This window comes from Ruegeria sp. YKSD179, from assembly GCF_059612885.1.
In genome coordinates, this window is the sequence record NZ_JBXWRL010000021.1 from 1 (window position 1) to 81,435 (window position 81,435).

Genomic DNA, 81,435 nt, shown 5'->3' on the forward strand with positions numbered 1-81,435 from the left:
GTCAGAACCCGAGGATCAATCGACCAGCCTTTCCAATCGAGACGTTCAGTTTATCCAGGCGGTGCGTGCGAATGGAAAGCCAATCGTGTATCGCAACGAAGACACGGGTTGGGGCTGGCCACCATATTTCAAGTTCGACACTGCCAACCTATACACAGAGGCTAATGACGCTAAATCCACAAAGGATAATCCGGATTGGGTTGTCGTAACCTACTATGGCTGGCGTAATGAGTTTATGTCGATCTTTCCCAACGCGATTTTCATAAAACACGTCGAAGGCCCCGATGCACGCGTTATTCCCTGGTTTAACATTGTCTTTCTAATCATTTTTGCCGCATTTATATGGGCGATTTGGGTTCGCTGGCGCCGATTTCGGCAGGCACGGATTGACCCAATGCTGGAAAGCGTTGAGGATGGTTTTTACGCCGCTGGAGACGCGATTGAGGAAAAACGAGGCCGTTTCCGCAGGTGGCTGGATTCATGGAAATCTAAGTGATCACTTGTGGGTGAGAATAAGGGTAATTGCATTTCTGCGTTGCGCCATACCTCACGACAAATTCGGCATGTAAGGCACCTGCAGCCTTTATTGTTTTCAGTATGTCTATCATGTCCCGTGGTGAGACACCCAGCGCGTTTAGTCCTGAAACAACCTCAGAAAGTGTGGCAGCTTCGGGAATCTCGGCAAGGCCAGTACCCTCTTCTTCCTCGATTTCGGCAACGGTTCTTGGTACAACAACGGTTTCGCCACGCGCAAACGGGTTGGGCTGAACAGCGACGGGCGTCTCTTCGACTGTTAAAGTCAGGTTGCCCTGAGAAACGGCAACACGTGAAATTCTGACATCGCGCCCCATGACAATGGTGCCTGAACGTTGATCCACAACAACGCGTGCCTTGGCTTCTGGCTGAACCAATATGTTCTCGATGCGCCCAATGGCGTGCGCGGTTGAGATCGATTGCGTCGCTGCAATGTCTATCTCGACAGTCCCGGAGTCGCGCATGATCGCGACTGCGCGATTGAATTCCGCATTGATGGCTGTTTCGATGCGCCCGGCCGTGGTGAAATCGGGTTCCCGCAAAGCTAGTCGCATTTGAGTAAGGGCAGAAAGTTCAAAGTCAATTTCGCGTTCTACCCGTGCGCCAGACGGAACCACGCCCGAGGTCGGTACGCCACGTACGACGGATGCCGCCTCGCCTTCGGCTACCGCTCCGCCCGCGAGTACAGTGCCTTGAGCCACCGCGTAAATCTGACCATCCGCTGCGTTCAAGGGAGTCATGATCAATGTACCGCCCAACAAGCTTTTGCTGTCGCCAATCGCTGAAACGGTGATATCAATTTGGCTTCCAACTCGGGAAAACGGTGGCAGGCTTGCTGTCACCATTACGGCAGCAACGTTCTTTGGCCGAAATTCTTCTCCGGTCACGTTTACGCCCAGACGTTCAAGGATGTTGTACATTATTTCTTCGGTAAATGGCGAGTTCCGCAGGCCGTCACCTGTACCGTTCAGCCCGACGACCAGACCATATCCCACAAGATCGTTTCCACGCACGCCGTCGAAATCCACCAAATCCTTAAGGCGGATCGCACCGGCCGTTGCCAGTCCTGGAAGCAGGAATAAAATAAGCGCAAGAACCCTCATCTCAGGAAATTCACCAACGATAGAGTCGAGTTGCGAACTGTGACAGTGTAAAGACTTTCCAATTGGAATTGCACGGCCTTAAGTTGTGTAGCTGTGCTTTCAGGGTCCGCTGCAATAAGGTTGTTTTTGCTGATCTCCAGGCTTGTTCTCGCCGCAGCATTCCGCGTGGCGGCTTGCTCGATACGTTCTTCTGCTGTGCCCACTCTGGCCTGCAACTTGATATTATCTGCCTCATTATCGGCCAGGTCCACGCCTAGTTGCCGAAAGAGGGCCGTTTTTGCATCAGGTGCTATATTCAAGGCTGGATCGGAAACCAATGCAGCAATAGCAACATCGCGCATTGCAGTGCGAAATTGTGTGTCGTTTGCGGTGATTGGAAGGTTGATACGCTCGTTCTCTGATATCTGCATCGGTGTGAGTTTTGTGTTCGAACCCCTGTAGATCACAGTTTCAAATCCGGCCGGGTCGTTGAACCAGTCTTCTGCCGCCTGTCGCATCGCGCTGATCGTCGGTTGACCAACCATCTCGGCTCGAAGAGCAGCCAACAGAGACTCTAGGGAAACCAAAGGTGAAACATCTGTCGCAATGCCTGAAAACAAGCTGCGTCCGCCGACGCGCTTGTTCAAGGCCGACATCATTGTGTCTAACTCTTCACGAGCCTGAACAGAGGCTTGATCATGCGTGACCGTCTGATTTGCCGTTCCAAAAGACAACAGCGTCGCTGATACTTTGCCAATTGAATCGCCCACAACATTCAAACTTAATTGCATCGCATCGGTAAACAGGCGTGCCTCGGAAGTGGCAACTCTGTACGCGTCGAGCCGGGATAGACTTCTGTCCAGATCCAATAGCTGCGAGTAATCGCCGCCCAAATGTTCAGAGACATTTCTCACCCGGCCCCATTGCATTTCATAGGTCAGAGTATCGAGCTGGTTCCTGATCTGAACACTGCGTGCTCTGACAGTCATGCTCCGGGCCATATCGCCAATCGAGTTAAGCTTCATCATCAAATCCTCAGCAGTGTTTCCATTAGTTCATCGACGACAGAGATCATCCGCGCGTTCGCTGCATAGACCTGTTGAATTTGAGTTAGGTTTTGCAGCTCAGTGTCAGTATCCACTCCCTGACTGGCTTCAACCGTTGCCATTTCGATCTGCGCGGCGTTGGCAAATACGCCTCGGACAACTCTGGTGTTCGTGAGTGATATGCACCTGCGGCCTCGGGCCAAGACCCAAGTTCGGCGAACAGTTCTTTTAGAAACCGCGCAGCATAGCGTGCATTTTCATCGGGATTGAACATGGCATCGATGGATCGGAAGGCCTTGCCGTGCCATCGATAATTGATCTGAAAGCATCCAACATCAAAGCTGCTGATGCCTGACTGGAAAATATCGAAAACGTGGGTTTTGGCTTCGCTCTCCGTTGCGAACCAATAACCTCGTCCCTCCACATTGACGGTCCATGGCCAAGGTTCTAACCGCCCGTTTTTTGCGCGGCCGGTTTCGACTCGAGAAATCGCCTTCAGGACATCCAATGGCACGCCCTCAAGGCGCGAAGCGCGTCGTGCCGCTCGATCGCACTGTCCCACGGGGTCAGGTATGGCGTCCGCGACTTGAATAGACGCGAGAAAAATAAACAGCGCGAGTAAAAACTTGGGCATTCTGCCTGTCCGCGATTCCGAAATCACGTCCAAGCTAGCAACTGATCTATTTACATTGTGTTATCGTAGCTTCAGTTTCGATCGATACGGCGACCAAATACCACGCTGGTATTGGTTCTCAGAACCCCGGGGATTTTTGCCAGTTCGTCCACGAGGATATCGAGATCTTCTATCCTTGGAGCCTCGGCAGACAGCAGCAGATCAAACTCACCGTTTATAGACAAGCAAAGTTTTACCTCTGGATAAGCCTCGAGCCTTTTTATGATGCGCGAGGTCTCTTTCTGCTGAACTTCAAGCATGACGATGACCTGAACCCTTGGAGTGTCGTCCGAATCGCGAAGAATAACCGAGTAACCTGCGATCACACCGCGTTCCTGCATGCGGTTAATACGTTCGTGCACCGTTGTCCGGGCGACGCCGAGTGTAGCGGCAATGCGCGTGGTTGAATCCCGGGCATTGTGTTGCAGGGCGGCGATGATACGGCGGTCAAGTTGATCCATGTTAGCTTAGGTGTAGTGCAGAAGAACCCGCAGGCTCAAGGGTCGTCAGCGCGTAAATGCGCTGCCGCTTCGCCCGACTCCGATGGCCATAACAAAAAGGCGAAGATCAGCCCCATAACGGAAGCCACGGTCATCCACGCCAGGGCAGACGTTGCACCGTTTGCCGTCATCAGCCATCCAGCCAACGGGTACAAAACTAACCAACACGCATGCGACAAGGTGAATTGTGCGGCGAATAGGGCCGGTCGATCCTCGGGTATAGCGGAGCGTGTCAGAAGGCGGCCCGACGGTGTCAGGGTTGCTGAATATCCAAACCCCACACAGGCCCATAAAAACGTTAGCAACGTAAGCGACAGCGGAATTGTTGCCGACAGAACAGCCGAGACAGCCATCGCCATGGTGCCTATCAGAGCACCGGTTAGCATAACGCTTCGATCCATAAATCGAGTCAGCAAGGAAGGAAGCGCGAACGCGGCCAGCATCGAACCTCCTCCAAATCCAGCGAGTGCGATGGCTACGTCCCTGTCACCAAGGCCAAGATCAGCTCGGATTATGACGACGGTATTGACAATTACCATCGAGCTGAGTGCTGCCGCGTTCCAGTTCAACGCAAGAAGACCTCGCAAACGCTGGGTTCGCAGATAAAGCAAAATGCCTCGGGTGGTTCTGTCATAGATTCCCCTCCGTTTCGCAGGCTTGGGCGAAGGCAGGACAACGGAAATAACCAAAAGCGCAGATGCGAAAAATCCCAGGCTGGTCCCCCAGAACAAACTTTCAAAACTGACAACCATTAACAGGATAGCAGCCAGCATCGGGCTAAGCAGGCTTTCCATGTCCATTGCCAGCCGGGACAAGGACAGGGCTTTGGTATAATCACTCTCGTCCGTTAAAACGTCGGGAATCGTAGCTTGAAATGCGGGTGTGAAACCTGCCGAAGCTGATTGCAGTAAAAAGATAAGGACGTAGACCTGCCATACTTCTGTGACAAAAGGCAAACCGATTGCGACCGCAGCACGCAAAAGATCAAGCGCAATGAGCATCTTGCGTCGGTCTGCCTGCTGAGCGAATGCAGCCGCCAATGGTGCGATTACTACATAGGCAACCATCTTGATTGTTAGGGCAGTGCCTAACACTAATCCGGCTTGATCACCGGCCAGATCGTAAGCCAGTAGACCCAGCGCCACAGTTGCCAGTCCAGTTCCTGTAAGCGCCACGATCTGGGCGCCGAACAGATGCCGGTAGACACGGTTTCGAAACACACTCAGCATGGATCAAAGGTACTTTGTGATCGTCTTGAAATCTTCTGTATTTGAGTTTCCATTATTGAGTTCAGTCGACAGGCAGTGGTCGATATGGTCGTGAATCAAAATGCGTTTGGCGTTGGTAATAGCTTTTTCTACCGCAAACAGCTGTTGAGCGATGTCCACGCAGGGCTCTTGCCCTTCTAGCATCGCGATGACCTTTGACAGGTGACCGTGCGCCCGTTTCAGACGCGCTGTAATCTCAGGGTGGGATTGGTGTACATGATCAGGCATTTTATATCCCTATCCCCCCCTATAGGATAGGGTCAACGGTTTACATTTGCATTCGGAACAGTGTCGCCGATGGCGTTGAGTTTAGCCGCCAAACGCCCTATCTCGGGATCAACAAGGCACAAAGGAAAACTCCGTGGCGAACCACTTGTACAAAAACGACCTACCTGACGGTTTGGATTTGGGTCCGGTTGTGGCCATTGATTGTGAGACAATGGGTTTGAATCCCCATCGCGATCGGCTTTGCGTTATTCAGATGTCGGGCGGAGATGGCGACAGCCATATCATTCAGGTGGAAAAGGGTCAGACGTCGGCGCCCAACTTGTCTGCAATGCTCGAAGATCCAGATGTTTTGAAGCTATTCCATTTCGGTCGCTTCGACATTGCGGCCATGTACCACACTTTTGGTTCTCTGGCAGCGCCAGTTTATTGCACCAAGATCGCCAGCCGGCTTGTGCGCACATACACTGATCGGCATGGTTTGAAGAACTTGTGTCAGGAGCTTCTTGGTGTCGATATCTCGAAACAACAGCAAATGAGCGACTGGGGTGCAGAAACCCTGACTGATGCTCAGCTGGACTATGCCGCCTCGGACGTTTTGTACCTTCACCGTTTGCGTGATGAGTTGGACGTGCGGCTTGCTCGCGAAGAGCGATCGGAAATGGCCCAGGCCTGTTTTGAATTTCTGCCGATGCGTGCGAAGCTAGACCTCGCAGGTTGGCCCGAAACTGATATTTTTGCGCACTCATGACGGAAACGGAATCCTTTCTGATAACTGCACGGCAGGTCGTCACAGACGAGGCGCGCGCCCTGGATGTTCTTGCGGATGGTTTGGACGAGAATTTCGCTGAGGCAGTGCAGATGATCTTGAGCGCGACTGGCCGCATCATCGTAAGCGGTATCGGCAAGTCCGGACATATAGGGCATAAGATTGCGGCCACATTGGCAAGTACGGGCACGCCTGCGTATTTCGTGCATCCCGCCGAAGCCAGCCATGGTGATCTTGGGATGGTGTCGAAAGGCGACGTCGTGTTGGCCATTTCGAATTCCGGCGAAGCGCCCGAGCTGGTGAACCTGCTGACTTTTACGCGACGCTTCGGAATTCCACTGATAGGCTTGTCCAGCAAGCCGGAAAGCACGCTAATGAAACAGGCGGATGTGCAGCTATTAATCCCTTCTTTGGGTGAGGCTTGCGGATATGGCATGGTGCCTTCGATTTCGACTACATTGACTTTGGCCATGGGCGATGCGCTGGCCATCGCTTTGATGAAGTACCGCGATTTCCAGCCCGCGAATTTTCGCGACTTTCACCCTGGTGGAAAGTTAGGAGCGCAGCTGAGCAAAGTGCGAGATTTGATGCACGCGGACACGCCAATCGTTTCTGCAGGAACGCCTATGAGCGATGCTTTGATTGTCATGAGCCAAAAGAGTTTTGGTGTCGTAGGCGTAGTGGATGGCGAAGATCGTTTGTTGGGCATTGTCACCGACGGCGATTTGCGCCGTAACATGGATGGTCTATTGGAAAAAGATGTCGAAAAGGTCATGACGAGCAATCCATTGACTATCTCGCCGAATGCAATGGCAGAAGAGGCGGTCGCGATTATGAATGATCGCAAGATCACCTCGCTTTTCGTTGTGGACCCCGAGGAACAGGGCCAGGCGCAGGGGCTATTGCACATCCACGATTGTTTGAGAGCCGGTCTGGGATGAGGAGGGCCGAGGTGGATCGCTACTCGCGTATGGTGCAGTTCTTCAAGGTTCTGCTTCCGCTGGTGGCGATATTTCTTTTGGCTACGGTATTCTTGTTGTCTCGCAGCGTTGAAACCAACGTAACCGGACCATTCTCGAACGATGCGATTGACCAACGTTTGTCGGATCAGGTGGTCACATTGCCGGACTATAAGGGTGTTACCCGCAAGGGCGAACAAGTGCGGGTCGAGGCCCGCCGAGCTAGTCAGGGTCGGGAGGGTGATGACCCAAAAGCGACCGAGATCGAAGGAAAATATGACCTGAGAAACGGGCGCCAGATCACCATGGTATCCAACTCAGGGACAATCCGGCCCGACAAGGGTACGGCCACTTTTGTGGGTGATGTGGTGATTACAACTGCAGACGGGATTCAAGTTACTACTGACTTGTTGAACACATCTTTGGAAGAAATTCGGGGCGATACGCCTGGGCATGTTGATGGTACGGGGCCAATCGGCGATTTTACTGCCGGACGTATGAAATTTGGAACGGAAAAAAGGAATGGGCCGGTTCATATTTTTTTTACAGACGGCGTGAAGCTGATATATGAACCCCAAAAAGCTGAAAGATAACCTGTGTTTGAATTACGTGTAGCCTTTGTTTCCTTTGTTTTAACGATGTGCGCCTTATCCGCACCGGCGCAGGAGGCTCAGGTAGCGTTTGGATCAGCGAATGCGGATCCGACCTTGCCCGTCGAGGTCACGTCTGAGCTTCTGAACGTAAATCAAGAAGACGGATCAGCTGAATTCCTAGGCAATGTCATCGTGATCCAAGGCGAAATGCGACTAACCGCTGAACGCGTTCTGGTAATATACAACGAAGAAAAATCAGCTATTGAAAGGATGGAAGCCACCGAGAATGTCGTGTTGGTCAGCCCTCCGGATGCGGCAGAGGGGGATTGGGCGGAATACACCATAGACTCGGGTGTGATCGAAATGAAGGGCAATGTTCTGCTCACGCAGGGGCCAAGCGTCATTAGCGGTGACGAAATGATTGCCAACCTAACCACTGGTTTGGCCACGATGACCGGGCGGGTCAAAACAATTCTTCAGCCGAGCGGAAACTAATGAACAATCCAGTACTTTCTATTGCTGAAGGATCTTCAGGTCTAAGAATTGAAAAGCTGCGAAAGTCTTATCGAAAGAAGACGGTGATCCGCGACGTTTCCATGACCCTTGACCGATCAGAGGTAGTGGCGTTGTTGGGGCCGAACGGCTCTGGTAAAACAACGACTTTTTATTCAGTGGCCGGGCTGGTTTTCCCCGAAGCAGGTACAGTCACGATTGATGGGCAGATTGTAACCACCTTGCCAATGTACCGGCGTGCCCGTTTGGGAATCGGATACTTGCCTCAAGAAATGTCGATCTTTCGCGGGATGAGCGTCGAAGACAACATTTCTGCCGTGTTGGACATTACTGTTGATCACGCGCATCGCCGAAAGGAACGATTGGAAGAACTGCTCGCTGATTTTTCAATCGAGCACTTGCGTCGCGCGCCTGCATTGGCACTGTCGGGCGGAGAACGCCGCCGGGTGGAAATCGCGCGGTGCCTGGCGGCGAACCCGAAATATCTGTTGCTGGACGAGCCTTTTGCCGGGGTCGATCCCATAAGCGTCGGGGATATCCGTCATCTTGTTGCTGATCTGAAAAAACGCGGCATCGGTGTGTTGATCACTGACCATAACGTACGGGAAACATTGGAAATCGTGGATCGCGCCTACATCTTGCATGACGGGCAGGTTTTGATGTCGGGCACGCCGGACGAAGTGGTGGAAAACGAAAACGTGCGGCGTGTGTATTTGGGTGAAAACTTCCGTATTTCATGAGCTTGCGTGTTTTGGTGTCGGGAACCCAAAGGAAATCGCGTATATACACGCCTGTTTTGATTGACTCTTCCGCCGTCTCTTGCCTCAATTGGTGTATGGCATTTCATCGGTTCCAATTTGGATCTCGACCTCCCTTCGCGGAAGGGCCGGGGCGAAATAAACTGCAGAAATCGTCGTTACCCCCCACCCGATAACAACAAGCTCGTTGCGTAACGCAACGTCATAATGGGTGTGAATTGTGAAGGAGACCACATGCGTTACCAAATCAGCGGAAAACAGATCGACATTGGTGCGGCTCTGCAGACCCACGTGCAGACTGAACTGGGCGAGGTCGTTGGAAAATACGCCCAGCGGCCAACGGATGCCAACGTCGTCTTTTCCCGTTCAGCGCATGAATATGTGTGCGAAACTACTGTACATCTGTCCACTGGCCTGACGGCGCAAGCCAAAGCACATGCGACCGAGATTTATGCGGCGTTCGAGGCGTGCTGTGACAAGATGGAAACACAATTGCGTCGTTATAAACGTCGCCTAAAGGATCATCACAAGGATCGGTCCGAGCCGGTTGAACTCTTTGGCGCGTCCTCTTATATCCTCGCCTCTGACGAATCGGAGACGGCCGACGAACCGGAATCGCTGCAGCCAATGATCGTGGCTGAGATGGAAACTAAAATTCCATCGCTTAGTGTAGGTGAGGCCGTTATGCAGATGGAGCTTGCTGGCGCACCGGTGCTAGTGTTCCGCAATGAGAGCAAGGATGGATTAAATGTCGTGTATCGTCGGGACGACGGTAACATAGGCTGGATTGATCCATAACAGGCAAGGGTAACTGGGCGCCTTCTGCAAGGTCAGGAGGCCGTCATGGAGCATGATTATGGAGCTTTCGAGCATACTAAAGCCCGAAGCAGTACGTGTTTTATCGGCAGCTTCCAGCAAGAAGCGGCTTTTTCAAGAGATCGGAGATGTCGCGGCATCAACGATGGGTTTGGATTCGCAGTCGATTGTCGACAACCTGCTGGAGCGTGAAAGTCTGGGTCCAACCGGTGTCGGACATGGCGTTGCCCTGCCGCACGCGCGCCTATCCGATCTGGAAGCGGTAGCCGGAGTGTTTATTCTGCTGGAAAAACCACTCGATTTCGGATCCGTCGACAGACAGCCAGTAGATCTTGCATTTTCGCTATTTGCACCGGAGGAAGCCGGCGTCGATCATTTAAAGGCACTTGCACTTGTTTCACGTACGCTCCGCGAATCGACAGTCTGCGCCAAGCTGAGGTCTAACCCAGACCCGGTGAAGTTATACGCCATTCTGACCGAGGCGCAGTCTATGCAGGCTGCGTGAACTTCGAAAAGTTTAGCAAACGATGGTGCTTATTATTTGAAACACTTGCGTCTGTTTCAATGGACTAAGAACCCAATTTTCAACTGACTTACCTGGGTCAGCCACCAGCGCCCATTTCCAATGTCCACCAGATTTTCCCGCCGCCTTCCTGGTGCCAGGCAAATCCCATCTGCGTTGCATTGGGGTCCATGATGACAGCCCTTGGACCGGGCTCTTGCATCCACGCGGCCAGCGTTTCAGTTTCAGTTTCATAAGTCTCGGAGATAGCCTCGCCAAGGAATCTGCCGGAATACCCCGACCGAGCGGCGCGATCGATGGGTGATGATCCGTCAGAACCAAAGTGCCATGGGCGATTCTGTCGTGCCATATCCTTGGAATGGGTTGCCGCAGCAGCATTCAGACGAGAATTGAGCTGCACCGGCTGGAGGCCCTGCGCCTGACGCAAAGCATTGACCGAGTCCAGCATCCGGAATTGTAGCTTTTCCGGGTTGCCTCGAATCTTGTAAACCGTCGGTAATGGTCGCCCATCCGCCCCTATGGCGGTCGTGCGCGAAGTATCGCAAGCTGTCAGCGCGACAAGGCAAATCGAAAGAAAAATTAGAATACGCGTCATGTTGGGCCCAAATTTTGTGTCGATAAGGGAAATAGCCTGCATGAAGCCCTGGGGCAAATGCGCATTGGTGTTAACCCGCATGATTCTGCCGGTTTGATTTGCGACTGAAGCATTCTAGCAATAGAATACCTTAGTTTTTTGAGATTCTCTTAGAGAAGGACCGCCCATCATGGTCAAGAAGAACATTTTACAGCCGACGCGCCGCGGTTTCATGGCCGGTGCAATGGTCAGCCTCGCATCGCCTGCAGTCGCTCAATATATCCCGGGTGACCCGCTGCGACCTGCGCCGGAACCGGAACCGGAGGTTCGGCGCAACGTGTCGGGCTTTCGTGCGCTGGACTGGCGACCTTATTTCTCGAATACCAGAAATGGTGCGATTTTGGTCGATACAGTGTCTAGAGCGTTGCATTACTGGTCTGATGATCAAACCGTATACAAACTTTACCCTTCTTCGGTGCCGCTGACCGAAGAATTGACCCGAAGGGGTCGAACAAGTGTGATCCGCAAGGTCGAAGGCCCTAGCTGGTCTCCGACGCCTTCGATGAAGAAGCGAAATCCGGAATGGCCCGATTATATCCCACCTGGACCGGATAACCCTTTGGGAACGCACGCTTTGTACCTGAGCTGGAAGTATTATCGCATTCATGGAACCCATGACACGCGAAAAATCGGGCGTAGGTCTTCGAATGGCTGCATTGGATTGTTCAACGAGGACATCGCTGAGCTGTTCGGAATGGCCAGGGTTGGCACGCAAGTGTTGCTAATTTGACGACATTTTGGCGCACGAACTCTCTTGGATCGCAAGTTGCAATTGCATTCCCCATGCATTGCTGATTAATAAAATTCACGAGGTAAGTCTTGGATGCGCGATCCAGATCAATGGATTCGCGCAAATTCTGGAGGTTAATTATGAAGAAACTCGTTCTCGCTGCTGCACTGACTGCTGCCGCTTCGACCGCATATGCTGGCAACCTGGAAGAGCCGGTTGTTGAAGCACCTGTAGTTGTCGAAGAAACTCAGGGTTCGTCGCAGGGCATCATCCTGCCGTTGATCCTGCTGGTTGTTGTAGCCGCGGCTGTCGCAGCAAGCTAAGTCGACGAGACACTACCAATTAAAGAGGCGGTGGACTGGTCCACCGCCTTTTTTTGTTACTCCAGCCATCCAAGCAGGTTGTCCTGAATAATTTTTCCCAAAGCTGTAATGTGCGATTCGTCGTCGTTGAGGCAGGGAATATAGGTGAAACTTTCACCGCCAGCCTCTTCAAAGCTTTCTTTTATCTCTTCGTTAATCTCTTCCAGCGTTTCGATGCAATCCGCGGAAAATGCAGGTGCTATTACGGCGATGTTCTTTTTCCCTTGCCGCGCAAGATCGGCAACGTGGTCAACTGTGTAGGGTTTCAACCACTCCTCGGGTCCGAATCGCGATTGGAAAGTCGAAATAATCTGATCATCGTTCCAACCAAGGCGCTCTTTCAAAAGTCTTGAGGTTTTTACGCATTGACAGTGATAGGGGTCACCCTGTTTTAGATACCGTTCCGGCATTCCGTGGTAAGAGCAGACCAATATGTCTGGCTTATCTTCCATCAATGCGTAAGCGCGTTCAACCGAACCAGCCAGAGCGTCAATATAAGCGGGTTCACTGAAATAAGCGGGAACGGTTCGGCTGGCAGGTTGCCAGGTCTCCTCCATCAGGGCGCGGAAAAACTGATCGTTGGCCGTCGCCGTCGTTGCACCGGCGTATTGCGGATAAAGAGGAAAAAACAGGATCCGGTCGCAACCTTCTGCCACCATATGCCGGACTTTAGATTTGGTGGCCGGATTTCCGTATCGCATGCAGAAATCAACCAGCACCTTATCACCGTATCGCTCATGCATGGCTTTTTGCAATTTGGCGGTCTGGTCTTTGGTGATCGTCATCAACGGACTTTCACCTTTGTCGTGGTTCCAGATCGATTTATACGCCTCACCAGAACTAAACGGGCGTTTTGTCAGGATGATGCCTTGCAGAATTGGCTGCCATTTCCATGGTGGATAGTCGATCACACGTCGATCTGACAGAAACTCGTTCAGATAGCGCCGCATCGGCCAATAAGTGTAATCGTCCGGGGTACCAAGATTTGCCAATAATATTCCCACACGGCCCATTTTGACTTTTGGGTGATCCGCTGGTGCGTGCGCGGGGCGAATGGCATCAAACATTTTGGACTTCCTGATTTTCCTGTTCTGACCTCAGATAACGGGAAATGCTCGCTCGTCAATCAGGCAGTTTACGTTCATCTGTGCGTAGGGCATGAGCCAGCCGCGTCTGGGCCGACCCCGGACGGAGCGGTTTGGGCTGGCTGTCATCTGGTGACCAGCCGGTGAGGCAAATCAATTCGAAAGTAGCTGTCAGGCGCCCAGAAGGAGATGTGAAATTCTCCGAATAAATGGCCTGTGCCGCGTTGAACAGCCCTCGACGGGTAAGTGTTCTTCGACGCGCTGAAAGTGCATTCGTTTCTCCCATGGATCGAAGATCATGCATCAGATGCCACAGATCGCGGTATTCCACACTCAGCAGCACGGAGTCTGCTACCGGCAGCGCAAATCCGGCTCTCTGCAGCAAACCTCCTAAATCACGCAGTTCGCCCATAGGAGCGACGCGTGGGCTTAGCCCGCCGGTTATTTCGATCTCAGCTTGACCCAATGCGGCGCGTAATTCGGTCAAGGTATCGCCGCCCAAACAGATTGCCAGCAGCAATCCGTCTGGGCGCAACGCCCGGTGGCATTGGATTAATTGACCGACTGGATCGTTGGCCCAGTGTAAAGCCATGGCGTGGATCACTAGGTCATTCGAAGCCGGAGACAGTTCCAGTACGTCATCGTCCAAAACAACGTCGGCCTCCGGAAACCTTTCGGTCCAGACTTTTGGGAACGGGCTGACAATTATGGGAGACGTAAATGTCTTGTTAACCAAATTCAGGCGATCATGTACTTCATCAGCCGCTGCGCGATGCAGAAACAGATCCTCGATGCGCGCCCGGGCGCGGTGAAGGGCAAGGATCTTACGATCAAAAAGTGAGGGTGCGTTGGAGGCAGGTAACTTCATGAGCTGCACGTATCGCATTCGTCAAGGGATTCAAACTGCTGTTGAGCTAATCTATCCACCGCGTTGCACGGGTTGCGGCGACCTGACGGAATCAGATTTCGGCCTCTGTGGCAAATGCTGGAGGGAAACACCGTTTATCAGTGGGACAGTCTGCGAGAGTTGCGGGATGCCGTTACCCGGTGCAAAAGACGGGTATCGTGTCGAATGTGACGATTGCCTGAAATCACCGCGCCCTTGGAGGGATGGCCGGGCCGCCCTGATTTATCAGGGAAAGGCACGATCATTAGTTCTCGCCCTAAAACACGGAGATCGCCCAGAGTTGGCGCGACCCGCTGCGCGCTGGATGTTTCAGGCCGGGCGCGAGCTTTTTTGTCAAAACATGCTCGTTGCCCCTGTCCAGTTGCATTGGACCCGCCTGTTGAAGCGTCGATATAATCAATCCGCCTTACTGGCTCAGCAATTGGCACGGGAAAGTGGAATGGACTGGTGCCCGGACCTGTTGGTGCGGACTGAAAGAACACCGGTTTTGGATGGAAAGACTGCCGCAGAGCGCGCCCAAGTCATGTCAGGATCGGTCTCTGTTAATCAGCGGTGGGCGGAACGACTCCAAAAGCGTAAAGTGCTATTAGTTGATGACGTGATGACTTCGGGCTCGACCCTATCAGCCTGCGCGAGTGCATGTGTTTCATCCGGGGCCAATCATATTTTCGTGTTGGTGCTGGCGCGCGTTGCCAAGGATGCCTAATTCGCGCAGGATTGTGCGAAACCCAAAGGTACGGAATATGAAGCCGGTTGAAATTTATACCTCGCCTTTATGTGGTTATTGCCACGCGGCCAAACGACTGCTGAAACAGAAGGGCGTCGAGTTCAAAGAAGTCGACGTGCTGCTGCATCCAAAGCGTAAGCCCGAAATGATCGAACGTGCCGGTGGGAAGCGCACAGTGCCGCAGATTTTCATTGGCTCGACGCACGTCGGTGGTTGCGATGATTTGTACGAGCTTGAGCGTCAGGGCAAGCTGGACCATTTGCTTGCTGCATGATGAAGACTGCATTGCTGCAAATCACTTCGTCTGACGATCCGGCCGAAAACTTGGAAATGGTTCGGTCCATGACGAGCGATGCCGCCGACATGGGCGCACAGTTCATTCTGACGCCAGAGGTCACAAATTGTGTTTCGACCAGTGCGACGCGTCAAGTTGAGGTTTTGCAGCATGAGGCAGATGACATTACTTTGGCGGGTCTGCGTAGTGAGGCTGCGAAGTTGGGGGTTTGGCTACTGATTGGGTCTCTTGCCATTAAGACGCAGGACAAGGATGGACGTTTTGCAAATCGGTCGTTCTTGATCGATCCGCAAGGGCAGATAGTGGCCCGATATGACAAGATCCACATGTTCGACGTGCAAGTTTCAGAGGCCGAAACTTTTCGGGAGTCCAAGAATTACAGGCCCGGCCGCAAGGCAGTGGTCGCAGAGACAGAGTTTGGAAAAGTCGGCCTGACAATCTGCTACGATATTCGTTTTGCGCATCTCTACGCTGCGCTCACACAAGAAGGCGCGCGCATCCTGACGGTTCCGTCCGCATTCTCTCCGGTGACCGGCGCGGCACATTGGGAATCGTTGTTACGCGCCCGAGCTATTGAAAACGGCTGCTGGGTACTTGCACCTGCGCAAACGGGTGAACACCCGAAAACCCGGGGAAAGACGCGCCACACTCATGGTCACAGCATGGTTGTTTCCCCTTGGGGAGAGGTGCTGATCGACGCAGGGACTGATCCGGGCATTCACATTTTCAATTTGGATGATAGTTCTGTGACAGAGGCGCGCCGTCGTGTGCCCTCGCTTTCACATTGCCGTCCTTTCGACGGACCTTGATCCAGAACCGGACCATGACTGAAGATACAAACGCCCTGGCGGTCACTTTGTTCAGCGAGATTCTGACCGCAGATCAATTATTGCGGAACCGGCTGAGCCGTGTACTGCCAAAAGGTATGGAGATTTCTCACTTTTCGGTCCTGAACCATTTGGTCTTCGCTGGGGACGAGCGCAGTCCGGCACAATTGGCCAATACGTTTCACGTAACACGCGGCGCAATGACCAATACTTTGGCCAAGCTGGAATGGGCAGGTTACATTCACATCCGGCCTGACTGGGACGATGCGCGTAGAAAAATGGTAGCGATCAGCCCAGCAGGTCGTCGTGCGCGGGATCAAGCGATTTCGTCGATAGCTCCGCTGATCAACCAAGTGGTCGAAGAGTTGGGTCATGAACGCGTGCGCGCAACACTTCCTGTCCTTCGCGACTTGAGAATGCAGTTGGAAGGTGAATAGCCTCAGCCGGGCTTTACGCTTGCCGTTACGTAATTCACGCTCAGGTCGCGGTGGGATATGGACCAGCTCCATCGAACTGGGTTGAACACAAATCCCTTGCGATCCACCGGGTTCAATCCGGCGTTTCTCAGCAGCTCGAACAGTTCGTCCGGTGTGATGAACTTATTCCACTCATGCGTACCGCGAGGTAGCCAACGCATTACCACTTCGGCTCCAAAGATGGCCATCGCGTAAGATTTCGGGTTGCGGTTGATGGTCGAGCAAATTTCCAATCCACCGGGTTTCAAAAGTTGTTGCGTTGCCGTCAGAAAACTCAGCGGGTCCGCTACGTGTTCGACAACTTCCATATTCAGAACAATGTCAAATTGTTCGCCTGCTGCTGCCATCGATTCGGCAGTGGCGTGGCGATAATCGATCGAAAGTCCGGATTTTTCGGCGTGAATGCGTGCGACAGGCAGGTTGCCTTCGGCCGCATCCGCACCTACGACTTCCGCGCCAAGACGTGCCATGGGTTCACTTAGCAAACCGCCACCACACCCAATGTCAAGCAGGCGCAAACCTTTAAAAGGGGACAAAGTCGTCAAATCACGATCAAATTCTCCCGTGATCTGCTGTGTGATATAGTCCAACCGACAAGGGTTGAGCATGTGCAGCGGTTTGAATTTTCCGTGCGGGTCCCACCATTCGGCGGCCATAGCCTCGAATTTTGCGATCTCTGACGGGTCCACTGTGTTCGGATGCGCTTGCATTCCTGTCTCCGTATGCTCTTTTACGCTTAGGAACTATATAGGCCAATAATGGACAAGTACTCGGACCAAAAGCGCGCAGTTCAATATTTGTACCCGCCGATCGATCCGTTCGATCAGCGAATGGTGGATATGGGCGATGGGCACCGGATATATGTCGAGCAATCAGGCAATCCGGACGGTATACCTGTTGTTGTTCTGCACGGTGGGCCAGGCGGCGGTTGCAGCCCCGCGATGCGGCGATATTTCGATCCGCAGGCATATCGTGTGATTTTGTTCGATCAGCGAGGGTGCGGACGATCCCGCCCCACCGCGTCGGTACAAAACAACACGACCTGGCATCTTGTCGCCGACATAGAGCGATTGCGGAAGTTGTTCGAGATCGAGAAGTGGATAGCCTTCGGCGGCAGTTGGGGCGCCACTCTTGCACTCGCATATGCGCAAACCCATCCGGGCCGTGTCAGCTGCTTGGTGCTAAGGGGAGTCTTTATGATGACTCAAGCCGAGTTGGATTGGTTCTATGGCGGTGGAGCGGGTAAGTTCTGGCCCGAACAATGGGCCAAATTCACATCTCTGCTGCCGGAGTCGGAACAGTCCGATGCCATAAGGGCTTACAACAAGCGCCTGTTCTCAGGCGATCGCGCGACAGAGATTCTGTATGCCCGGGCCTGGTCTCATTGGGAAAACGCACTTGCATCAATTCACACCAACGGGTCGGTCGGGGAAAGCCCCGGAGAATACGCACGGACCTTTGCCAGACTCGAGAACCATTATTTCATCAACGGCGGTTTCATGGAGTTTGATGGTCAAATCCTAAAGAACATGGACCGGATTGCTCATATCCCGGGCCATATAGTTCAGGGCCGTTATGATATGATCTGTCCACCCAAAGCCGCCTGGAAGCTTTCCGAACGGTGGCCGAACGCCGAGTTGAGAATGGTGCGAAATGCAGGTCACGCCCTTTCAGAGCCGGGCATCAGTGCTGAACTGATCCGAATCATGGATCGCTTGGCGGAGGAGGATGCATGACCCGGATCGATCGCCGAGCGTTGTTTGCATCCGGTGCAGCGGCCGCCTTGCTGGCTGCCACAGGTGCGTCACTTGCGGATATTCCGAAAAAGGGCGGAACCTTGCGTGTGGCAGTGCCCCGCGATGACAGTCTGGAGCAGGTTGCGCGCGGTGCTGTGTTTGACACGCTGACTGAAGTCGCCCCCGATGGTACCCTGCGAGGAGAACTGACGACTGGTTGGGAAACTGACTTCGAGGCGCGGCTTTGGAGTTTTCAGCTTCGCGACGACGTCTTGTTTCACGACGGCGCACCTCTGGATATCCAAGATGTTTTAGTGGTGTTAAGTGAGGTTGGGAAAGTCGAGGCTTTGTCGTCCAATAGCTTGCGGCTTGAGCTTGTTGAGCCCAATCCAGGCTTACCGTTTCTTCTAGCCGATAGCCGCTTTGTCATCACCCGTGGCGGTCAAAGTGTGTCGCCACTGCATGAGGCTAACGGTACCGGTTGTTACAGCGTGGAACGAGCCGAAGACATGCGCCATTTCCTTGGACGTAGGGTTGCGGGGCACTACAAAGACAATTTAGCAGGATGGGCTGAAACGATTGAGGTTATAGTAATCCCTGACGCTCAAGTTCGCGCCGAGGCATTGCGCGACGGTTATGTGGACGTCGCGGCCTTTCCAGACCCCAATGATTTGCGCGGTGTAAGCGGCTTACGGTATTTTCCGTCAAAGGCGGACTCGGCGCTTGCTGTTGCGCCCAACGTAGGTGTGCCACGTCGAGTAGGGGAAGGTCGAGCGCTGGACGACGGCCGCTTGGCTGAAAGATGGTGGTTGGCCTAAAACCTAAGCCCTGAAAAATTGACAAGAAGGTACGTATCACTAACCTGATCAGGTAAGCGGAGGATATTTACATGTCCGATAAAACCATTGTCGAAGAACGCGAAAACGGGCCACAGATTGTAAAAAACCTTCATTCGATGCGTGGTTCCGATGGATCCGAGATTGAAGTTAAACAAGTCATGGCTTTGTGCCGTTGCGGGCATTCGGCAAACAAGCCTTTTTGCGATGGAACACATTCTAAGGTCGGCTTTGAAAGCCGTGGAGGAACCCCAGCTGGCAGCGACCGGATTATCGGATATCGCGGCGAATCTGTGACCGTGAGCTTCAATCCGCTTTTGTGCTCGCATGCAGCTGAATGCGGGCGTCTGGCCTCCAACATTTTTAACCCTTCACAAAAACCATGGGTTCAACCAGACCGCGGAACCACCGAAGAAGTTCGGGAAGTAGTATCTGCTTGCCCTTCTGGCGCTTTGGCCTTGGGAGACGATGAAACCCGAGAGCATCTGCATGCCGCCCGTGCCCAGATCGAGGTGCAAAAGGACGGCCCGTATTGGGTTCTCGGGGTCGAGCCGCCTACCGATTTGCAGGCGAAAGGGGCGTGTCAAAGCAAATATGTTCTGTGCCGTTGTGGCAAATCGGGCAACAAACCTTTCTGTGATGGAACGCATCGTGACATAGGGTGGTCGGACACTGATTAGATGGCAGTTGAACAATATCTGACATTCGCCTTGCAGACTCGGATTATCCTGCGTATATGCAAGTTCAACAGCGGCGTGTCGGGCTAAGGTCCGGGGCTCCACCGGAAAAGATCGACGGGCCGCGCGCCCGTTTTTTTGTGCCCGACCGAAGGGTGAAGACCGAATGACTAACGACTTGATAGCCAAAGCTGCCATTGATAGGCGACTGGCCGAGATCATCACACCGGTGATCGAGGATCTGGGGTATGAGCTGGTCCGCATTCGCCTGATGAGCGGCAAGCAGACCACTTTGCAGATCATGGCCGATAAGCCTGAAGGCGGCATAGAAGTGGACGATTGCGCCGAGATTTCGAACGCTGTCAGCGCGACTTTGGATGTCGAGGACCCGATACTTGACGCTTATACACTGGAAGTATCCAGCCCCGGCATTGACCGCCCTCTGACCCGTCTCAAGGATTTTGAGACGTTCGAAGGTTATGAGGCCAAGATTGAGACCTCAGAGCTGATCGACGGCCGCCGCCGCTTTAAGGGCGAACTTGCCGGGATCGAAGGGGAAGAGGTCTTGATCAACATCCCGGAAGGGTCTGAGGTGATCACTATTGGGCTGAATTTCGATTGGCTCAGCGATGCTAAATTGGTTCTGACCGATGACCTGATCAAAGAAATGCTGCGCCAGCGCAAGGACGCCGGCGCCTTGAACGAAAATGCCTTCGACGAGATTGAGACCGAAGGGTCCGAAGAGGAGACGAACTGATGGCAATTACGTCAGCCAACCAGCTGGAGCTGTTGCAGACCGCCGAGGCCGTGGCACGCGAAAAGATGATCGACCCAGGTTTGGTCGTCGAAGCGATGGAGGAATCGCTCGCTCGTGCAGCCAAGAGCCGCTACGGCGCCGAGATGGACATTCGTGTATCGATTGACCGCAAAACCGGTAAAGCAACCTTTACTCGGGTCCGGACTGTTGTTGAGGACGACGAGCTTGAAAATTATCAGGCCGAGTTTACTGTAGAGCAGGCCAAACAATATATGGAAAGCCCTGAAGTTGGCGATGTGTTTATCGAGGAAGTTCCACCGGTAGAAATGGGGCGGATCGCAGCGCAGTCTGCCAAACAGGTCATTCTGCAGAAAGTTCGCGAAGCAGAGCGGGATCGCCAATACGAAGAATTCAAAGATCGTGCTGGCACAATTATCAATGGTGCTGTTAAACGCGAAGAATTCGGTAATGTCATTATTGACCTTGGTGGAGCCGAGGCGGTTCTGCGGCGCAATGACAAGATCGGCCGCGAAAGCTATCGCCCCAATGATCGTGTACGTGCCTATATAAAAGAAGTGCGTCGCGAAGTCCGAGGGCACCAGATTTTCCTGTCGCGTACAGCGCCAGAGTTTATGGCCGAGCTTTTCAAAATGGAAGTTCCGGAAATCTATGATGGCATTATCGAAGTCAAAGCGGTGGCACGGGATCCCGGATCGCGCGCCAAGATCGCTGTTATTTCGTACGACGGTTCCATTGATCCCGTCGGTGCCTGCGTTGGTATGCGCGGGAGCCGTGTTCAGGCGGTCGTGAATGAACTTCAGGGCGAAAAGATCGATATCATCCCTTGGAATGAAGATCAGCCAACCTTCTTGGTGAACGCTCTGCAACCGGCCGAAGTGTCCAAAGTGGTTCTGGACGAGGAAGCGGGCAAGATCGAGGTTGTGGTCCCCGAGGAACAGTTGAGCCTTGCCATAGGGCGCCGAGGTCAAAACGTACGTCTGGCCAGCCAGCTAACAGGCCTGGACATCGACATAATGACCGAAGCCGAAGAATCGGCGCGTCGCCAGAAGGAATTCGAAGCCCGTACCCAATTGTTTATGGACAGCCTGGATTTGGATGAATTCTTTGCCCAACTGTTGGTTTCCGAAGGCTTCACTAATCTTGAAGAAGTTGCATATGTGGAAATCGAAGAGCTGTTGGTTATCGACGGTGTAGATGAAGGAACCGCGCAGGAACTGCAGACCCGAGCGCGTGAATTCCTTGAGGCTCAGGCCAAAGCGGCTTTGGATGCTGCTCGAGCTTTGGGTGCCGAGGATAGCCTTATTGAATTCGAAGGGCTGACACCCCAGATGGTAGAAGCGCTGGCCAAGGACGATGTGAAGAATTTGGAAGACTTCGCAACGTGCGCGGATTGGGAATTGGCAGGCGGTTGGACAACTGTCGATGGAGAGCGCATCAAGGATGACGGTGTCTTGGAACCTTTTGGCGTTACGCTGGAAGAGGCTCAGGATTTGGTGATGACTGCGCGGATCATGTTGGGTTGGGTTGATCCAGCCGAGTTGGAGCAGGTCGCGGAAGAAGGCGAAGCAGTCGAAGAGGAGGCAGAGGCCTGATTTCAGGCCTCGGATGGTGCGAATGGGTCGCGGCGGCGTCCATAAAGATCGGTCTGACGGACCCGAGCGCAAGTGCATTGCGACTGGCGAAGTACAGCCAAAATATGGGTTGATCCGATTTGTGACGGGACCGGATGGTCAGGTTTATCCGGATGTCGCGTCCAAGCTGCCGGGACGTGGTGTCTACGTAGCCGCTGACCGGGTCGCCTTGGACAAGGCTGTGGGCAAAAAGTTGTTTGCCCGAGGTTTTAAGGCGCAGGTTGGCATACCGAACGACCTAACGGCCGAAGTGGAACGTCAAGTGTTGCGCCGGGTTATTGAATTGCTGAGCCTCGCCCGAAAGTCTGGCGATGCGGTCGCAGGATACGAAAAGGTCAAGACCTGGCTGGACAGGGAAGAAGCTCAGGTGCTGATTCAGGCTGCCGATGGATCGGGGCGCGGAAAGTCAAAATTAAGCACTCCGCACTTTGGAAATTACATCGGCTGGTTGACTGCGGACGAGTTAGGGCAGGCATTTGGGCGCCAAACTGTGATTCATGCGGCGCTCGCCTCTGGCGGACTCGCCAAACGTGTTGTAGAGGAAGCGCAGCGCTTGCGCGGTTTGCGCGAAAAGGATGACGGCGGCAGCGGCCGCTCGGAAGGGTAAGAAGCTTTATGAGCGATAATGACGGCAAAAAGACATTGGGTCTGCGTGGCGGGGCACGTCCCGGAAATGTGAAACAAAGTTTCAGCCATGGACGGACCAAGAATGTCGTGGTGGAAACCAAGCGCAAACGCGTCGTGGTTCCCAAGCCGGGCGCGACCAAGCCCGGTGCTGGCGCCGCACCTTCGGGTGACCCATCGCGTCGACCTGCGGGAATTTCCGATGCGGAAATGGCACGCCGCATGAAGGCGCTGCAAGCGGCCAAAGCAAGAGAGGCTGAAGAGGTCGCCGCACGTGAGGCCGAGGAAAAAGCGCGCGAGGAAGAACGTGCCCGCCGTCGCGCCGAACAAGAGGCCAAGGAACGCGAACAGCGTGAAGCTGAAGAGCGCGCTCGGGCAAAGGCCGAAGAGGAAGAGCGTAGCCGAAAAGAGGCCGAGGAAGCAGCTAAGCTTGCTGCTGCAGCTCCGCCGCCAGAAGAGCCTAAGGCGGCCAGGGCGCCATCGAGCAAACCGGCACCGGCTTCGGCGTCGCGCAAGCAAGATCGCGAACGAGAGCAGCGCGGGTCACGTAAAGGCCGAGAGGACAACCGCCGCTCGGGTAAGCTGACACTGGGACAGGCGACCAGCGGCGAAGGCAGTCGCCAACGTTCCATGGCATCAATGAAGCGAAAGCAGGAGCGCGCTCGTCAAAAAGCTATGGGCGGTACGGTCGAGCGGGAAAAGGTAATCCGTGATGTTCAGCTGCCTGAGGCGATCATGGTTTCCGAGTTGGCCAACCGGATGGCTGAACGAGTCGCCGATGTGGTTAAGTCGTTGATGCAGATGGGTATGATGGTGACGCAGAACCAAACCATCGATGCAGACACTGCGGAACTGATCATCGAAGAGTTTGGTCACAAGGTCACCCGCGTCTCTGATTCGGACGTCGAAGACGTCATTAAGGAAGTTGAAGACGCAGATAAGGATCTCAAACCGCGTCCGCCTGTGATTACGATCATGGGTCACGTTGACCATGGTAAGACCTCGCTGCTGGACGCCATCCGCGACGCCCGGGTTGTGGCTGGTGAAGCTGGTGGTATCACGCAGCATATCGGTGCCTATCAGGTAAAAACTGATGATGGTGTCACACTGACATTCCTTGACACGCCGGGCCACGCGGCATTTACGTCGATGCGCTCGCGCGGGGCTCAGGTGACGGATATCGTCGTTTTGGTTGTTGCTGCTGATGACGCGGTGATGCCGCAGACCATCGAGGCGATCAATCATGCCAAAGCGGCTGGTGTCCCGATGATTGTTGCGATCAACAAGATCGACAAGCCCGAGGCGAACCCGGACAAGGTGCGAACGGACCTGTTGCAACACGAGGTCATCGTCGAAAAGATGTCGGGTGAGGTTCAGGACGTTGAAGTTTCAGCGATTACGGGCCAAGGCCTCGATGAACTGCTGGAAGCTATTGCACTGCAGGCCGAGATTCTGGAACTCAAAGCCAATCCAGATCGGGCAGCGCAAGGCGCCGTGATCGAGGCGCAACTGGACGTGGGTCGTGGCCCCGTAGCTACCGTTCTGGTTCAGAATGGTACACTGCGTCAGGGCGATATCTTTGTTGTTGGCGAGCAGTACGGTAAGGTCCGCGCTTTGATCAACGATAAGGGAGAGCGCGTCAAAGAGGCAGGGCCTTCTGTCCCGGTTGAAGTTTTGGGTCTCAACGGCACCCCTGAAGCGGGTGATGTTCTGAATGTGACTGAAACCGAAGCGCAGGCACGCGAAATCGCAGCCTATCGTGAGCAGGCCGCAAAAGACAAGCGAGCTGCCGCCGGTGCCGCGACCACCCTTGAACAACTGATGCAGAAAGCCAAAGAAGACGAAAACGTCACCGAATTGCCCATTCTGATGAAAGCTGACGTTCAAGGTTCTGCCGAAGCCATTGTTCAGGCAATGGAGAAAATCGGTAACGAAGAAGTGCGTGTACGAGTCCTGCATTCTGGTGTCGGTGCTATCACCGAGACGGATGTTGGACTTGCCGAAGCTTCAGGTGCACCAATCTTTGGTTTTAACGTCCGTGCCAATGCTTCTGCGCGAAATACCGCGAACCAAAAAGGCGTGGAAATCCGTTACTACTCGGTGATTTATGATCTAGTGGACGATGTTAAAGCCGCTGCATCAGGTCTGCTAAGCGCAGAGATTCGTGAGAAATTCATCGGTTACGCCGAGATCAAAGAGGTCTTCAAGGTTACTGGTGTCGGCAAGGTCGCGGGCTGTTTGGTTACAGAAGGTGTGGCACGCCGGTCGGCAGGTGTACGCCTACTGCGCGACAATGTGGTAATCCACGAGGGCACGCTCAAGACGCTGAAGCGTTTCAAGGACGAAGTGGCGGAAGTTCAATCCGGTCAGGAATGCGGTATGGCATTCGAAAACTATGACGATATCCGAGCTGGTGACGTCATCGAGATTTTCGAACGCGAAGAAGTAACTCGCACGCTTGACTAAGCGAGCGACGCGATGAGAGTTCGAAGCAGCGGTCCTTAGGGCCGCTGTTTTTTTCGGTAAAGTGGCTAATCGGTCCTATGAGACAGAAAACTGTACGAAGGTAGAACGATGTCGAAATGATTTTTTCCTTGCTGCAGATCAAAGCTAACGGCATGGCCGGCCTTGCGTAAAAGCTCGGCGTAGTCGCGGCTTTGTCGAATGAATTCAGATGTGTCGCGCTCGGCAACTGTTACCCGGTATCGTGGACCCGGTAGAGGCAGGTTCAGGCAGGGCGATAGGTCGTGCACCTCGGTCTTGCTCAATTGAAGGGGGTCGTTAACTGGCGTAAGGCTGATTGGTTCCAGATCGTAAATACCACTGATCAGTATTACATTTCGCACGCGTAAACCTGCCTGAGCTAATTCGTTCGAAGACGTTGCCATGACCATAGAAACGAGATGCGCACCGGCGCTATGGCCGGACAGGGTAACATTAGCCGGATCAAAACCCAAAGATTTGCTTTGCGAAGCAAGCCAAAGCAGAGCATCCCGGCATTCCGTGACCATCTGACCCATGCGTGCAAACGGCGCCAGTGTATAGTTCAGCGCTGCAAAAGCCTGACCGTTTTCATGCAGCGCTGGGGCCATCATTGCCGATTCACGCTGGCTGAGGGCTTGCCAGTAGCCCCCGTGTATGAAGACATGCAACGGTGCATCCTCGACCGCCGAAGGAAAAAAATCGAGCACTTGCTCGTCTTTTTCACCGTAGGCGAGGTTTTCCTGAACGGACAAATTCACCCGTGCCTGAGCACTAAGCGCAGCGAAACTTGTGATATAGGGCGTCAGATCGCCTCCTATCATCGAACTCGGTGCGTATTCCCGGTCCAGTTCTGCTTTAGAAAACCCTCGATATAGCATTTTGGGTGTGCCCCCCAATCTAAGACTCCATTGCACACACGTTAAAGACATTAGAAAAGCACAACTCAAGGACCGTGGATAAAAAAGCGAAATACTATTGAGAGAATTCGCATTCCACATCTGATCAACCAGATTAGAGAAGCCGAATAGTTTTTGGCTTTTTAAAGACTTGTCTCAAACGTTCTCTGCTTAGATGTCGGAATTCAAATTTCGGCTTGTCTAAGGTTACGTATCAAGTCCAGTCTAGAACAACCTTTCCGGATTGCCCGGACTTCATTGCTTCAAATCCTTTAGCGAAATCGTCTACGGCAAATCGGTGGGTTATTACGCGGGACACGTCCAACCCATTCTGAAGCATGGCAATCATTTTGTACCAGGTCTCGAACATTTCCCGCCCGTAAACTCCTTTGATAGTGATTGCCTTGAAAACGATACGTGACCAATCCACCGGAGATTTGCCCGGCGGAATACCCAGCAACGCGATTTTGCCGCCCATCACCATCGCCTCGACCATCTGATCCAATGCTGCCTGTGAGCCTGACATTTCCAAGCCAACATCGAAACCTTGGGTCATGCCAAGTTCCGCAATTACATCTTGAAGGTCTTCTTGGCTAACATTCACCGCGCGTAAGTTCGGTACAACATAGTTAGCAAGCTTTAGGCGGTCTGGATTAATGTCAGTTATCACCACATGACGCGCGCCTGCATGTCGGGCGACGGCAGCAGCCATAATACCGATTGGACCTGCGCCGGTAATCAGAACATCTTCACCCAACAAATCGAAGCTCAGGGCAGTGTGTACAGCGTTTCCAAGCGGGTCTAGAATGGCCCCGATATCATCAGAAATATCATCAGGCAGAGGAACGACGTTAAACGCGGGCAACTTGAGATATTCGGCGAAAGCCCCCTGTTCATTCACGCCGATCCCGCGCGTGCCAGGGTCCAGGTGAAATTTACCTGCGCGACTTTGTCTGCTGTCGGTGCCAATTAAGTGCCCTTCACCTGAACAGCGTTGACCAATTTCCAACCCGGTTACATTGCGCCCAATTTCTACGATCTCACCAGCGAATTCATGGCCAGTGATCATTGGTATCGGTACAGTGTGCTCTGCCCATTCATCCCAATTCCAGATGTGGATATCGGTCCCGCAAATCCCAGTTTTGTTGACGCGGATCAGCACTTCGTCTGGTCCGATCTCGGGGACCGGAGCCTGCACCATCCACAAACCTTCTGCTGGTAGAGACTTTTCCAAAGCCTTCATCGTGTTTGCGTGCATCAGATTATCCCCAGCTCTTTGCCGACCTTACCAAAAGCCCGTAACGCCCGGTCCAGTTCGTCCCTTGTGAGTGCCGCGTTCATCTGTGTTCTTATCCGCGCCTGCCCTCGTGGAACGACAGGAAAGAAAAATCCTGAGACATATACGCCTTCATCAAAAAGTCGCGACGCCATCTCTTGGGCGAGGTTGGCTTCGCCCAACATTACTGGAATGATCGGATGTTCGCCCGGCAAAAGGTCAAAACCCAATTTTTCCAACCCGGCGCGCCAATATTTGGCGTTTCCAAACAATTGGGAACGCAGGAATTCGCCCTCTTGAACCAGGCGGATAGCCTCAAGCCCAGCGGCGACGATGGATGGCGGCAGCGAGTTGGAAAACAAATAGGGCCGCGCCCGCTGCCGCAGCAGGTCGATGACTGGCTGCGGCCCGGCGATATAACCGCCGATCGCTCCTCCTAGTGCCTTGCCCAAAGTTCCTGTGAGTATATCCACTTCAATGCCAAAGTGATCCGGAGTACCCGCTCCGTTTGGACCCATAAAACCCGTTGCATGGCAGTCATCAACCATGACGATAGCATTGTACTTGTCTGCCAGTTCTCGGATTTTGGGTAGGTTCGCCAGGTATCCGTCCATCGAGAATACACCATCGGTGGCGATCATTATGTGCCGCGCGCCATCTTCTCGTGCTTGTTTCAGCCACGCCTCAAGATCGTTCATATCGTTGTTCAGATACCGATACCGCTTGGCCTTGCACAACCGAATTCCGTCGATGATCGACGCGTGGTTCAAACTGTCTGATATGATGGCATCTTCGGGGCCTAATAAAGGTTCAAATAGCCCGCCATTAGCGTCAAAGCAGGCTGCGAAAAGGATCGAGTCGTCCTTATTCAGGAAACTTGCCAGCTTCTGCTCCAACTCACGGTGGATATCCTGCGTACCGCATATAAACCGGACTGAGGCCATGCCGAACCCTTTGGGGCCCATTGCATTCGTGGCTGCATCGATCAACGCGGGATGATCAGCAAGACCCAGATAGTTGTTGGCGCACAAATTGATAACTTGCTTACCACCCACAGTGATTTCGCCGCCCTGTGGCGAGGTGATCATTCGTTCGCGTTTGTACAATCCTTCAGCTTGGATTTGCGCGAGTGTGTCCGTGATGTGGGACAGGAATGCATCTGCCATGGCGATCTCCTTTTACTGAGTCGTGTTTCTAACATAGCGGAGAAAATTCCCAAATAGGAGAAATACGAAATTACGGAAAATAATCCGTAAAGACGGAAATTGGTCGGCATCAGGCGTTTTTGACGATCAGAAAAACTCTGGCTGGGCCACCCGCAGAAGAAATCGAGTGGGAAACATCAGCAGCGTAACGGGCCGTATCACCCTGGTGCAGCACCATCTTGGCAGCACCAGAATTTACGTGCACGGAACCTTCCAAAACTGTCAGCTGTTCTTGTGCGCCACGTGTGTGCGGCTGACTATTCAAAGCTCCGTTATCGTCGAACTGGATGTCATAGACCTCATGGCCCCCAGCTTCCTCGGGCGGCGATAATATGCGGATGCAGCAGTTCTGCCCCATATTATCAATACTGGGCACTTCGGACTTTCTGAGAACCTCGATTTGATCGGTGGCCTTGGCGTCATCTAATAGCCTGGCGAAATCGACTTGTAATGCACGTGTCAAATTCCAAAGCGTAGAAATCGTAGGGCTGCTCTCACCGCGTTCGATCTGGCTGACCATGGAACGGGATACACCGCTGAGGTTAGCAACCGCTTCCAGAGACAGGCCTTTGGCTCGGCGCGCTTCTTTCAGGCGTGCCGGGAGGCGCGTCAGGATATCGTCAGAGTTATCCGTCATGACGGAATTTGATGGGCGCTGTCGGTGCAAATGTCAATTCCACCTGTGACGGCACGTCTCAGAGGACATGCCCACGAACAGAGTGCATACTGTACCCAATTTCAGGAGGAGCGATCCATGACCGATATCGTAATTTTGGACGGTGCCCGTACGGCAATCGGAACTTTCGGCGGAGCGTTGGCTTCGACTGCGCCAATCGACTTGGCGACTGTTGCAACAGAAGAAGCGATGGAGCGGTCTGGGGTGGAAGGCGGTCAGATTGGGCACGTCGTCTTTGGTCACGTGATCAATACTGAGCCGCGTGACATGTACCTGTCCCGCGTCGCGGCAATTCAGGCAGGAATACCGAATGGAACTCCTGCTATGAATGTTAACCGTCTTTGCGGTTCCGGCGCGCAGGCGATCGTATCGGCTGTTCAGTCCTTAACAATGGGTGATGCCGAGTTCGCAGTTGCTGGTGGGGCCGAGAGTATGTCGCGCAGCCCATATATCGTACCGCAGGCGCGTTGGGGTGCAAAAATGGGCGATGTCACCTCATTGGATATGATGCTGGGAGCGCTGAACTGTCCGTTTGGGACAGGACATATGGGTGTGACAGCCGAGAATGTCGCTGACGAGCACCAGATCAGCCGAGAGCAAATGGATGAATTTGCTTTGACCAGCCAGACTCGCGCTGCCGCTGCAATCGAGGCCGGTAACTTTGACAGTCAAATTGCTCCAGTACAGGTCAAGGTAAAACGAGAAATGGTGGAATTCAAAGTTGATGAACACCCAAAAGCGACGACGACCGAGGCATTGGCAGGGTTGCGCCCTGTCTTTAAGAAAGACGGTCGAGTGACGGCAGGCAATGCATCCGGGATCAATGATGGTGCTGCTGCCATTGTCTTGGCGACTGCTGTTGCGGCGGAGAAAGCCGGGTTGAAACCCAAGGCACGCGTGCTGGGTTACGCCCATGCCGGTGTAAGACCCGAAGTTATGGGAATCGGCCCGGTTCCCGCAGTTCAGAACCTGCTTAAGAAAACGGGTTTGGTCATCGAGGATTTCGACGTAATCGAAAGCAATGAGGCATTTGCGGCTCAGGCCTTGGCCGTCAACCAGGAGCTGGGTTTGGACGCTGGTAAGGTAAACCCAAATGGAGGCGCAATTGCATTGGGTCACCCAGTGGGGGCGACCGGAGCAATCATCACATTGAAAGCACTGTATGAGCTTGAGCGTACAGGTGGTTCCAAAGGATTGATCACAATGTGTATAGGTGGCGGTCAGGGTATCGCGATCGCCATTGAGAGACTATGATCTCTTCAGCTTCAAACGTAGCAGCCATTTGATCTTTAACTGATCGCGTTAAGTACCAGCACAAGCGTTGCGCCTGCGATAGCGCCGATCAATGCAGGAACCCATGCAATCAACAATTGCGATCGCTGCGGTTCATCCTTTTGTGTCTGCGCGATAAGGGCGTTTTCCACCAATGCAGGCAAGCGAGGACCGAACCGGGCCAGAACCATTGCTGTTTTGCCCAGATCGCGAATTGCAGCGCGAGGGCCAATAGATTGCTTGATATAATCTTCGACGACCGGGCGAGCGACTTCCCAAATGTTCATATGTGGGTCGAGCGAACGCGCTACGCCTTCTACGACGACCATGGTACGCTGTAACAGTATTAATTCCGTCCGTGTTTCCATACCAAAGCGTTCCGTCACTTCGAACAGGTAATTCAGGAGACGCCCCATGGAGATATGAGATGCGTCCATACCGAAGATCGGTTCGCCCACCGCGCGCAGGGCGCGGGCAAATTCGTCTACATCCTGATTGGCTGGCACATAGCCTGCTTCGAAATGTACTTCAGCTACACGCTTATAGTCTCGCCGGATGAACCCAAAGAGTATTTCCGCGTAAACCCGACGGGTATATTCGTCGATGTGACCCATGATTCCAAAGTCGTAGGCGATGATGTCGCCGTTGGCAGCGACTTTTAAATTGCCCTGATGCATGTCGGCATGAAAATACCCATCGCGCAGAGCGTGCAACAGGAACAGGCGCAAAACGCGTTCAGCCAAATCTCGGCGGTCATGACCCGCTGCGTCCAATGCGCCGTTTTCGCCCAAAGCGATACCGTCTGCCCAACTGAGTGTCATCACACGGCGCGCGGATAGGGACCAGACAACTGGAGGGAGCCAAAATCCGGAGTCGTTTTTGGTATTGGCCGCATATTCAGAAGCGGCCGAGCTTTCCAGCCTAAGATCCAGTTCGCCACGAACCACTCCATCAAAATGTTCGATCACCTCCATAGGACGCAAGCGGCGTGCCCCTGGGGCAAAAAGCTGCACAATGCGCGCGGCGAAATAGAATGCATCCACATCCTTGCGAAAAGCCCGCTCGATGCCTGGACGTAGAACCTTGACGGCTACGTCTTCGCCGGTGGCCACCAGCTTGGCCTTGTGAACCTGAGCAATAGAGGCCGCAGCGATTGGTTCGCTGAACTCACTAAAAATCTCGGCAATGGGTTGGCCAAGTTCTTTTTCAACTTCGGCCATCGCTTCGGCTTGTGAAAATGGGGGGAGTTTGTCCTGAAGGACGCGTAATTGTTCAGCCAGTTCGTTGCCGACAACGTCTGGCCGCGTGGACAATACTTGCCCGAATTTGATATAAGCCGGACCCAACGCGGTTAACGCACGGGTTGCGGGCGGCATATCCGGATCGCCCTTGTATCCCAGCCATTGAAATGGTTTTCCAAGGGTGTGAGCAATAAACCGAACGGCTCTCGGAGCCTCGAATGCGTCCAACACAACGTTCATCGCGCCTGTACGCTCCAGAGTGGCGCCTGTCCGGATCAGGCGGATTATGTTGTGGGGTCCACGCATACGTCAGATTTTCCATCCTGAATGCAGCGCAGCGATGCCCAGGCTAAGGTTAAGGTATTTTGCGTTTTCAAATCCGGCGGCTCGGACCATTTCCAAAAACGTCTCTTGATCCGGGAAATTTCGGATCGATTCCACTAGATACTGATAGCTGTCGTAATCATTGGCGATCAGTTTGCCCATGCGTGGAATGACATTGAAACTGTAGAGGTCATAGAGTTTCTGAAGCCCGTCGTTCGGCAATTGGCTGAATTCCAGCACCATAAGTCGACCACCGGGTTTCAAAACTCGGAATGCTTCGTTCAGCGCGTCTTGCGGACGGGTCACGTTTCGGATGCCGAAGGAAATCGTGTAGACATCAAACGAGTTGTCTTCGAATGGCAGTGCCATCGCATCACCAACCACCCAACTTAGGCTGTCAGCCATCTGATCGGCTTCGGCTCGTTGGCGACCCTCGATCAGCATCGGTTCGGTGAGGTCAAGAACGGTGGCGTGGCCGTGGCCTGCGCGTTTCAGGAACCTGAACGAAATATCTCCGGTGCCTCCGGCAACGTCCAATAGGTGTTGGCCGGGACGCGGCGCAAGCCAGTCCATCATAGCGTCTTTCCACACGCGATGGATACCCATGGACATGACGTCGTTCATTACATCGTATTTTGACGCCACAGAGTTGAATACGCCCTGAACACGACCGGACTTTTCAGCCTCGCGGACGGTCTCGAACCCGAAATGAGTGGTCTTGTCGCTGTTGTCGGACATTAGCCTTGCCGTTTTTCGAATTTCGTTTCTGTTATAGGGCACTGGAACCTGGGCACAATGCGGCCCTTTGGAATAGGAGCCGTGTAATGCCGGAATTGCCCGAGGTCGAGACTGTAAGACGCGGCCTGACTCTAGCCATGGAAGGTGTGGTCATCCAAAGGGCAGAGGTGAATCGCCCTGATCTGCGCTGGCCTTTTCCCGATCGTATGGCCGATCGGCTGGCTGGGCAGCGAATAGATAGCTTGCGACGGAGGTCGAAATACATTCTTGGCGATCTCAGCAGCGGCGAAACACTTCTGATCCATCTGGGTATGTCGGGACGGATGACCGTGTCTGGCGATCCCCTGGGCCATTTCGTGCATGAGCATCCAATGCCCGAAAAGCACGACCATGTCGTCTTTCATATGGCAAACGGAGCTCGTGTCACATTCAATGACCCGCGCCGGTTTGGAGCAATGGACCTCTTTCCCACGGCGACAGCTGAAGAGCACAAACTTTTGTCGGTTCTTGGGCCCGAGCCGTTGGGCAACGATTTCCACGAACAACACCTCATAGATGCTTTCAAAGATAAAAACTCTCCAGTTAAATCCGCGCTACTGGATCAGGGAATCGTTGCCGGATTGGGGAATATCTACGTTTGTGAGGCTCTTTATCGCTCAGGAGTGTCGCCACGTCGCAAAGCTGGCCAGATTTCTGCGTCTCGTGTCGCGGCGTTGGTTCCGGTTATTCGCCAAGTGCTGCAAGAGGCAATTGACGCGGGTGGTTCATCGTTGCGTGATTTCCGCCAAGCTAATGGAGAGCTTGGATATTTCCAGCACAGCTTTGACGTTTACGGAAGGGAAGGAGAGCTGTGCCGGACGGCAGGATGTGGGTCAATAATCAAGAGAATCATCCAGTCTGGTCGCTCGTCCTTTTACTGTGCAAAATGTCAAAGATGACTTGATCCGGCGAATTCGCGTGGTAAGGAATCGTATTTGAACGGAACAACCGGAAGCTTACACCTCATGGCCCTTGAGACGATCATCGTCGAAATCGAAGACCACGTCGCCCTTATCAAACTCAACCGACCAGATGCGTTGAATGCGCTTAACACCCAGTTGTTGGATGAATTGTGTACTGCGTTGGAAGAGGCGGACAGCAACGACAAAGTGCGCTGTATCGTTATTACAGGATCGGACAAAGCATTTGCCGCCGGCGCTGACATCAAAGAGATGTCGGACATGAGCTACGTTGATGTGTTCAACGTGAACCCGTTTGCCGATGCCAATGATCGGGTGACCGCCATCCGCAAACCGATCATCGCCGCGGTGGCCGGCTATGCGTTGGGCGGAGGATGCGAATTGGCTATGCTGTGCGACTTTATCATTGCGGCGGACACGGCCAAGTTCGGACAGCCTGAGATCAACCTTGGAGTTATCGCCGGTTTGGGAGGAACCCAGCGGCTGACTCGGTTTGTTGGCAAGTCCAAGGCTATGGACATGAATCTGACGGGTCGATTCATGGATGCCGAAGAAGCTGAGCGCGCAGGACTTGTCAGCCGCGTTGTACCCGCCAAAAAGCTGATCGAAGAGGCGACTGGCGCGGCCCAAAAGATCGCGGAAAAATCCCAACTGACAGCGATCGCCGCTAAGGAAGCGGTTAATCGAAGCTACGAATTGCCGCTGAGCGAAGGGATGCTGTTCGAACGAAGGGTTTTCCATTCTATGTTTGCGACTGAAGATCAAAAGGAAGGCATGGCTGCGTTTTTGGAAAAACGTACAGCTCAGTTCCGCGACAAATAATCCGGCAGGGCGAACAATGCCTCTCGCGGTTCCCGCATACAAAACATCATCGGCCTTAATGTAAGAATCGGCTTGGCAAACCCCGAAAAGTCAGCTAGTGACCGCCGCTATACATGCGCGTGCGGCCCGCTCTGGCCCGACTCACACTCGTGATCGATGACCTGGTACGGACATTCCGTGGCGCGCAAAACAGAATAAACGTACCGATAAAAGGTCAAAGACACATGGCAAATTCGCCCCAGGCAAAGAAGCGTGCTCGTCAGAACGAGAAGCGTTTTGCAATCAACAAAGCTCGTCGTTCGCGCATTCGCACTTATTTGCGTAAAGTAGAAGAAGCAATCGCATCCGGTGATAAGGACGCAGCAACCGCCGCTCTGCGTGCGGCCCAGCCAGAGCTGATGCGCGGAGTAACCAAGGGTGTTTTCCATAAAAATACCGCATCACGTAAAATGTCGCGCCTGTCGGCGCGTGTGAAAGCGTTGGGCTAACCCAACGGGATTGAACCCAACTCAGGTCAATAAGGCTGATCTAATTTTAAGGGCGTCGCGGGTAGCGGCGTCCTTTTTTACTGTTGCCGGAATACCGCGCCTTCCAGAAGCCAAGAGATTCTTTCTGCCTCAGACCCGAGTCAATATCGAAGTTTCATTGCCGGGACCCATGACCTCTTGCTACCACTGATTCAGCGATTCACTCGCTTGGGGGGACAGGCTGTTTCTAAAATCGATCTGACGGGCATCAGGGCGGTTTCAGGGACGAATGTTCGAAAATCGGCTATTGCCGGACGGACGATCTGCTGCGGATCTCGGAATTCCGACGATTCTAGGCCCTGTCGAAAAATTGGATTGTGGTGCGCAGCCTGGCTTCCAGGCCGGCCCGTTGTTGGGTTGGACAGGTTTTGATTGCGCTGATGATCCGAGCTCTGCCCGTCAAACCGGTCCGGTTTGGCGAATGGTACCCTTGTGCAGGAAACCGGGAAACCGGAGCGTATTAATAAGGCCGACAGGCCAATAAAGAATGGGATGCGTGAGGCGACGTATGACACAAGAGAAATGGGGGCAACTGCGCAGCAAGTTGCTCAAGGCCGTCGGTCGAAACAACTTTACCACCTGGATTGAACCGCTGGAGTTCCAAGAGTTACAGGATGGCGTGGCCATTTTTTCCGTTCCGACCAACTTTATGGGCAACTACGTAAGTCAGAACTTTGCTGATCTGATTCTTTACGAACTAAACACGTCTGGAGAGTCCGTACAGCGGCTGGCGTTCCAGACGGCCGCAAATTCTTCGGTTCGCCCTGTTCAGATTGCTGAGACGAAGCCGACAGTCACGACTACGGCAGCGGTTTCTGCGCCCGAAACGGCACCAAATGTATTAGAGGCTTTGCAGGCAGCTCCTTTGGATGCGCGTTTTACCTTTGACAGTTTTGTGGTTGGCAAACCAAACGAACTGGCTCATGCAGCCGCTCGTCGTGTGTCCGAAGGCGGACCGGTCACTTTCAACCCTTTGGTACTTTATGGTGGAGTTGGCCTTGGTAAAACACACTTGATGCACGCCATAGCTTGGGAGCTGAAAACCCGGCGCCCGGAACTGAACGTGCTTTACTTGTCGGCTGAGCAGTTCATGTACAGGTTTGTTCAGGCTTTGCGGGAACGACGGATGATGGATTTCAAACATCTGTTCCGTTCCGTCGACGTTTTGATGGTTGACGACGTGCAATTTATTGCGGGAAAAGATTCAACCCAAGAGGAATTTTTTCATACATTCAATGCGCTGGTTGACCAGAACAAGCAAATTATTATCTCAGCTGACCGAGCGCCGGGCGAGATCAAAGATCTTGAAGAGCGCGTGAAATCACGCTTGCAGTGCGGATTGGTGGTCGATCTGCATCCGACCGATTACGAATTGCGGCTTGGCATACTGCAGAACAAAGTACAGCAGTACAGCAGTACATATTCCGACTTGACCATAGCCGATGGCGTTCTTGAGTTTCTTGCCCATCGAATCTCAACCAATGTCCGCGTTCTCGAAGGTGCGTTAACCCGCCTGTTCGCATTCGCCTCGTTGGTGGGACGTGAGATCGACATGGAATTGACGCAAGACTGTCTGGCCGATGTGCTGCGCGCGTCCGAGCGCAAGATCACGGTCGAGGAAATTCAGCGCAAGGTGTCAGAGTACTACAACATCCGTATGTCCGACATCATCGGTCCCAAGCGTCTGCGATCCTACGCACGTCCGCGCCAAGTCGCCATGTATTTGTGTAAGCAACTGACCAGTCGCTCTTTACCCGAAATAGGTCGACGGTTTGGCGGGCGTGACCACACCACAGTCATGCATGGTGTAAAACGTATCGAAGAGTTGAAACTGACGGACGGTCAGATTGCTGAAGACGTTGAGATGCTGCGCCGTTCCCTGGAAGCCTGAATCCAAGTTTATTTTCACAGCGCCCCGGTATTTTTGTTCCGGGGCGTTTTTTTTGTGAACAACTGTCCACGAGCATGAACGAACTGTGGCGAATGGACCATGGGGCCTTGACGCATCGCGTATTCCAAACCAGAAACCCATAAAAAATGCTTGTGCCTCAGGGTGGAACCGCTAACGTGCCAGTCCCGCCTAGTTCACCACGTAAGTCAGAGGAATTGAGGGTATGAAGATCAGCATCGAACGTGGCACCCTACTCAAGGCTGTTTCACAGGCCCAATCGGTTGTCGAGCGCCGCAACACAATTCCGATCCTTGCTAATGTGCTTATCGAGGCCGAAGGCGATCAAGTTCAATTTCGGGCCACCGATCTGGATATCGAGGTTGTGGACAAGGCGCCCGCACAGGTTGAAAAAGCCGGTGCAACGACGGTAGCCGCAACTACACTGCATGAAATTGTGCGAAAGCTGCCCGACGGCGCTTTGGTGACCCTTACCGCAGATAGCGCGGCCGGGCGGCTGACTGTCGAAGCGGGCCGTTCGAACTTTTCTTTGGCGACATTGCCGAAAGAAGATTTCCCCGTGATGGCGTCCTCAGAATATCATTCGAACTTCACGGCATCTGCTGCCTTGTTGCGCAGGTTGTTCGACAAGTCCAAATTCGCCATCTCGACAGAAGAGACGCGGTATTACCTGAATGGCGTCTACATGCATGTGGCTGACGGGTTTGACGGAGGCAAGGTTCTGCGCTGCGTGGCCACTGATGGTCATCGCCTTGCGCGTATCGACGCGGATCTGCCAGATGGCGCTGCGGACATGCCGGGTGTCATTGTGCCGCGCAAAACCGTGGGTGAGCTGCGAAAGCTGTTGGAAGACGATGAGATGGACATTGCAGTGTCCGTCAGCGAAACCAAAGTTCGTTTTGCCACGCCAGAAATCACGCTGACTTCGAAGGTGATTGACGGCACTTTCCCCGACTACACCCGTGTTATCCCGCAAGGCAACACGCGCAAGCTAGAAGTAGATGCTGCGGAATTTGCTCAGGCTGTTGACCGCGTAGCGACAGTTTCGTCGGAACGGTCTCGTGCCGTAAAGTTGCAGTTGGAAAGTGACAAGCTGGTTTTGTCGGTCAACGCACCAGACAGCGGCGCAGCCGAGGAAGAGTTAGCAGTGGCTTATGGCGATGAGCGGTTGGAGATTGGGTTTAATGCCAAATACCTGCTTGAAATCGCATCACAGGTTGATCGCGAGAATGCTGTATTCATGTTCAACTCGGCTGGTGACCCGACGCTGATGCGCGAAGGCAATGATCAAAGCGCTGTTTACGTGGTCATGCCAATGCGCGTCTGATCCCGTTTGTGCGTTTTGCCTCCGTTGGAGGTGAACTTAAGGACAGGAAGGGAGGGGTCATGGGACTGGCCCTGACCGAGCTTACAATTTCCCATTTTCGGTCGCACAAGCTGGCGCAACTTTCGCTGGATGGTCGCCCAATTGTATTGTACGGCGCGAATGGGGCTGGCAAAACCAATATTCTTGAAGCGGTTTCGCTCATTTCGCCGGGACGCGGTATGCGCCGGGCCAGCGCTGCGGACATGGCTAGACGGCCCGAGGAAATAGGCTGGAAGCTGCAGGGAGTGTTGGATGTCCAAGGGAGGCGTTACCGTATAGAAACCTGGTCTCAAGGCGGCGCGGCACGGCAGGTTCGGATTGATGACAAGGCGGCAAGTCAAATTGACCTTGGCAAGTTGGCGCGGGTTGTATGGCTCATACCTGCAATGGACCGGTTGTGGATCGAAGGTGCAGAGGGTCGGCGGCGCTTTCTGGACCGGATTGTGCTAAGTTTTGATCCGTCCCACGCCGAAGCTTCTTTGGTTTATGAAAAGGCAATGAGGGAACGCAACCGCCTTTTGAAAGAGCAAGTGCACGACGCTCATTGGTATTCAGCGCTAGAAGCGCAAATGGCTGAAAGCGGTCTGCAAATCCACTTAGCGCGTTTGGCGGCTTTGGATCATTTGCGTGCTGCCCAAGTTCAGGCTGAAACAGCATTCCCTTCGGCAGAATTGGAACTTGTTCAAAGCGACGGGGTTATGCCTGAGACTGTAGAGGCCTTTTTTGATGCCTTAGCCGATAACCGATCTCGGGATTTAGCCGCAGGGAGGACTCTGATTGGTCCGCATCGGTCCGATCTATATGGTGTGTATGCAAGCAAGGGTGTGCCAGCCAAGGATTGCTCGACGGGTGAACAAAAGGCTTTATTGGTATCCTTGATACTTTCCAATGCAAGGGCATTGGCCGCGATGGTCGGCGCACCACCCATGGTTCTGCTGGATGAAGTTGCCGCACATCTTGACGCGGATCGGCGTGCCGCATTGTATGACGAAATCTGTGCGTTAGGTGCTCAGGCCTGGATGACGGGTACCGGACCTGAGCTGTTTGCAGAGCTGGGTGATCGAGCCCAAAAGTTAGTAGTAACCGAAAGCAGCGACGGCTCTGTCGTAAGCGATTAAGCTGGCTCGCTAACTTTGCGGTCCCACAAAAAGCCGCGCATGACCTCGTCAACGGGCGTTTTTGCCATGTGATTGACGTAGTTCGACATTGTCTTTTGTGCCAAACCGAGAACCACATCCAGAACCGCGCGATGAGAATAGCCTGCGTCAAAAAAGGTTTGGAGCTGTTCGTCGGTCACATTGCCGCGTGTATTCATCATTTGCAGAGTAAAAGTACGCAACGCCTCAAGCTTGGCATTGGGTAACGGCGTTTCATCACGCAAGGCGTTTGTAATTTCATCTGAAACTTTCATCATCTTGGCGATGCCAGTATGCGCGGGAACGCAGTAGTGACACTCGTTCTCGACGTTAATGGTCTGCCAGACTACGGTTTTCTCGTCATTGTCGAAATCTGTTTGCAGAAAGAGATGATGCAAAACCTGATACCCCTCAAGGTGTTGGGGGCTTTCAGCCATCACTTTGTGCAGTCCGGGGAGACGGCCAAAAGCGGCTTGAGATTTTTCTAGCAGCGGTTTGGAACCTTCGGGGGCGGTTGTCAGGTCATGAGAGGGAAAGTCAGCCATTTTGAACTCCTTTTTTTGGTTCGACTTCGCAGAAATAGACTTTCTTGAGTAATCACTCAAGTATATATTTGAGCGATCGTTCAAAAATTGGTGAAGATGATGCCAAGGAAACCAGAATACGACCGGGATGCGTTGATTGGCCGGGCCAGAGATTTATTTTGGCGACATGGCTGGGCGGGAACCTCGCTAAAAGATCTTGAGCGAGAGTTGCACTTAAAACCGGGAAGTTTTTATGCGGCATTCGGATCAAAAGATGCGTTGTTTGCTTTGGCTATGGAGCGCTACACTCAGGAGGGTGTAGCCCGACTGACGGAGTTTGCAGACAAATTTGGGCCGAAGGCGGCCCTAAAAGCGCAGCCCACATTTGTGATCGAGGCGCCCGAATTGCCCTCAAAGGCCTGTATGCTGGCGAAAACCTATGCGGAATTGCAGGCGCGAGAACATGTGTTGGCAGAGAAAGCCGCCAAACACATGACTGAAATGAAGGCGTGTTTCACCAACCTCTTTCGTCGTGCCCAAGAGGCCGGAGAAATCGGTCAAGATCATGACCCAGAGAGGTTAGCGGCACGTTATCAGTCGGACCTTTTGGGACTGCGTTTATCTGCCGAGCGTACCGATGTGGACGCGGGGTTGATTGCAGCAGATATTGCAGCCGATCTTGACCGTCTTTAATCGTCGGGCGGTCGAGTTCCTGAACAGGCGTGAAAACTCGCAAGGACCACAAAATGTTGGGGGATCGCGTGACATTCCCCACCGGGTTTCGTATAACTTACCAAAATAATATAGGTACTAACGGCATGTCCGAAGACGCACAGGCACCTCAAGAATATGGCGCCGATTCCATTAAAGTTCTCAAAGGCTTAGAGGCCGTTCGCAAGCGACCCGGTATGTATATCGGCGACACCGACGATGGATCGGGTTTGCATCATATGGTTTACGAGGTCGTCGATAATGGAATTGACGAGGCTTTAGCTGGTCATGCCGATCACGTCACCGTCAAAATCCACGCCGATTCCAGCGTATCCGTGAGCGATAATGGTCGTGGGATTCCGGTGGATATCCACCCTGAGGAAGGTGTCTCGGCTGCAGAGGTTATCATGACTCAGCTGCATGCAGGGGGTAAATTTGACAGCAACTCTTACAAGGTGTCCGGCGGCCTGCACGGGGTAGGCGTTTCCGTTGTTAACGCATTGTCACATTGGTTGGAGCTTCGCATATGGCGGGATGGGAAAGAGCACTTTGCCAAGTTCGAGGGTGGCGAAACTGCCGAGCATCTGAAAGTTGTTGGCGAGTGCGGTAATCAGACAGGCACCGAGGTTCGTTTTCTTGCTTCAACCGATACGTTTTCAAATCTCGAATATTCATTTGAAACGCTGGAAAAACGCTTGCGTGAGCTAGCGTTCCTGAATTCAGGTGTCCGCATTATCCTGATCGATGAACGCCCTGCAGAAAGGTTGGAGACAGAACTGTTTTATGAAGGCGGGGTTAAAGAGTTCGTCAAATATCTGGACCGCTCGAAAACAGCGGCCATGCCCGAACCGATTTATATCAAGGGTGAGCGAGACGACATCGGTGTTGAGATCGCGATGTGGTGGAATGACAGCTATCACGAAACGGTATTGCCGTTTACCAATAACATTCCACAACGCGATGGCGGTACGCATGTGGCCGGTTTTCGTGGCGCACTGACCCGGACGATCAACAACTACGCTCAATCCAGCGGCATCGCGAAAAGGGAAAAGGTAAGCTTTACAGGAGACGACGCGCGCGAAGGCTTGACTTGTGTGCTTTCAGTTAAGGTTCCCGACCCGAAATTTTCATCTCAGACCAAGGACAAGTTGGTCAGCTCAGAGGTTCGTCCTGCGGTCGAAAGTCTGATGAACGAAAAGCTTGCGGAATGGTTCGAAGAAAACCCGAACGAGGCAAAGACCATCGTCAGCAAAATTATCGAAGCTGCACTGGCTCGGGAAGCCGCCCGCAAGGCTCGTGAACTGACCCGCCGAAAAACCGCGATGGATGTCAACTACTTGGCAGGTAAGCTGAAAGATTGCTCAGAAAAGGACCCTTCCAAAACCGAAGTTTTCCTTGTTGAGGGCGACTCGGCTGGCGGATCGGCTCAGACCGGCCGCGATCGTCTTACTCAGGCCGTTCTGCCTCTGCGCGGAAAAATTCTGAACGTGGAGCGCGCGCGCTTTGACCGTATGCTGTCGTCGCAAGAGATCGGCAACTTGGTTATGGCGCTGGGCACTGGAATTGGCCGTGATGAGTTCGATATCAGCAAATTACGCTACCACAAGATCGTCATAATGACTGATGCCGACGTGGATGGCGCTCATATACGCACATTGCTGCTGACCTTTTTCTATCGGCAAATGCCGGAACTTATCGAAGGTGGGTATCTCTATATCGCTCAGCCTCCGCTGTATAAGGTGTCGCGTGGCAAGTCCGAAGTTTATCTGAAAGATCAGGCAGCACTTGATGACTATCTTATCAACCAAGGTGTCGAGGGGGCCGTGCTTAAGCTCGGTTCAGGTGAGGAAATCATCGGTCAGGACCTGACGCGTGTAGTGGAAGAAGCGCGCCAATTGAAACGCGTTTTGGACGCTTTTCCAACTCATTATCCTCGCCATATCCTTGAACAAGCTGCCGTTGCTGGTGCGTTCGTGCCCGGTGCTGTGGACGCCGACCTCCAGGGCGTAGCTGACAAAGTGGCGGCACGTCTGGACCTTATCGCGCTGGAATATGAACGCGGCTGGCAGGGTCGTATCACACAGGATCATGGTATTCGTCTGGCGCGGATTTTGCGTGGAGTAGAAGAGGTACGCACTCTGGACGGGCCAATGCTCCGCTCGGGCGAAGCGCGCAAAACTGGCAGCTTCACCCAAAGCTTGCAAGAGATATACAGCACGTCAGCCACTCTGATCCGCCGCGACAAATCACAAGTTATACACGGCCCGCTGGATCTGTTGCGTGCGATACTTGAAGAGGGTGAAAAAGGGCTGTCATTGCAGCGATACAAGGGCTTGGGCGAAATGAACCCCGATCAGCTTTGGGAAACCACCCTGGACCCGGACGCGCGTACCCTGTTGCAAGTCAGAGTGGACGATATGGTCGAGGCCGATGATCTGTTCACCAAATTGATGGGCGACGTCGTCGAACCCCGCCGCGAGTTCATACAGCAGAATGCGTTGAGTGTAGAGAACCTTGATTTCTAGTATTACGCCTTCATTGGCGAATTCTTAATGCCCAACTCTTGTTCTCCATCAGCGGCCGGGTGCGCTTTTCAGCATTTCACCCAAAGCCAAGGAACCATTGGATTATGAACGCGTTCGCTAAATCCACAAAGAATGCAGACACCAAAGGCAAAACAATGAAAGCGACTGGAGATGGACCATAGCGCTGTGTAACGGCCGTCATGTTTGCAATGGCAGTAGGGGTCGCACCCAGCGAGAACCCCGCAAACCCTGCCGAAATCACGGCTGCAAAATAGTTTTTTCCCATCAGACGGAAAACAATGAACACAATGAATACGATAGCTGCGATAGATTGCAGCAGCATGGTGGTTATTAGAACTCCCGCGCTGCTTGCGAGTGTCCAAAGCTCCATGCTCATAAGAGACATTGCCAAAAACACTGACAAACTGAATTCAGAGATTACGTTCATCGCTGGGGTGCCCGCGGGCCATGTGAGCTTTGGGAACAACGGCGGCAATACATTCGAGAGCAAAATACCACTCAGCAAACACGGTACGAATAAGGGCAATTTTACCCCAGCCGCCTCAAGCGCTTCGTAGGCGGAATAACCAATCGCAATGGCAACGTGAATCCAGATAACGCAATTCATCAAGTCCACATGAGTCAGTGTCGATATTCCATCAGGTGAAGGTTCCGCTGCGGTAGTGACCTCCTCTTCGGCATCTGTTTCAGTTGTGAGATCATTTTTCTGAATAAGAAAGCGAGCGATCGGCCCTCCCAAAACACTGGCTAAGATCAAGCCAACTGTTGCTGTGGCTATTCCAAGCTCGGAAGCGCCGCTCACTTGATAGTTGGTCTCGATAGTTGGGCCCCATGCAATGGCCGTGCCGTGACCGCCTATCAAAGATGCAGTGCCAAGTAGCACACCCGCCTGAGATGGCATATCAAACAATAGCGCCCCAACCATGCCGACAGCGTTTTGAACAAGCATAAAGGCTATTGTAAGTCCAAGCATAAGAACCAGTAAGGGGCCACCCTTCATAAGATCCGCGAAGCGGGCATTTAGACCGATAGTGGTAAAGAAATACACTAGTAAAAAGTCTCTGGCGGATAACTCGTAATTTATCGCTCGGCCAGTCGCCAAAACCACGATCAATGCCACAACAGCGGCCAATAGTCCTCCACTGACAGGCTCTGGAATGCTGTACTTGGACAAAAGTTCGAAGCGACGGGTTAACCGCGCACCGAGAAAATAGACCAAAATCCCAAGTGTGACGGCGCCAAAGCTGTCAATCTCAATCGGATCAAGCAATTCCATGGTTATTGAGCTTATCCCTTTTGAATTGGTCGGATGGCATACCGGCCAACCCCTTGCACGCGTACGCGAAACTTATCGCGTCCGAGTAGCCTAGCATGTCCACCTTTCGTTGGAACACCGTAAATGAAATTGATGCCGACGAAGTTGGATTTTTGACCCACAACTATTTTGAATCAGAATACTTTCGGGGGCTTTGCCATAGGACCCCATGTAGCCGGATCCGGCAATCCGACGCTCGACCATGCTTCTTGTAACACGCGCGACTCGGACGACTGTGTGCGAGGCAAATCATCCAGGATATCAATCCATGGCATTTGACTTTCGATACCGTTATGTGCTGCCGGGGCAAGGCCGGTTGGCCGATCAAGGCTTGGAGTGAATACAACAATATATGCGGCCATCCGTGGTTGAACGAGTTTATAAGTCAAATTGGAACCACATGTCGCGCAGAACCCACGTTCAGCTATTGGCGATGATGCAAAATAACGGGGTTCTTCATTCAAAAACCTTAAGGACGATGCAGGGAAAGCCGTCCATGTGCTCATCGCAGAACCTGTGAACTTTTGGCAAATACTACAGTGGCAATAACCTGCACTGATTGCTGGCGCGTTGATTTCATACCGGACAGAACCGCAAAGACATCCGCCCGTTACACGTGTTCTAGCAAGCTCGTCTTCATCGAAATCGAAAAATCCACCGGTCGCCCCCGGTTTTGATTGCGTCATGTAAACGTGAATAGGAGCATCCGTTTCCTTCAGGCGTTTGTGCCCGCAATCCTCCAGGGGAAGATCAACCTTGTTGCGAATCTGATTCATAACTTCGCTGGATACGGCAATGCCTCCCGGCTCAGAAAGGGCCTCCAACCGCGCAGCAATGTTGACGCCGTCACCCATTAGATCGTCTTCCTTGACAATAACGTCGCCCAAAGAAACCCCGATCCGGAGCAAAAGTGGTTTAGTATCATGCGCTTGTTGGGCATCGAGTGTCGATGTCCTCTGAATGCCTATTGCGCAATTTACTGCTTCCAAAGTGCTCGAGAATTCTGCCAAAAAGCCATCTCCGAGAGATTTGAAAACCCTACCTCTGTTTGCCTCGACTTGCATGCCAATTACGTCGCGCTTCAAGTTCTCAAGCTTCTTTAAGGTTCCTGCCTCGTCCTGCGATACGAGACCGGAGAAGCCTACAACGTCGATTGCCATAATGGCCGCCAGCTTGCGTTCCATCTTCACCTCGACTTGGTAAGTGTGAGTTGAAGTCCTATCGATGATGATATCAGCTTCGGTGTTTCTAAGGAAACAACGCTTACAGCTTTCTTCAAATCAAGTTTTAGTACTCTGTGTCCCAGTTCACTGAACCCTTCGGTAAAGCAGTTTAACCTAGGCTCAGCCACAGGAGGTCATCATGCTTCGCCAGACTTCGAAAACCAGCCCAGCTCAGGCCGTACAGGCAACTAACGTGATCCATCCATTTGTACGGATATTGCGTCGTTGCAGCCAAATGCAACGTCAAGTTAACCGCTATCATTGAGTTTCAGTTGAATTTGCGTAGCAGTGAACTGAACGATATGTGTCGGTTAACCAGTGCTTAAAGTTTAGGTGCGGCGAGCCAGTATTTGCTGTTGCGCAGTCTTGCCGCGAAACTCCTAACTGTATCTTAAAACTCAAACGAACCGCACTGAAAGCTTTTCGCTCATAACTCCACCAAAACATGCGGACCATGTTTCACCGGCGAAAACTGGCCGCGCATCAGTAAGCGTGCCCGTTGTTACGAGCTCGCCTTCCTGAAGGGCTTCTTCTGCTGAAACTATCGATACAAGATGTGCCAAGACTTCGATTGGACCACCCAAGGCGTTTTCCCCTTTTCCAGTATCGATTGTTTCTTCATCCCGTCTTAATTCCAGCGGTACCGAAGCCAAACCATCTAAAACCTCATTCGTTGCGGGTATTTTTTCGCCTATCACAAGACATCCATGTAAACCCTGAGCTGCGATCGAGTCCGCGACAGAGAATTTCCAATTCGGATAGATTGATTGGACAATCTCAAACCCGGTGGCGACCCAATCCACGCAGCCAGCCAATTGTCTTTTGCTCATGCCCTTCTTGGGAGTTTTTCCTAGGCCAATAACGATTTCGGGTTCGATCCTTGGTTCTGCGTAATCGGAGAGTTTTACAGGCTGAACTGCCGAGAACAGACTTTCTGAGTGAACCACACCCCAGATCGGTTGATAAACGCCATACACAGGCCAGATGGCACGGTTAGTGAACCCAACTTTCCGTCCTACTGGGCGCCGATCCATGAGCGCGCGAACGCGATTGGCGATTGAATAAGCTTGTTCCAAGGAAAGAGGCTCTGTCTCAGATGAGAGTCCAGAAATTTGGCGTGGTTCGGTCAACGCTTTTGCAATGCGAATTGCTTTTGTTTCGAGGTCACCATTCATTCAATTACCATACCTCACCTGTACAAGAAATTTGTGTGTAAAATTTGGTCAAACTGTGGGAAAAAGCATAGTCAAAAGTTGCGTCTGTTGAACGATTTAGGCTTGGGTCTTGTCGAAGTTTCTTTAGCAGGCGTACATTGTCAGTACTTATCTGACTATTTTGAAAATAAAGCATATATTGTAACGACATGCCCGATCTCGAAAAAAATAAGAAGAACGTCATCGCTTTTTACGAGATGATGTTCAACGATTGTCGACCTGCCGAAGCGATATCGATTTTTGTTGGCGAAACATATACTCAACACAACCCGCATGTCGGGGACGGAAAACAAGCCTTTATTGATTACTTTGAACGCATGGCTGCCGAATATCCGGGGAAGCGCGTGGATATCAAGCGCGCCTTTGCCGACGGTGATCATGTAATTCTGCATTGCCATCAAATTTGGCCTGACGGCCTGGAATATGCAGGGATTGATATTTTCCGCCTGAATAAAGAAGGAAAAATAATCGAACATTGGGATGTTCTTCAGGAGGTTCCGTCGCAAAGCCAAAACGACAATGGCATGTTCTAAAAATGGGGTCTAATATTCTTTGAAAGCTATGGAACCTTTCGAATACCGGGCTTTCGACTGCCAAAATTTCTTCATGCTCAGTTTAACAGAAAGCCAATTTTGCTGACTTGTGGTTTTACGCATAGGTTGTTCGGCTTGAACCAGGGCTATGGATGCCGAACTATGACCAAATTCCCAATAATAGCTGAGCAGTTTCAATTACTTAGAGTTCATCCATTTTTTGACTAATGAATTTCGCAAAGGCCGCAACGCGGCGGGGCTGTGCGCGGCTGGGTGGAAACATCATTTGCAGCGGTTTTGGCGGTGGAAGGTACTCATCCAAAAAGGACACCAATTTTCCGGACCGCACATCGGAACCCACATCAAGTTCGGATTTTAACACGATACCATGACCGGCAATGGCCCAATCGCGAATGAGTGAGCCGTCATTAACAATTCGATTTCCTTTGACTGGAACTCGCTGGCTGGTTGAGCCTGAGCCAAACTCCCACACGTTGTCGAGCGTATTGCCGAACCGCATGATCAGGCAGTTGTGACGTACAAGGTCATCGGGTCGTTTTGGGGTTCCGTGTTTTATGACATAGCTTGGGGCCGCGCATACGAACCGCTGGTAATTTCCAAGACTGCGAATTCTTAGCGAACTGTCAGAGATGTTTCCGAACCGGATGGCCAAGTCAAACCCCTGTCCAACCAGATCGACATATCCGTCTGAGAGCAAAAGCTCGATTGAAACAGCAGGGTTAAATTCCGTGAACTCTGCAATCACCTCTGAGACAAGGTTGCGTCCAAGGTCGATTGGCGCGCTGACGCGGATTGGCCCAGACAAGGTTTCAGCGCCATACCGAATACGGGCGTCTAATTCCGAAACTTCGCCTAGAACATTCTTGGCACCATCGATCAAAAGTCGTCCTTCTTCTGTCAAGCTGATGGACCGGGTCGTTCGATTGAACAGCACTACGCCATAATGGGCTTCAAGCGCGGCTAAGCGCTCGGATACCGTTGTGGTCGATAATCCGGTCTCTCGCGCGGCGGCAACAAGACTGCCTTTTTCAGCGATGGTTAGGAACAAATTAAGATTATCTAGCAGCATTAGGCGAAAATTCCGAATTATATATTCCGAAGTTACCTATTTATCCTGATTTGTCGGCGACGTAAATCCGACGAGTCTTTCTTATTTTCAAGGAACCGCACAGATGGCCAAGCTGACAATCGTCGCCAATATAAAAGCTAATCCCAGCAAAATTGATCTTGTTAAGGCGGAACTAATCAAGCTCATAGAAGTCACGCGCACTGAAGAAGGCTGCGTCAATTACGACCTGCATCAGGATAATGAAAACCCCGCACACTTCCTGTTTTATGAAAACTGGCAAAGCCGTGAGCTTTGGCAAGCTCATATGAAGGCCCCACATTTGGCCGCTTACATGGCGGCAACCGACGGCGCCGTCACCGAATTCACGCTGAATGAAATGACGGTCATCGGTTGATGCCTGTTTGAAGCAAGGAACGAACCATGAAAGCCGTAGGATATCTGAAGGCCGGAAAGATAAATCAGCCAGACGCCTTGATAGATTTTGAGACGGACAAACCGACACCTAATGGGCACGATCTGCTCGTAAAGGTACAGGCAGTCTCAGTAAACCCAGTTGATACCAAAATACGGCAGTTGCGCCCACCTGAAGGTGGACAACCCGCTATTCTCGGCTGGGATGCATTCGGGACAGTTCAAGCAGTCGGCGAGGCAGTCACAAACTATAATCCGGGAGACCTTGTTTGGTATGCTGGGGCAATCGATCGGCCGGGGACCAACGCCGAATTTCATCTGGTTGATGAACGCATCGTCGGAGCCGCACCAAAGTCCGTCCCGGCTTCGGCTGCTGCTGCAATGCCACTTACGACCTTGACAGCTTATGAGATGCTGTTCGATCGGCTGCAGGTTGGTCAAAGTGTTCCAAATGGAACAAATACTTTGCTGGTCATTGGTGGTGCTGGTGGTGTGGGTTCGATCACCATTCAGCTGGCCAGAGCCCTAACTGATTTGACTGTCATAGCTACCGCGTCCAGACCTGAGACCCAGGACTGGGTTCGGGAGTTGGGCGCACATCATGTGGTCAATCATGCGGAACCGTTTGGGCCCCAGCTCGAAGCTTTCGGTACCGAGAGCGTGGATTTCGTATATTCGACCAATCAATCGCAACTTTACGCGGCCCAGGCCGGAGAGGTGATGACCCCCCAAGGTCGATTTGGTTTGATTGACGATCCAGCGAGTTTCGACATTATGCCGTTCAAATCCAAGTCGATCTCAATTCACTGGGAGTTCATGTACACTCGGTCATTGTTCGGGACGGGTGACATGAACCGTCAAAGTGATATCCTGAATCAGGTTGCCGGCCTGATAGATGCAGGAAAAGTCAGGTCAACAGCGACGGAAACACTTGGTAAAATCAATGCCGCCAATTTGATGGGTGCCCATGCAATTCTCGAAAGCGGCAAAGCAAGGGGCAAGCTTGTCCTTGAAGGGTTTTAAATGAGAATTGAACAGCTTGATCATGTGAATATCGTTACCACCAGATTACCGGAAATGGTGGCATGGTACGAAGAGGTGCTTGGTTTGGCCCCCGGGCCACGTCCCGATTTTCCAGTCCCTGGCGCATGGTTGTATGCGGATGGTCAGGCTGTCGTTCATCTTGTAGGCCACGATGGGCAACCAAATGTTGGCTCTGAGGTGAAATTGAAGCTGGAACATTTTGCGTTCAATGCAAAAGGAATGGAGTCCTTCGAACAAAAACTGGTAGATCGAAAGCACGCGTATGAGAAAACAAACGTTCCTGGAGTTGGAATAATCCAATTCCATTTGGCCGATCCTGACGGCAACCACATCCACATTGATTTCAGTGAATCGGATTAGCCGAAAGAGGTTGCAAGAGCGGGGTATCGCTACGCGCTGGTTGGCCAGAGCAGCGCGTTGTTCGATTGGGTTTCAAATCTGAACGATGACTGTCACTGGACTACTCAAACTTTAAGGTTAGCGACGAAAAGTGTGATCGCCACCGCCTTGACGTAGTTCAATTGGATCCGGAACCGGAACCAAATGCAACAGGGTGAGATCTGGTTCGAACAGAATCCAATAAGGTAAGGTGTCTCACCCACTTAGATTTCTCCACTCCTGAGAAAGCTTAGGTTTCACTTACAGATTGGCAAAACAAGCGGCGATTGCTTGGGCAATGACTGCCGCCATTGATTGATGATCGGTTGGAGTGTTCTTTTTGGCCAAAACTTCGGAGTTCCGATCGCCTGTAGACAGGCTGCGTTCCAATAAAGCCCGGCACGGGAAAGTGACCTCCCCTTCTTCAAGGCTTTTGCAACAGCATCAATGTCACTGGACTCTGGATAAATGTAGAGAGTTGTCGGGCTTCCCTCGACAAGCGCCAGAATTTCTTTCGAAGCAGATTGCGACCAAGTCGTGCAACCGTTGCTGCGACCGCCTGTGTAATTCACCAGCTTTCCATAGGGAACATACCCTTCGTCGTCGGCATGTGGGCTTTGCGGGTTTTTGAATCGGCATTGCCATTTCAAGAAAACAGCCTGATGGCCGCCGATAGCGCGCTCTCGGGCGTTGCGAGTTTCTCCTTCACCATCAAACAACAGAAATGTGCGGTAAAAGGGTTTTCTCATCCCAGATTGATTATAATACCCTTTGAATGAAGTTCGTGTTTCCGCCGTCACATAAGATCCACCGGTAGTCAGCTTTGAACCCTCTGCGTTGCTGAAGTTTCTGGCGCATTGCCTTCCGTTCGAAAAGTTCGCCCGCTGCAGATTTCGACCATTTCCATAGCCCGAGGAAACAGCGCGAAACGATTTGGTCGATTCACAAATTACGTAGAAACGCCGCCCCGGCTTACCGCTGGCTGAAGTGCTGGGACGCGTTGCATCTTTGGCAAGGTAGCAAGGGTTTTTAACAAGACCCTGACGAACCTTCTTTTGATACAATGCGCGTGCTCGATCAAGGACGATCGGCGCGATCTGACCATCGCCAGTGCCAACATGTTTTTGCAGCCAATCGGGAATATCAACTGACCGGGCATCTGCTGGGGTAGTCAGCGAACCCGTAGAGGCGGTCAGGATCATCACGACAACGGCAAGACGGAGCGAATTCGGTAGCAACGTAAAAACTCCTCCTAGAACATCCTCATGTTCAGCCTAGCACAAAATGCTCAAGTTTAGGTGTCGACTCCATAAACGCTTGCCTTCTACTGTGGCCGCAAGTCCCAAATGTTCATTGGGTCCTGTGGTTACCGTCCGAATCTGGGTCAAATGACCCCTAATTTGACTTTCTGGCTGGACATTCAGAATTCTGCTGCCAAGTAAATCCTATGAACTCGCGTCGTTCATTTCTGTTGATTTCCGCAGCATCTGTGGCCGCGCCGTTCATCGCGCGCGCCCGAAATGATTTCCTGAGCGATAGAATAAATAATCTGCCGCAATTGCAATCTCTACAGGTTCAGCGTGGAGATGAGATTGTTTTTGCTGAGGCACCCAGGGGGCCAGGATTAGATCGACTGGCGAATATAAAATCTTGTTCCAAGAGCATTGTTGCACTCTTGCTTGGAATAGCAATTGACAGGTCTGAGATTTCATCTTTCAATTCCACAATCCAAGAGGTTGCGCCGCAACTCTTGCCGGCAAATGCTACGCCCGGTTCGGAAAGCATAACCATGGAAGATTTGGTAACCCTGAGGGCGGGGCTTGAGAGGACATCCGGCGGAAATTATGGAGAATGGATAAGTTCTCCGAACTGGATTGCCGATGCGCTTACACGACCGATGGTCGCTGAACCCGGAAAGAGTATGCTTTATTCCACCGGCTCGACTCATGTCCTGGGTGCGGCCCTTTCAATCGCCTCGGACCAAAGCCTTTTGTCCCAAGTACGCGACAGATTGGGGGCACCACTTGGTATCGACATCCCAGCTTGGACGAGGGATCCGCAAGGATATTATCTGGGCGGGAATGAGATGGCTATTACTCCAAAATCGATGTTGAAAATTGCAGTTCTGCTTAGGGATCGGGGTGCCTTTGGTGGACGTCAGGTAGTTCCTGAAAGCTGGGTTGCAGCGTCGACCAAACCGTATGGCCGATCGGCTTTTCTGGATTGGAATACGGTTATGGATGGTTTCTAACGCCTTCTGGCTATGCCTTGGCGCGAGGGTATGGGGGCCAAATTATTGCGGCTCACACACGCCGTAACCTTGCCGTCGCTATTTCATCTGATCCTACGCGTCCTGCGCGATCAAATGGTTACTTTGGAGAACTCGTCAGATTGCTGGATGGGCCAATTCTGAATCTGAGTTAAAAGATAGTTGTCCCGCGGGATACCTTGTCTCAATTCATTTCAGACGATGAACCACTAGCTCAAAACCTTCATCGGCGGTTGGGGCAACGAAATGGCTGGCTATCTGATCAAATTGTTCCTCAGTCAGTTGAAACTGGTGTTCACCGGCCTCATTCCGCTCTCGCATTCTTGTTTTACACAGATCATTGGGCAGATCGAGATAGTGAAGCTCACTTGCCGCGTTTGCGGATTTAGCGACACTGTTCATCCAAGAGCGCGCAGCAAGTGTATTGGCTGGATAATCCAGAACGACTGATATCCCTGCCTTCAGCAATGAAACGACATGACGCCCCATGATGCCGCGCAATTGTCTTGAACACTGAACATAGTCCGAGATTGTAGACATTTCGTTTCTATATAATGCCGCCAACCACTCATCCTCGGAAATAACGACTGTACGTTTTGCCTCACCAAGTTGACGAGCGAGAGTCGATTTTCCCGCGGCTGGTTTGCCACAAACAAGCACTAACTTTGGAGTGTTTTCGGTCATGGAATTTTCTTTTGAGCGCGATGTCAAAAACGAAGTTTGCCCAGTGTAATTCAGAGGTCAACATCGCATAGCTTTGCCCCAATATTCAAAGCTTCTGCAAAATCACTGGATAGTTGAACTTATTGAGTGGTAAGCTGCTCAACTTTTGACGCGGCTTGGATCACTCGGTCATCATTCCTCCGGACACACTTCACAGGGCACTCGCCTTCGAGTTCGTTTTTGGGCGAAGCCATCCAAAATGCACGTTCCCACGGCGTCATGTCCTGTGGCAGCGCGTCAAGGATTTTTTTCATCAAAGGAAGCGGGGTTCCATCCTCGGCAAACTGGAACGAGGGATACACGTTTGAACCTGCGTAATTCAAAGAAAATATCCTCCCTGATCTTTTCCAGATATCGCCGATCCGGGTAATCTGCCAAGAACTTGCTTTCCAGCGCGCGTACACATCAGCGTCTTCCAACAGTGGAAATTTTCGGGCAAATTCGTCTTTTTGGATGTCATTGACGGAACTGCGATGTCCGTCAAACGTGGAAAAATACATCTGGTTACTCGTGACACTAGCTGATCCTTTGCAAACATAATGCCAAACGCTCGTTTCCTATAAAGTTAAGTAGGTCACAGTAGGACGAGAATTTTTGACGGACCCAGAATTCAATCAATAACATATTGAAAAATATATTATATTTGAACTTTTGAACTATCGAATTGAAGCCAGATGAATGTCCTGAGTTCTTGGAATTGTCGCAAGTCAAAGCAATAATCTGTGTAAGCAGGACGAATTGATCACGGAATTACGCCGAGGGCTTTCGGATGGGTTATGCGAAAACAGCGATATTGATGGCCGCAATGACCGCTTTGTTCATGGGTTTTGGATATCTTCTTGCGGGTACAGGCGGCATGCTGATTGCTTTGATGGTTGCCGCTGGAATGAACGTATTTACGTGGTGGAATTCGGACAAAATGGTTCTGAGGATGCACAATGCACGACCAGTTCTGACCGAAGATCGATTGGGTTTGTCCAAATTGGTTGAGACACTGGCTGGCAATGCTGACTTGCCAACACCGGAAATCTATCTGATCGAAACACCCCAACCAAACGCTTTTGCAACAGGGCGTAATCCCCGCAACGCCGCCGTCGCTGTAACTTCGGGGTTGTTGCAAACGCTATCGCGCGAAGAGTTAGCAGGGGTAATCGCGCATGAACTAGCTCACATTAAAAACCACGATACCGCGATCATGACAGTCACAGCGACATTTGCAGGTGCAATTACAATGCTGGCAAACTTTGCATTGTTTTTTGGTGGAAGAAGAGACAGCGCGATAGGGTTGGTTGGGACTATAGCCTTGATGATTTTGGCCCCCTTAGCGGCTGGGTTAGTGCAAATGGCCATTAGTCGGACAAGAGAGTACTCGGCGGACAGAGTCGGTGCTGAAATTTGCGGGCAACCTTTGGCTTTGGCGTCAGCTTTACAACGTATTCAGCGCGGCGCTGCTCGAATTGACAACGACACTGCGGAACGGAACCCGGCGACCGCACATATGTTCATCATCAACCCGTTGCATGCCCATAAACGTGACAAGCTGTTTTCAACGCACCCTTCGACGGCAAACAGGATAGCGGCATTACAGAAACTCGCAGAGCAATCGAACAGGCAGCGTCGGAGTCCGGCTGGTTCTGAAATAAAACGTGGCCCAGGAACCGGACCATGGGGGTAGTTAAAATACCGCTCCCAAACCCGTATCGTGAATTTGGACTGAGTAGAAAGAACACTGTTTCACTTTTCAGAAACTAGGAGTGTTTGATGTACCAAGGAATGGTTGTTTTTCTTTGCTGTATGTTACCAATTTCGGCGGCGGCATTGGAACTAAAAGAGACTGGCCGTTATGAATTAAACCGTCCAGCAAGCTTGGATTACGATCCTACTTTCTGTGGGTTGTGGATTGCCAACGAAAGCACCGAAGCCGTACTGGTTACTCTTCAAGGCGACGAACTGCGCCGTGTCAGCAGCGACCTGCACCGGATCAAAGCGATTGCGGTGGAGGGAGACCACCTTCTGGTCGGCGACGGATTCGGTGGCCTTCAACGTTTGACGAAAGATGGGATGCCACTGGGTGCGCCTTTCGTGCTGGAGGGTGGATTTGCGGACACGGAAGGCATCGCAATCACATCCAGCGGAGAGATTGTGACCGTCGAAGACGATCCAGAAAGGCTTTCTTGGTTCGACATGGATGGAAATTTAAAGTTCCGATTAGATACAATGAACCTGTCCCCGCCTTTAAGTGAAGCGCAAGGCATCGCTATTGATCCCCGCACCGGCCACATGTTGATTGTCGACGATTGGGAAGGATCAAACAGCCTGTACGAATTCACATCCAACGGGCAACTTTTGGCCCAGGTAAGCTTGCTGGAGTTCGGTGCCGACCCGGAAGGCATTGCCATCCGGCCGGGGTCAAATCAGCTATTCGTTGCATTTGACGGTGGCGCAAAAATTGTGACTTTCGACTATTCACCCAATTTACCTGAGGGCGCTGCTCCACTGTCTCCGGGTGCAGACTGTATGATGTTTTAAGCAGCCAAGTTATAGCTTTTGCTGTTCAATCAAACGCCAATCCGGTTTTCAATACGCTCCCAGATCCAACTTATCAGAAACGCAAGGCCACCAACCAAGACGACTACCATTGCAGCCGCTTCAATTCGAAAGACCGCGAATTCTACCGTAGGAGCAGTAATTAGAAGGGTCGCAATCGTGAAGAACATCGCGGTCCACATTGTCCGCCCACCTATCCGGTGGACACCGACGATAGCGGATGCAATGCCAAGAAGCATGAGAACCCGATGCGGCAAACCCACGGACTCAAGACATATTGCGACCAACGATCCGATTGCCACCCCGATCCCGAACCTAAGCGCTGAGTCAGGAACTTTCTCTAGCGGGGCCAAAACACGGAATACGAAAAGAAAGGAAAGCCAATAGGATTTTTGATTTCCGATCATTTGCGCAAGTATCGACGTTAATCCCAGACCCAAGATCAAAAAAATCCAAATCGATACTGCCCCTTTCACGGACATGGGTTTGCGTCTTGCAGATCCAAGCAAACGAAGCCACGTGCTTACCAAGCCTCCGACCGCAGCTGCGATCACGAACATTGCCACCAATGAGGCTGTTCGCTGGTCAGGAGGTATCAGCAAGTAAAGTAACAAACCGTTCAATGCGGGAACTGTGGCAAGGCTGCCGCTGATGCGGGCATCAAAAGCGGCCCAGCTCACAAGGACAAAGCCGCACAAGAATGCAGTCCATTGCGCAGGAATTAGTGTGCAGATCAAAATGCATGAAGCCACGAGGACCAAAGTTCTTGCGGTTGCAACAGGTGTCGAAAATACAGACCCAAGAAGCCCCGCCGAAAACCCAGCAACCGCTGCCACTCCTCCGAAAGGTTCTATTTCGCGTCCAAGCAGGATCGCCAAGGATGCTGAGGCGCAAATTGTGCCAGTCATTTTCCAAGAGAGCAATCCACTGGACCCTGTCGACACGTCATACCTCCACGTACCGGTTGTATAAAGTTGTCCGTATCCGGCCCTTAAAAAGCGGTGACTCAGACTGAACTTAGTCCCGTTCCTTGTCTAGAGTTTCACGAATTCGAGCCAGGTAAGTCAACGAGTTGGCAAAGGGTTCGTGTCCCAGATCATCCAATACTGGCTGCAAAGCTTTTGACATTCTCTGCATGCTTTCATTCAAAAATTGCTCACCTCGCGATGTCGAACGAGCAATTTTTGAACGCTTATCGCTTGGATTGGGTTCTAAGGTAATCAGCGCTTTAGTTTCTAACCCCGCAAGCATATGAGTCATCGATGTCTTTGGAACCTGGAACGCCTTTGACAGTTGGAGCGGAGTTTCTCCGTCGGGGCGACGCACAAGATGTCCAAGTATGCCGAACTGAGTTGCGGTCATACGGTTAGGCAACAATGCTTCAAGCTTGGTCGAGATCAACTGGTTGATGATCCCGACCTCGGTAAAGAACCGATAAACTTCTTCGATTTCATCTTTAGACTTCATTCAGTAAGCGCGTCTCCAGCGGCCAGCGTGGTGTGGGTATTGGTTCTGGTCCATATCCCAATCTCAACAACATTTGAACCGTATGCCCCTGCGGAGCAAGAAGCTCGTGCGCGAGCGCATATTCGCCAGCCATCTCTGGATATTCCTGCAGAGCCTGACTTACAGGATGAACACCGACGCCCATTTCAGTCGTTTTCAGATACAACCGCATTAGCTGACGTCCGGCGTCCAGTTGATCCCGGCGGTTATTTGTCCGGGTGGTAATGACGGCGTAATGGGGCGTCGCATCCAGCATGGCATAGTAGTCACGCAGTTGTGCCTTATTGCCGGGGTGATCAATATTCATCAACGTGTCCTGGCCTAGCAAACCCGTCAGACGCAAAGCTTCAAGCATCGGATCGCGAAGTTCAATACCGTCGGGATTGGAATTGATTTCCGCTTTGCCAATGCGCATCAGATCGACTGACTCTTTCAAAGTACGCGGTGTCTTCACCTCTATTTCAAAGGCTCTTTTTGTGAGTTCTCGAATTCGGGCAACTTTTGCTTCATCCAAAACCAAGCTCGCATAGTCGTTCAGGGCAGATGCTTCAGAAGGTTGCAGGCGTCTATCGCTGTAAGGCTCTTTGTTTGAATGCCTGTTGAGAATATGGGCCGCCAGAGGATCGGCCTTTGCGCCGGCTTCAAACGATGCGTCTGCGACGGGTCCTTCATCCCCTTCAGGCAAAAGGGTCAGTTTTGCGTTAAAACCCTGTGCGCTTGCCGCTAGAACCATGGTTTCTAAAAAGGCGCCAAGACCGATGTAAAGCTGACGATGGTTGGGATCGGTCTCTGGCAATTCGCGTTCTGTGTCACGATGAATGCGGGCTCTGTCCTCGTCGATTAGTTCTATCAGCCAAGGCTGGCGATTGTGCGGATTGGGGGCGAGAATTGCATAAGATAACGCCGCCTTGCGTGGATCCTCGTATGGAATGGGTTGCCAAGGTGCCAGTGCCTTTTGCGGTGTGCGAGTCGCCATGAAACCGGCGGCTCCCGCAGCCGCTATTATCGTACCACCGCCAATTATTTTCAGGAACTTTCGTCTGTTTGTCATAAGAAATCTCCATTAGTACGATATCGCACTATATAATACGATATCGTACTAATCAAGGTTCGGTAAAATGTACCGTGCTTAAATTGCTTGACGAAATAGTGTGTGCCCTGAGCATCAGGCGTTTTTTTAAGATGCGTATTCCCAACCAAACCGCACATTAGGTTTCGGACCTATCGAATACGCTATTGGCCGCGATGAAGGCATCACCGCCATTTAATCGCCGCTTGATTGTAGCACACGAGTTTTAAAGACCCATGCCTGAGCAGTTCAATATCTTTCGCGTGCTCTCATGTAGCAACGTCAAGTTGTAGGAATTTAAAGGCTGTTGAGCCGATGTTTTTCCAATATCTCGCAGAGCATCCTTTTAGCTTGCAAGCGGTGCTTACGATGGCGGTCCCGCGCCACTTCTGGCTGGCCTTCACATATGGCTTTAAATACCGCGCGATGATCTTCATTAGATTGGACTGGCAAAGGTCTAATAAAAAGCGTCGTTGCGCGCGCACGTCGAACTTGATCACTCATCATTGCCACAATTGCTTCGATGCGTTTGTTGCCACCTAAACGAACGAGTTCCTTGTGAAATAACTCGTCAGCTTCGGCCCATGCCTCAAGGTCTTCCGTTGCGATAGCCTGATCCATCTGAGAGATTGATGTGGCCAGCAACGCAAGTTCTACTTCAGAGTATCCAGCCTCTGCCGCGCGTTGCGCGGCAAGGCTTTCCAGTTCTGTAAGGATGTCGTAGATCTCGCGCATGTCTTCAGTGGAAACAGGAAGAATGCGCACACCTTTGCGGGGGCGCATTTCCAGCAAGCCCCTGCTTTCCAGCATTAAAGCAGCCTCGCGGATCGGGGTGCGGGACATGCCAAGGGTTTCCGCCAGCTCTGATTCCAGATGGTCAGTTCCGGCCGGTAGTTCACCAGACAAAATCATACGCCGCAAATCTCGGGCGGCTCGTTGCGTATTAGACAATGTTTTGCTGTCGTGATCCTTCAAGGTGTCTCCAAGTTAATCTTTCGTTCCTCTGCAGCCGCGCGGTAAATTGCTTCTTCGATGCGGATTACGTCCAGATAATCTCTGGCTGTGTTCTCGAACGGCGTGCCTCTTAAAAGGCCTGAAATGACGTGACTTTGCAAGACGTGGACGCAGTCGCCTCCAAAACCATCGTGATTGCTTGGGGGTAGAATCTGCTGCCGCTCTTGTTTTCCGAAACCACGGAGTTCCACTGAGCCGTCGCCACAAAGAACCAGGGATCCCTCGGTTCCTTCGATGAGAGCCTCACCCATGGTCTGACGCAGATTTTCTGCTTGGTGGTCAAGGCACCTGTTTCCATCGAACAAAGCTTTCAAACCGTTCGGATGATCGAACAGGATATAGCCAGCATCTTCGCCGGCAATAACCGGATTTACCCTGCGCAGATCGGCATAAACAGCGCTGGGTATCCCAAATAGAAACCTAAAAGTGTCGATCCAATGAACTGCTGTTTCGTGTACCAGAAATCGTGGCATCTCCTGAAAATACGGCTGCCGATCCAGGTATGCTTTCGGTCCCTGTCCATCACCGGGCCTCAGCCGAAATGTAGCTTGCAAAGGTCTGCCGATAAGACCCTTGTCCATTGCTTTTTTGATGGCACGATACCAAGGCTGAAATCGAAAGTTTTCGTGAACGATAATAGTTGCACCCGCTGCCTCTGCTTCAGAGGTGACCGCCTTCGCCTCGGCCAAAGACAGACAAAACGGTTTTTGGCAGATCATCCATTTGATACCGAAATCCAGAGCTGTTCGAATTGCTTTTGCCTGAGCCACCGGCGGCAAAATAATGTCTACCAAATCAGGTTCTTCTGTCTCCAGCATTTGCAAGATGTCCTGATACGCAGGAAGTCCGGTGGCCCGCGCTTTTTCAAGATCACGGTTGCACGAGCCCACTGGAATGGCGCCCGGCATTCGGACCCAACTCTCATAATGGAAACGACTGAAGTAACCGGCTCCGACACATGCGACTCTTATATCTTGATTAGTGTTCATGCCTTCAACAGTTCCAATACAGATGAAGCTGCGTCTTTTGTTCCTGCGGTGCCGCCAAGATCACGGGTCAAGTTTGTGCCATCTGCTAAGACTTGCTCAACCGCTGCCCGCAGGCGTGTCCCGTCCTGAGACAAAGCTGGGTTTTTGTGGGTTAAACCCAGCCATTCCAGCATCATCGCAGCCGACAAAATCATCGCGAACGGGTTGGCGATACCTTGTCCGGCGATGTCCGGTGCTGAGCCGTGACAAGGTTGAAAAACGGCGTGATCCAGACCGATATCTGCTGATGGCGCTAATCCGAGGCCACCCATAAGGCCGGCTCCAAGGTCAGAAAGAATGTCGCCAAACATATTTTCGGTCACAAGGACGTCAAATTCCCATGGTTTTTGAACCATCCAAAGCGCGGTAGCATCCACATAAGCGTGATCCGCCTGAAGATCAGGATGACGAGCAGCCTCGGCATCGAAAATCGAACGAAAGAAAGCAAACGCGCGGAAAACATTGGCCTTGTCGACACAAGTGACCCGACCTTGGCCGCGGCCTGATTGTTTGCGGGTCTGTGCGAGTTGAAACGCAAAGCGGAACAGTTTTTCGGAAACGTCACGGGTGATAAGCAAAGTTTCGCGGGCCTCGTCTTCGCTTACATCGCCTGCGCCTTGCGTAAAGAACAATCCTTCTGTGCTTTCCCGAATCAAAACAAAGTCGATTTCTTTTCCTTCGGGCAATGCCAATGGTGTGATTTGTCCAGAGCTCACCTTCACCGGGCGAACACCGGCAAACAGCCCCAGTTTTTTTCTTAGGTCAATCTGCGGAGAAATCTCGGTGCCATCTGGGTAGCGCACGTCCGGCAAACCCATTGCCGAGAGAAGAATCGCGTCGGCGTCCCGGGCCGTTTCCAAAGACTTTGCGGGAAATGCTTCACCCGTGGCCGCGTAATGCGACGCACCCGCCGGGGCATCTGTGAATGCCAGGTCATAGTCGGGATTGCATGCTGAAAGCAGCTGTAAAATTTCTAACGCGGGCACCATGATTTCTGGGCCAATTCCATCTCCATGGAAAACTGCAACTTGGTAACTTTTGTCCATTTTGACCCCACTTCCTTCCCGTTTCGCATTCATAGCGCGATAGCGGCCTTCACTACAGCCCGTTGACAGTGCATTCTTTAACGTATACATAAAAAAATGCAATAATAAACGCATTGATGACTCGGGAGGAATTAGAAATGAAGTATAGACTGAGACCGTTTGCTTTCGCTGCTTTGATGGCAACCGGGTTTGCAACGGGCGCTACCGCGCAGGACTATCCCTATCGCGACATCACAACGGCAGTAGTTTGGGGCGCCGGGGGCGGCACCGATACGATCAACCGCATGATTATGGCTGAGATGGAAAAGCACCTGCCTGTTTCGATCAACGTGATCAATCAAACCGGGGGTGTCGCGGGCTCGAACGGGATGGTTTATGTAATGAACCAACCTGACGATGGTTACACCTTGGTTGGATTGTCCGAGTCAAATGTTACGGCAGCCGTGCAAGGCGGGTGGGATCAAAAGTTCGACTTCTGGTACCCTTTCATCGTAGGCGGATCGCCAGATCTGATTTCTGTTCCGGCAGGAAGCCCATACAATTCATTAGAAGAATTGGTTGATGCCGCCAAAGCCGCGCCGGGTAGTATCCCCGCTGCTGCGTCCGGCGCGGGGTCTATTCACCACCTGAATCTACTAGCCATTGAAAAAGGGTCAGGTGCGGAGTTCAAGTTTGTACCCTACAAAGGTTCTGCGCCTGGGCAGGAGGCCGCCATCGCGGGCGAAGTAGCTTTGGTAGTTACATCCTTGGCCGAGCAGGCACCATTGATCGAAGGTGGGCAGTTGAAGCCTCTTGCGATGTTAACACCGGAAGACGCGCAAATTGCCGGAACAACGGTACCGTCCGCATTTGGAATTTATGACGGCCTTGACCAATACCTACCCCTGAAACAAGCAATCGGTTTTGCCGTGCACAACTCTGCCGGAGACGAGGTAAAAGCCGCGCTTGGCGAAGCATTCGAGCAGGCGATTGCCTCTGATGCAGTCGCCTCGTGGGCCGCCGCAAATAACTACGATGTAGGTGGACAGCATGGGGCAGAAGCTCAGGAACTGTTCGCTAATCTTGAGGCTACGTTTGCCTACACACTTCAGGATTTGGGCGCTGCAACTGTGGACCCAGCCTCACTGGGTATCCAGAAACCATAAAGCAGATCGATCGAAGGGGGCGCATTTTGCCTGCGTCCCTTTTCTTCCGGAGGCAGGAAATGGAAAAGATCGACGAAACACTGGTCTTACGCGCGCGGGACTTTTGGGCGTCAGTGGTCCTGATCGCCGCGTCTCTGTTCTTTTTGTGGAAGACCTTGGATATTCCACTTTGGGGTGAAAACCGCGCAGGAGTCAGCGGCTCAGATTGGTACAACTCGGCGGCAATAGTGCCGTTAATTATCTTTGGTGGGTTGCTTGTATTGTCCGTTGTTCTGCTCGTTACTTCAATTGGATCGGGTGGTGCTCGACAAGCGCTGAACGCGGCAGGGATCGGTTGGGACAAAGCGGAAGCGTTTCGTAGCTTAACCATCGGATTGATAATATTTGCATACTTGGTCGGTTTGGTCCCCAGAGTTGACTTTATCCTGTGTTCAGGTCTGCTAATTACAGCTTTGATCTTTGGTTTCTACGGCGGTCACGCCCAACGCGCCCTTGTGGCCTGCATTGCAGTTGTCGCCGCCGGGTTTTTCGCATTTGCAACAAATCCGACCCAGCCGGATTGGAACACACACGGTGATGATTGGGTCACTTTGGCGCTGTGGACAGGCTTGACGGTCTTAGTGGCAATCAAAGCCCGATCCGAAAGCGTTTTGCGGGTTGTGCCAATCGTGGCGATATTGGCTCCTCTTATCCTCGTTTGCATGATGGCATTTGTCTTTCGTCAGAACGTTCCCGCGCGCGGTGGACTGATATTCAAACAGATCGAATACCACTACTACGTATCGCTTCGTCCATTGTGGAAAGACTAGCGTAATGGAGTTCATCGTTTCGCAACTTTCTGGATTTGGCGCGGCTCTCGTGAATTTGGTCGTGGATCCGCTTTCCTATGTATATTTGATAACATCGGTTTTCCTAGGTATCTCATTCGGTGCTCTGCCGGGACTTACGGCGACGCTCGCGGTAACGATTCTCACCGGCTTCTTCAGCAACAAAATACCGCTCGATTACTCTCTGATCGCTTTGCTCGGAGCTTATGTTGGTGCGATTTATGGTGGGTCGTATCCATCAATTCTGTTGAACATTCCCGGCACGGCGGCCAGTGCAGCAACGGCAATGGACGGCTATCCCCTGGCGAAAGCAGGCCGCGGTGGAGAAGCGTTGGGGCTTACGACAACAGCTAGTTTCATCGGTACGGTGATCGGCACCTTGACGCTTTTGGTATTTGTCTGGGCGCTTCTAATGGTGTCAAAGAACATCGCCAGCCCGGAAAAAGCTTTGCTTGCTCTGTTCGGTATTCTGCTTTCGGGCACGCTGATGAGCGAAGACCTGGTGATTAAAGGCTGGATTGCAGGATTGGTTGGGCTTGCGATGTCAATGGTTGGGCTTGACCCTCTTTTGTCTGAACCCCGATACACCTTTGGCTGGTCATACTTGTTGAGTGGGTTTCAGGTTGTCCCGGTTCTGATGGGTGCCTTTGCTGTTCCTCAAATCATAGATGGTTTGCGTCATGTGGAAGCAGGTAAAGTCCTGGCCCTTAAGGGACGAATATTGCCTAATCTAAAATCTGTAAGGCGACATCTGCCGACGATAGGCCGATCAGGGGTGATTGGAACGGGTGTCGGTGCGCTACCGGGTGTCGGTGAGGATGTCGCTGGTTGGGTTAGCTACGGCGTTGGAAAGACCGTTTCGTCCGAAGGTGAAAAATTCGGCCGTGGTTCCCTGGATGGTCTGTTGTGTTCTGAAACGGCCAACAACGCATGCATAGGCGGAGCGCTAATTCCCTTGCTGGTGCTGGGCATACCAGGTTCTCCCCCTGCAGCGGCTCTGATGGGCGCTTTCAAGATTAACAATGTGATCCCTGGACCGACTATAGACCCCGAGATCATCCTGCGTGTTGTGGCGATATTGGTGATGGCGTCTCTTACAATGTTTCTAATGGGGCTATTTACGGCGCGAGTCTTTATTAAGATACTTGCAATACCTCAGACTGTCTTTTTACCGGTCGTAATGGTGCTGACTACTATCGGTTCGTTCAGTGTTGGGGGCGGGATAAACGATCTTTACCTGATGCTTGCCGTCGGTGCGGTGGCATATTTCATGAACCTGATGAAATACCCGATTGCGCCGCTAGTGATCGGCGTCATTTTGGGTGGGTTGTTTGACGAGACCTTCCGCCGTTCTCTGTTTCTGTCGGACGGGGATTTGTCCGTCTTTTTTTCGCGCCCGGGTGCTGCCATTCTACTGGTGTTGAATATTGGCTTGATCGTAAGTCAATTTCCCGCAGCCAAGCGGGTCTTCTCGCGCCTGAAAGGATTGTCTGTCTGATGTTCGCGGTTACTGTGACCTTTACTCTCAAACCCGGAGTGCGAGAGGTATTCTTACCGTTGATGATTGAAAATGCCGCGTCTTCGTTGCGCAACGAGCCGGGGTGTCGTCAATTCGACGTTTGTGTTGGCGACGAATCCCAGACGGTGTTTCTCTATGAAGTTTATGATGACGCGGCTTCTTTCGAAGCTCACCTAGAAAGCGCCCATTTTAAATCCTTCGATACCGCTGTGGCGGATATGATTGCCAACAAAACTGTTGTCCTTTTTTCCGAGGTTATCCGATGAGTGATTGGGAAATCCATGCTGTTAAGTATGCTGATCGTAATGCCAGAACCCGGGCAGATAGCTTTGTTTTTGACGACAATCATGACGCGCCCCACGCAATGGATTATTTCGTTTGGGTTTTGAAGCGCGGCGACGAAGTGATTCTTGTTGACACCGGCTATGACGCGGACGAAGGCGCCGCCCGTGGGCGCCCCATTGCAGTGGACCCGCGCGAGGCGTTGAAGCCGCTGGAAATTTTGCCCGAAAGCGTTAGCCAGGTCATCGTAACTCATCTTCACTATGATCATGCTGGTGGATTGCATCTGTTCCCAAATGCCAAGTTGCATATGCAATCAGCTGAAATGAATTTCGCCACTGGCCCTTGCATGTGCGAAGACCATTTACGGGCACCGTTTTCCGCCGATCATGTATGTGAAGCGATAAGGCGTTTGTACTCTGGCAAAGTTGTTTTCCATGACGGTGATGCCGAGATTGCGGAAGGAGTGACTGTGCATTGCATAGGCGGCCACTCGCGCGGGTTGCAGTGTGTTCGTGTGCGAACTGGCGCCGGGTGGATGGTACTGGCCTCGGACGCCTCACACTACTACGAGAACTTTATGGCGCGGAAAGCCTTCCCGATTGTGGTCGATTTGCAGGACATGCTGGACGGCTTTGCAACTTTGGAAAGACTGGCGTCGTCCCCCAAGCTTATCATACCCGGTCATGATCCGCTTGTCCGAGAGGTTTTCCCCGTAGGGATTGCACCACACATTCACCGGCTGGACTCGGGTCCTGTTAAAGAGATCAAGTTATGAAAATAGGCGTGATAGCCGATGACTTCACAGGAGCCTCAGACATCGCGCTTACGTTGGCTGAGGGAGGTTTGCGAGTGTGCCAATTCATCGGAACTCCGGATTTCCCAGCGGCTAATGATCTCGACGCAGGAGTCGTCGCCCTAAAATCCCGGACGTCACCTTTAAACGAAGCAATTGAGGACAGTCTTGCCGCGTGTGATTGGTTATTGGCTCAAGGAGCAGATCAGATCGTTTTCAAGATCTGTTCGACTTTTGACAGCACGGCAGACGGCAACATTGGTCCGGTTTTGGATGCTTTGTCCGATCGATTGAATGCCGATGGCGTCATAGTATGTCCGGCATTTCCCGAAAATGGGCGCAGTATTTATCAAGGGCATTTGTTTGTTCAGGATAAGTTGTTGAATGAAAGCGGTATGCAGGATCACCCACTTACCCCAATGCGCGACTCAGATTTGAGGCGGGTATTAGCACAACAAACGCCAAAGCAGATCCATCATGTCAGCGCTCTTACAGTGATGCGGGGTGCTACTGAAATTCGCGCTGAGTTGCCGGCAACAGGTTATGCCATTGTGGACGCAATCCGTGATGTGGATATGATCGAGATTGGCAAGGCGGCAAAAGGCACCCCTTTGCTTTGCGGGGGTTCAGGTATTGCTTTGGGCCTGCCAGAAAATTTCCATTTTACCCAGGCGAAACCATCGTGGACCGCGGTTCAGGGCTCCGGGGTTGTACTTTCCGGTTCGTGCAGCAGAGCCACCCGAGGTCAAGTCGACACTTATAAGCGTACGTCCCTCCATCGCGAAATCCGCGCGTCAGATGCTATCACAGGAGCGGTTGATACACAGGAATTGGCGGATTGGGTAATAGCACAGGAAACGCCACCCCTTATTTACTCATCTGCAGATCCCGCCTTAGTTAGAAAAGCGCAAACAGAATTTGGAACGGATCGAGCAGCGACCGCGGTCGAAGCTTTCTTTTCGGATTTGTCCGCGCAGTTGCTCGGCAGAGGGGTAACTCGATTTGTTGTAGCCGGAGGTGAGACATCCGGAGCGGTTGTAAAAGGGCTAAGTGCTCAGGTGCTTGAAGTCGGCCCACGCCTAGCGGCCGGAGTTCCTTTGCTTCGTTTTCATGGTTCACACCCAGTTGCATTGGCGCTGAAGTCCGGAAATTTCGGAGGCGAAAACTTCTTTGCCGAAGCATTGGCAAAGATGGAGAAATCATCATGAGCGAAGAAGCCAAGCTGCGTGAAGATATCTGCAATTTGGCGAAGTCAATGTTTGACCGAGGGCTTACCTGCGGCGCTTCGGGGAATATTTCTGCGCGATTGTCTGATGGTACATTTCTGATTACGCCGACTGGCAGTTCTTTAGGCTTTCTGGAACCCATGCGTATCAGCCATCTGGACTCAAATTTTCGCCTACTCAGTGGGGATCGCCCGACTAAAGAAATTCCGTTACACGTGGCGTTTTATGAAACACGAAACCGCACTGGAGCAGTGGTCCATCTGCACTCCACATATTCGGTCGCCTTGTCGATGCTGCCTGACATTGATCCGGACGACGTTTTGCCGCCTCTGACACCGTATTCGATAATGAGATTGGGCAAGGTAAAACTGCTTCCATTCTATTTGCCAGGAGACGAAGCGATGGGCGATGCAGTCAGAAGCTTGGCTGGCGAACGCAGCGCGGTATTGCTGGCAAATCATGGCCCAGTAGTTGCGGCCAGGAACATTTGGGCCGCGGTCTTCGCAATGGAAGAATTGGAAGAGACGGCAAAATTGGCGATGCTCACACGTGGTTTGCAACCACGCTGCTTGACGACCGACGAAGTGAAGTTCGTTCAAAACCGAGGCAGACCTTAGCCTTGGGGTAGCTCAACGCTGAGTTATGAAAGACAGTCCAGTTACGAGTTGCTTTAATCCAAGAGCAGCCCCAGCGAATATCGCTAAAAACGTTACTGGTGCACTGTAGGCCAGCAGCGAGAAAGCGGAGATACCCTGTCCGACACTGCATCCGACCGCAATGATTGCCCCGGGTCCCATGATCGCGGCCCCAAAAATCTGGCGCTTTAGTTCCCGCGGGTCTTCGCAAGCTTCCCATCGGAATTGACCCTTGGACCAAGACCCCAGGAAGGCACCTATTAGAACGCCTGTGACCGATCCTACAGCGAATGAAAGCGTCGTGCCGGATGCGGTCATGAGGTAGAACATTGTATCGCCGAGAGGCGCGGCAAAAGTATGGGTTTGCACCGTCTCTCCTTCGAATCCGTGTGCCGCGACCCAATTTGTGCCGAGCCAACCAGAGACTATTGCCAATCCAACTGCAGCGCCCCAAAAGACCTGCGAAGGGGTGCGGCGAAGTCTGTCGCTTAGCAATGCGAAAACCACTAAGGCTGCACCAGTTGTTGTGCCGATTAACCAAGCTGGAATTGCGATCATTCGTTCGGCAAGTAAACTGATGCTTTGCGGCTCGCTCAGGTTCATTTCCACCGGGAAAATCCAAACCCTTAGATACGCCAATGGTCCTGACATAACGACGTAAGCGGAAAGGCCCATTATCAAAACGATAACGAATGATCGAAGGTCACCACCTCCGAGCCTTGCCAACGCGCCATAGCCACAGTTCCCACTTATGGCCATGCCGTACCCAAACATGAGACCGCCCACGATCGAACCAATTGGATTCCAGGATTGAGCGAGATATGCCGTTTCAACCGGGTCAAGCCAACCAAGCGCTATTGCTAAGTGACTGCCTGCAATCGCGACACCGATTGCGACCGCCCACATGCGCAAACGCCGGTCATCATTTGCATATATGTAGTCTTCGATCGCACCCAACGTGCAAAAGCGGCCAATTCGCGCCGCCAAACCCAACACAATTCCGCCGATCAAACCGATCAGAGCGACAGTATTGGCGTCTCCCAAGATTTCGAACATGCCAGGCTCCTCCCAAAGCTGGCGGCGATTCAAACCCGTTTCTACTTTTCCCTACAGAATAGATCGTAGACGACTTCGAGGATTTGCGTTGATCGGTCATCGGCCAACCTGTAGTAGATCGTCTTTCCCTCACGTCGTGTTTTTACCAAGCCCTCGAAGCGCAAGCGGGACAATTGTTGAGACACCGCAGCCTGTCGTGCCGACAGCATTTCTTCCATCTGCGTGACGGATTTCTCTCCTGAAGATAAATAACACAAGATCATCAGACGTCCCTCATGGCTTATAGCTTTGAGGAAGTTTGAAGCCGTCTGAGCATTCTCCATCATTCTATCCAGGTCTTCGGCGCACATGTCTTTCGAGAACACAGGCAGTTTCGAAGATTTGTCCAACACGATCGCCTCGCTTTCATAGCTAAACGCATTCAAAATAGTTTATGTAATTTGTTTCAATTTAGCCAGAGGTCTCAATCGTTACTCCTCCGTCACGGAGTAAAACACCAAGCAAACCCCAAAAAAAGTCTTCCCCAGGATATCCTTCGATACGACCGATTTCCTGCCCGTCTTCCAGCAAAACAAAGGTCGGTGTGTAAAAAAGTGGCTTTTCTAGAACGATATCATCTGGGGTAGATCTGTGGATATCTATGCGGCGAAGCGGAGCCACTTTACCTTCCGGTGTCTTGGGATAGATCTGGGAAATTTCGGAATCCCAGCGTTCACACCACATACAGCCCTCTTCTTCTGCCATAAGTAGCGTCATTTGGGCGCGTGCGATAACAGGTGCAACAAGCAAAGTGATTGCAAGTAAAAGCAAGTGTAAGTGGCGCATTGCAAGCTCCGATTGACCGCGGGACTATATCTTTATAATTTTGAATGTATGAATAATAACGCGTCAGGACGATTTTGGCCATGCTCGATATTACATTTGCAGGAGCTTTGGCCGCAGGGCTATTGTCGTTTCTTTCACCCTGTATCTTACCAATTGTGCCTTTCTACCTCAGCTATCTGGCTGGCGTCGGAATGGAGCAAATCGCGGCGGATTCAGCCATTTCCTCTGACATCCGCCGCAAGGCGACGCTTTTGGCGATTGCATTTGCGGCAGGGATTATTACGATTTTCATGGCTCTCGGCGCAACAGCTTCGGTTTTTGGACAGTTGGTTCGTGAGTATTTCGACATTTTGCGATGGATTGCGGCGGCGATCATTATCGCAATGGGCTTGCACTTCTTAGGGGCCATTCGCGTCGGTTTTCTTTATCGCCAGTTTCGGGCAGAAGTTGGCGATACATCAAGTGTCAGTCCAATTGGCGCATACATTCTTGGGCTCGCTTTCGCCTTTGGCTGGACTCCATGTGTTGGACCAGTGTTGGCGGCTATTTTGTTCACGGCTGCAGGCACGGATACATCTTGGCGCGGCGCGGGGCTTCTGTTCGTTTATGGCGTTGGAATGACCGCACCCTTTGTTGTTGCCGCCTTTCTGGTAAAACCGTTCATGCAGTGGATGGCGAGGTTCAGAAAACATCTGCCTAAAGTAGAAAAAGCAATAGGCGGACTTATGATCCTCTTCGGCCTTCTGATCGCAACCAATTCCATCAACTACATCGCTCAGTGGATGTTGGACTACATGCCTTGGCTGGCAGCCATAGGCTGATTAGGGAGAATGTCATGAAACGAGTTTTTCTATCTCTAATACCATTCCTGTTAGCAGCCATAGTATCCGCCGCAGAGCTTGGCGACGACGGTCTGCATAAAACGCCGTGGATGCGTGACACTTTCAAAGACCTTCGCGAGGATCTTGACGAGGCTTCCGGTGAAGGTAAGCGGTTGGTACTATTTATTGAGCAGCAAGGCTGCATTTACTGCAAGAAGATGCACGAGGAGGTTTTCCCTCAGCCTGATCTCGCCTCTTACATCGAAGAAAACTTCTTTGTAGTTCAATTGGATTTGCACGGAAGCACTGCGGCCATCGACTTCGATGGTGATGAAAATGAACAACGGGCTCTGATGCGCAAATGGGGCATCTTGTTCACGCCAACTCTTGTATTTTTGCCCGAAGACGTACCCGAGGGCGTCACGGCAATCGAGTCTGCAGTCGCTGTGATGCCGGGGGCGTTTTCTAAAGCAACCACTATAGATCTTTTTACATGGGTCAACGAAAAACGCTATGAACTTGATAACGATGAAGATTTTCAGCGTTATCATGCACGCCGCATTCAAGAGCGAAACAATATTTCGCAAGATTGACTGCCTTCTTTATAAATAAAAAAATTCAAAATAATGAATTTAATGTTGCGACGGACCATGTCCGTGGACTACGGTGCACATGGGCTTTGGGTCGCAATGCGCCGTCGGCGCGGTAGCAAATGGGAGGGATCATGAAGCTGAAACTCTTAACTTTGGCCTGTCTATTAACAGGCAGTGCTGCCTTTGCGGCAGAGACTGGCCCAAAGGACGTCAGCTATGACGACTATGGCGCCATAGAAGAATCGCTTACCGGGGTCGCCGGCGACGCAGAAAGCGGTGCGATCATTGTCGGTGAAAAATCCAAAGGTAATTGCGTTGCTTGTCATGAGGTCACAGCACTGGCCGACATTCCGTTTCATGGCGAAGTCGGTCCGATGTTGGATGGCGCAGGCGATCGTTGGACCGAAGCGGAACTTCGTGGACTGGTCGCAAACGCAAAGATGACATTCGAAGGCACGGTTATGCCAGCGTTTTACAAGGACGATGGCTATATCCGTCCAGGTGATGCCTACACGGGCAAAGCTCCGACTGCACCTTTGACGTCGATTCTCACAGCGCAGGAAATTGAGGACGTGGTCGCATTCCTAGCGACCCTGAAAGAGGAATAATCCCGCCTTCTGGCGTGAGACTTCAAGAATTCAAAGGAGTTTGAAAATGGATCTTTCTCGTCGCGAGACTCTGGCCCTCGGTCTAGGAGCTGCGTTCCTGACAATTGTGCCGTTCCGTGCAAATGCAGCGGCTGAAGATGCGATAGCCGCGTTTACCGGTGGCGCGGAAATGACCGAAGGTGGTGTAACACTAACGGCTCCGGAAATCGCTGAGAATGGGAACACAGTGCCGATCGAAGTCAGCGCACCTGGGGCTGCTTCGATTCTGATTGTTGCAGCTGGCAACCCAGAACCGGGCGTCGCCACGTTTAATTTCGGCCCTTTGGCCGCTGAACAAGCAGCTTCAACCCGTATCCGCCTTGCCGGAACACAGGATGTCATTGCCGTGGCCAAGATGGCGGACGGCAGCTTTGCGAAGACGTCTGCGACCGTAAAAGTGACAATTGGAGGCTGCGGCGGCTGATCGCCACGCACCCTGAATAACAGGAGATTTTCCAATGGCATCCGGTGTAAAACCCCGCGTCAAAGTTCCAAAAACAGCCGCTGCTGGCGAAACGATCACGATCAAAACACTGATCAGCCACAAGATGGAAAGCGGTCAGCGGAAAGACAAAGAAGGCAACGTTATTCCTCGCTCGATCATCAATCGATTTACCTGCGAGTTTAACGGAGAACTCGTTGTTGACGTAACGATGGAACCGGCAATTTCGACTAATCCGTACTTCCAGTTCGATGCAACCGTGCCTGAAGCAGGGGAATTCGTTTTCATATGGTACGACGACGACGGATCTGTCTATGACACCAAAAAATCGATCGAGATCGCCTGACGGCTCGACCACTACGGCAGGTCAGCGCTTGCTGCGAATTCTGGCGCTGCTCCACCAAGGGAGGAATGCAATGAATATGAAGGCAATGACGGCGATAGCGGCATTTCTGGCTTTACCGATAGCGGCGGTGGCCGGACCGGACGACGACAATCTCGTGATTAACGACGAGCTGGACATGATCTCGGTTACCGATGCGCCGGAGCACGTCGAAAATTTCGACAAGATTTATTCAGGTTGGCATTTCCGGACAGATGAAACCCAAGCACTGCAGATTGATGATTTTGACAATCCCGCAATGATTTTTGTCGATCAGGCTTCCGACCTTTTTGAAACGGTTGACGGGGCGGCCGGTGAAAGCTGTGCCTCATGCCACGACGGCGTCGAAAGCTTCCAAGGCCTGCAAGCGTCAATGCCCAAGGTCGATTCTGAAAGCGGCAAGCTAGTTGTTATGGAAGATCTGATTAACAAGTGTCGGACGGATCGAATGGAAGCGGAACCATGGAAGTGGTCAGGTGGAGACATGCAGGCAATGGTCGCATTGCTTGGCTTGCAATCGCGCGGAATGCCCATGAACGTTTCCATTGATGGCCCCGCTGCTCCTTATTGGGAGCAGGGTAAAGAGATGTACTATACCCGTTACGGTCAGTTGGAATTGAGTTGCGCCAATTGTCACGAAGATAACTGGGGTAACATGATCCGGGCAGATCACTTGAGTCAGGGAATGATCAACGGTTTCCCGACTTATCGATTGAAACAAGCCAAATTGATTTCGCGCCATAATCGGTTTCGCGGTTGTATTCGTGATACCAGGGCCGAAACTTTTGCCGAAGGTTCGGACGAATTCCGCGCGCTAGAACTCTACGTGGCGTCGCGTGGCAACGGGCTTTCGGTCGAAACTCCGGCTGTGCGGCAATAACGAAGCACCCGCGCTGGAAATATCTGGCGCGGGTTTTTGATGACATTTACATTCACACATTTAGATGTGACAAAGGAAAGTCAGTAGATGATTTCGCGACGTGATTTTCTCCAAGTCTCAATGGCGGCTTCGGCGCTATACGGCGCCTCCGGTTTTGGCAAATGGTCCAGACTTGCTGCGCAGCAAAGCTTAACGCAAGATCAACTTCTTGAATTTGAAACTTTTGGTAACATCAGCCTGATCCATGTCACGGATATTCATGCGCAGCTTAAGCCGATCTATTTTCGAGAGCCTGAGGTCAACCTAGGTATCGGCAACGCGCGTGGACAAATGCCGCATGTGACAGGCGCCGCGTTCCGCAAGGCTTATGGTATAGATGATGGAAGCCCATCGGCCTATGCGTTGACCTACGACGACTTCGCGGCACTGGCCAAAGCCTATGGCCGAGTCGGTGGGCTAGACCGAGTTTCAACAGTCATTAGCGCCATTCGGGCTGACCGTCCTGACGCATTGTTGCTGGATGGCGGCGACACCTGGCACGGTTCCTACACCTGCTATCAAACCGCTGGCCAAGACATGGTCAATGTCATGAACGCACTAAAACCTGACGCGATGACGTTCCATTGGGAATTCACGTTGGGCAGCGAACGGGTCAACGAGATAGTAGAAGGTCTTCCATTTGCATCGCTAGGTCAAAACATTTTTGATGCGGAATGGGACGAACCAGCAGAGTTGTTTCAGCCCTTCAAGTTCTTTGATCGCGGAGGTTCCAAGATTGCCGTCATTGGACAGGCATTTCCATACATGCCGATCGCAAACCCTAGCTGGATGTTTCCAGAATACTCTTTTGGGATCCGCGACGAAAACATGCAGGCCATGGTGGACGAAGTGCGAGAAGCCGGTGCTGATGTCGTCGTCGTGCTAAGCCATAATGGATTCGACGTGGATAAAAAGATGGCGGGGCAGGTGCAAGGGATCGATGTGATCCTTAGCGGCCATACCCATGATGCGCTGCCCGAGCCGGTTTTGGTGGGTAAAACACACATCATAGCATCAGGCTCCAATGGCAAATTTGTCAGCCGGGTCGACTTGGATGTTCGGGATGGTCAGATGATGGGATTGAAGCATAAACTAATTCCAATCTTTTCTGACGTTGTCGCACCTGATCCCGCGATCACCGCTCTCATCGATGAACAGCGGGCGCCATTCAACACGGCGTTAAGTGAGGTGATCGGCAGAACCGACTCCTTACTCTATCGCCGCGGCAACTTTAACGGAACCTGGGATGACCTGATCTGCGATGCGTTGATCAGCGAACGTGAGGCGGACATTGCTATGTCGCCAGGGGTTCGCTGGGGGCCGTCAATCCTGCCGGGGCAGGAAATCACGCGGGAAGACATTTGGAACGTCACTTCGATGACCTACCCAAATGCTTATCGTACTGAAATGACGGGTGAATTCATCCACGTAATATTGGAAGATGTCGGCGACAATCTGTTCAACCCTGATCCCTACTACCAGCAGGGCGGCGACATGGTTCGTGTCGGTGGGCTTGGTTATCGCATCGACGTGACCAAGCCGCAGGGACAGCGGATCAGCGACATGACCCTTCTCAAAACCGGCGAGGCGATTGATCCAGCAAAGACATACATTGTGGCAGGTTGGGCCAGCGTTAACGAAGGCACCGAAGGCCCCCCAATCTGGGATGTCGTCGAAAATCACATTCGCAGCCAAGGTACCGTAACTGTCGGGCCTAATACATCGGTCGAGGTTATTGGCGCCTGATACAGCGCTGCAACACGAACATCAGAAACAAGATTTGCTGATCGAGTAACGGAGGCAAACCAAATGAGTGACAACTCCAAAGGAAAGGCAACTTCCCGTCGCCAATTTCTGAGCGGCGCAGCAGCCGTTGGAGTAGGCGCAGTTGGCTCCGGGGCGGCCCGTGCCGCAAGCCCCGACCCGCTGATTACACAGGTTCAGGAGTGGGCGCAGACCACTGGAGAAGGCGTCGACGCAACACCCTATGGGTTGCCAATTCAATTCGAAAAGGAAGTCGTGCGGCGCAATGTAGAATGGCTGACCGCCGACACGATCAGCTCAATAAATTTCACACCAATCCACGCGTTGGACGGAACAATTACACCTCAGGGGTGTGCGTTCGAAAGGCACCATTCCGGCGCTATCGAACTAAGCAAGCCAGACTACCGCTTGATGATTAACGGTCTCGTCGATACGCCGCTGGTCTTTACTTATGAAGACCTTGAACGCTTCCCTCGTGAAAACCGGGTCTATTTCTGCGAATGCGCCGCGAATACCGGAATGGAATGGGCGGGAGCGCAATTGAACGGTGCCCAATTCACGCACGGCATGATCCACAACATGGAGTATTCCGGCGTGCCACTTCGTACATTGTTGGAAGAGGCTGGAGTCAAACCCGCAGGAAAATGGATTTATGTCGAAGGTGCCGATGCATCGTCCAACGGTCGCTCGATACCGTTGGAAAAGGCGATGGACGACGTGCTGGTTGCTTTCAAAGCCAACGGAGAGGCCTTGCGTAAGGAGCACGGCTATCCGGTTCGCTTAGTGGTACCCGGTTGGGAAGGCAACATGTGGGTCAAGTGGCTACGTAGGGTCGAAGTAACCGAGATGGCAATCGAAAGCCGCGAAGAGACATCCAAGTATACGGATACACTCGAAGACGGCACGTCGCGTAAATGGTCTTGGGTGATGGACGCTAAGTCCGTTGTCACGTCGCCCAGCCCGCAAGCGCCGATTACACATGGTCCGGGACCACTAGTGATTACGGGGTTGGCTTGGTCGGGTAGAGGCTCGATCACAGGAATCGACGTATCCGTGGACGGAGGCAAGAACTGGGTGCCGGCGCGTTTGGCAGCACCGGGTACCGACAAGGCGCTGACCCGCTTCTACCTGGACTACAACTGGGACGGTTCGGAGATGCTTTTGCAGGCCCGCGCAAAAGATTCCTCGGGCTACGTCCAGCCAACCAAAGCTCAGCTGCGAGATGTGCGAGGAGAAAACTCGATTTACCACAACAATTGTATCCAGACCTGGTGGATCAAGGAAAGTGGAGAGGCGGAAAATGTCGAAGTATCATAAGTTATTTACCGCTTCAGCGATTGGTCTATGCATGGCGTTCCCTGCTTACGCAGAAAAGTTTGGCCTTGGGCGTCCTGCCTTGCCTGAAGAGATCGCGGCATGGGATCTGGATGTCGCCCCTGATGGAACTGGATTGCCGCACGGGTCAGGTGACGTTTTCACTGGGGAAGAGGTCTTTGCCGAGCAATGCGCCATATGCCACGGTGACTTCGCCGAGGGCGTGGACAATTGGCCCAAATTAGCGGGAGGAGAAGGAACGCTTGCCGACAAGGATCCCTTGAAGACGGTAGGTTCCTATTGGCCCTATCTTTCAACGGTCTGGGATTATGTGAACCGTTCGATGCCGTTCGGAAATGCGCAGTCACTGGAGCCGGATGATGTCTATGCGATGGTGGCATATATCCTTTATTCCAATGATATTGTGGATGACGAATTCACGCTGTCGCATGAGAATTTCCTCGAAGTTGAAATGCCTAATGCAGAAGGGTTTATCGTGGATGACCGCGACACTTCAGAGGCGCATTTCTGGACTGACGAACCTTGTATGAAGGATTGCAAGGAAAGCGTGGAAATCACTATGCGAGCGGCTGTTTTGGACGTAACGCCGGAAGAGACTGAATTAAACGCAACCGAGGCTCAGACAACGGTTCAGGAAGCGTCAGCTGAGGTTGAAGTTGAAGCAAAGGAAGAGTCGGCAGCAGAAGAAATAGCTGCGCTTGATCCCGAGATGATTGAAAGCGGCGAGAAAGTTTTCAAGAAGTGCAAATCCTGCCATCAGGTCGGTGAAGGCGCCAAGCACCGCACTGGACCGGCTTTGAATGGAATTATCGGAGCCAATGCCGGTGCCGTTGAAGGTTTTAAATACTCAAAAGCAATGAAGGCGGCTGCAGACGAAGGCCTCGTTTGGAACGACGAGGAAATGGCCGCATTTCTCGCAAAGCCAAAGGCCTACATGAAAGGAACGCGAATGTCTTTCGCAGGCCTTAAAAAAGAAGACGATATCCAAGCGGTGATCGTCTATCTCAAGTCATTCGGAGGCTGATAATGCGTTGGCCGACCATACTGATGTTTGCTGCCGCCTTAGGTGCTCTCGCACCTGCGACCAGCGCAACAGAGAACCTCGGCGATGCAGACGCAGGCAAAATCGTTTTCGCCAAATGCAAAGGCTGCCATCAAGTTGGAGAGGGAGCCAAGAACAAAATTGGCCCGCATCTTAACGGGGTATTTGGACGTAAGGCCGCAGCGCTAGAAGATTTTAAGTACTCCAAAAGCCTGGTGCGCGCTGGAAATTCCGGCCTTGAATGGCACGCGGACACTCTTTCGGCGTACATTGAAAATCCTCGCGCATTCGCGTCTGGAACACGGATGAGTTTTGCCGGACTAAAAAACGCTGAAGAACGGGCGAACGTGATCGCCTATCTGCGTATATTCTCGGACAATCCGCGAGATATCCCCGAAGCGGATCCGACGGCCAAAGGAACCGATCACTCGGTGGACCCGGAAATACTGGCGATTCAGGGGGACCCTGAATACGGTGCTTATCTCAGCAGCGAATGCACGACATGCCATCAAATAGAAGGAAGCGACGAAGGCATTCCCTCTATCGTGTACTGGCCGGACGAGGACTTTGTAATCGCCATGCACGCTTACAAAGACAAACAGCGGCCACATCCGGTGATGCAAATGATCGCTGCACGGTTGAGCAATGACGAGATTGCAGCGTTAGCAGCCTACTTCAAGAATCCAGAATGACAGTGCCAAATGGGAGGAAACGCGATGACACTCAATAGACGTACATTTCTTGGGACAGCTGGGGTAATTGCAGCTGGATTATCCGCGCCAATGGTGCTGGCCCAAGGTAAACCACGTGTCGTAGTTGTTGGCGGTGGCGCCGGCGGCGCGACTGCGGCGCGTTACATCGCTAAAGACAGCAAAGGCGAGATCGATGTCACTCTGATCGAACCGACGCGGACCTACTATACCTGTTTCTTTTCGAACCTGTATCTGGGTGGATTTCAGGAACTGTCCGACATCGCGCACAGTTATGGAACGCTGGCTGCGAACTACGGTGTCAATGTCGTCCATGACTGGGCTGTGGGTGTTGATCGGGACGCTAAGACAGTATCTTTGGCGGGGGGTGGCTCTGTTCCTTATGACAAGCTGATCCTGAGTCCTGGCATCGACTTTGTGGATGGAGCGGTTGAGGGTTGGGACGTATCCGCTCAGAACAAGATGCCCCACGCATACAAGGCTGGCTCGCAGACCGAACTTCTCAAGGCACAAGTGATGGCAATGCCAGAAGGTGGTACCTTTGCAATGGTCGCTCCTCCGAATCCATTCCGTTGCCCGCCCGGACCCTATGAAAGGGTTTCGATGGTGGCACACGTCCTAAAGGCGAACAATCCGACGGCGAAGATCATCGTGGCTGACCCCAAGGCGAAATTCTCGAAAATGGCTTTGTTCCAGGAAGGGTGGGCCAACCATTACGAGGGAATGGTAGACTGGATCGGAGAAGACTTTGGTGGTGGCAATGTATCAGTGAACCCGGATGCGATGACCGTGACAATTGACGGCGAGGAAACCAAAGTCGATGTGTGCAATGTGATCCCGGCAATGAAAGCCGGGCGTATTGCGGAATTGGCAGGTGTTACCGACGGCAACTGGGCTCCGGTAAACGCCGCTGACATGTCCTCGAAGGCAGATCCGAATATTCATGTTCTTGGGGACGCAAGCCAACAGGGCGATATGCCCAAATCTGGTTTCTCAGCCAACAGTCAGGCGAAAGTCTGCGCGAACGCGGTACGAGGTGCGTTAACCGGATCCAAAGTATTTCCGGCCAAATTCTCTAACACCTGTTGGTCGCTCATTGACGCGGATGACGGCGTCAAGGTTGGTGCTACCTACGAGGCGACGGCCGAAAAAATCGCCAAAGTGGACGGGTTTATCAGCCAGACCGGCGAAGGTGCAGACCTTCGAAAGGCGACATACGAAGAGTCGCTGGGTTGGTACGCGGGTATCACTTCGGACATGTTTGGTTAACAAAAATTGGGGGTTTTGACCGATGTCAAAGCCACCATCACGCAACGTGTGAAGATGCGGTTCAGGAGGAGGAGAATGATCATGAAACACTTTATCGCCAAGACCGCGTTCTTAGCTGTGCTGGCAAGTCAATCGTTTGCCGAAGAGATCATCACCGTCCCTTTTGACGGCACTTTTGACGATGCGACGTTTGCCGTCGAGTCCGCGATTGTCGGGCAAGGACTGGTTATCGACTATGTCAGCCACGTTGGAGACATGCTGAACCGGACGGGTGCTGATGTCGGTAGCGCCAAACAGATATTCTCGTCAGCAGATATCTTCATCTTCTGCTCTGCAAAAATCTCTCGTGAAGTAATGGAAGCCGACCCGATGAATATCGGGTTCTGTCCCTACGGTATTTTCGTGGCCGAGGATGATGGCGGCGTAATGGTTGGTTATCGAAGCTATCCCGAGGGGCCAATGGAGAAGGTAGAAACGCTGCTTTCGGGAATTGTTGAAGAGGCGGTCGGGAACTGAAATGAATTACCCAAAGTATTTTCGCGAGCAGTTGGAACAACTGCGGGAGGAGGGAAACTACCGTGTTTTTGCTGATCTGGAGCGGCAGTGCGGCGCGTTTCCATCGGCGTTTAGTCACGCGGAAACCGGCCCTGAGAAAGTCACTGTTTGGTGCTCAAACGATTATCTTGGAATGGGCCAGAATCCAAATGTTCTAGCTGCCATGCATCGGGCGATTGACAACTGCGGTGCCGGGGCTGGTGGTACCCGGAATATCTCGGGAACCACACACGAGCATGTTCTTCTCGAGCGGGAACTTGCGGACTTGCACGGAAAAGAAGCGGCTTTGCTGTTTACTTCTGGTTATGTATCCAATTGGGCTGCTTTGGGAACCTTGGCGTCCCGAATTCCCGGCATCACAGTTCTGTCTGATGAATTGAATCACGCTTCGATGATCGAGGGCATACGCCACAGTCGCTGTCAAAAGCGGATTTGGAAGCACAACGATCTTGAAGACCTGGAAAAACAACTTTTGGACCTGCCGGCAAACGCTCCAAAACTCATTGCGTTCGAGAGCGTCTATTCGATGGATGGAGACATCGCTCCAATTGCAGAGATTTGTGATCTGGCGGATCGGTATGGCGCGATGACCTATCTGGACGAGGTTCATGCAGTAGGACTTTACGGTCCGCGCGGTGGCGGCATTGCCGAGCGCGAGGGTTTGATGGAGCGTCTGACCGTCATCGAAGGCACCTTGGGCAAAGCGTTCGGTGTCGTCGGTGGATATATCGCGGCGTCCTACGACCTTGTTGACTTTATTCGCTCCTTTGCCAGTGGGTTTATCTTCACTACCGCGTTGCCTCCGGCCGTCGCTGCAGGCGCCGCAGCATCAATATGTCATCTGAAGCAGAGCGATAAGGAGCGCTACCTGCATCAGCAACGCGTGCGTGAGGTCAGGGACAGGTTGGATGCTCTGGGAATTCCACACACCAAAAACCCAAGTCACATTATCCCCGTTATGGTCGGCGACCCAGTCAAGTGCCGTTTCATCTCAGACGTACTGATGCGCGATTATGGGATTTACATCCAGCCCATCAAC

At 52.3% G+C, this 81,435-nt stretch carries 89 protein-coding genes and 2 pseudogenes; 57 read left to right on the forward strand and 34 right to left on the reverse strand.

Features of this window, described 5'->3' with window-relative positions:
* Window positions 1-496, forward strand: a 496-nt coding sequence (locus tag AC2FNE_RS12040; RefSeq protein WP_496805458.1) for a DUF1523 family protein, incomplete at its 5' end; no start/stop codon positions are given.
* Here the strand turns inward: AC2FNE_RS12040 and AC2FNE_RS12045 are convergent.
* The 7 genes and pseudogenes from AC2FNE_RS12045 to AC2FNE_RS12075 form a co-directional block, all read right to left on the reverse strand.
* On the reverse strand, window positions 489-1,637 hold the full coding sequence (locus AC2FNE_RS12045; RefSeq protein WP_496805459.1) for a flagellar basal body P-ring protein FlgI: 1,149 nt from the start codon (window positions 1,635-1,637) through the stop codon (window positions 489-491). The genes AC2FNE_RS12040 and AC2FNE_RS12045 overlap by 8 nt on opposite strands.
* Complete coding sequence (locus AC2FNE_RS12050; RefSeq protein ID WP_496805460.1) at window positions 1,634-2,644, reverse strand: flagellin family protein; 1,011 nt, start codon at window positions 2,642-2,644, stop codon at window positions 1,634-1,636. Before AC2FNE_RS12050 ends, AC2FNE_RS12045 begins: the two co-directional genes overlap by 4 nt.
* A pseudogene (locus tag AC2FNE_RS12055) lies at window positions 2,644-2,808 on the reverse strand (flagellar basal body rod C-terminal domain-containing protein); the annotation flags it as partial. The gene AC2FNE_RS12050 and the pseudogene AC2FNE_RS12055, both read right to left, overlap by 1 nt.
* 38 nt (window positions 2,809-2,846) lie before the next feature.
* Window positions 2,847-3,296 (reverse strand): annotated as a pseudogene (locus AC2FNE_RS12060) (lysozyme family protein); the annotation flags it as partial.
* Between the two features lie 71 nt (window positions 3,297-3,367).
* Window positions 3,368-3,796, reverse strand: coding sequence for an Lrp/AsnC family transcriptional regulator (locus AC2FNE_RS12065; RefSeq protein WP_170474344.1), 429 nt, complete (start codon window positions 3,794-3,796; stop codon window positions 3,368-3,370).
* 35 nt (window positions 3,797-3,831) lie between these two features.
* Entirely contained in the window at window positions 3,832-5,064 is a 1,233-nt protein-coding gene (locus tag AC2FNE_RS12070) for an MFS transporter (protein ID WP_170607471.1), read from the reverse strand.
* A gap of 3 nt (window positions 5,065-5,067) precedes the next feature.
* Window positions 5,068-5,331 (reverse strand): metal-sensing transcriptional repressor, encoded by a 264-nt coding sequence (locus tag AC2FNE_RS12075; protein ID WP_170607473.1) that lies wholly within the window; start codon window positions 5,329-5,331, stop codon window positions 5,068-5,070.
* Between the two features lie 133 nt (window positions 5,332-5,464).
* Between AC2FNE_RS12075 and AC2FNE_RS12080 the strand changes: the two genes are divergently transcribed.
* The 7 genes from AC2FNE_RS12080 to AC2FNE_RS12110 all read left to right on the forward strand — a co-directional run bounded on the left by AC2FNE_RS12080 (window position 5,465) and on the right by AC2FNE_RS12110 (window position 10,241).
* Complete coding sequence (locus AC2FNE_RS12080) at window positions 5,465-6,079, forward strand: ribonuclease D (RefSeq protein ID WP_170474352.1); 615 nt, start codon at window positions 5,465-5,467, stop codon at window positions 6,077-6,079.
* Complete coding sequence (locus AC2FNE_RS12085; RefSeq protein WP_170607475.1) at window positions 6,076-7,038, forward strand: KpsF/GutQ family sugar-phosphate isomerase; 963 nt, start codon at window positions 6,076-6,078, stop codon at window positions 7,036-7,038. Before AC2FNE_RS12080 ends, AC2FNE_RS12085 begins: the two co-directional genes overlap by 4 nt.
* Window positions 7,039-7,049: 11 nt before the next feature.
* Window positions 7,050-7,649 carry an LPS export ABC transporter periplasmic protein LptC gene (gene lptC / locus AC2FNE_RS12090; RefSeq protein WP_170607477.1) on the forward strand — a complete coding sequence of 200 codons (600 nt, stop codon included), beginning with the start codon at window positions 7,050-7,052 and terminating at the stop codon, window positions 7,647-7,649.
* A gap of 3 nt (window positions 7,650-7,652) precedes the next feature.
* Window positions 7,653-8,144, forward strand: coding sequence for an LptA/OstA family protein (locus AC2FNE_RS12095; RefSeq protein WP_437436826.1), 492 nt, complete (start codon window positions 7,653-7,655; stop codon window positions 8,142-8,144).
* The gene (lptB, locus tag AC2FNE_RS12100) at window positions 8,144-8,902 is read left to right on the forward strand and encodes an LPS export ABC transporter ATP-binding protein (RefSeq protein WP_170607479.1); all 759 of its coding nucleotides are present in this window, start codon (window positions 8,144-8,146) and stop codon (window positions 8,900-8,902) included. The genes AC2FNE_RS12095 and lptB overlap by 1 nt, the downstream gene beginning before the upstream one ends.
* A gap of 252 nt (window positions 8,903-9,154) precedes the next feature.
* Window positions 9,155-9,718 carry a ribosome hibernation-promoting factor, HPF/YfiA family gene (gene hpf, locus AC2FNE_RS12105; RefSeq protein WP_170607481.1) on the forward strand — a complete coding sequence of 188 codons (564 nt, stop codon included), beginning with the start codon at window positions 9,155-9,157 and terminating at the stop codon, window positions 9,716-9,718.
* A gap of 58 nt (window positions 9,719-9,776) precedes the next feature.
* Window positions 9,777-10,241 carry a PTS sugar transporter subunit IIA gene (locus AC2FNE_RS12110; RefSeq protein ID WP_170474369.1) on the forward strand — a complete coding sequence of 155 codons (465 nt, stop codon included), beginning with the start codon at window positions 9,777-9,779 and terminating at the stop codon, window positions 10,239-10,241.
* Window positions 10,242-10,338: 97 nt separating this feature from the next.
* Here the strand turns inward: AC2FNE_RS12110 and dalA are convergent, their stop codons facing one another.
* On the reverse strand, window positions 10,339-10,854 hold the full coding sequence (gene dalA, locus AC2FNE_RS12115) for a divisome-associated lipoprotein DalA (protein WP_254442627.1): 516 nt from the start codon (window positions 10,852-10,854) through the stop codon (window positions 10,339-10,341).
* Window positions 10,855-11,023: 169 nt separating this feature from the next.
* Here dalA and AC2FNE_RS12120 point away from each other — a divergent pair, with 169 nt between their 5' ends.
* On the forward strand, window positions 11,024-11,623 hold the full coding sequence (locus tag AC2FNE_RS12120; RefSeq protein WP_170474375.1) for a L,D-transpeptidase: 600 nt from the start codon (window positions 11,024-11,026) through the stop codon (window positions 11,621-11,623).
* Between the two features lie 140 nt (window positions 11,624-11,763).
* Window positions 11,764-11,946 (forward strand): hypothetical protein, encoded by a 183-nt coding sequence (locus tag AC2FNE_RS12125; protein WP_010442520.1) that lies wholly within the window; start codon window positions 11,764-11,766, stop codon window positions 11,944-11,946.
* Window positions 11,947-12,002: 56 nt separating this feature from the next.
* Here AC2FNE_RS12125 and hemH read toward each other — a convergent pair whose 3' ends face one another.
* Window positions 12,003-13,052, reverse strand: a complete 1,050-nt coding sequence (hemH, locus tag AC2FNE_RS12130) for a ferrochelatase (protein ID WP_170474378.1) — start codon at window positions 13,050-13,052, stop codon at window positions 12,003-12,005.
* Between the two features lie 55 nt (window positions 13,053-13,107).
* The gene (locus AC2FNE_RS12135) at window positions 13,108-13,938 is read right to left on the reverse strand and encodes a methyltransferase domain-containing protein (protein ID WP_496805461.1); all 831 of its coding nucleotides are present in this window, start codon (window positions 13,936-13,938) and stop codon (window positions 13,108-13,110) included.
* On the opposite strand from AC2FNE_RS12135, the gene AC2FNE_RS12140 reads away from it, so the two are divergent.
* Genes AC2FNE_RS12140 through AC2FNE_RS12155 form a run of 4 tightly spaced genes read left to right on the forward strand, consistent with a single transcriptional unit; the run spans window position 13,937 to window position 16,263 of the window.
* Window positions 13,937-14,683: a double zinc ribbon domain-containing protein gene (locus AC2FNE_RS12140; RefSeq protein ID WP_496805462.1), complete on the forward strand. Its 747-nt coding sequence runs from the start codon at window positions 13,937-13,939 to the stop codon at window positions 14,681-14,683. The two genes, AC2FNE_RS12135 and AC2FNE_RS12140, sit on opposite strands and share 2 nt — an antisense overlap.
* 37 nt (window positions 14,684-14,720) lie before the next feature.
* Window positions 14,721-14,978, forward strand: a complete 258-nt coding sequence (gene grxC, locus AC2FNE_RS12145; RefSeq protein WP_170607486.1) for a glutaredoxin 3 — start codon at window positions 14,721-14,723, stop codon at window positions 14,976-14,978.
* Window positions 14,978-15,808, forward strand: coding sequence for a carbon-nitrogen hydrolase family protein (locus tag AC2FNE_RS12150; protein ID WP_496805484.1), 831 nt, complete (start codon window positions 14,978-14,980; stop codon window positions 15,806-15,808). Before grxC ends, AC2FNE_RS12150 begins: the two co-directional genes overlap by 1 nt.
* Window positions 15,809-15,822: 14 nt before the next feature.
* Entirely contained in the window at window positions 15,823-16,263 is a 441-nt protein-coding gene (locus AC2FNE_RS12155) for a MarR family winged helix-turn-helix transcriptional regulator (RefSeq protein ID WP_170474390.1), read from the forward strand.
* Between the two features lie 2 nt (window positions 16,264-16,265).
* Here the strand turns inward: AC2FNE_RS12155 and ubiG are convergent, their stop codons facing one another.
* The gene (ubiG, locus tag AC2FNE_RS12160) at window positions 16,266-17,012 is read right to left on the reverse strand and encodes a bifunctional 2-polyprenyl-6-hydroxyphenol methylase/3-demethylubiquinol 3-O-methyltransferase UbiG (protein WP_496805463.1); all 747 of its coding nucleotides are present in this window, start codon (window positions 17,010-17,012) and stop codon (window positions 16,266-16,268) included.
* 48 nt (window positions 17,013-17,060) lie between these two features.
* On the opposite strand from ubiG, the gene pip reads away from it, so the two are divergent.
* The 7 genes from pip to infB all read left to right on the forward strand — a co-directional run bounded on the left by pip (window position 17,061) and on the right by infB (window position 25,050).
* Window positions 17,061-18,038 carry a prolyl aminopeptidase gene (gene pip / locus AC2FNE_RS12165; protein WP_170474396.1) on the forward strand — a complete coding sequence of 326 codons (978 nt, stop codon included), beginning with the start codon at window positions 17,061-17,063 and terminating at the stop codon, window positions 18,036-18,038.
* Window positions 18,035-18,856 (forward strand): ABC transporter substrate-binding protein, encoded by an 822-nt coding sequence (locus AC2FNE_RS12170; RefSeq protein WP_170607490.1) that lies wholly within the window; start codon window positions 18,035-18,037, stop codon window positions 18,854-18,856. Before pip ends, AC2FNE_RS12170 begins: the two co-directional genes overlap by 4 nt.
* Before the next feature lie 71 nt (window positions 18,857-18,927).
* The gene (locus AC2FNE_RS12175) at window positions 18,928-19,554 is read left to right on the forward strand and encodes a CDGSH iron-sulfur domain-containing protein (RefSeq protein ID WP_496805464.1); all 627 of its coding nucleotides are present in this window, start codon (window positions 18,928-18,930) and stop codon (window positions 19,552-19,554) included.
* Between the two features lie 163 nt (window positions 19,555-19,717).
* Entirely contained in the window at window positions 19,718-20,308 is a 591-nt protein-coding gene (gene rimP, locus AC2FNE_RS12180; protein ID WP_170474404.1) for a ribosome maturation factor RimP, read from the forward strand.
* The gene (gene nusA / locus AC2FNE_RS12185) at window positions 20,308-21,921 is read left to right on the forward strand and encodes a transcription termination factor NusA (protein WP_170607495.1); all 1,614 of its coding nucleotides are present in this window, start codon (window positions 20,308-20,310) and stop codon (window positions 21,919-21,921) included. Before rimP ends, nusA begins: the two co-directional genes overlap by 1 nt.
* A gap of 22 nt (window positions 21,922-21,943) precedes the next feature.
* The gene (locus AC2FNE_RS12190; protein WP_170474409.1) at window positions 21,944-22,567 is read left to right on the forward strand and encodes an RNA-binding protein; all 624 of its coding nucleotides are present in this window, start codon (window positions 21,944-21,946) and stop codon (window positions 22,565-22,567) included.
* Window positions 22,568-22,575: 8 nt separating this feature from the next.
* Window positions 22,576-25,050 carry a translation initiation factor IF-2 gene (infB, locus tag AC2FNE_RS12195; RefSeq protein ID WP_170607496.1) on the forward strand — a complete coding sequence of 825 codons (2,475 nt, stop codon included), beginning with the start codon at window positions 22,576-22,578 and terminating at the stop codon, window positions 25,048-25,050.
* Window positions 25,051-25,115: 65 nt separating this feature from the next.
* Here infB and AC2FNE_RS12200 read toward each other — a convergent pair whose 3' ends face one another.
* The 4 genes from AC2FNE_RS12200 to AC2FNE_RS12215 form a co-directional block, all read right to left on the reverse strand.
* Window positions 25,116-25,964 (reverse strand): alpha/beta hydrolase, encoded by an 849-nt coding sequence (locus AC2FNE_RS12200; RefSeq protein WP_496805465.1) that lies wholly within the window; start codon window positions 25,962-25,964, stop codon window positions 25,116-25,118.
* Between the two features lie 214 nt (window positions 25,965-26,178).
* Window positions 26,179-27,207, reverse strand: a complete 1,029-nt coding sequence (gene tdh / locus AC2FNE_RS12205; protein WP_170607641.1) for an L-threonine 3-dehydrogenase — start codon at window positions 27,205-27,207, stop codon at window positions 26,179-26,181.
* A 14-nt stretch (window positions 27,208-27,221) separates the two neighbouring features.
* Window positions 27,222-28,406: a glycine C-acetyltransferase gene (locus AC2FNE_RS12210; RefSeq protein ID WP_170607498.1), complete on the reverse strand. Its 1,185-nt coding sequence runs from the start codon at window positions 28,404-28,406 to the stop codon at window positions 27,222-27,224.
* Window positions 28,407-28,515: 109 nt separating this feature from the next.
* On the reverse strand, window positions 28,516-29,082 hold the full coding sequence (locus AC2FNE_RS12215) for a helix-turn-helix domain-containing protein (protein WP_496805466.1): 567 nt from the start codon (window positions 29,080-29,082) through the stop codon (window positions 28,516-28,518).
* Window positions 29,083-29,199: 117 nt separating this feature from the next.
* On the opposite strand from AC2FNE_RS12215, the gene AC2FNE_RS12220 reads away from it, so the two are divergent.
* Window positions 29,200-30,375, forward strand: a complete 1,176-nt coding sequence (locus AC2FNE_RS12220) for an acetyl-CoA C-acyltransferase family protein (RefSeq protein ID WP_496805467.1) — start codon at window positions 29,200-29,202, stop codon at window positions 30,373-30,375.
* Window positions 30,376-30,410: 35 nt separating this feature from the next.
* Here AC2FNE_RS12220 and ubiB read toward each other — a convergent pair whose 3' ends face one another.
* Window positions 30,411-31,940: a 2-polyprenylphenol 6-hydroxylase gene (ubiB, locus tag AC2FNE_RS12225; RefSeq protein ID WP_170607503.1), complete on the reverse strand. Its 1,530-nt coding sequence runs from the start codon at window positions 31,938-31,940 to the stop codon at window positions 30,411-30,413.
* Between the two features lie 3 nt (window positions 31,941-31,943).
* Complete coding sequence (gene ubiE / locus AC2FNE_RS12230) at window positions 31,944-32,696, reverse strand: bifunctional demethylmenaquinone methyltransferase/2-methoxy-6-polyprenyl-1,4-benzoquinol methylase UbiE (RefSeq protein WP_496805468.1); 753 nt, start codon at window positions 32,694-32,696, stop codon at window positions 31,944-31,946.
* Between the two features lie 86 nt (window positions 32,697-32,782).
* Here ubiE and mutM point away from each other — a divergent pair, with 86 nt between their 5' ends.
* The 6 genes from mutM to recF all read left to right on the forward strand — a co-directional run bounded on the left by mutM (window position 32,783) and on the right by recF (window position 39,397).
* On the forward strand, window positions 32,783-33,634 hold the full coding sequence (mutM, locus tag AC2FNE_RS12235; protein WP_170607507.1) for a bifunctional DNA-formamidopyrimidine glycosylase/DNA-(apurinic or apyrimidinic site) lyase: 852 nt from the start codon (window positions 32,783-32,785) through the stop codon (window positions 33,632-33,634).
* A 66-nt stretch (window positions 33,635-33,700) separates the two neighbouring features.
* Window positions 33,701-34,477 (forward strand): acryloyl-CoA hydratase, encoded by a 777-nt coding sequence (acuK, locus tag AC2FNE_RS12240; RefSeq protein WP_496805469.1) that lies wholly within the window; start codon window positions 33,701-33,703, stop codon window positions 34,475-34,477.
* 224 nt (window positions 34,478-34,701) lie between these two features.
* Window positions 34,702-34,965 carry a 30S ribosomal protein S20 gene (gene rpsT / locus AC2FNE_RS12245; RefSeq protein WP_170351928.1) on the forward strand — a complete coding sequence of 88 codons (264 nt, stop codon included), beginning with the start codon at window positions 34,702-34,704 and terminating at the stop codon, window positions 34,963-34,965.
* A gap of 547 nt (window positions 34,966-35,512) precedes the next feature.
* On the forward strand, window positions 35,513-36,895 hold the full coding sequence (gene dnaA, locus AC2FNE_RS12250; protein WP_170607510.1) for a chromosomal replication initiator protein DnaA: 1,383 nt from the start codon (window positions 35,513-35,515) through the stop codon (window positions 36,893-36,895).
* Between the two features lie 223 nt (window positions 36,896-37,118).
* The gene (gene dnaN, locus AC2FNE_RS12255; RefSeq protein ID WP_170474436.1) at window positions 37,119-38,240 is read left to right on the forward strand and encodes a DNA polymerase III subunit beta; all 1,122 of its coding nucleotides are present in this window, start codon (window positions 37,119-37,121) and stop codon (window positions 38,238-38,240) included.
* A 59-nt stretch (window positions 38,241-38,299) separates the two neighbouring features.
* Complete coding sequence (gene recF, locus AC2FNE_RS12260) at window positions 38,300-39,397, forward strand: DNA replication/repair protein RecF (RefSeq protein WP_170607513.1); 1,098 nt, start codon at window positions 38,300-38,302, stop codon at window positions 39,395-39,397.
* Here recF and AC2FNE_RS12265 read toward each other — a convergent pair.
* A complete protein-coding gene (locus AC2FNE_RS12265) occupies window positions 39,394-39,960 on the reverse strand; it encodes a carboxymuconolactone decarboxylase family protein (RefSeq protein WP_170607514.1) in 567 nt (188 codons plus the stop codon). The genes recF and AC2FNE_RS12265 overlap by 4 nt on opposite strands.
* A gap of 99 nt (window positions 39,961-40,059) precedes the next feature.
* Here AC2FNE_RS12265 and AC2FNE_RS12270 point away from each other — a divergent pair, with 99 nt between their 5' ends.
* Both AC2FNE_RS12270 and gyrB read left to right on the forward strand, forming a co-directional pair.
* Window positions 40,060-40,632, forward strand: coding sequence for a TetR/AcrR family transcriptional regulator (locus AC2FNE_RS12270; protein ID WP_170607516.1), 573 nt, complete (start codon window positions 40,060-40,062; stop codon window positions 40,630-40,632).
* A 125-nt stretch (window positions 40,633-40,757) separates the two neighbouring features.
* Window positions 40,758-43,175, forward strand: a complete 2,418-nt coding sequence (gene gyrB, locus AC2FNE_RS12275; RefSeq protein ID WP_170475377.1) for a DNA topoisomerase (ATP-hydrolyzing) subunit B — start codon at window positions 40,758-40,760, stop codon at window positions 43,173-43,175.
* A 76-nt stretch (window positions 43,176-43,251) separates the two neighbouring features.
* Here the strand turns inward: gyrB and gltS are convergent, their stop codons facing one another.
* From gltS to AC2FNE_RS12290, 3 genes are all read right to left on the reverse strand, one after another.
* Window positions 43,252-44,472 (reverse strand): sodium/glutamate symporter, encoded by a 1,221-nt coding sequence (gene gltS, locus AC2FNE_RS12280; protein WP_496805470.1) that lies wholly within the window; start codon window positions 44,470-44,472, stop codon window positions 43,252-43,254.
* Between the two features lie 173 nt (window positions 44,473-44,645).
* Window positions 44,646-45,695: a GFA family protein gene (locus tag AC2FNE_RS12285; RefSeq protein ID WP_170474466.1), complete on the reverse strand. Its 1,050-nt coding sequence runs from the start codon at window positions 45,693-45,695 to the stop codon at window positions 44,646-44,648.
* Between the two features lie 437 nt (window positions 45,696-46,132).
* A complete protein-coding gene (locus tag AC2FNE_RS12290) occupies window positions 46,133-46,909 on the reverse strand; it encodes a 2-keto-4-pentenoate hydratase (RefSeq protein ID WP_496805471.1) in 777 nt (258 codons plus the stop codon).
* 188 nt (window positions 46,910-47,097) lie between these two features.
* On the opposite strand from AC2FNE_RS12290, the gene AC2FNE_RS12295 reads away from it, so the two are divergent.
* Entirely contained in the window at window positions 47,098-47,481 is a 384-nt protein-coding gene (locus tag AC2FNE_RS12295; protein ID WP_170607522.1) for a nuclear transport factor 2 family protein, read from the forward strand.
* Between the two features lie 202 nt (window positions 47,482-47,683).
* Here the strand turns inward: AC2FNE_RS12295 and AC2FNE_RS12300 are convergent, their stop codons facing one another.
* Window positions 47,684-48,571 carry a LysR family transcriptional regulator gene (locus AC2FNE_RS12300; protein WP_170607524.1) on the reverse strand — a complete coding sequence of 296 codons (888 nt, stop codon included), beginning with the start codon at window positions 48,569-48,571 and terminating at the stop codon, window positions 47,684-47,686.
* Between the two features lie 103 nt (window positions 48,572-48,674).
* Here AC2FNE_RS12300 and AC2FNE_RS12305 point away from each other — a divergent pair, with 103 nt between their 5' ends.
* From AC2FNE_RS12305 to AC2FNE_RS12315, 3 genes are read left to right on the forward strand one after another with little or no spacing between them, the layout of a single operon-like run.
* A complete protein-coding gene (locus tag AC2FNE_RS12305) occupies window positions 48,675-48,965 on the forward strand; it encodes a putative quinol monooxygenase (RefSeq protein ID WP_170474473.1) in 291 nt (96 codons plus the stop codon).
* Window positions 48,966-48,991: 26 nt separating this feature from the next.
* Window positions 48,992-50,005 carry a zinc-binding alcohol dehydrogenase family protein gene (locus AC2FNE_RS12310; RefSeq protein WP_170607526.1) on the forward strand — a complete coding sequence of 338 codons (1,014 nt, stop codon included), beginning with the start codon at window positions 48,992-48,994 and terminating at the stop codon, window positions 50,003-50,005.
* Complete coding sequence (locus AC2FNE_RS12315; protein ID WP_170607527.1) at window positions 50,006-50,386, forward strand: VOC family protein; 381 nt, start codon at window positions 50,006-50,008, stop codon at window positions 50,384-50,386.
* A 275-nt stretch (window positions 50,387-50,661) separates the two neighbouring features.
* Here the strand turns inward: AC2FNE_RS12315 and AC2FNE_RS12320 are convergent, their stop codons facing one another.
* Entirely contained in the window at window positions 50,662-51,642 is a 981-nt protein-coding gene (locus AC2FNE_RS12320; protein WP_254442620.1) for a murein L,D-transpeptidase catalytic domain family protein, read from the reverse strand.
* A gap of 209 nt (window positions 51,643-51,851) precedes the next feature.
* On the opposite strand from AC2FNE_RS12320, the gene AC2FNE_RS12325 reads away from it, so the two are divergent.
* Window positions 51,852-52,655 (forward strand): serine hydrolase domain-containing protein, encoded by an 804-nt coding sequence (locus AC2FNE_RS12325; protein WP_496805472.1) that lies wholly within the window; start codon window positions 51,852-51,854, stop codon window positions 52,653-52,655.
* A gap of 207 nt (window positions 52,656-52,862) precedes the next feature.
* Here AC2FNE_RS12325 and AC2FNE_RS12330 read toward each other — a convergent pair whose 3' ends face one another.
* On the reverse strand, window positions 52,863-53,357 hold the full coding sequence (locus tag AC2FNE_RS12330; RefSeq protein ID WP_170607529.1) for a P-loop nucleotide/nucleoside kinase family protein: 495 nt from the start codon (window positions 53,355-53,357) through the stop codon (window positions 52,863-52,865).
* Between the two features lie 119 nt (window positions 53,358-53,476).
* A complete protein-coding gene (locus tag AC2FNE_RS12335) occupies window positions 53,477-53,896 on the reverse strand; it encodes a hypothetical protein (RefSeq protein ID WP_170607531.1) in 420 nt (139 codons plus the stop codon).
* A gap of 269 nt (window positions 53,897-54,165) precedes the next feature.
* Between AC2FNE_RS12335 and htpX the strand changes: the two genes are divergently transcribed.
* Together htpX and AC2FNE_RS12345 are read left to right on the forward strand one after the other, a co-directional pair.
* Window positions 54,166-55,071, forward strand: coding sequence for a zinc metalloprotease HtpX (htpX, locus tag AC2FNE_RS12340; protein WP_496805473.1), 906 nt, complete (start codon window positions 54,166-54,168; stop codon window positions 55,069-55,071).
* Between the two features lie 86 nt (window positions 55,072-55,157).
* Complete coding sequence (locus AC2FNE_RS12345) at window positions 55,158-55,925, forward strand: hypothetical protein (RefSeq protein WP_496805474.1); 768 nt, start codon at window positions 55,158-55,160, stop codon at window positions 55,923-55,925.
* Between the two features lie 29 nt (window positions 55,926-55,954).
* Here the strand turns inward: AC2FNE_RS12345 and AC2FNE_RS12350 are convergent, their stop codons facing one another.
* The 6 genes from AC2FNE_RS12350 to AC2FNE_RS12375 all read right to left on the reverse strand — a co-directional run bounded on the left by AC2FNE_RS12350 (window position 55,955) and on the right by AC2FNE_RS12375 (window position 61,606).
* On the reverse strand, window positions 55,955-56,887 hold the full coding sequence (locus AC2FNE_RS12350; protein ID WP_170607537.1) for a hypothetical protein: 933 nt from the start codon (window positions 56,885-56,887) through the stop codon (window positions 55,955-55,957).
* Between the two features lie 73 nt (window positions 56,888-56,960).
* Window positions 56,961-57,410, reverse strand: coding sequence for a MarR family winged helix-turn-helix transcriptional regulator (locus AC2FNE_RS12355; protein ID WP_496805475.1), 450 nt, complete (start codon window positions 57,408-57,410; stop codon window positions 56,961-56,963).
* Entirely contained in the window at window positions 57,400-58,500 is a 1,101-nt protein-coding gene (locus AC2FNE_RS12360) for an Acg family FMN-binding oxidoreductase (protein ID WP_170474491.1), read from the reverse strand. Before AC2FNE_RS12360 ends, AC2FNE_RS12355 begins: the two co-directional genes overlap by 11 nt.
* Before the next feature lie 315 nt (window positions 58,501-58,815).
* On the reverse strand, window positions 58,816-59,493 hold the full coding sequence (locus AC2FNE_RS12365; RefSeq protein WP_254442619.1) for a GntR family transcriptional regulator: 678 nt from the start codon (window positions 59,491-59,493) through the stop codon (window positions 58,816-58,818).
* Window positions 59,490-60,521 (reverse strand): Gfo/Idh/MocA family protein, encoded by a 1,032-nt coding sequence (locus AC2FNE_RS12370; protein ID WP_496805476.1) that lies wholly within the window; start codon window positions 60,519-60,521, stop codon window positions 59,490-59,492. Before AC2FNE_RS12370 ends, AC2FNE_RS12365 begins: the two co-directional genes overlap by 4 nt.
* The gene (locus AC2FNE_RS12375) at window positions 60,518-61,606 is read right to left on the reverse strand and encodes an isocitrate/isopropylmalate dehydrogenase family protein (RefSeq protein ID WP_170607542.1); all 1,089 of its coding nucleotides are present in this window, start codon (window positions 61,604-61,606) and stop codon (window positions 60,518-60,520) included. The genes AC2FNE_RS12370 and AC2FNE_RS12375 overlap by 4 nt, the downstream gene beginning before the upstream one ends.
* Before the next feature lie 137 nt (window positions 61,607-61,743).
* On the opposite strand from AC2FNE_RS12375, the gene AC2FNE_RS12380 reads away from it, so the two are divergent.
* The 7 genes from AC2FNE_RS12380 to otnC are packed head-to-tail and all read left to right on the forward strand — an operon-like array spanning window position 61,744 to window position 68,018.
* Entirely contained in the window at window positions 61,744-62,751 is a 1,008-nt protein-coding gene (locus AC2FNE_RS12380; protein ID WP_170474499.1) for a Bug family tripartite tricarboxylate transporter substrate binding protein, read from the forward strand.
* A gap of 59 nt (window positions 62,752-62,810) precedes the next feature.
* Window positions 62,811-63,560 (forward strand): hypothetical protein, encoded by a 750-nt coding sequence (locus AC2FNE_RS12385; RefSeq protein WP_496772495.1) that lies wholly within the window; start codon window positions 62,811-62,813, stop codon window positions 63,558-63,560.
* Window positions 63,561-63,564: 4 nt separating this feature from the next.
* Window positions 63,565-65,076, forward strand: a complete 1,512-nt coding sequence (locus AC2FNE_RS12390; RefSeq protein WP_170607544.1) for a tripartite tricarboxylate transporter permease — start codon at window positions 63,565-63,567, stop codon at window positions 65,074-65,076.
* Window positions 65,076-65,363, forward strand: coding sequence for a putative quinol monooxygenase (locus tag AC2FNE_RS12395; protein WP_170607546.1), 288 nt, complete (start codon window positions 65,076-65,078; stop codon window positions 65,361-65,363). Before AC2FNE_RS12390 ends, AC2FNE_RS12395 begins: the two co-directional genes overlap by 1 nt.
* The gene (locus AC2FNE_RS12400; RefSeq protein ID WP_496805477.1) at window positions 65,360-66,157 is read left to right on the forward strand and encodes an N-acyl homoserine lactonase family protein; all 798 of its coding nucleotides are present in this window, start codon (window positions 65,360-65,362) and stop codon (window positions 66,155-66,157) included. The genes AC2FNE_RS12395 and AC2FNE_RS12400 overlap by 4 nt, the downstream gene beginning before the upstream one ends.
* Window positions 66,154-67,383 carry a 3-oxo-tetronate kinase gene (otnK, locus tag AC2FNE_RS12405; RefSeq protein ID WP_496805478.1) on the forward strand — a complete coding sequence of 410 codons (1,230 nt, stop codon included), beginning with the start codon at window positions 66,154-66,156 and terminating at the stop codon, window positions 67,381-67,383. The genes AC2FNE_RS12400 and otnK overlap by 4 nt, the downstream gene beginning before the upstream one ends.
* Window positions 67,380-68,018, forward strand: coding sequence for a 3-oxo-tetronate 4-phosphate decarboxylase (otnC, locus tag AC2FNE_RS12410; protein WP_170607552.1), 639 nt, complete (start codon window positions 67,380-67,382; stop codon window positions 68,016-68,018). Before otnK ends, otnC begins: the two co-directional genes overlap by 4 nt.
* 12 nt (window positions 68,019-68,030) lie before the next feature.
* Here the strand turns inward: otnC and AC2FNE_RS12415 are convergent, their stop codons facing one another.
* The 3 genes from AC2FNE_RS12415 to AC2FNE_RS12425 all read right to left on the reverse strand — a co-directional run bounded on the left by AC2FNE_RS12415 (window position 68,031) and on the right by AC2FNE_RS12425 (window position 69,917).
* Window positions 68,031-69,092 (reverse strand): YeeE/YedE family protein, encoded by a 1,062-nt coding sequence (locus AC2FNE_RS12415; protein ID WP_170607554.1) that lies wholly within the window; start codon window positions 69,090-69,092, stop codon window positions 68,031-68,033.
* A 41-nt stretch (window positions 69,093-69,133) separates the two neighbouring features.
* On the reverse strand, window positions 69,134-69,442 hold the full coding sequence (locus AC2FNE_RS12420; protein ID WP_170380040.1) for an ArsR/SmtB family transcription factor: 309 nt from the start codon (window positions 69,440-69,442) through the stop codon (window positions 69,134-69,136).
* A gap of 100 nt (window positions 69,443-69,542) precedes the next feature.
* Window positions 69,543-69,917, reverse strand: a complete 375-nt coding sequence (locus AC2FNE_RS12425) for a thioredoxin domain-containing protein (RefSeq protein WP_170607556.1) — start codon at window positions 69,915-69,917, stop codon at window positions 69,543-69,545.
* 80 nt (window positions 69,918-69,997) lie between these two features.
* Between AC2FNE_RS12425 and AC2FNE_RS12430 the strand changes: the two genes are divergently transcribed.
* The 13 genes from AC2FNE_RS12430 to hemA form a co-directional block, all read left to right on the forward strand.
* Window positions 69,998-70,738 carry a cytochrome c biogenesis CcdA family protein gene (locus AC2FNE_RS12430; RefSeq protein WP_496805479.1) on the forward strand — a complete coding sequence of 247 codons (741 nt, stop codon included), beginning with the start codon at window positions 69,998-70,000 and terminating at the stop codon, window positions 70,736-70,738.
* Window positions 70,739-70,752: 14 nt separating this feature from the next.
* Window positions 70,753-71,331: a thioredoxin family protein gene (locus tag AC2FNE_RS12435; protein WP_496805480.1), complete on the forward strand. Its 579-nt coding sequence runs from the start codon at window positions 70,753-70,755 to the stop codon at window positions 71,329-71,331.
* 131 nt (window positions 71,332-71,462) lie between these two features.
* A complete protein-coding gene (soxX, locus tag AC2FNE_RS12440; RefSeq protein WP_170607559.1) occupies window positions 71,463-71,939 on the forward strand; it encodes a sulfur oxidation c-type cytochrome SoxX in 477 nt (158 codons plus the stop codon).
* Window positions 71,940-71,985: 46 nt separating this feature from the next.
* Window positions 71,986-72,402: a thiosulfate oxidation carrier protein SoxY gene (gene soxY, locus AC2FNE_RS12445; RefSeq protein WP_170474532.1), complete on the forward strand. Its 417-nt coding sequence runs from the start codon at window positions 71,986-71,988 to the stop codon at window positions 72,400-72,402.
* Window positions 72,403-72,436: 34 nt separating this feature from the next.
* The gene (soxZ, locus tag AC2FNE_RS12450; protein ID WP_496805481.1) at window positions 72,437-72,766 is read left to right on the forward strand and encodes a thiosulfate oxidation carrier complex protein SoxZ; all 330 of its coding nucleotides are present in this window, start codon (window positions 72,437-72,439) and stop codon (window positions 72,764-72,766) included.
* 70 nt (window positions 72,767-72,836) lie between these two features.
* Window positions 72,837-73,682: a sulfur oxidation c-type cytochrome SoxA gene (soxA, locus tag AC2FNE_RS12455; protein WP_170474538.1), complete on the forward strand. Its 846-nt coding sequence runs from the start codon at window positions 72,837-72,839 to the stop codon at window positions 73,680-73,682.
* A gap of 87 nt (window positions 73,683-73,769) precedes the next feature.
* Window positions 73,770-75,467: a thiosulfohydrolase SoxB gene (gene soxB, locus AC2FNE_RS12460; protein ID WP_170607562.1), complete on the forward strand. Its 1,698-nt coding sequence runs from the start codon at window positions 73,770-73,772 to the stop codon at window positions 75,465-75,467.
* Between the two features lie 63 nt (window positions 75,468-75,530).
* Window positions 75,531-76,802 (forward strand): sulfite dehydrogenase, encoded by a 1,272-nt coding sequence (gene soxC, locus AC2FNE_RS12465; RefSeq protein ID WP_496805482.1) that lies wholly within the window; start codon window positions 75,531-75,533, stop codon window positions 76,800-76,802.
* Entirely contained in the window at window positions 76,786-77,844 is a 1,059-nt protein-coding gene (locus tag AC2FNE_RS12470; protein WP_170607566.1) for a c-type cytochrome, read from the forward strand. The genes soxC and AC2FNE_RS12470 overlap by 17 nt, the downstream gene beginning before the upstream one ends.
* 2 nt (window positions 77,845-77,846) lie before the next feature.
* Window positions 77,847-78,554: a c-type cytochrome gene (locus AC2FNE_RS12475; protein WP_170607568.1), complete on the forward strand. Its 708-nt coding sequence runs from the start codon at window positions 77,847-77,849 to the stop codon at window positions 78,552-78,554.
* A gap of 24 nt (window positions 78,555-78,578) precedes the next feature.
* Window positions 78,579-79,841 (forward strand): NAD(P)/FAD-dependent oxidoreductase, encoded by a 1,263-nt coding sequence (locus AC2FNE_RS12480; protein WP_170474553.1) that lies wholly within the window; start codon window positions 78,579-78,581, stop codon window positions 79,839-79,841.
* Window positions 79,842-79,922: 81 nt separating this feature from the next.
* Window positions 79,923-80,357, forward strand: coding sequence for a DUF302 domain-containing protein (locus AC2FNE_RS12485; RefSeq protein WP_170474556.1), 435 nt, complete (start codon window positions 79,923-79,925; stop codon window positions 80,355-80,357).
* 1 nt (window position 80,358) lies between these two features.
* On the forward strand, window positions 80,359-81,435 hold a 1,077-nt coding region (hemA, locus tag AC2FNE_RS12490; RefSeq protein ID WP_496805483.1), incomplete at its 3' end, for a 5-aminolevulinate synthase.

What these genes read in the sequence shown, in the direction of transcription:
- AC2FNE_RS12045 (WP_496805459.1), bottom strand. Translation starts at nt 1,637, where the DNA reads ATGAGGGTTCTTGCGCTTATTTTATTCCTGCTTCCAGGACTGGCAACG.
- AC2FNE_RS12050 (WP_496805460.1), bottom strand. Translation starts at nt 2,644, where the DNA reads ATGATGAAGCTTAACTCGATTGGCGATATGGCCCGGAGCATGACTGTC.
- AC2FNE_RS12065 (WP_170474344.1), bottom strand. Translation starts at nt 3,796, where the DNA reads ATGGATCAACTTGACCGCCGTATCATCGCCGCCCTGCAACACAATGCC.
- AC2FNE_RS12070 (WP_170607471.1), bottom strand. Translation starts at nt 5,064, where the DNA reads ATGCTGAGTGTGTTTCGAAACCGTGTCTACCGGCATCTGTTCGGCGCC.
- AC2FNE_RS12075 (WP_170607473.1), bottom strand. Translation starts at nt 5,331, where the DNA reads ATGCCTGATCATGTACACCAATCCCACCCTGAGATTACAGCGCGTCTG.
- AC2FNE_RS12085 (WP_170607475.1), top strand. Translation starts at nt 6,076, where the DNA reads ATGACGGAAACGGAATCCTTTCTGATAACTGCACGGCAGGTCGTCACA.
- lptB (WP_170607479.1), top strand. Translation starts at nt 8,144, where the DNA reads ATGAACAATCCAGTACTTTCTATTGCTGAAGGATCTTCAGGTCTAAGA.
- hpf (WP_170607481.1), top strand. Translation starts at nt 9,155, where the DNA reads ATGCGTTACCAAATCAGCGGAAAACAGATCGACATTGGTGCGGCTCTG.
- AC2FNE_RS12110 (WP_170474369.1), top strand. Translation starts at nt 9,777, where the DNA reads ATGGAGCTTTCGAGCATACTAAAGCCCGAAGCAGTACGTGTTTTATCG.
- dalA (WP_254442627.1), bottom strand. Translation starts at nt 10,854, where the DNA reads ATGACGCGTATTCTAATTTTTCTTTCGATTTGCCTTGTCGCGCTGACA.
- AC2FNE_RS12120 (WP_170474375.1), top strand. Translation starts at nt 11,024, where the DNA reads ATGGTCAAGAAGAACATTTTACAGCCGACGCGCCGCGGTTTCATGGCC.
- AC2FNE_RS12125 (WP_010442520.1), top strand. Translation starts at nt 11,764, where the DNA reads ATGAAGAAACTCGTTCTCGCTGCTGCACTGACTGCTGCCGCTTCGACC.
- hemH (WP_170474378.1), bottom strand. Translation starts at nt 13,052, where the DNA reads ATGTTTGATGCCATTCGCCCCGCGCACGCACCAGCGGATCACCCAAAA.
- AC2FNE_RS12140 (WP_496805462.1), top strand. Translation starts at nt 13,937, where the DNA reads ATGAGCTGCACGTATCGCATTCGTCAAGGGATTCAAACTGCTGTTGAG.
- AC2FNE_RS12135 (WP_496805461.1), bottom strand. Translation starts at nt 13,938, where the DNA reads ATGAAGTTACCTGCCTCCAACGCACCCTCACTTTTTGATCGTAAGATC.
- grxC (WP_170607486.1), top strand. Translation starts at nt 14,721, where the DNA reads ATGAAGCCGGTTGAAATTTATACCTCGCCTTTATGTGGTTATTGCCAC.
- AC2FNE_RS12150 (WP_496805484.1), top strand. Translation starts at nt 14,978, where the DNA reads ATGAAGACTGCATTGCTGCAAATCACTTCGTCTGACGATCCGGCCGAA.
- AC2FNE_RS12155 (WP_170474390.1), top strand. Translation starts at nt 15,823, where the DNA reads ATGACTGAAGATACAAACGCCCTGGCGGTCACTTTGTTCAGCGAGATT.
- ubiG (WP_496805463.1), bottom strand. Translation starts at nt 17,012, where the DNA reads ATGCAAGCGCATCCGAACACAGTGGACCCGTCAGAGATCGCAAAATTC.
- pip (WP_170474396.1), top strand. Translation starts at nt 17,061, where the DNA reads ATGGACAAGTACTCGGACCAAAAGCGCGCAGTTCAATATTTGTACCCG.
- AC2FNE_RS12170 (WP_170607490.1), top strand. Translation starts at nt 18,035, where the DNA reads ATGACCCGGATCGATCGCCGAGCGTTGTTTGCATCCGGTGCAGCGGCC.
- AC2FNE_RS12175 (WP_496805464.1), top strand. Translation starts at nt 18,928, where the DNA reads ATGTCCGATAAAACCATTGTCGAAGAACGCGAAAACGGGCCACAGATT.
- rimP (WP_170474404.1), top strand. Translation starts at nt 19,718, where the DNA reads ATGACTAACGACTTGATAGCCAAAGCTGCCATTGATAGGCGACTGGCC.
- nusA (WP_170607495.1), top strand. Translation starts at nt 20,308, where the DNA reads ATGGCAATTACGTCAGCCAACCAGCTGGAGCTGTTGCAGACCGCCGAG.
- AC2FNE_RS12190 (WP_170474409.1), top strand. Translation starts at nt 21,944, where the DNA reads ATGGGTCGCGGCGGCGTCCATAAAGATCGGTCTGACGGACCCGAGCGC.
- infB (WP_170607496.1), top strand. Translation starts at nt 22,576, where the DNA reads ATGAGCGATAATGACGGCAAAAAGACATTGGGTCTGCGTGGCGGGGCA.
- tdh (WP_170607641.1), bottom strand. Translation starts at nt 27,207, where the DNA reads ATGAAGGCTTTGGAAAAGTCTCTACCAGCAGAAGGTTTGTGGATGGTG.
- AC2FNE_RS12210 (WP_170607498.1), bottom strand. Translation starts at nt 28,406, where the DNA reads ATGGCAGATGCATTCCTGTCCCACATCACGGACACACTCGCGCAAATC.
- AC2FNE_RS12215 (WP_496805466.1), bottom strand. Translation starts at nt 29,082, where the DNA reads ATGACGGATAACTCTGACGATATCCTGACGCGCCTCCCGGCACGCCTG.
- AC2FNE_RS12220 (WP_496805467.1), top strand. Translation starts at nt 29,200, where the DNA reads ATGACCGATATCGTAATTTTGGACGGTGCCCGTACGGCAATCGGAACT.
- ubiB (WP_170607503.1), bottom strand. Translation starts at nt 31,940, where the DNA reads ATGCGTGGACCCCACAACATAATCCGCCTGATCCGGACAGGCGCCACT.
- ubiE (WP_496805468.1), bottom strand. Translation starts at nt 32,696, where the DNA reads ATGTCCGACAACAGCGACAAGACCACTCATTTCGGGTTCGAGACCGTC.
- mutM (WP_170607507.1), top strand. Translation starts at nt 32,783, where the DNA reads ATGCCGGAATTGCCCGAGGTCGAGACTGTAAGACGCGGCCTGACTCTA.
- acuK (WP_496805469.1), top strand. Translation starts at nt 33,701, where the DNA reads ATGGCCCTTGAGACGATCATCGTCGAAATCGAAGACCACGTCGCCCTT.
- rpsT (WP_170351928.1), top strand. Translation starts at nt 34,702, where the DNA reads ATGGCAAATTCGCCCCAGGCAAAGAAGCGTGCTCGTCAGAACGAGAAG.
- dnaA (WP_170607510.1), top strand. Translation starts at nt 35,513, where the DNA reads ATGACACAAGAGAAATGGGGGCAACTGCGCAGCAAGTTGCTCAAGGCC.
- dnaN (WP_170474436.1), top strand. Translation starts at nt 37,119, where the DNA reads ATGAAGATCAGCATCGAACGTGGCACCCTACTCAAGGCTGTTTCACAG.
- recF (WP_170607513.1), top strand. Translation starts at nt 38,300, where the DNA reads ATGGGACTGGCCCTGACCGAGCTTACAATTTCCCATTTTCGGTCGCAC.
- AC2FNE_RS12265 (WP_170607514.1), bottom strand. Translation starts at nt 39,960, where the DNA reads ATGGCTGACTTTCCCTCTCATGACCTGACAACCGCCCCCGAAGGTTCC.
- AC2FNE_RS12270 (WP_170607516.1), top strand. Translation starts at nt 40,060, where the DNA reads ATGCCAAGGAAACCAGAATACGACCGGGATGCGTTGATTGGCCGGGCC.
- gyrB (WP_170475377.1), top strand. Translation starts at nt 40,758, where the DNA reads ATGTCCGAAGACGCACAGGCACCTCAAGAATATGGCGCCGATTCCATT.
- gltS (WP_496805470.1), bottom strand. Translation starts at nt 44,472, where the DNA reads ATGGAATTGCTTGATCCGATTGAGATTGACAGCTTTGGCGCCGTCACA.
- AC2FNE_RS12285 (WP_170474466.1), bottom strand. Translation starts at nt 45,695, where the DNA reads ATGGAACGCAAGCTGGCGGCCATTATGGCAATCGACGTTGTAGGCTTC.
- AC2FNE_RS12290 (WP_496805471.1), bottom strand. Translation starts at nt 46,909, where the DNA reads ATGAATGGTGACCTCGAAACAAAAGCAATTCGCATTGCAAAAGCGTTG.
- AC2FNE_RS12295 (WP_170607522.1), top strand. Translation starts at nt 47,098, where the DNA reads ATGCCCGATCTCGAAAAAAATAAGAAGAACGTCATCGCTTTTTACGAG.
- AC2FNE_RS12300 (WP_170607524.1), bottom strand. Translation starts at nt 48,571, where the DNA reads ATGCTGCTAGATAATCTTAATTTGTTCCTAACCATCGCTGAAAAAGGC.
- AC2FNE_RS12305 (WP_170474473.1), top strand. Translation starts at nt 48,675, where the DNA reads ATGGCCAAGCTGACAATCGTCGCCAATATAAAAGCTAATCCCAGCAAA.
- AC2FNE_RS12310 (WP_170607526.1), top strand. Translation starts at nt 48,992, where the DNA reads ATGAAAGCCGTAGGATATCTGAAGGCCGGAAAGATAAATCAGCCAGAC.
- AC2FNE_RS12315 (WP_170607527.1), top strand. Translation starts at nt 50,006, where the DNA reads ATGAGAATTGAACAGCTTGATCATGTGAATATCGTTACCACCAGATTA.
- AC2FNE_RS12325 (WP_496805472.1), top strand. Translation starts at nt 51,852, where the DNA reads ATGAACTCGCGTCGTTCATTTCTGTTGATTTCCGCAGCATCTGTGGCC.
- AC2FNE_RS12330 (WP_170607529.1), bottom strand. Translation starts at nt 53,357, where the DNA reads ATGACCGAAAACACTCCAAAGTTAGTGCTTGTTTGTGGCAAACCAGCC.
- AC2FNE_RS12335 (WP_170607531.1), bottom strand. Translation starts at nt 53,896, where the DNA reads ATGTATTTTTCCACGTTTGACGGACATCGCAGTTCCGTCAATGACATC.
- htpX (WP_496805473.1), top strand. Translation starts at nt 54,166, where the DNA reads ATGGGTTATGCGAAAACAGCGATATTGATGGCCGCAATGACCGCTTTG.
- AC2FNE_RS12345 (WP_496805474.1), top strand. Translation starts at nt 55,158, where the DNA reads ATGTACCAAGGAATGGTTGTTTTTCTTTGCTGTATGTTACCAATTTCG.
- AC2FNE_RS12355 (WP_496805475.1), bottom strand. Translation starts at nt 57,410, where the DNA reads ATGAAGTCTAAAGATGAAATCGAAGAAGTTTATCGGTTCTTTACCGAG.
- AC2FNE_RS12360 (WP_170474491.1), bottom strand. Translation starts at nt 58,500, where the DNA reads ATGACAAACAGACGAAAGTTCCTGAAAATAATTGGCGGTGGTACGATA.
- AC2FNE_RS12370 (WP_496805476.1), bottom strand. Translation starts at nt 60,521, where the DNA reads ATGAACACTAATCAAGATATAAGAGTCGCATGTGTCGGAGCCGGTTAC.
- AC2FNE_RS12375 (WP_170607542.1), bottom strand. Translation starts at nt 61,606, where the DNA reads ATGGACAAAAGTTACCAAGTTGCAGTTTTCCATGGAGATGGAATTGGC.
- AC2FNE_RS12380 (WP_170474499.1), top strand. Translation starts at nt 61,744, where the DNA reads ATGAAGTATAGACTGAGACCGTTTGCTTTCGCTGCTTTGATGGCAACC.
- AC2FNE_RS12385 (WP_496772495.1), top strand. Translation starts at nt 62,811, where the DNA reads ATGGAAAAGATCGACGAAACACTGGTCTTACGCGCGCGGGACTTTTGG.
- AC2FNE_RS12390 (WP_170607544.1), top strand. Translation starts at nt 63,565, where the DNA reads ATGGAGTTCATCGTTTCGCAACTTTCTGGATTTGGCGCGGCTCTCGTG.
- AC2FNE_RS12395 (WP_170607546.1), top strand. Translation starts at nt 65,076, where the DNA reads ATGTTCGCGGTTACTGTGACCTTTACTCTCAAACCCGGAGTGCGAGAG.
- AC2FNE_RS12400 (WP_496805477.1), top strand. Translation starts at nt 65,360, where the DNA reads ATGAGTGATTGGGAAATCCATGCTGTTAAGTATGCTGATCGTAATGCC.
- otnK (WP_496805478.1), top strand. Translation starts at nt 66,154, where the DNA reads ATGAAAATAGGCGTGATAGCCGATGACTTCACAGGAGCCTCAGACATC.
- otnC (WP_170607552.1), top strand. Translation starts at nt 67,380, where the DNA reads ATGAGCGAAGAAGCCAAGCTGCGTGAAGATATCTGCAATTTGGCGAAG.
- AC2FNE_RS12415 (WP_170607554.1), bottom strand. Translation starts at nt 69,092, where the DNA reads ATGTTCGAAATCTTGGGAGACGCCAATACTGTCGCTCTGATCGGTTTG.
- AC2FNE_RS12420 (WP_170380040.1), bottom strand. Translation starts at nt 69,442, where the DNA reads ATGTGCGCCGAAGACCTGGATAGAATGATGGAGAATGCTCAGACGGCT.
- AC2FNE_RS12425 (WP_170607556.1), bottom strand. Translation starts at nt 69,917, where the DNA reads ATGCGCCACTTACACTTGCTTTTACTTGCAATCACTTTGCTTGTTGCA.
- AC2FNE_RS12430 (WP_496805479.1), top strand. Translation starts at nt 69,998, where the DNA reads ATGCTCGATATTACATTTGCAGGAGCTTTGGCCGCAGGGCTATTGTCG.
- AC2FNE_RS12435 (WP_496805480.1), top strand. Translation starts at nt 70,753, where the DNA reads ATGAAACGAGTTTTTCTATCTCTAATACCATTCCTGTTAGCAGCCATA.
- soxX (WP_170607559.1), top strand. Translation starts at nt 71,463, where the DNA reads ATGAAGCTGAAACTCTTAACTTTGGCCTGTCTATTAACAGGCAGTGCT.
- soxY (WP_170474532.1), top strand. Translation starts at nt 71,986, where the DNA reads ATGGATCTTTCTCGTCGCGAGACTCTGGCCCTCGGTCTAGGAGCTGCG.
- soxZ (WP_496805481.1), top strand. Translation starts at nt 72,437, where the DNA reads ATGGCATCCGGTGTAAAACCCCGCGTCAAAGTTCCAAAAACAGCCGCT.
- soxA (WP_170474538.1), top strand. Translation starts at nt 72,837, where the DNA reads ATGAATATGAAGGCAATGACGGCGATAGCGGCATTTCTGGCTTTACCG.
- soxB (WP_170607562.1), top strand. Translation starts at nt 73,770, where the DNA reads ATGATTTCGCGACGTGATTTTCTCCAAGTCTCAATGGCGGCTTCGGCG.
- soxC (WP_496805482.1), top strand. Translation starts at nt 75,531, where the DNA reads ATGAGTGACAACTCCAAAGGAAAGGCAACTTCCCGTCGCCAATTTCTG.
- AC2FNE_RS12470 (WP_170607566.1), top strand. Translation starts at nt 76,786, where the DNA reads ATGTCGAAGTATCATAAGTTATTTACCGCTTCAGCGATTGGTCTATGC.
- AC2FNE_RS12475 (WP_170607568.1), top strand. Translation starts at nt 77,847, where the DNA reads ATGCGTTGGCCGACCATACTGATGTTTGCTGCCGCCTTAGGTGCTCTC.
- AC2FNE_RS12480 (WP_170474553.1), top strand. Translation starts at nt 78,579, where the DNA reads ATGACACTCAATAGACGTACATTTCTTGGGACAGCTGGGGTAATTGCA.
- AC2FNE_RS12485 (WP_170474556.1), top strand. Translation starts at nt 79,923, where the DNA reads ATGAAACACTTTATCGCCAAGACCGCGTTCTTAGCTGTGCTGGCAAGT.